General features: G+C 68.3%; 109 protein-coding genes and 1 pseudogene (2 of these 110 running past the window's edge). 49 read left to right on the top strand and 61 right to left on the bottom strand.

Annotated elements, in window-relative coordinates; genetic code table 11:
- The 8 genes from ggt to putA form a co-directional block, all read right to left on the bottom strand.
- Positions 1-1,414: the 5' portion of a gamma-glutamyltransferase gene (gene ggt / locus ACTFO6_RS04755; protein ID WP_439933411.1), read on the bottom strand. 176 nt of this gene lie to the left of the window's left edge; 1,414 of the gene's 1,590 nt are visible here — the first part of the coding sequence; its start codon is at positions 1,412-1,414; the stop codon falls past the left edge of the window.
- A gap of 65 nt (positions 1,415-1,479) precedes the next feature.
- A complete protein-coding gene (locus ACTFO6_RS04750; protein WP_439933295.1) occupies positions 1,480-3,912 on the bottom strand; it encodes a bifunctional diguanylate cyclase/phosphodiesterase in 2,433 nt (810 codons plus the stop codon).
- Positions 3,913-4,004: 92 nt separating this feature from the next.
- Positions 4,005-4,793 carry an ABC transporter permease gene (locus ACTFO6_RS04745; RefSeq protein ID WP_439933294.1) on the bottom strand — a complete coding sequence of 263 codons (789 nt, stop codon included), beginning with the start codon at positions 4,791-4,793 and terminating at the stop codon, positions 4,005-4,007.
- A 21-nt stretch (positions 4,794-4,814) separates the two neighbouring features.
- Positions 4,815-5,660, bottom strand: a complete 846-nt coding sequence (locus tag ACTFO6_RS04740) for an ABC transporter ATP-binding protein (RefSeq protein ID WP_439933293.1) — start codon at positions 5,658-5,660, stop codon at positions 4,815-4,817.
- A gap of 46 nt (positions 5,661-5,706) precedes the next feature.
- On the bottom strand, positions 5,707-6,741 hold the full coding sequence (locus ACTFO6_RS04735; protein ID WP_439933292.1) for an ABC transporter substrate-binding protein: 1,035 nt from the start codon (positions 6,739-6,741) through the stop codon (positions 5,707-5,709).
- A 91-nt stretch (positions 6,742-6,832) separates the two neighbouring features.
- Positions 6,833-7,444, bottom strand: coding sequence for a YceI family protein (locus tag ACTFO6_RS04730; RefSeq protein ID WP_439933291.1), 612 nt, complete (start codon positions 7,442-7,444; stop codon positions 6,833-6,835).
- Complete coding sequence (locus ACTFO6_RS04725; RefSeq protein ID WP_439933290.1) at positions 7,444-8,640, bottom strand: CaiB/BaiF CoA transferase family protein; 1,197 nt, start codon at positions 8,638-8,640, stop codon at positions 7,444-7,446. Before ACTFO6_RS04725 ends, ACTFO6_RS04730 begins: the two co-directional genes overlap by 1 nt.
- Positions 8,641-8,685: 45 nt before the next feature.
- Positions 8,686-11,814, bottom strand: a complete 3,129-nt coding sequence (gene putA, locus ACTFO6_RS04720) for a bifunctional proline dehydrogenase/L-glutamate gamma-semialdehyde dehydrogenase PutA (protein WP_439933410.1) — start codon at positions 11,812-11,814, stop codon at positions 8,686-8,688.
- Between the two features lie 84 nt (positions 11,815-11,898).
- Between putA and ACTFO6_RS04715 the strand changes: the two genes are divergently transcribed.
- Positions 11,899-12,981, top strand: coding sequence for a hypothetical protein (locus ACTFO6_RS04715; protein WP_439933289.1), 1,083 nt, complete (start codon positions 11,899-11,901; stop codon positions 12,979-12,981).
- Positions 12,982-12,989: 8 nt separating this feature from the next.
- On the opposite strand, the gene ACTFO6_RS04710 is transcribed toward ACTFO6_RS04715, so the two are convergent.
- The 11 genes from ACTFO6_RS04710 to ACTFO6_RS04660 all read right to left on the bottom strand — a co-directional run bounded on the left by ACTFO6_RS04710 (position 12,990) and on the right by ACTFO6_RS04660 (position 21,193).
- On the bottom strand, positions 12,990-14,279 hold the full coding sequence (locus tag ACTFO6_RS04710) for an O-acetylhomoserine aminocarboxypropyltransferase/cysteine synthase family protein (protein ID WP_439933288.1): 1,290 nt from the start codon (positions 14,277-14,279) through the stop codon (positions 12,990-12,992).
- A 2-nt stretch (positions 14,280-14,281) separates the two neighbouring features.
- Positions 14,282-15,535 (bottom strand): UDP-N-acetylglucosamine 1-carboxyvinyltransferase, encoded by a 1,254-nt coding sequence (gene murA / locus ACTFO6_RS04705; RefSeq protein WP_439933287.1) that lies wholly within the window; start codon positions 15,533-15,535, stop codon positions 14,282-14,284.
- 13 nt (positions 15,536-15,548) lie between these two features.
- A complete protein-coding gene (locus ACTFO6_RS04700; RefSeq protein WP_439933286.1) occupies positions 15,549-15,791 on the bottom strand; it encodes a BolA family protein in 243 nt (80 codons plus the stop codon).
- Positions 15,792-15,807: 16 nt separating this feature from the next.
- Positions 15,808-16,572: an ABC transporter permease gene (locus ACTFO6_RS04695; RefSeq protein ID WP_439933285.1), complete on the bottom strand. Its 765-nt coding sequence runs from the start codon at positions 16,570-16,572 to the stop codon at positions 15,808-15,810.
- Positions 16,565-17,464, bottom strand: a complete 900-nt coding sequence (locus tag ACTFO6_RS04690) for an ABC transporter ATP-binding protein (protein ID WP_439933284.1) — start codon at positions 17,462-17,464, stop codon at positions 16,565-16,567. The genes ACTFO6_RS04695 and ACTFO6_RS04690 overlap by 8 nt, the downstream gene beginning before the upstream one ends.
- Positions 17,465-17,496: 32 nt before the next feature.
- On the bottom strand, positions 17,497-17,805 hold the full coding sequence (locus ACTFO6_RS04685) for an STAS domain-containing protein (protein ID WP_439933283.1): 309 nt from the start codon (positions 17,803-17,805) through the stop codon (positions 17,497-17,499).
- Positions 17,806-17,812: 7 nt separating this feature from the next.
- Complete coding sequence (locus tag ACTFO6_RS04680; RefSeq protein ID WP_439933282.1) at positions 17,813-18,436, bottom strand: MlaC/ttg2D family ABC transporter substrate-binding protein; 624 nt, start codon at positions 18,434-18,436, stop codon at positions 17,813-17,815.
- Between the two features lie 30 nt (positions 18,437-18,466).
- On the bottom strand, positions 18,467-18,934 hold the full coding sequence (gene mlaD / locus ACTFO6_RS04675) for an outer membrane lipid asymmetry maintenance protein MlaD (protein ID WP_439933281.1): 468 nt from the start codon (positions 18,932-18,934) through the stop codon (positions 18,467-18,469).
- Positions 18,935-18,937: 3 nt separating this feature from the next.
- The gene (gene mlaE / locus ACTFO6_RS04670; protein WP_439933280.1) at positions 18,938-19,732 is read right to left on the bottom strand and encodes a lipid asymmetry maintenance ABC transporter permease subunit MlaE; all 795 of its coding nucleotides are present in this window, start codon (positions 19,730-19,732) and stop codon (positions 18,938-18,940) included.
- Entirely contained in the window at positions 19,729-20,535 is an 807-nt protein-coding gene (locus ACTFO6_RS04665; RefSeq protein WP_439933279.1) for an ABC transporter ATP-binding protein, read from the bottom strand. The genes mlaE and ACTFO6_RS04665 overlap by 4 nt, the downstream gene beginning before the upstream one ends.
- Positions 20,536-20,704: 169 nt before the next feature.
- A complete protein-coding gene (locus ACTFO6_RS04660) occupies positions 20,705-21,193 on the bottom strand; it encodes a hypothetical protein (protein WP_439933278.1) in 489 nt (162 codons plus the stop codon).
- A gap of 46 nt (positions 21,194-21,239) precedes the next feature.
- Between ACTFO6_RS04660 and ACTFO6_RS04655 the strand changes: the two genes are divergently transcribed.
- Together ACTFO6_RS04655 and ACTFO6_RS04650 are read left to right on the top strand one after the other, a co-directional pair.
- The gene (locus ACTFO6_RS04655; RefSeq protein ID WP_439933409.1) at positions 21,240-22,301 is read left to right on the top strand and encodes an LLM class flavin-dependent oxidoreductase; all 1,062 of its coding nucleotides are present in this window, start codon (positions 21,240-21,242) and stop codon (positions 22,299-22,301) included.
- Positions 22,298-23,209: an NAD-dependent epimerase/dehydratase family protein gene (locus tag ACTFO6_RS04650; protein ID WP_439933277.1), complete on the top strand. Its 912-nt coding sequence runs from the start codon at positions 22,298-22,300 to the stop codon at positions 23,207-23,209. The genes ACTFO6_RS04655 and ACTFO6_RS04650 overlap by 4 nt, the downstream gene beginning before the upstream one ends.
- Here ACTFO6_RS04650 and ACTFO6_RS04645 read toward each other — a convergent pair.
- Positions 23,190-24,056 carry a diiron oxygenase gene (locus ACTFO6_RS04645; RefSeq protein WP_439933276.1) on the bottom strand — a complete coding sequence of 289 codons (867 nt, stop codon included), beginning with the start codon at positions 24,054-24,056 and terminating at the stop codon, positions 23,190-23,192. The two genes, ACTFO6_RS04650 and ACTFO6_RS04645, sit on opposite strands and share 20 nt — an antisense overlap.
- Positions 24,057-24,099: 43 nt before the next feature.
- On the bottom strand, positions 24,100-24,549 hold the full coding sequence (locus ACTFO6_RS04640; RefSeq protein ID WP_439933275.1) for a hypothetical protein: 450 nt from the start codon (positions 24,547-24,549) through the stop codon (positions 24,100-24,102).
- Between the two features lie 480 nt (positions 24,550-25,029).
- Here ACTFO6_RS04640 and ACTFO6_RS04635 point away from each other — a divergent pair, with 480 nt between their 5' ends.
- The 11 genes from ACTFO6_RS04635 to ACTFO6_RS04585 all read left to right on the top strand — a co-directional run bounded on the left by ACTFO6_RS04635 (position 25,030) and on the right by ACTFO6_RS04585 (position 38,810).
- The gene (locus ACTFO6_RS04635; protein ID WP_439933274.1) at positions 25,030-26,535 is read left to right on the top strand and encodes a sigma-54-dependent transcriptional regulator; all 1,506 of its coding nucleotides are present in this window, start codon (positions 25,030-25,032) and stop codon (positions 26,533-26,535) included.
- A 31-nt stretch (positions 26,536-26,566) separates the two neighbouring features.
- Positions 26,567-27,997 (top strand): AAA family ATPase, encoded by a 1,431-nt coding sequence (locus ACTFO6_RS04630; protein WP_439933273.1) that lies wholly within the window; start codon positions 26,567-26,569, stop codon positions 27,995-27,997.
- Positions 27,998-28,116: 119 nt separating this feature from the next.
- On the top strand, positions 28,117-29,976 hold the full coding sequence (gene mshL / locus ACTFO6_RS04625) for a pilus (MSHA type) biogenesis protein MshL (protein WP_439933272.1): 1,860 nt from the start codon (positions 28,117-28,119) through the stop codon (positions 29,974-29,976).
- Entirely contained in the window at positions 29,973-31,286 is a 1,314-nt protein-coding gene (locus tag ACTFO6_RS04620) for a tetratricopeptide repeat protein (RefSeq protein WP_439933271.1), read from the top strand. Before mshL ends, ACTFO6_RS04620 begins: the two co-directional genes overlap by 4 nt.
- An 82-nt stretch (positions 31,287-31,368) precedes the next feature.
- Positions 31,369-33,084: a GspE/PulE family protein gene (locus ACTFO6_RS04615; protein WP_439933270.1), complete on the top strand. Its 1,716-nt coding sequence runs from the start codon at positions 31,369-31,371 to the stop codon at positions 33,082-33,084.
- 19 nt (positions 33,085-33,103) lie between these two features.
- Positions 33,104-34,306: a type II secretion system F family protein gene (locus tag ACTFO6_RS04610; RefSeq protein ID WP_439933269.1), complete on the top strand. Its 1,203-nt coding sequence runs from the start codon at positions 33,104-33,106 to the stop codon at positions 34,304-34,306.
- The gene (locus ACTFO6_RS04605; RefSeq protein WP_439933268.1) at positions 34,306-35,889 is read left to right on the top strand and encodes a hypothetical protein; all 1,584 of its coding nucleotides are present in this window, start codon (positions 34,306-34,308) and stop codon (positions 35,887-35,889) included. Before ACTFO6_RS04610 ends, ACTFO6_RS04605 begins: the two co-directional genes overlap by 1 nt.
- A complete protein-coding gene (locus ACTFO6_RS04600) occupies positions 35,886-36,491 on the top strand; it encodes a hypothetical protein (protein WP_439933267.1) in 606 nt (201 codons plus the stop codon). The genes ACTFO6_RS04605 and ACTFO6_RS04600 overlap by 4 nt, the downstream gene beginning before the upstream one ends.
- Positions 36,488-36,922: a hypothetical protein gene (locus ACTFO6_RS04595; protein WP_439933266.1), complete on the top strand. Its 435-nt coding sequence runs from the start codon at positions 36,488-36,490 to the stop codon at positions 36,920-36,922. The genes ACTFO6_RS04600 and ACTFO6_RS04595 overlap by 4 nt, the downstream gene beginning before the upstream one ends.
- The gene (locus ACTFO6_RS04590) at positions 36,919-38,016 is read left to right on the top strand and encodes a hypothetical protein (protein WP_439933265.1); all 1,098 of its coding nucleotides are present in this window, start codon (positions 36,919-36,921) and stop codon (positions 38,014-38,016) included. The genes ACTFO6_RS04595 and ACTFO6_RS04590 overlap by 4 nt, the downstream gene beginning before the upstream one ends.
- Positions 38,013-38,810, top strand: coding sequence for a prepilin-type N-terminal cleavage/methylation domain-containing protein (locus ACTFO6_RS04585; protein WP_439933264.1), 798 nt, complete (start codon positions 38,013-38,015; stop codon positions 38,808-38,810). The genes ACTFO6_RS04590 and ACTFO6_RS04585 overlap by 4 nt, the downstream gene beginning before the upstream one ends.
- Before the next feature lie 27 nt (positions 38,811-38,837).
- On the opposite strand, the gene ACTFO6_RS04580 is transcribed toward ACTFO6_RS04585, so the two are convergent.
- Positions 38,838-40,598 (bottom strand): sensor histidine kinase, encoded by a 1,761-nt coding sequence (locus ACTFO6_RS04580; protein ID WP_439933263.1) that lies wholly within the window; start codon positions 40,596-40,598, stop codon positions 38,838-38,840.
- Positions 40,599-40,875: 277 nt separating this feature from the next.
- Here ACTFO6_RS04580 and ACTFO6_RS04575 point away from each other — a divergent pair, with 277 nt between their 5' ends.
- Entirely contained in the window at positions 40,876-41,511 is a 636-nt protein-coding gene (locus tag ACTFO6_RS04575; RefSeq protein ID WP_439933262.1) for a prepilin-type N-terminal cleavage/methylation domain-containing protein, read from the top strand.
- A 146-nt stretch (positions 41,512-41,657) separates the two neighbouring features.
- Here ACTFO6_RS04575 and ACTFO6_RS04570 read toward each other — a convergent pair whose 3' ends face one another.
- Positions 41,658-43,631: a monovalent cation:proton antiporter-2 (CPA2) family protein gene (locus tag ACTFO6_RS04570; protein WP_439933261.1), complete on the bottom strand. Its 1,974-nt coding sequence runs from the start codon at positions 43,629-43,631 to the stop codon at positions 41,658-41,660.
- A gap of 142 nt (positions 43,632-43,773) precedes the next feature.
- On the opposite strand from ACTFO6_RS04570, the gene ACTFO6_RS04565 reads away from it, so the two are divergent.
- The 12 genes from ACTFO6_RS04565 to ACTFO6_RS04510 all read left to right on the top strand — a co-directional run bounded on the left by ACTFO6_RS04565 (position 43,774) and on the right by ACTFO6_RS04510 (position 52,055).
- The gene (locus ACTFO6_RS04565; protein ID WP_439933408.1) at positions 43,774-44,298 is read left to right on the top strand and encodes a KdsC family phosphatase; all 525 of its coding nucleotides are present in this window, start codon (positions 43,774-43,776) and stop codon (positions 44,296-44,298) included.
- Between the two features lie 17 nt (positions 44,299-44,315).
- A complete protein-coding gene (lptC, locus tag ACTFO6_RS04560; protein WP_439933260.1) occupies positions 44,316-44,906 on the top strand; it encodes an LPS export ABC transporter periplasmic protein LptC in 591 nt (196 codons plus the stop codon).
- Complete coding sequence (gene lptA / locus ACTFO6_RS04555; protein ID WP_439933259.1) at positions 44,884-45,477, top strand: lipopolysaccharide transport periplasmic protein LptA; 594 nt, start codon at positions 44,884-44,886, stop codon at positions 45,475-45,477. Before lptC ends, lptA begins: the two co-directional genes overlap by 23 nt.
- A 50-nt stretch (positions 45,478-45,527) precedes the next feature.
- Positions 45,528-46,250, top strand: coding sequence for an LPS export ABC transporter ATP-binding protein (gene lptB, locus ACTFO6_RS04550; protein ID WP_439933258.1), 723 nt, complete (start codon positions 45,528-45,530; stop codon positions 46,248-46,250).
- Between the two features lie 54 nt (positions 46,251-46,304).
- Positions 46,305-47,741 (top strand): RNA polymerase factor sigma-54, encoded by a 1,437-nt coding sequence (locus tag ACTFO6_RS04545; RefSeq protein ID WP_439933257.1) that lies wholly within the window; start codon positions 46,305-46,307, stop codon positions 47,739-47,741.
- A gap of 13 nt (positions 47,742-47,754) precedes the next feature.
- Positions 47,755-48,078, top strand: coding sequence for a ribosome hibernation-promoting factor, HPF/YfiA family (gene hpf / locus ACTFO6_RS04540; protein WP_439933256.1), 324 nt, complete (start codon positions 47,755-47,757; stop codon positions 48,076-48,078).
- 108 nt (positions 48,079-48,186) lie between these two features.
- Complete coding sequence (ptsN, locus tag ACTFO6_RS04535) at positions 48,187-48,672, top strand: PTS IIA-like nitrogen regulatory protein PtsN (protein ID WP_439933255.1); 486 nt, start codon at positions 48,187-48,189, stop codon at positions 48,670-48,672.
- Positions 48,641-49,591: an HPr(Ser) kinase/phosphatase gene (gene hprK, locus ACTFO6_RS04530; protein ID WP_439933254.1), complete on the top strand. Its 951-nt coding sequence runs from the start codon at positions 48,641-48,643 to the stop codon at positions 49,589-49,591. Before ptsN ends, hprK begins: the two co-directional genes overlap by 32 nt.
- Before the next feature lie 63 nt (positions 49,592-49,654).
- A complete protein-coding gene (gene rapZ, locus ACTFO6_RS04525; protein ID WP_439933407.1) occupies positions 49,655-50,491 on the top strand; it encodes an RNase adapter RapZ in 837 nt (278 codons plus the stop codon).
- A gap of 40 nt (positions 50,492-50,531) precedes the next feature.
- Positions 50,532-50,906 carry a NusG domain II-containing protein gene (locus ACTFO6_RS04520; RefSeq protein WP_439933253.1) on the top strand — a complete coding sequence of 125 codons (375 nt, stop codon included), beginning with the start codon at positions 50,532-50,534 and terminating at the stop codon, positions 50,904-50,906.
- The gene (locus tag ACTFO6_RS04515; protein WP_439933252.1) at positions 50,887-51,444 is read left to right on the top strand and encodes a Gx transporter family protein; all 558 of its coding nucleotides are present in this window, start codon (positions 50,887-50,889) and stop codon (positions 51,442-51,444) included. Before ACTFO6_RS04520 ends, ACTFO6_RS04515 begins: the two co-directional genes overlap by 20 nt.
- Positions 51,441-52,055 (top strand): flavin prenyltransferase UbiX, encoded by a 615-nt coding sequence (locus ACTFO6_RS04510; protein ID WP_439933251.1) that lies wholly within the window; start codon positions 51,441-51,443, stop codon positions 52,053-52,055. Before ACTFO6_RS04515 ends, ACTFO6_RS04510 begins: the two co-directional genes overlap by 4 nt.
- Positions 52,056-52,089: 34 nt before the next feature.
- On the opposite strand, the gene ACTFO6_RS04505 is transcribed toward ACTFO6_RS04510, so the two are convergent.
- The gene (locus tag ACTFO6_RS04505; protein WP_439933250.1) at positions 52,090-52,812 is read right to left on the bottom strand and encodes a 5-formyltetrahydrofolate cyclo-ligase; all 723 of its coding nucleotides are present in this window, start codon (positions 52,810-52,812) and stop codon (positions 52,090-52,092) included.
- A 307-nt stretch (positions 52,813-53,119) separates the two neighbouring features.
- On the opposite strand from ACTFO6_RS04505, the gene ACTFO6_RS04500 reads away from it, so the two are divergent.
- Positions 53,120-54,148: a thioredoxin family protein gene (locus ACTFO6_RS04500; protein WP_439933249.1), complete on the top strand. Its 1,029-nt coding sequence runs from the start codon at positions 53,120-53,122 to the stop codon at positions 54,146-54,148.
- 46 nt (positions 54,149-54,194) lie between these two features.
- Here ACTFO6_RS04500 and ACTFO6_RS04495 read toward each other — a convergent pair whose 3' ends face one another.
- The 8 genes from ACTFO6_RS04495 to ACTFO6_RS04460 all read right to left on the bottom strand — a co-directional run bounded on the left by ACTFO6_RS04495 (position 54,195) and on the right by ACTFO6_RS04460 (position 63,361).
- A complete protein-coding gene (locus ACTFO6_RS04495; protein ID WP_439933248.1) occupies positions 54,195-54,626 on the bottom strand; it encodes a universal stress protein in 432 nt (143 codons plus the stop codon).
- 91 nt (positions 54,627-54,717) lie between these two features.
- Entirely contained in the window at positions 54,718-55,050 is a 333-nt protein-coding gene (locus ACTFO6_RS04490) for a hypothetical protein (protein ID WP_439933247.1), read from the bottom strand.
- A gap of 355 nt (positions 55,051-55,405) precedes the next feature.
- The gene (locus ACTFO6_RS04485; RefSeq protein ID WP_439933246.1) at positions 55,406-57,793 is read right to left on the bottom strand and encodes a phosphoketolase family protein; all 2,388 of its coding nucleotides are present in this window, start codon (positions 57,791-57,793) and stop codon (positions 55,406-55,408) included.
- Between the two features lie 110 nt (positions 57,794-57,903).
- Entirely contained in the window at positions 57,904-59,028 is a 1,125-nt protein-coding gene (gene tal, locus ACTFO6_RS04480) for a transaldolase (protein WP_439933245.1), read from the bottom strand.
- A gap of 63 nt (positions 59,029-59,091) precedes the next feature.
- A complete protein-coding gene (locus tag ACTFO6_RS04475) occupies positions 59,092-59,985 on the bottom strand; it encodes a universal stress protein (protein ID WP_439933244.1) in 894 nt (297 codons plus the stop codon).
- A gap of 11 nt (positions 59,986-59,996) precedes the next feature.
- A complete protein-coding gene (locus ACTFO6_RS04470) occupies positions 59,997-61,631 on the bottom strand; it encodes a cation:proton antiporter (RefSeq protein ID WP_439933243.1) in 1,635 nt (544 codons plus the stop codon).
- Between the two features lie 9 nt (positions 61,632-61,640).
- On the bottom strand, positions 61,641-62,852 hold the full coding sequence (locus tag ACTFO6_RS04465) for a Lon-like protease helical domain-containing protein (protein WP_439933242.1): 1,212 nt from the start codon (positions 62,850-62,852) through the stop codon (positions 61,641-61,643).
- A 332-nt stretch (positions 62,853-63,184) separates the two neighbouring features.
- Entirely contained in the window at positions 63,185-63,361 is a 177-nt protein-coding gene (locus ACTFO6_RS04460) for a hypothetical protein (RefSeq protein ID WP_439933241.1), read from the bottom strand.
- A gap of 264 nt (positions 63,362-63,625) precedes the next feature.
- Between ACTFO6_RS04460 and ACTFO6_RS04455 the strand changes: the two genes are divergently transcribed.
- Positions 63,626-64,075 carry a CBS domain-containing protein gene (locus tag ACTFO6_RS04455; protein ID WP_439933240.1) on the top strand — a complete coding sequence of 150 codons (450 nt, stop codon included), beginning with the start codon at positions 63,626-63,628 and terminating at the stop codon, positions 64,073-64,075.
- A 9-nt stretch (positions 64,076-64,084) separates the two neighbouring features.
- The gene (locus ACTFO6_RS04450) at positions 64,085-65,902 is read left to right on the top strand and encodes an adenosylcobalamin-dependent ribonucleoside-diphosphate reductase (protein WP_439933239.1); all 1,818 of its coding nucleotides are present in this window, start codon (positions 64,085-64,087) and stop codon (positions 65,900-65,902) included.
- A 175-nt stretch (positions 65,903-66,077) separates the two neighbouring features.
- Here the strand turns inward: ACTFO6_RS04450 and ACTFO6_RS04445 are convergent, their stop codons facing one another.
- From ACTFO6_RS04445 to ACTFO6_RS04435, 3 genes are all read right to left on the bottom strand, one after another.
- On the bottom strand, positions 66,078-66,632 hold the full coding sequence (locus ACTFO6_RS04445; protein ID WP_439933238.1) for an Hsp20/alpha crystallin family protein: 555 nt from the start codon (positions 66,630-66,632) through the stop codon (positions 66,078-66,080).
- A gap of 181 nt (positions 66,633-66,813) precedes the next feature.
- Entirely contained in the window at positions 66,814-66,966 is a 153-nt protein-coding gene (locus ACTFO6_RS04440) for a hypothetical protein (protein WP_439933237.1), read from the bottom strand.
- A 152-nt stretch (positions 66,967-67,118) separates the two neighbouring features.
- Positions 67,119-67,319: a dodecin family protein gene (locus ACTFO6_RS04435; RefSeq protein ID WP_439933236.1), complete on the bottom strand. Its 201-nt coding sequence runs from the start codon at positions 67,317-67,319 to the stop codon at positions 67,119-67,121.
- Positions 67,320-67,601: 282 nt separating this feature from the next.
- Between ACTFO6_RS04435 and ACTFO6_RS04430 the strand changes: the two genes are divergently transcribed.
- Positions 67,602-68,033: a universal stress protein gene (locus ACTFO6_RS04430; RefSeq protein ID WP_439933235.1), complete on the top strand. Its 432-nt coding sequence runs from the start codon at positions 67,602-67,604 to the stop codon at positions 68,031-68,033.
- Positions 68,034-68,223: 190 nt separating this feature from the next.
- Here ACTFO6_RS04430 and ACTFO6_RS04425 read toward each other — a convergent pair whose 3' ends face one another.
- The 4 genes from ACTFO6_RS04425 to ACTFO6_RS04410 all read right to left on the bottom strand — a co-directional run bounded on the left by ACTFO6_RS04425 (position 68,224) and on the right by ACTFO6_RS04410 (position 71,253).
- On the bottom strand, positions 68,224-68,709 hold the full coding sequence (locus ACTFO6_RS04425) for an adenosine-specific kinase (RefSeq protein WP_439933234.1): 486 nt from the start codon (positions 68,707-68,709) through the stop codon (positions 68,224-68,226).
- Complete coding sequence (locus tag ACTFO6_RS04420) at positions 68,681-69,535, bottom strand: bifunctional DNA primase/polymerase (protein WP_439933233.1); 855 nt, start codon at positions 69,533-69,535, stop codon at positions 68,681-68,683. Before ACTFO6_RS04420 ends, ACTFO6_RS04425 begins: the two co-directional genes overlap by 29 nt.
- Positions 69,536-69,668: 133 nt before the next feature.
- A complete protein-coding gene (locus ACTFO6_RS04415; protein ID WP_439933232.1) occupies positions 69,669-70,085 on the bottom strand; it encodes an archease in 417 nt (138 codons plus the stop codon).
- Position 70,086: 1 nt separating this feature from the next.
- Positions 70,087-71,253: an alpha/beta fold hydrolase gene (locus ACTFO6_RS04410; protein WP_439933231.1), complete on the bottom strand. Its 1,167-nt coding sequence runs from the start codon at positions 71,251-71,253 to the stop codon at positions 70,087-70,089.
- A gap of 344 nt (positions 71,254-71,597) precedes the next feature.
- On the opposite strand from ACTFO6_RS04410, the gene ACTFO6_RS04405 reads away from it, so the two are divergent.
- Positions 71,598-72,284, top strand: a complete 687-nt coding sequence (locus ACTFO6_RS04405) for a dienelactone hydrolase family protein (protein ID WP_439933230.1) — start codon at positions 71,598-71,600, stop codon at positions 72,282-72,284.
- A 126-nt stretch (positions 72,285-72,410) separates the two neighbouring features.
- On the opposite strand, the gene ACTFO6_RS04400 is transcribed toward ACTFO6_RS04405, so the two are convergent.
- A complete protein-coding gene (locus tag ACTFO6_RS04400) occupies positions 72,411-73,061 on the bottom strand; it encodes a phosphoribosyltransferase (RefSeq protein WP_439933229.1) in 651 nt (216 codons plus the stop codon).
- Positions 73,058-73,555: a CBS domain-containing protein gene (locus ACTFO6_RS04395; protein WP_439933228.1), complete on the bottom strand. Its 498-nt coding sequence runs from the start codon at positions 73,553-73,555 to the stop codon at positions 73,058-73,060. The genes ACTFO6_RS04400 and ACTFO6_RS04395 overlap by 4 nt, the downstream gene beginning before the upstream one ends.
- Before the next feature lie 220 nt (positions 73,556-73,775).
- Here ACTFO6_RS04395 and ACTFO6_RS04390 point away from each other — a divergent pair, with 220 nt between their 5' ends.
- From ACTFO6_RS04390 to ACTFO6_RS04355, 8 genes are all read left to right on the top strand, one after another.
- Complete coding sequence (locus ACTFO6_RS04390; protein ID WP_439933227.1) at positions 73,776-75,857, top strand: PAS domain S-box protein; 2,082 nt, start codon at positions 73,776-73,778, stop codon at positions 75,855-75,857.
- Entirely contained in the window at positions 75,854-76,498 is a 645-nt protein-coding gene (locus tag ACTFO6_RS04385) for a response regulator (protein ID WP_439933226.1), read from the top strand. Before ACTFO6_RS04390 ends, ACTFO6_RS04385 begins: the two co-directional genes overlap by 4 nt.
- A 165-nt stretch (positions 76,499-76,663) precedes the next feature.
- The gene (locus ACTFO6_RS04380; RefSeq protein ID WP_439933225.1) at positions 76,664-77,041 is read left to right on the top strand and encodes a response regulator; all 378 of its coding nucleotides are present in this window, start codon (positions 76,664-76,666) and stop codon (positions 77,039-77,041) included.
- Positions 77,042-77,100: 59 nt separating this feature from the next.
- A complete protein-coding gene (locus ACTFO6_RS04375; protein WP_439933224.1) occupies positions 77,101-78,018 on the top strand; it encodes a helix-turn-helix domain-containing protein in 918 nt (305 codons plus the stop codon).
- Positions 78,019-78,296: 278 nt separating this feature from the next.
- Entirely contained in the window at positions 78,297-79,130 is an 834-nt protein-coding gene (locus tag ACTFO6_RS04370; RefSeq protein WP_439933223.1) for a formate/nitrite transporter family protein, read from the top strand.
- 45 nt (positions 79,131-79,175) lie between these two features.
- Positions 79,176-80,876: an alpha-glucan family phosphorylase gene (glgP, locus tag ACTFO6_RS04365; RefSeq protein ID WP_439933222.1), complete on the top strand. Its 1,701-nt coding sequence runs from the start codon at positions 79,176-79,178 to the stop codon at positions 80,874-80,876.
- A gap of 330 nt (positions 80,877-81,206) precedes the next feature.
- Positions 81,207-81,896: a CBS domain-containing protein gene (locus ACTFO6_RS04360; protein WP_439933221.1), complete on the top strand. Its 690-nt coding sequence runs from the start codon at positions 81,207-81,209 to the stop codon at positions 81,894-81,896.
- An 11-nt stretch (positions 81,897-81,907) separates the two neighbouring features.
- Entirely contained in the window at positions 81,908-82,285 is a 378-nt protein-coding gene (locus ACTFO6_RS04355) for a hypothetical protein (protein ID WP_439933220.1), read from the top strand.
- Positions 82,286-82,541: 256 nt separating this feature from the next.
- Here the strand turns inward: ACTFO6_RS04355 and ACTFO6_RS04350 are convergent, their stop codons facing one another.
- The 12 genes and pseudogenes from ACTFO6_RS04350 to ACTFO6_RS04295 all read right to left on the bottom strand — a co-directional run bounded on the left by ACTFO6_RS04350 (position 82,542) and on the right by ACTFO6_RS04295 (position 93,663).
- Entirely contained in the window at positions 82,542-83,207 is a 666-nt protein-coding gene (locus ACTFO6_RS04350) for an SRPBCC family protein (protein ID WP_439933219.1), read from the bottom strand.
- A 77-nt stretch (positions 83,208-83,284) separates the two neighbouring features.
- Positions 83,285-83,518 (bottom strand): hypothetical protein, encoded by a 234-nt coding sequence (locus tag ACTFO6_RS04345; RefSeq protein ID WP_439933218.1) that lies wholly within the window; start codon positions 83,516-83,518, stop codon positions 83,285-83,287.
- Between the two features lie 52 nt (positions 83,519-83,570).
- Positions 83,571-83,834 (bottom strand): universal stress protein, encoded by a 264-nt coding sequence (locus ACTFO6_RS04340; RefSeq protein ID WP_439933217.1) that lies wholly within the window; start codon positions 83,832-83,834, stop codon positions 83,571-83,573.
- A 101-nt stretch (positions 83,835-83,935) separates the two neighbouring features.
- A pseudogene (locus tag ACTFO6_RS04335) lies at positions 83,936-83,989 on the bottom strand (hypothetical protein); the annotation flags it as partial.
- A gap of 287 nt (positions 83,990-84,276) precedes the next feature.
- A complete protein-coding gene (locus tag ACTFO6_RS04330) occupies positions 84,277-85,629 on the bottom strand; it encodes a (Fe-S)-binding protein (protein ID WP_439933216.1) in 1,353 nt (450 codons plus the stop codon).
- A complete protein-coding gene (locus tag ACTFO6_RS04325) occupies positions 85,626-86,303 on the bottom strand; it encodes a nitrate reductase (protein WP_439933215.1) in 678 nt (225 codons plus the stop codon). Before ACTFO6_RS04325 ends, ACTFO6_RS04330 begins: the two co-directional genes overlap by 4 nt.
- Before the next feature lie 3 nt (positions 86,304-86,306).
- On the bottom strand, positions 86,307-88,169 hold the full coding sequence (locus ACTFO6_RS04320) for a PHA/PHB synthase family protein (protein WP_439933214.1): 1,863 nt from the start codon (positions 88,167-88,169) through the stop codon (positions 86,307-86,309).
- Positions 88,170-88,234: 65 nt separating this feature from the next.
- The gene (locus tag ACTFO6_RS04315) at positions 88,235-88,732 is read right to left on the bottom strand and encodes an OsmC family protein (protein ID WP_439933213.1); all 498 of its coding nucleotides are present in this window, start codon (positions 88,730-88,732) and stop codon (positions 88,235-88,237) included.
- Between the two features lie 17 nt (positions 88,733-88,749).
- On the bottom strand, positions 88,750-91,974 hold the full coding sequence (locus ACTFO6_RS04310) for an efflux RND transporter permease subunit (RefSeq protein WP_439933212.1): 3,225 nt from the start codon (positions 91,972-91,974) through the stop codon (positions 88,750-88,752).
- Positions 91,971-93,059: an efflux RND transporter periplasmic adaptor subunit gene (locus ACTFO6_RS04305; RefSeq protein WP_439933211.1), complete on the bottom strand. Its 1,089-nt coding sequence runs from the start codon at positions 93,057-93,059 to the stop codon at positions 91,971-91,973. Before ACTFO6_RS04305 ends, ACTFO6_RS04310 begins: the two co-directional genes overlap by 4 nt.
- A 14-nt stretch (positions 93,060-93,073) precedes the next feature.
- Positions 93,074-93,331, bottom strand: a complete 258-nt coding sequence (locus ACTFO6_RS04300; RefSeq protein WP_439933406.1) for a YgaP family membrane protein — start codon at positions 93,329-93,331, stop codon at positions 93,074-93,076.
- Between the two features lie 20 nt (positions 93,332-93,351).
- Positions 93,352-93,663 (bottom strand): ArsR/SmtB family transcription factor, encoded by a 312-nt coding sequence (locus tag ACTFO6_RS04295; protein WP_439933210.1) that lies wholly within the window; start codon positions 93,661-93,663, stop codon positions 93,352-93,354.
- 354 nt (positions 93,664-94,017) lie between these two features.
- Here ACTFO6_RS04295 and ACTFO6_RS04290 point away from each other — a divergent pair, with 354 nt between their 5' ends.
- The 5 genes from ACTFO6_RS04290 to ACTFO6_RS04270 are packed head-to-tail and all read left to right on the top strand — an operon-like array spanning position 94,018 to position 98,143.
- A complete protein-coding gene (locus ACTFO6_RS04290) occupies positions 94,018-95,679 on the top strand; it encodes a cbb3-type cytochrome c oxidase subunit I (RefSeq protein WP_439933209.1) in 1,662 nt (553 codons plus the stop codon).
- Entirely contained in the window at positions 95,676-96,302 is a 627-nt protein-coding gene (locus ACTFO6_RS04285) for a cbb3-type cytochrome c oxidase subunit II (protein ID WP_439933208.1), read from the top strand. Before ACTFO6_RS04290 ends, ACTFO6_RS04285 begins: the two co-directional genes overlap by 4 nt.
- The gene (locus ACTFO6_RS04280; protein WP_439933207.1) at positions 96,299-96,904 is read left to right on the top strand and encodes a c-type cytochrome; all 606 of its coding nucleotides are present in this window, start codon (positions 96,299-96,301) and stop codon (positions 96,902-96,904) included. The genes ACTFO6_RS04285 and ACTFO6_RS04280 overlap by 4 nt, the downstream gene beginning before the upstream one ends.
- The gene (locus tag ACTFO6_RS04275) at positions 96,901-97,569 is read left to right on the top strand and encodes an SCO family protein (protein ID WP_439933206.1); all 669 of its coding nucleotides are present in this window, start codon (positions 96,901-96,903) and stop codon (positions 97,567-97,569) included. Before ACTFO6_RS04280 ends, ACTFO6_RS04275 begins: the two co-directional genes overlap by 4 nt.
- Positions 97,553-98,143: a hypothetical protein gene (locus tag ACTFO6_RS04270; protein WP_439933205.1), complete on the top strand. Its 591-nt coding sequence runs from the start codon at positions 97,553-97,555 to the stop codon at positions 98,141-98,143. The genes ACTFO6_RS04275 and ACTFO6_RS04270 overlap by 17 nt, the downstream gene beginning before the upstream one ends.
- Positions 98,144-98,211: 68 nt before the next feature.
- Here the strand turns inward: ACTFO6_RS04270 and ACTFO6_RS04265 are convergent, their stop codons facing one another.
- On the bottom strand, positions 98,212-98,910 hold the full coding sequence (locus ACTFO6_RS04265; protein WP_439933204.1) for an MBL fold metallo-hydrolase: 699 nt from the start codon (positions 98,908-98,910) through the stop codon (positions 98,212-98,214).
- Between the two features lie 127 nt (positions 98,911-99,037).
- On the opposite strand from ACTFO6_RS04265, the gene ACTFO6_RS04260 reads away from it, so the two are divergent.
- From ACTFO6_RS04260 to ACTFO6_RS04245, 4 genes are read left to right on the top strand one after another with little or no spacing between them, the layout of a single operon-like run.
- On the top strand, positions 99,038-100,312 hold the full coding sequence (locus tag ACTFO6_RS04260; protein WP_439933203.1) for an NAD(P)/FAD-dependent oxidoreductase: 1,275 nt from the start codon (positions 99,038-99,040) through the stop codon (positions 100,310-100,312).
- Between the two features lie 14 nt (positions 100,313-100,326).
- Positions 100,327-100,938, top strand: coding sequence for a Tll0287-like domain-containing protein (locus ACTFO6_RS04255; RefSeq protein ID WP_439933202.1), 612 nt, complete (start codon positions 100,327-100,329; stop codon positions 100,936-100,938).
- Positions 100,935-101,360: a thioredoxin family protein gene (locus tag ACTFO6_RS04250; RefSeq protein WP_439933201.1), complete on the top strand. Its 426-nt coding sequence runs from the start codon at positions 100,935-100,937 to the stop codon at positions 101,358-101,360. The genes ACTFO6_RS04255 and ACTFO6_RS04250 overlap by 4 nt, the downstream gene beginning before the upstream one ends.
- The gene (locus ACTFO6_RS04245; RefSeq protein ID WP_439933200.1) at positions 101,357-102,643 is read left to right on the top strand and encodes a TolC family protein; all 1,287 of its coding nucleotides are present in this window, start codon (positions 101,357-101,359) and stop codon (positions 102,641-102,643) included. Before ACTFO6_RS04250 ends, ACTFO6_RS04245 begins: the two co-directional genes overlap by 4 nt.
- A 75-nt stretch (positions 102,644-102,718) precedes the next feature.
- Here ACTFO6_RS04245 and pgl read toward each other — a convergent pair whose 3' ends face one another.
- The 7 genes from pgl to mutY all read right to left on the bottom strand — a co-directional run.
- The gene (gene pgl / locus ACTFO6_RS04240) at positions 102,719-103,429 is read right to left on the bottom strand and encodes a 6-phosphogluconolactonase (RefSeq protein ID WP_439933199.1); all 711 of its coding nucleotides are present in this window, start codon (positions 103,427-103,429) and stop codon (positions 102,719-102,721) included.
- A 5-nt stretch (positions 103,430-103,434) separates the two neighbouring features.
- Positions 103,435-104,916 (bottom strand): glucose-6-phosphate dehydrogenase, encoded by a 1,482-nt coding sequence (gene zwf / locus ACTFO6_RS04235; RefSeq protein ID WP_439933198.1) that lies wholly within the window; start codon positions 104,914-104,916, stop codon positions 103,435-103,437.
- Positions 104,913-105,830 carry a phosphogluconate dehydrogenase (NAD(+)-dependent, decarboxylating) gene (gene gnd / locus ACTFO6_RS04230; RefSeq protein WP_439933197.1) on the bottom strand — a complete coding sequence of 306 codons (918 nt, stop codon included), beginning with the start codon at positions 105,828-105,830 and terminating at the stop codon, positions 104,913-104,915. Before gnd ends, zwf begins: the two co-directional genes overlap by 4 nt.
- A gap of 65 nt (positions 105,831-105,895) precedes the next feature.
- A complete protein-coding gene (locus ACTFO6_RS04225; protein WP_439933196.1) occupies positions 105,896-106,087 on the bottom strand; it encodes a YgaP family membrane protein in 192 nt (63 codons plus the stop codon).
- A 69-nt stretch (positions 106,088-106,156) separates the two neighbouring features.
- The gene (locus tag ACTFO6_RS04220) at positions 106,157-106,816 is read right to left on the bottom strand and encodes a Crp/Fnr family transcriptional regulator (protein WP_439933195.1); all 660 of its coding nucleotides are present in this window, start codon (positions 106,814-106,816) and stop codon (positions 106,157-106,159) included.
- A gap of 68 nt (positions 106,817-106,884) precedes the next feature.
- The gene (locus ACTFO6_RS04215) at positions 106,885-109,602 is read right to left on the bottom strand and encodes a cation-transporting P-type ATPase (RefSeq protein WP_439933194.1); all 2,718 of its coding nucleotides are present in this window, start codon (positions 109,600-109,602) and stop codon (positions 106,885-106,887) included.
- Positions 109,603-109,754: 152 nt separating this feature from the next.
- Positions 109,755-110,633: the 3' portion of an A/G-specific adenine glycosylase gene (gene mutY / locus ACTFO6_RS04210; protein ID WP_439933193.1), read on the bottom strand. It continues 174 nt past the right edge of the window; 879 of the gene's 1,053 nt are visible here — the last part of the coding sequence; its start codon lies off the right edge, out of view; the stop codon is at positions 109,755-109,757.

Below are 110,633 nucleotides of genomic sequence, written 5' to 3'. Positions count from 1 at the left end.
CCGCCAGGATATCGCCGGGATCGATCCGCCAGCGGGGCCCGTCGGCCGCCGCCTGGGGGTTCTGGCGGTAGTCGGCGAGTCGCACCAGTATCTGCACGTGGCCCTGGGCCTGCATGGCGCCTCCCATCACGCCGAAGCTCATCAGCGGCGCGCCGTCCCGGGTAACGAAGCCGGGAATGATGGTGTGCAACGGCCGTTTGCCGCCGGCCACCTGGTTGGGGTGTCCCTCGGCCAGGACGAAGCCCGCGCCGCGGTTCTGCAGGCTCACACCGGTGCCCGGCACCACCACGCCCGAGCCGAAGCCCATGTAGTTGGACTGGATCAATGACACCATCATTCCAGAGGCGTCGGCGGCGGTAAGGTACACGGTGCCGCCGCCCGGGTGCCTGTGGGCGGGGCGGGAAGCTTTCTTCCTGTCGATGCGCGTCACCCGCTCCCGGAGATAGGCCGGGTCGAGAAGCTCGGCGGGAGTCACGGTCATGGAAGCCGGATCCCCCACATAACGATAGAGGTCGGCGAAGGCGAGCTTCATGGCCTCCACCTGCAGGTGCACGCTGTCGGCGGAATCCGCCGGACACGAGGCGAGATCGAAGTGGGAGAGGATCCCGAGGGCCTCGAGCGCCGCGATGCCCTGGGTGTTGGGCGGTATCTCGTGCAGCGTAAAGCCGCGGTAGCGCTGGGCGACGGGCTCCACCCAGTCCACCGCGTGGCTCGCCAGATCCTCCAGGGTCAGCGCCGCGCCGTGGGCCCGGGCATGGGCGGCGATTCTCTCCGCCAGCTCGCCTCGGTAGAACGCTTCCCCTTCCGAGGCGGCGATCATGGCCAGGCTCTTCGCCAGATCTGGAAAGGCGAAGCGCTCGCCGGGGAGCGGCGGACGCCCCTTGGGCAGATAGGCTTGGGCAAAACCCGGCTGGGAGGCGAGGACGGGCGCCATGGCGGCCCACAGCCGGGCGATGGTGGGCGACACCAGGAAGCCGTCGGCGGCGTAGCGGATCGCCAGCTCGAACAGGTCGGCGAAGGGCAGCTTCCCGAAGCGCCGGGAAAGGGCCAGCCAGCCCGCCACCGCCCCCGGCACGGTCACCGCCTCCCAGCCGAGGACGGGCATCGCCGTCATGCCCTGGAAGCGCTCCGGGCTCCACGCCTTCGGCGCCCGGCCCGAGGCGTTGAGGCCGTGCAGGCGCGTGCCGTCCCACACCAGGGCGAAGGCGTCCGAGCCGAGGCCGTTGCCGGTGGGCTCCACCACGGTGAGGGCGATGGCGCAGGCGAGGGCCGCGTCCACCGCGTTGCCGCCCCGCTGGAGCATGGCGAGCCCCGCCTGGGCCGCCAGGGGCTGGGAAGTGGCCACCACGTTCGCCGCCAGCACCGGCATGCGCTGAGAGGGATAGGGGAAGTCCCAATCGAAGGGAAGCGTTATGGGCGAGGAGGAAAGCTCGGGCGAGTCGTTCATGGGGAAAACTCGGGAAATATCCGGGCTAGCACCTAGCCCGCAATCCACGGGGAGCGGGCCTCCCAGGCGGGAAACTCGTCCGCGGGAATCGGCGCGCTGATGCAATAGCCCTGGGCTATGTCGCACCCCAGCTCCGCCAGGCGTCCCCAGATCGCCTGGTTCTCCACCCCTTCGGCCACCACCTCCAGGTCCAGGCTATGGGCCAGCTCGATGGTGGAGCGCACGATCACGGCGGAGTCGGCGCTGTCCACCATCCGCCCGACGAAGGACTGGTCGATCTTGATGGTGTCCACCGGCAGCCTCTGCAGATAGGCCAGGGACGAGTAGCCGGTGCCGAAGTCGTCGATGAGCAGCTCCACCCCCAGGTCCTTCAGCCGCCGCAGGGTCTCCAGGGATCCGGCCGGGTCGTCCATGAGGGCGCTCTCGGTAAGCTCGAACTGGATCCAGTCGGGCCGGGCGCCCCAGGTGGCGAACAGCCCGTTTACCCGGTCGAGCAACTGGGGATCGTGCAGGTCCCGGGCCGACAGGTTGACCGCCAGCGGGCTCTCGACGCCTCGCTCCCGCCAGGCGTAGCGCTGGCGCAAAGCGGCCTCCAGGACCCAGTAGGTGAGGGGCGTGATGAGCCCCGTGCCTTCGGCCAGCTTGATGAACTCGCCCGGGTTGATCATGCCGTGGCGCGTATGCCGCCAGCGCACCAGGGCTTCCGCGCCGCAGACGCGGCGCGAGGCCATGCGCACCTTAGGCTGGCAGTAGAGCAGGAGCTCGTGGTGCTCGATGGCCCGGCGCAGGTCGCCCATGAGCTCGAGGCGCCGGGTGCTGTCGCTGTCGAGGGCCCCGGCGTAGACGGCGAACCCGCTGCCCCGGCGCCTGGCCTGGTAGGCCGCCATGCTGGCCCGGCGCATGAGCACGTCCGGCTCCGTGCCGTGGCCGGGGAAAAGGGCGATGCCGATATGGGCCCGGGCATCCACCTGCAGCCCGGAAAGCTCCACCGGATCGTAAAGGGCCACCAGCAGGCGCTGGGCGAACTGGATCGCCTTCTCGGCGTTCACCCGGGGCAGGAGCAGCGCGAACTCGCCCTCCCCCACCCGTGCCACGATGCCCCCTTCTCCCACGACGCCGGAAAGCCGCGAGCCGATCTCCTTGAGCAGCGCATCGCCCTCCCGGTAGCCCAGGGTCTCGTTTATCTCGCGAAAGCGGCCCACCTCGAGGTGCAGCAGGGCGAAGGAGCGGTTCTGCGCCCGGGACTCGGCGACGACCTGCTCCAGCCGCTCCCCTAGGCTCACCCGGTTGAGCAGCCCGGTGAGCGGGTCGAAGTAGGCCATGCGGCGGATGGTCTCCTCCGCCTCCCGCGCCCGGGCCCGGGCGAGCAGGGCGGACAGCCCGTAACTCAGGTCCTGCGCCGTTTTCTTGAGCAGCTCTACCTCGGCTGCGTCGAACGCGTCCGGCTCCGGCGCGCAGATGGCGAGCGCCCCGAAAATCCGCCCGTCCACCCGCAGGGGCAGCGCGATCAGCGAGGCGTAGCCCCGAGCCAGGAACTCCTCCTTCCACACCATGACATTGGGATCGGTCGCCACATTGCGGATGACGGCGGGCTCGCCGGTGCGCACCGCCGTGCCGCTCGCCCCCCGGCCCCGCTCCTCGTCCGCCCAGGAGAGCCGGAGGGCGTCCAGGAAATCTTGGTCCACTCCCGCCCAGGCCACCGGCCGCAAGGTGCACGCCTCGTCGTCTTCCGCCCGGGTCACGTACGCGGAGCGGTAACCCGCTTCCTCCACCACCACCCGGCAGATCTCCTTGAGGAGGCTTTCCTCGTCCTGGGCGTGGAGCAGGGCGTGGTTCGACGCCGCGAGGGTGCGGTGGGCGCGGTTGAGCCGGTGGAGCTCCTCCTCCGCCCGCCGGCGCCGGGCCCGTTCCCGCAGCGTCTCGATGCCGTAGGCCAGGTCATCGGCCAGCTCGGTCAAGAGCTTGACCTCCTCGGGATCGAAGGCGTCGGGCTCTGGCGCGTAGATGCTGAGCGCTCCCCCCACGGCCCCTTCGATCCGCAGCGGCAGCGCGATCACCGAGACATAGCCCCGCCGGGCGGCCTCATCCCGCCAGAAGGGATAGTTGGGATCGGTACGGATGTCCCGCACGATGCAGGGCTCCCCGGTGCGGATGGCGACGGGGTTCGGGCCCTTGCCCCGCTCGGAATCCTCCCGCCAGGTGCGCTTGATGGCGAGGAAGCCCTCGTCCACGCCCCAACAGGCGACGGGCGTGACGGTCTTCTCCTCGTCGTGCTCGGCCCGGCTCACCCAGGCCAGGCGGTAGCCGCCCTCCTCCACGATGACCCGGCAGATGTCCCGGAGCAGCGCCGCCTCGTCTTCCGCCCGTACCAGGGCCCGGTTGCACGCGGACAGCGTCCTGAGCGCCCGCTGCAGCCGCTCGATCTCGGACAGGGCCTCGGCGCAGGCGGAGGGTTGCTCGGGCATCGTTTCGGACCTTTCTTGATCCATTCTTCATTATAGGTCCGCGCCCGACGGAAGCGGGGGAGCACTGCACCCCGGTTCGGTGTCGCGCGACGCTAAAGGGTCTCGCTCCCCGCCGCGGTGGGCCGCCATACCAGGAGCCGCCGCTCGGCGAAGGTCACCACCGCGTCCAGCAGCAGGGCGAAGCCCGTGAGCACCAGGATCCCGGCGAACACGGTGTTGATGTCGAAGGTGCCCTCGGCCTGGAGGATCAGGTAGCCCACGCCCTGGGCCGAGCCCAGGTACTCGCCCACCACGGCGCCCACGAAGGCCATGCCCACCGAGGTGTGCAGGCTGGAGAACACCCAGCTCGTGGCCGAGGGCAGATACACGTAGCGCAGGAGATGCCGTCGGCTGGCGCCCAGCATGCGGGCGTTGGCGAGCACCACGGGGCTCACCTCCCTCACCCCCTGGTACACGTTGAAGAACACGATGAAGTATACCAGCGTCACCCCGAGGGCCACCTTGGACCAGATGCCCAGCCCGAACCACACGGCGAAGATAGGGGCGAGGATCACTCGCGGCATGGCGTTCAAGGCCTTGATGTACGGATCGAGAATGGCGGAAGCGACGGGGGACAGGGCGAGCCACATGCCGATCACCAGGCCGAACACGGTGCCCACGGCGAAGGCGAGGAGCGTCTCCACGAGGGTGACCGCCAGGTGCCGGTAGATCTCCCCGCCCGCGAACCACTCCCACACCTTGGCCAGCACCACCAGGGGCCGGCCGAAGAAGAAGGGCGGCAGGATCTCCGTCTCGGTGAGGACCCACCAGGCGAAGAACACGCCCACCAGCACCAGGAGCTGGTAGATCCACAGGGTGCGGGCGCTTGGCTTGCCTTTCATCCCTCGCGCTCCCCGGCCCGGTCAGCCTTCCATGGTCTGGGCATAGCCCTTCAGCACCTCGGCCTTCATGGTGTGCCAGATCCGGCTGTGCAGGTCGACGAAATGGGGAGCGAGTCGGATCTCCGCCACGTCCCGCGGGCGGGGCAGGTCGATCGGGTACTCGCCAATGGGATGGGTGCCGGGACCCGCCGAGAGCACCACCACCCGGTCGGAGAGGGCGATGGCCTCCTCCAGGTCGTGGGTGATGAACACCACCGACTTGCGATCCGCAGACCACAGCTCCAGCAGCTCGTTCTCCATGAGCTGGCGGGTCTGGACGTCGAGGGCCGAGAAAGGCTCGTCCATGAGCAGGATCTGCGGGTCCAGGATGAGCATCTGGGCCAGCGCGGTACGCTTGCGCATGCCGCCCGAGAGCTGGTGGGGGAAGCTGTGCCCGTGGCCGGCGAGCCCCACCCGTTTCAACCACTCGGCGGCCCGCTCCAGGGCTTCCGGCTTCGGGACGCCGCGGAAGATGAGCCCGGCGGCCACGTTCTCCAGGGCGCTGCGCCAGGGCATGAGGGCGTCGGCCTGGAACATGTAGCCGGCTTGGCGGTTGATCCCTTGGAGCCGCTCGCCGAAGACTTCCACGTGCCCGCCCGTGGGCACGAGCAGCCCCGCCGCCACGTTGAGCAAAGTGGACTTACCGCAGCCGGTGGGCCCCACCACCGATACGAATTCCCCGCGGGCGACCCGCAGCGTCGTGTCGCGCACCGCGGTGTAAGATTCCCCCGGGCCGCTACGGGAGGGGAACGTCACGGTGATATCGACGAGGGCCAGCGCGACCTCGTGGAATGCGCTTGCGGCGAAACCCCCTTGAGACGGGCTCATGCTCGGATTTTCCCGCCCCTCCCGCATACTCCCCGGCGGACCACGGCTACTTGTATTTCTGCAGGGCCTTCCGGACGAAGCCGTTGTCGAAAGTGGCGGCGAGATCAATGTGGGCCGCCTTCTGCACGGAAGGTTCGAACTGCTTGAGCACCGCGTACACGCTCCTGGCGCCTTCCATCGTGAGCTGGCCGTCCGGGGACAGGGTCGGCAGGTTCTTGATCAGGCCCACCCGGTACAAGCCCACGTCGCCGCCGTAATATTCCGGCGGTACCGTGGCGATGATCTCCTTGTCGGTAGCCTTCTGCAGCCAGCGGTTAGCGCGCACCATGGCGTTCACCACTGCCTGCACCGTGTTGGGGTATTTTTTCACGAAGTCTTCTTTCACGTAGATGCAGCCGGCATGGTAGGCGGCGCTGCCGTAGGCCTGCCGCATGCCCTCCTCGGTACGGGTGTCCACCTTGATCACGATGTCGCCCGCCGCTTCCAGGCGCGTAATCACCGGGTCCAGGTTGGAAATGGCGTCGATTTCGTTCCGCTTCATCGCCGCCACCGCCCCGCCGGTGGCGCCCACCCCGATGATGGCCACGTCGGCGGGCTTGAGACCGTGCTTCACCAGCAGGTTGGACACGAACATGTGGGTGGAGGAGCCGGGCGCCGTGACGCCCACTTTCCACCCTTTCATATCCGCGGGGGAGCGCCATTGCTCCGTCCTGGATCTATGCACCCCCAGCACGATGCCCGAGTAGCGGCCCTGCAGCACCACCGCCTTGATGGGGATGCCCTTGGCCTGCATGTTGATGGTGTGCTCGTAGGCCCCGGAGACCATGTCCGCGCTGCCGCCCACCAGGGCTTGCAGCGCCTTGGCGCCCCCGGGGAAGTCCACGATCTGGACATTGAGCCCCTCGTCCTTGAAGAAACCCTTTTGCTCGGCGATGGTGAGGGGCAGGTAGTAAAAAAGGCTCTTGCCCCCCACCGCGATGGTGAGATCCGGTTTTTCGAGCTTGCCCTGGGCTAAGCCGGCGGGCGCGAACGCCAGCGCCGCCATGGCGAGGATCCATCGGATAGGTCGCGCGCGTTTCATCTTCTTCCTCCTCGTTTGTTTCGGACCGAACGACGGCGCGAGGATGCTCACACGGCGGCCTCGGCGGTGTCAATCCCGCGGCCGTGCGCTCCTAACCGCCTTCGCGAATCCCCTCGACGGAGATGCTGAGACGCACTTCGTCGCTCACCAGGTCGAGGAACCGGTCCATGCCGAAGTCCGAGCGGCGCACCACGGCGCTCAAGTCCCCGCCGCAGATGTAGCGTCGCACCAGAAGGATTTTCACGACCCGGCAGGCAAAGCGCTCGACGGTGAGGGTGAGCTTGCGGGTCCGGCCCCGCACCGTGAGCCAGCCCTCGAACTCCCGGGGCAGCCCCTCCTCGAAGCGCGTGGCCTTCGCCACGAAGCGCGCCACCGGAAACGAGGCGGCGTCGAAGAAATCGGGATCCCGCAACAGGCGGTCCAGCGCCTCCGCGCCGGTGGAAACGCTTCCCGTATCGATTAGCGCGTCCACCTCGGCCGTCTGCGCCCGGGTGTCCAGGATCGCGCGGCCCTTGTCGATATTGAACCGGCCCCGCAAGGTGGATACCCCGACGTGGGTGACGGCGAAGTACACATAGGTGTGCTGGGGATCCAGGCGGAAACTCTCCGCCGCGACACCCTGGCCGGCCAGCGACAGCAGAAGCGCAGCGGCTGCCCAGCGGCGTAACGGACCCGGCCTAGCCGACTTGCGCGAGCAGGCCATCAAATCACCCCGGCCTTCCGCAGCCGCTCCCGCGCTGGGGCGTCGTAGCCCAGCCGCTCCAGCACCTCGTCGGTATGCTCCCCCAGCGCCGGCCCGAGCCAGCGGGTGTCCCCCGGCGTCTCCGAGAGCTTGGGCACGATGCCGGGCAGCTTGAGGGGGTGCCCGTCGGGCAGGCGATACTCGCGGATCATTTCCCGCGCTTGGTAGTGGGGGTCGGCCACGATGTCGGCGATGTCGTAGATGCGGCCCGCGGGCACCTCCGCCCGCTCCAGGGTTTCGAGCACTTCCTCTAGGGAGTGGACCCGGGTCCAGTCGCGGATGGCGGTCTCGATGCGCTCGGTGTGCTTGACCCGCCCGTCGTTGCGGGCGAGCTCCGGGTCGTTCGCCAGGTCCTCGCGCCCGATGGCAGTCATCATGCGCCTGAAGATGGAATCGGCGTTGGCGCCGATCACCACGTATTTGCCGTCCTTGCAGGGATAGGTGTTGGAGGGAACGATGCCGGGGAGCGAGGAGCCGCTGCGCTGCCGCACGAATCCGTACATGTCGTACTCGGGCAGCAGGCTCTCCATCAGGTTGAACACCGATTCGTAGAGGGCCACGTCCACCACCTGGCCCCGCCCGCCCTTCACCTCCCGGTGGCGCAGCGCCATGAGGGCGCCGATCACCCCGTGCAGAGCGGCGATGGAGTCGCCGATGGACACCCCGACCCGTACCGGGGGCTGGTCCGGAAAACCGGTGAGATGGCGCAAGCCCCCCATGGATTCGCCGATGGCGCCGAAGCCAGGCCGGTCCCGGTACGGACCCGTCTGGCCGTAACCGGAGATGCGCACCATGACGAGCCCGGGGTTGATGGCGGAGAGCTGCTCCCAGCCCAGGTTCCATTTCTCCATGGCGCCGGGGCGGAAGTTCTCCACCACGATGTCTGCGTCCCGGGCGAGCCGGCGCACGATCTCCTGCCCTTCAGGCGCGCGCAGATTCACCGTGACCGATTTCTTGTTGCGCCCCTGCACGTACCACCACAGGGACGTCTCCTTGTACAGCATGCGCCACTTGCGCAGGGGATCGCCCTCGCCAGGCGGCTCGATCTTGATCACCTCAGCGCCGAATTCGGCGAGCAGCCGGGCGCAGAACGGCCCGGCGATGAGGGTGCCGAGCTCGATGACCTTGATTCCGGCAAGGGGCACAGGCTGACGCATGCGCGATCTCCGTCGAACGAAGGGCGATAGTTTAGCGTGGATCGATCAGTCGCCCAGCGAGGCGAGCAACGCCGCGTTGCCCCCGGCCGCGGCGGTATTCACACAAACCGAGCGCTCCACGGCGAAGCGGGGGAGCGTGTGGGGACTGCCCGCCTTGGGCCCGGTGCCCGAGAGCCCCTCGCCGCCGAAGGGCTGCGAGCCCACCACCGCACCGATCATGTTGCGGTTAACGTACATGTTGCCCACCCGAGCCCCCTCCACCACCCGCCGGATGGTGGACTCCACCCGGCTGTGCACGCCCAGGGTTAGTCCGTAGCCCGTGGCGTTGATGGCCCCCACCACCCGGTCCAGCTCGGACGCCTTCCAGCGCACGACGTGCAGGATGGGCCCGAATACCTCCCGCCGCAGGAGGTCCGGGTTCTCGATCTCGAGCACCCGGGGAGCAAAGAAGCAGCCCGTGTCCTCCTCCCCCGGAAGTCTCGCCATGCACACCAGCCGCGCCTGGCGCTCGATCGAGCGGACATGGGCCAGCAGCCGCTCCCGGGCCGCCTCGTCGATCAGGGGCCCCACGTCGGTGTCGAGGCGAAGCGGATCGCCCAGCTTGAGCTCATCCACCGCCCCGGCGAGCATTTCCAGGGTGCGCTCCGCCACTTCCTCCTGGAGGAACAGGAGCCGCAGGGCCGAGCAGCGCTGGCCAGCGCTGTCGAAGGCGGACTGGATCGCGTCGGTCACCACCTGCTCGGTCAAGGCGGAGCTGTCCACCACCATGGCGTTGAGCCCACCGGTTTCGGCGATGAGGGGCACCATGGGGCCTTCCCGTCGCCCGAGGACGGCGTCGATGGCCCGGGCGGTCTCGAAAGAGCCGGTAAACGCCACCCCGGCGATGGCGGGATGCGCCGTGAGGGCCGCCCCCAGCGCCCGCCCGCCGGGCACGAGATGCAGCACGTCCTCGGGAACGCCCGCTTCCAGGAGGAGCTCCACCGCCCCCATGGCGGTCAGCGGCGTCTGGGGCGCGGGCTTGGCCACCACGCCGTTGCCCGCCGCCAGGGCGGCGGCGACCTGGCCCACGAAGATGGAGAGGGGGAAGTTCCAAGGGCTCACGCACACGAACACGCCCCGGCCCCGCAGGCGCAGCCGGTTCTCCTCCCCCGTCGGGCCGGGAAGCGCCAGGTCGGCGAATTGTTTTCGCGCTTGAGCTGCGTAGTAGCGGCAGAAGTCGGCCGCCTCCCGTACTTCCGCCAGGGCGTTGGGCAGGGTGCGCCCGGCCTCCCGCACGATGCGGGCCATGAGCTCGTCCCGGTGGGCTTCCAGGAGGCCGGCCGCCCGCTCCAGGATGGAAGCCCGCTCCTCCACGGGCGTCCGGTCCCATGCGGGCGCGGCGGCCCGGGCCCGTTCGATGGCCTCTCCGCCCTGCTCCGGGGTCGCCTCGATCACCTCCCCCACTTGCCGCCGGCGGTCGGAAGGATCCCGCACCGGCGCGGGCCTGCCCGGCAGCCGCCGGCCGGAGACGAGGGGCGCGGCGGACCAGGGCCGGGAGAAGGCCCGCTCCAGGCCCTCCGCCATCGCCTGCAACGCGACGGGATCGGCGAAGGAAAAACCCAGGGAGTTCTTCCGCTCGGGCCCGAACAGGTCCACCGGGAGAGGAATTCGAGGATGAGGTACCGCCCCCTCCCGTTCCACCGTGGCCACCGGATCCTCCACCAGCCGCTCGATGGGCACCTCCGGATGCCCCACCCGGTTCACGAAGGACGTGTTGGCCCCGTTCTCCAGCAGCCGCCGCACCAGATAAGGAAGCAGGGCATCGAAGCTTCCCACCGGCGCGTATACCCGGCACGGCACCGGCGCTACCGTCTGCACTTCGCGGTAGAGCGCTTCCCCCATGCCGTGGAGCCGCTGGAACTCGAAAGCCCGCCCGTCGCCCGCGCACTCCAGCACGTAGGCGATGGTCTGGGCATTGTGGGTGGCGAACTGGCAGAAAAAGGCGTCCTCGGCCGAAAGCATCGCCCGCGCGCAGGCCAAATAGGAAACGTCGGTGTGGCGCTTGCGGGTGAAGACGGGATAGCCTTCGAGCCCCTGGACCTGGGCGCGCTTGATCTCGGTGTCCCAGTAGGCACCCTTGACCAGCCGCAAGGGGATCCGGCGGCGCTGGGCGCGGGAGAGCGCTGCTAGCCATTCGATCACCGGGGCCGCCCGCTTCTGGTAGGCCTGCACCGCAAGGCCAAAACCCTCCCAGCCCGCGCACTCGCCGGATTCATACACCGCGGCGAAGACGTCCAGCATGAGCTCCAGCCGCTCGCTCTCCTCCGCGTCCAGGGTCACCACCAGCCGGGCGTCCCGGGCGCGGCGGACGAGGGCCTTCAAGCGCGGCACCAGCTCCTCCATGACCCGCCGGCGCTGGCTGTACTCGTAGCGGGGATGCAGCGCCGAGAGCTTGATGGAGACGCCGGGGGCCGCCCAGGGATCGGTCCCTTCCGCTTGGTCTGCCAGCGCCTCGATGGCGTGGGCGTAGGCCTGGAAATAGCGCTCTGCGTCCCGCGCGGTGAGAGCCGCTTCCCCCAGCATGTCGAAGGAATAGCGGGTGAGGGGCGATGGGTCGCGCGCCTGCAGTGCCTCCTCGATGGTCTCGCCCGCCACGAACTGGCGGGCAAGGATGCTCATGGCGCTCTTCAATACCGCCCGCACCACGGCCTCGCCGCCCCGGGCGGCGAGGCGCTTCAACGCCGCGGTCAACGTCTCGCCGGGTGCCTCTTCCAGCGCCACCACCCGTCCGGTCAGGAGCAGCCCGAAGGTGGAAGCGTTGACGAAAAACGAGGCGGAACGGCCCAGGTGTTTTTCCCAGTCTCCCCGGGGCAACTGGTCGCGGATCAGGCGGTCCGCGGTGGCGGCATCAGGGATGCGCAGCAGCGCTTCTGCCAGGCACATGAGCACGACCCCCTCATGGGACGAAAGGTCGTACTCGCGCAGGAAGGCGTCCAGGGGAGAGGCGGCCTGGCGCGAACGCACCCCCTTTACCAGGTTTTCTGCAGCCGCGCGCACCCGCGAGGCGCCGGCGGGGGCCAGCCGGGCGCGGCGGGCGAGGCCCTCCACCGTCTCCCCCTCGTCGGCCAGATAGGCGGCGCGAATGGCCGCCCGCGGCGGCGGGGTCTCCAAGGGAGGAACGATCTCCAAATCCATGGCGGCGGCGCGATGGTGCCAGCGGGCGGCGGCCCGTGGCTCCGGGCTCGCTTCCATTTTAGGCGTAAAATCCCGCTCGCCTCCATGCACCTGCTGGTCGACATCTCGCCCCACGGCTACGGGCATATCGCCCAGTGCGCCCCCGTGGTGAACGCCCTGGGGGAGCGCCTTCCCCGGTTGCGTGTGACGGTGCGCTCCGCGGCGCCCCGCCCGGTGCTAGCGTCCCATTTCCAAGGGGAGCTGCAAGTGCTGGCGCCGGGACCGGAGCCGGGACTTGTCATGGCCGATGCCATGACGGTGCTGCCCAGGGCTTCCTACGACACCTATCGGGCGCTTCATACCCGCTGGGACGCAGAGGTGGCGGAAGCTGCCCGGGCCCTCAAGACGCTCCGGGTCGACCTGGTGCTCTCGGCCGTGAGCTGCCTGCCGCTAGCCGCCGCGCGCCGGGCCGGCGTTCCGGCGGTGGGCATCGGTTCGTTCCATTGGGCCGCCATGTTCCAATCCTATTGCGGAACTTTCGAAGGGGCCGGGGAAATCGCTGCCCGGATGCTCGCCGCCTACCGGGATGCGACCCGCTTCATCGCGCTTACGCCGGGCATGCCCATGCCGGAGCTGGAGCCGATCCTGGTGGGACCCGTGGCCCGGCTGGGACGCAGCCGCTCGGCGGAAATCCGCGCCCGGCTCCACCTCGAAGGGACGACGCGCCTCGCCCTGGTAGCCCTGGGCGGAATTCCCGCCCTCTTGCCCCTGGACAGCCTTCCCCGTATCCCTGGCCTCCACTGGCTGACGCCAGGGGATGCGGCCCCCGAACGGGAGGATGCGACCCCATTCGACCGGCTGGACCTCCCTTTCGGCGACCTGATCGCCTCCTCCGACCTGGTGCTCACCAAGCCCGGTTACGGCACCTTCGTGGAAGCCGCCTGCGCCGGCGCCGCGGTGGTGACGCTGGCGCGGCCCGACTGGCCGGAGACGCCCCATCTCGTGGAGTGGCTACGGTCCCACGCCCGATGCGAAGTGCTGCCGCCCGAGGATCTCGCGTCACGGGAACTCCAGACCACGGTGGAGCGGCTGCTGGCGCTGCCCCGCCCGGCGGCAGCCCGCCCCACCGGCATTCAGGAGGCGGCGAGGGTGTTGCAGGAGCTATTGCCCATCCGTCGCGATGAGTAAGCTGCTCGCTAGCCCCGCTGGGACCGGGCGAGGGCCTGGTCGATGTCCCACAGGATGTCGTCCAGGTCCTCGATGCCCACGGAGATGCGGACCATGTCCGGAGTCACGCCGGCCTTGGCCTGCTCTTCCTCGGTGAGCTGGCGGTGGGTAGTGGAAGCGGGATGGATCACTAGAGTCTTGGCGTCGCCGATGTTGGCGAGGTGGGACATGAGCTGGGCCGCCTCGATGAACTTGACACCCGCCTCCATGCCGCCCTTCACGCCGAAAGCGAGTAACCCGCTTGTCCCCTTGGGCAGGTACTTCTTTGCCAGGGCGTGGTACTTGTCGCCGGGCAGCCCCGGATAGCTCACCCAGGAAACCAGCGGATGGTCCTGGAGGAACTGCGCCACCGCCAGGGCGTTAGCGCAGTGGCGCTCCATGCGCAGGTGCAGCGTTTCCAGCCCCTGCAGCAGCAGCCAGGCGTTCAAGGGCGAGAGCGCGGGTCCCAGGGTGCGCAAGGTCTCCATCCGCGCCCGCATGGCGAACCCGAAGTCGCCGAAGGTCTCATGGAAGATCACCCCGTGGTAGCCCTTGGACGGGGTCACCATCTCCGGAAACTTGCCGTTGCCCCACGGGAACTTGCCCGACTCGACCAGCACGCCCCCCATGGTGGTGCCGTGGCCGCCGATGTACTTGGTGGCCGAGTGCACTACGATGTCCGCGCCCCACTCGATGGGACGGCAGAGGTACGGAGTGGCCACCGTGTTGTCGACAACCAGAGGGATCCCCGCTTCGTGGGCGATTCCCGCGATGGCCTCGATGTCCGCCACGTTCATGAGGGGGTTGCCGACGGTCTCGGCGTAGAGGCAGCGGGTCTTCTCCGTGATGGCGCGGCGGAAGTTTTCCGGATCGTCCGGATCGACGAAGCGTACTTTGATGCCCAGCTTCTCGAAGTTGAAGCCGAACAGGGTGTAGGTGCCCCCGTACAAGGTGGAAGCGGACACGATCTCGTCGCCCGCGTTGCATAGGGTGAGGAGCGCGGTCATCTCCGCCGCCTGGCCGGTGGCCGTGGCCACCGCCGCGCGCCCGCTCTCCAGCGCCGCCATGCGCTCCTCGAACACGGCGGTGGTGGGGTTCATGATCCGCGTGTAGACGTTGCCGAAGGTCTGCAGGTTGAAGAGGGAGGCGGCATGGTCGGCGCTGTCAAACACGAAGGAGGTGGTCTGGTAGATGGGCACGGCACGGGCGCCGGTCGCGGGATCCGGGATGGCGCCGGCGTGCAGGCACAGGGTGCCGAAGCCGAATTTGCGCTCCGCCATGGTCAATTCACCCGCCGGATGCGTGCCCCGAGCTGGGTGAGCTTCTCCTCGATGCACTCGTAGCCACGGTCGATGTGGTAGATGCGGTCCACCACCGTCTCCCCCTCGGCCACCAGCCCCGCCAGCACCAGGCAGGCGGAGGCGCGCAGGTCCGTGGCCATCACGTTGGCCCCCGAGAGACGCGGCACGCCTCGCACCACCGCGGTATTGCCCTCCACCTCGATGTCGGCGCCCATGCGTTTGAGCTCCTGCACGTGCATGAAACGGTTTTCGAACACGGTTTCGGTGACCACCGCGGTGCCCTCGGCCACCGCGTTGAGCAGCATGAACTGGGCCTGCATGTCGGTGGGAAAGCCGGGATAGGGAGCCGTGCGCACGCTCACCGCCCGGAGCCTCCCGGGCATGGCGAGTTCGATCCAGTCCGCCCCCTGGTCGATTCGGGCCCCCGCCTCGGCAAACTTGGCGAGCACCGCGTCCAGGATGTCGCCGCGGGTTTCCCTGAGCCGCACGCGCCCGCCGGTGACCGCCGCCGCCGCCAGATAGGTGCCGGTCTCGATCCGGTCGGGCATGACCCGGTGACGGGCGCCGTGAAGCCTGGGCACCCCCTCGACGGTGATCACGTCCGAGCCCGCACCGGCGATGCGCGCACCCATGGCGTTCAGGCAACGGGCGAGATCTACCACTTCCGGTTCTCGGGCGGCATTTTCCAGTATCGTGACGCCCTCCGCCAGGGTCGCGGCCATCATTAGGTTCTCCGTCCCGGTCACCGTGACGAGATCCATGACGATTCGCGTTCCCCGAAGCCGAGCCGCCTTGGCCACGATGAAGCCGTGCTCGATGGCGATCTCCGCGCCCATCGCCTGCAGCCCCTTGATGTGCTGGTCCACCGGCCGCAGGCCGATGGCGCAGCCGCCAGGCAGGGACACCTCCGCGTAGCCCTTGCGGGCGAGCAAGGGGCCCAGCACCAGGATCGACGCGCGCATGGTTTTCACCAACTCGTAGGGCGCCACCAGGCGGGTGAGCTCCCGGGCGCAAAGCTCTACCCCAAGCTTCTCGTCCAGGGACACGGAGACCCCCATCTGGGCCAGCAGCCCCAGGGTAGTGGTCACGTCCCGCAGGTGGGGAATGTTCTCGACGAACAGGGGCTCTGGGGTGAGGAGCGAGGCGCACAGGATGGGGAGCGCGGCGTTCTTGGCCCCGGAGATCCGCACCTCCCCGGAGAGCGGCGCTCCCCCCTCGATCCTCAGCTTCTGCATGGGGGCTGGGCCGCTAGGGGCGCGCCTGCGCCCACTGCTCGGGCGTGTAGGTCTTCATGGACAGGGCGTGGATCTCCCCGCGCATGCGGCTGCCCAGCGCCCGGTAAACGAGCTGATGTTGCTGGACCATGGTCTTGCCCCGGAACTCGGGGCTCACCACGATCGCCTCGAAGTGCTGGCCGTCGCCCTCCACTTCCACGTAATCGCAAGCGAGGCCCTGTTCAATGATGCGCTTGATGTCTTCGGCGAATACCATGGTCGTTTCCCCGCCGCTACTGGCGCAGCTTATAGCCCATTTTGAGCAGCCAGAGCGCGCCCAATGATATCGCCAAAAAACACGCCCCCACAATCGCCAGGCTCACGGGGGGCGGGACGTCGGAGACGCCGAAAAAGCCGTAGCGGAACCCGTCGATCATGTAGAAGAACGGGTTCAAGTGGGAAACCGCCTGCCAGAAGCCCGGCAGGGAGTGCACCGAGTAGAACACCCCGGCGAGAAAGGTGAGGGGCATGATAATGAAGTTCTGGAAGGCGGCGAGCTGATCGAACTTCTCCGCCCAAATGCCGGCGACGAGCCCCAGGCTGCCGGCGATGGCGCTGCCCAGGACGGCGAAGGCGAGCACCCACGGGGCGTGGCGCACCGGTAGCGCGACGAAGGCTGCGGAGAGGAGCAACACCCCTAGTCCGACGATGAGCCCCCGAGCCATGGCCGCCAGCACGTAGGCGAGCAGCATGTCCCGGTGGGACAGGGGCGGCAGCAGCACGAACACGATGTTGCCGGTGATCTTGGACTGGATCAGGCTGGAGGAGCTGTTGGCGAAGGCGTTCTGCAGCACCGCCATCATGGCCAGGCCCGGCACCAGGAAAGCCGTGTACGGCACGCCGGGGAAGGCTTCCACGTGACTCTCCAGCACGTGGGAGAAGATGAGAAGATAAAGGAGCGTGGTGAGCAGGGGCGCGGCGACGGTCTGGAACGCCACCTTCCAGAAGCGCAGCCACTCCTTGTAGAACAGGGTCTTGAAGCCGATCCAGTTATTCACGGTTCATGATGCTCACGAAGACTTCTTCCAGGTCCGGCTGGGCCAGCTCCAGGTCCAGGATCTGGATCCGCGCTTCCCGCAGGGTGGCAAGCACCGTCTCCAGGCTGCCGTAGTCGGGAAGCGCCAGCACGAAGCGGCCCTGTTCTTCGCCGGCTAGCAGCGCATGGAGGCTCGCCGGAAGCTGATCCGGCGCAAGCTTGAGCTTGAGATAGCGGCCGGACACGGTGGAGAGCAGGTTGGCGGTGGTGTCCAGGGCCACGATGCGTCCCTGCTTGAGCATGGCGATGCGGGAGCACAAGGTCTCCGCTTCCTCCAGGTAGTGGGTGGTGAGCACGATAGTGTGGCCGTCCCGGTTGAGCCTGCGCACGAAGTTCCACAGCCCCTGGCGCAGCTCCACGTCCACCCCGGCGGTGGGCTCGTCCAGCACGATGACCGGGGGCTTGTGCACCAGGGCCTGGGCCACCAGGACCCGCCGCTTCATGCCGCCGGAGAGGGCCCGCATGTTGCGATCCGCCTTGTCCGCCAGGTCCAGGTGATGCATCACCTCGTCGATCCAGTCGTCGTTGCGGGCGAGGCCGTAGTAGCCCGACTGGATCCGCAGAGTCTCCCGCACGGTGAAAAAGGGATCGAACACCAGCTCCTGGGGCACCACCCCCAGAGCGCGCCGCGCGAGCCGGTAATCCGCCACCACGTCGAAGCCCATCACCCGGACGCTTCCCGAGGTGGCGCGGGTGAGGCCTGCAATGATGTTGATGAGGGTGGTCTTGCCGGCCCCGTTGGGGCCGAGGAGGGCGAAAAATTCCCCCTGCTCGACGGATAGGCTCACCCCGTCCAGGGCCTTGATCGCCCCGAAGGCCTTGTGAACCGCCCGCAAGTCGATGACGGCGCCCATTCCTTCTGGCCGAACTCGTGAAAGACCCGGATTTAAGCGTCGGAGCCGGGCAGGCCGAGGAGCCGGTCCACCCCGTACACCTGGGCGAGCCCTGTCACGCTCTTAGGCGGATGGAGGACGGCGAAGGCGAGCCCCCGGCGGCGGGCATCCCGCCACCAGTGGACGAGCAGGCTCACCGCGGCGGAGTCCGCCTCCGTGACTCGGGACAGGTCCACCCGCACCTCCCCGTCGTCCCGAGCCATCGCCTCGCGCCCCGCCGCGAAGAGGGCGGGGACGCTCGCGAAGGTGACCGGTCCCTCCACCAGGAGGGTTTCCCCTTCCCGTCGGACGCTGGCCTCCACGCCCGCCTCAGCCCCTCTTCGGCCCCTGTTGGGCCAGGCTCTGGTTCTTGTCCCGCAGGCTCTTGATCAGGCCGTCGATCCCGCCGCGGCGGATTTCCTCGGTGAAGGTGCCACGGTAGGTGGCCACCAGGCTCACGTTCTCGATGGCCACGTCGTAGACCTTCCAGCCGTTGGGCGTCTTGACCATGCTGTAGTCCACCGGAATCGGCGGGCGCCCGTCGGGATTGACGATCTCGGTACGCACGGTGACGTCGGTGGCGCCGGGCTCCATCCGGAAGGGCTTATAGGCGACGCTCTGGCCCTTGTAGGAGGTGAAGGCCGCGGTGTAGGTGCGCACCAGCAGCTCGCGGAACTCCCGAACGATCTGCTGCTGCTGCTCGGGCGTGGCTTCCCGCCAGTGCCGGCCCATGGCGAGCCGGGTCATGCGGGTGAAGTCGAAGTGGGGGAGCACCTTCTCCTCCACCAGGGCGAGCACTTTCTTGGGATCGCCGGCCTGCAATGCCTGGTCGGCGCGCACGATGGCGAGCACCTCGTCGGCCGTCTTCTTCACCAGCTCGTCGGGCGCCAGCTCCGCCCGCGCCGGGGCCGCCGCCAGCAGGCCCAGGGCCAGCACCAAATGGATCAATCGCATGTCTGCCTCCCGATCATGGGAAAACCGCGTTCATTGGGCGCCGCCTTCGGCGGCCCGGCCGTAGAGGAACTGGCCGATCAACTTTTCCAGGACCACGGCCGACTGGGTGAGCTTGATCGTGTCCCCGTCGGCGAGCATCTGCTCGTCGCCGCCGGCGTCCAGCCCGATGTACTGCTCCCCGAGCAGTCCCGAGGTGAGGATGGACGCCGTCGTATCCTTGGGGAACCGGTAGCGCTTGTCGATCGCCAGGGTGACCCGGGCCACGTAGCGTTCGTTGTCGAAGGTGATGCTCTCCACCCGTCCCACCAGCACGCCGGCGCTGCGCACCGGGGCCCGCACCTTCAGCCCCCCGATGTTGTCGAACTCGGCCACCACCCGGTAGGTGTCGCCGGCGAAGAAGGTGCTGGCGTTGCCCACCTTGAGCGCCAGGATCAGGAGCGCCCCGATGCCCGCCAGCACGAACAGCCCTACCCAAATGTCGATCGCGCGCCGTTCCACGATTCAGACTCCTCTGAACATGAAGGAGGTCAAGACGTAGTCCAGGCCCAGCACCGCCAGGGAGGAGGTGACCACCGTGCGGGTGGTGGCGCGGGCCACGCCCTCCGCCGTGGGCTCCGCGTCGAAACCCTCGAACACCGCGATGGCGGAGACCGCCGCGCCGAACACCAGGCTCTTGATCGCCCCGTTCAGCACGTCCTCGCGCAGGTCGACGCCTTCCTGCATCTGGGACCAGAACGCCCCGTCGTCCACCCCCAGGAACACCACGCCGATCAGGTAGCCGCCGAAGATGCCCACGGCGCTGAAGATGGCGGCGAGCAGCGGCATGGCGAGAAAACCGCCCCAGAACCGGGGCGCCACCACCCGCCCGACGGGATTCACCGCCATCATGTCCATGGCGGTGAGCTGCTCCGTAGCCTTCATCAGGCCGATCTCGGCGGTGATGGAGGTCCCCGCCCGGCCGGCGAAGAGCAGCGCCGTCACCACCGGCCCCAGCTCCCGCAGCAGGGACAGGGCCACCAGCACCCCCAGCCTCTCTTCGGAAGCGTAGTCGACCAGGGTGTCGAAGCCTTGCAGGCCCAGCACCATGCCGACGAACAGGCCCGAGACCACGACGATCACCAGGGACAGCACCCCCGCCGCGAACATTTCCTTGATCACCAGGCGGAAGCGCCGAAAAGAAGGCCCCGAATAGCGCAGGATCGCACCCACGAAGCGCGCCGCGTAACCGAGCCGCTTGACCCCCTGCGCCACCCGGGTGCCGAGGCCGGCCAGCGTGTCCAGAAGCCCGCCCGTCACGCCCCGCTCCCCATCAGGTCCCGGTCGTAGTCGGGGGCCGGGTAATGGAACGCCACGGGCCCGTCCTTCTTGGCGTGGATGAACTGGTCCACGTAGGGGTCGGAGGAGGCGCGGATTTCCTCGGGCGTGCCCTGGGCGATCACCCGCCCTTCCGACAGGAGATAGATGTAATCGACGATGTGCAGGGACTCCTGGATGTCGTGGGTCACCACCACGGAGGTGGCCCCCAGGGCATCGTTCAGGCGCCGGATCAGGTCGCCGATGATCCCCAGGGAGATCGGGTCGAGGCCGGTGAACGGCTCGTCGTACAAGATCAGCATGGGGTCCAGGGCGATCGCCCGGGCGAGGGCCACCCGCCGCGCCATGCCGCCGGAGAGCTCCGAGGGCATGAGGCTGCGCGCGCCCCTCAAGCCCACCGCGTGGAGCTTCATGAGCACCAGGTCCCGGATCATGGACTCGGGCAGGGCGGTGTGCTCCCTCAGGGGGAAAGCCACGTTTTCGAACACCGTCAAATCGGTGAACAGGGCGCCGAACTGGAACAACATGCCCATGCGCCGCCGCAGCCGGTACAGCTCCTCGGTGGACAGCCGGTGCACCGCCTGGCCGTTCACCCGCACTTCCCCCCGCTGGGGCTTCAACTGCCCGCCGATCAGGCGCAGCAGGGTGGTCTTGCCCGAGCCCGAGCCGCCCATGATCGCCACCACGCGCCCCCGGGGCAAGGAAAGGCTCAGGCCCCGGAAGATGGGCCGCCGATCGTAGCTGAAGGCGAGATCGCGGATCTCCACCACGTTTTCGGGCGCCATGGGCCAAGAACGTAAAAAAACCGAATTTTAGCCGTTGGACGGGGGGCGGGACAAACCCGCGAAGCCGGCCCCAAGAACGTCCTTTTCGCCCGTCATACCCTGGCTGGCGAGCCGCCGGACAGGTCCCAGGCCGCCATGGGCCTCGCCACACCGGCCGCTCCTTCGGGCCTCAGAGTCGCAGGAGCTCTAGCAGGGTCACCACCCGGTTCAAATACGCCGCGTCGGCGCGGCGGCCGATGAGGTAGAGCTCCCCCGGCTCCCGGGTGAGCGTCTGGATGCGCGCGGCGAGCTCCTTCAAGTCCTCGTCCGGAGTGAGCCACTCGAGCCGCGGGCCCCCTTCCGCCCGGGCTCCCTCCGGATACCACATCCCTAGTTTCGGCCCAAGGCAGGCGGCCCGGGCCCGGGCCTGCGGAGACGCGGAGCCCGACTCCAGGACGAAGCGAAAGCGCGCGAGCGTGTCCTCCCGCCAGCCGATCAGCTCCTCTTCGGTGGCGGCGATCCAGCGGCTCTCGGGCACCAGCACGCAGTCGAACCACTGGTTGTAGAAGGCGAGGCGCCACTCGGCCGGCAGGTCTTCGGGGTAGAAGGACCCGACCCAGTGGGGATGCTCCCAGCCGACGGCGCCCACGTGAACGCGATACGTTGGAGCGGCGTCCATGGACTGGCATTATAGGCCGCTACGCCTTCGAATCCCGCGGCTTTCCGTGCACTTCGATCTGTTCTACGAGCTGGCGGTCCCGCCCCAGCTCGCTCGCAGCGAGCTCGCCACCTACCAGGACGCGCTGGAGGAGATCGCCTTGGCGGACCGGCTGGGCTTCCGCTGCGCCTGGGTGGTGGAGCATCACTTCATGCCCCAATACTCCCATTGCTCCAAGCCGGAGCTGTTCCTCGCCGCCGCGGCTAGCCGCACCCGCAATCTTCGGCTCGGCTTCGGCGTGATCCCCCTCCCCCTGCACCACCCGGTGCACGTGGCCGAGCGGGTGGCCACCCTGGATCTGCTTTCCGGCGGCCGGGTGGAAGTGGGGGTGGGTCGGGGTTTCTCCCCCAAGGAGTTCGAGGTGTTCGGCGTTCCCATGGGGGAGAGCCGGGCGCGGGTAGAGGAAGCGCTGGCGATCCTGCGCCGCTCCTTCGAGCCCGTTCCCCTCACCTACCAGGGGACCTTCTGGCGGCTCGACGGCCTCGAACTGGTGCCCCGTGGGACTCAGACGCCCCACCCGCCCCTATGGACCGCGGCGGTGAGCCCCGACACCTTCGAGTGGGCGGCGCAGCGGGGGCTCGGGGTGCTGGCCGGCCCGTTCAAGCCCTGGTTCATGGTGCGCCACGATTTGGAACGCTACCGTCGGGCCTGGAACAGCCCGGCGCCTCCCCGGGCGGCCATGACGGTAGGGGTCCTGTGCCTGGAGGACGGGGAGCGGGCGCGGCGGCTCGCGGCGGAAGCCTTCACCTGGTTCTACCGGGCCCTGTATCGCACCACCCTCCCGGTCCTGGAAAGCCTGTATCCAGGCTACGAACACTTTCGCGAGCTGGGCCGCTTCCGGGCCCTCGCCCGCCTGGGCATCCACCTTCCGTTCCTGGAGCGGTTCGGCATGGTGGTGGTGGGCGACCCGGACGAGTGCGCGGAGCGGCTGCGGGCCTACGAGGCGGCGGGCGTCACCCACCTGCTCCTCGCCGTCGGGGCGGGGGCGGTGCCCACCGAGGTGGCGCAGGAATCCCTCGCCTGCCTCGCCACCCATGTGCTTCCTCGCTTCTCCCGGGCGACGCCATGAAGGTGGTGGTGACTGGGGCTGCGGGGCGCCTCGCCCGGGCGGTGCTGCCGGCCCTGTGCCGGCACGCCCGAGTGGAGGAAGTGCGGGGCATCGACTTGCGTCCCGCCCCCTTCGCCCATCCCAAGTTCCAAGGCCGCCGGGTGGACCTGGGCGCGCCCGGCCTGGATCGATGGCTCGCCGGGGTAGATGCCTTGGTGCACCTCGCCTTCGTGGTCCTGCGGGGCCGCACGGCCTTGTCCGCCATGGGTGCCGTCAACGTGGAGGGGACCCTGTCCCTGTTCGAGCGGGCCAGGAGCCTAGGCGTGAGGCGGCGGATTTTCCTCTCCAGCGCGGCGGTCTACGGCGCCGGCGAGGCCCTCGACGAAGCGGCGCCCTTCGCGCCGCTGCCCGGGTTTGCATACGCCTGCCATAAGGCGGAGGTAGAGCGGGCGCTCGAGGCTTGCGACCCGGAGGCGGTGCGGCTGCGCCCCCACGCCATCGTGGGGCCCCGCTGCCAACCCCTCCTCAAGGCCCTCCTCGCCCAGCCGTTCTACGTGCGCCTTCCCGAGCCCCAGCCCCGGCTCCAGTGCGTGCACGAAGAAGACGTGGCCCAGGCCGTGGTCGCGGGCCTGACGGGCGACGCCCGCGGGCCGTTCAACCTGGCCGGGGAAGGGAGTTTCTCCTTTCGCGACGCCGTTTGCGAGCGCCACCGCCGGGCGATCCCGTTGAGCCTCGCCGCCGCCCGGCGCCTCGTGGGTTGGGGCTGGCGTCTGACCGGGCTTTTCGGCGAGCCCGGCTGGGTGGAGGGACTTGCCCGCCCCTTGACCCTGGACTGCGCCCGGGCGCGCACTGAGCTGGCCTGGCGGCCTCGGTATGACTGCCGGGCGGCCCTGGAGGCGACCGTTCCCGTCAGCCCATGGACACGTTGAAGCCGTAGCCCTGGAGCAGTCGCACGGTGGGGCTGAGCAGGCGCCGGACGAATTCCCATCGATGGGGGTTCGAGCGGGCGAGGGCCAGCCAGCGGCGGCCTGGCGTCAAGCCCGCCGCCTCGTAGAGGGCGGGTTGGGGAAAGAACATGGCCTCTGCCATGATCCTGAGCAGGCGGCCCAGAACCCAGCCCATCCACCGGCGGCTCGCCGGCCCGAGTCCAGTTAGCCCCGCCTCGAGGGTCCGACGGGCGAAGGCCAGGTGGCGGGCCTCGTCCATCATGTGCATGAGGCAGATATCCCGCACCGCGGGGTTCACCGCCCCCTCGGGCTGCTGTCGCAAATAACGGTTCAGCTTGTCCGGCACGTCCTCGCCGATCAGCACGGCAAGCCAGAATAGGGGGCCGTCTACCGGGAGCCACTGGCCGAGCCACCCGGCGCTCGGTGGGAGGGGCTGGTACCCTCCCGGCAGGGCGAGCCCGCTTTTGTCCATAAGGGTGAGGAACATGAGGCTGTGGCCCGCCTCCTCCTGCAGTTCCCGCAGCAGGTACACGTGGTTCGCCAAAGGTAGGGGCCGCCGCAGCCGCCGGGCGAGCCGGGCCATGAACAAGCCTTCGAACCAGAGCCCGGCGCGGATGATGCCCAGGAATTCATACTGGGAAAGCCGCCGCTGGGCGGTCTCGTCCAGGGCATCGAAGGGGGCCAGGCCGTGGAGGGACAGGGCTTCCCGGGGGAGCCAGAAGTCTTCCAGGGAGAGGGCGTCCCATCGCACCCGGGCCACCGGGTCCCGATAGGGCTCGGCGGCGGCGCTCAGATGACGCACCAGGGAAAGGTCGGGCAACCAGCTCACGGTTGGGGGCGGATGGGAATGGCGGTTTCGAAGCAGGCGCCGATCATAGCACCGACGGGCCGCTTCTGGAGAAGGCTTCCCACAGACGGGCGAGTTGGCGGCCGGCGGGGGTGCCGGCCTTGCCTGCCGCCGTCACCGCCTGGACAAAACCCTCCAAAAACTCGGGCAGCGCCTTCACGATCAGCCGCTTGCGCAGCCGCCCGGCACTGGCGAGGGTCCACTCGGCGCGCCAACCGGAAGGCGACCGGGCGGAGCAGACCCGTACGCCCCAGGAAGGCGCTCCCGCCGTCCAGGCATGGGCCGCCACCACCAGCCGGTGCACCTCCCGAGCCTCCACTCCGACGGCAGGACCCACGTATTCCACCTGCAAGTCCCGGCAAAGACGTTCCAGCAGGGCGTCGAGCCGCGCCAGGGCTTCATCCAGGGCGGGGTCAACCCGAACGCGGGGGCTCCGCGCCTCCAGGGCCAGGTGCACCAGGAAATCGTGGGTCATGGCGGAGAGCGGCTCAAGTCGGGGATTTCACACGGGGCTCGGGAGGATGGAGGTCCCGAACAACCCGGCGGTGCAAGGGGTACTCAAGCGTTTTGACCCTGACCCGATAACCTTGTCCATCGCGGCTTCCATTTCTGGGGCGTCTTCATGAAATATCCGGGTTAAGATAGCCTGTCTACAGTCGCCTTAGGGAGGTAGCGGGCAAATGGACGCGCAAGAAGTGTCCAACGAACCTGCGCCCGCATCACGACCCGACCCGCCTTGCCGGCACGTGCGCCGGGCACTCTCGCTGCCCGTCGTACCGGCGGGATGCTTCCATCCTATCCGAGGCGTGGATAGCTTCTCAACCTTTCCTGTGGTCCCGGCCCATGGGAATCCCCCGTTCGCGGCGGCGAGCGCCCAGGTAGCCGGGGGAAGCAAGCGGGACGGGGCTCAAGGTTGACAGGCCGTACCCGCCCAACGGACCGTACCCGTATACTTATGCGCATGAGTCCCCCCAACCGCCGCCAACCGGCCACCGGCGTCATCGGCGTCCCAGGCCAGCCGGACGGGAAGCCCGTCCTGCTGGTGGTGGACGATGACAACCTCATCACCGACACCCTGGCCTTCGTCCTAGGACGGGACTTCGAGGTGCACGTGGCCGAGACCCGGCCCCATGCCATCAGCCTGGTGCGGCAACTGGATCCGCCCCCCGATCTCGCCCTGGTGGACCTGGGGCTGCCCCCCATCCCCCACCAGCCGGACGAGGGCTTCCGCCTGATCTCGGAGCTCCTCGCCCATTCCGAGCAGATGAAGATCCTGGTGCTCTCGGGGCAGAACGACGAGGCCAACGCCCGGCATGCCCGGGCCCTCGGCGCGGTGGACTTCATCGCCAAGCCGTGCGAGCCCGAGGACATCAAGGCCCACCTGATGGCGGCGCTCAACGCCCGGGCCCGGGAGCTGAAGCGGGAAGAGGAAACCCTGCCCGGGGAATACGGCATCATCGGCTCGAGCGAGCCGATCCAGAAAATGCGAGAGCAGATCCGCCAGTACGCGCGGGCCCCGTTCCCGGTGCTGATCGAGGGGGAATCGGGCAGCGGCAAGGAGATGGTGGCGGCGGCGTTGCACAAGCTCTCCGCCAACCCGAGCGCCCCTTATCTCGCCCTCAATTGCGCCGCCATCTCCCCCAACCTGGTGGAGCCCACCCTGTTCGGCTACGCCAAGGGCTCGTTCACCGGCGCGACCGGCGCCAAGTCCGGCTACTTCGAGGACGCGAGCGGCGGCACCCTGTTCCTGGACGAGATCGGGGAGCTGCCGTTAGACCTACAGCCCAAGCTGCTGCGGGTGCTGGAGAACGGCGAGTTCCAGCGGGTCGGCGAGACCCAGACGCGCAAGAGCAGCGCCCGGGTAATCGCCGCCACCAACCGGGACCTGCGCCAGGAGGTGCGCTCGGGCCGCTTCCGCGCCGACCTCTACCACCGGCTTTCCGTCTTCACCATCCAGGTGCCGCCCCTGCGGGAACTCGACGGCGATAAGCTCCTGCTGCTGGAGCATTTCCGCCGCTTCTACTCCGACCAGGGGGACGCCCAGCCCTTCGAGCTGGCCCCGGACGCCTTGGAGCTGTGGAAACGCTATGCCTTTCCTGGCAACGTGCGGGAGCTACGCAACATCGTCATCCGCCTGGTCACCAAGTACGCCGGACGCCAGGTGGACGCCCGCCAGCTCGAGGCGGAGCTAGACGTGAACCTGCCCGCCGCCTCCCCCGACGAAGCCATGCTGCAGCGGGATCCGGAGGCCTTGCTGGCCCTCGCCACCCGCCAACTCCAGCGGGAGCGGGAATTCAGCCTGGACCAGACCCTGAAGCTCTGGGAGCAGAGCTACATCCGGGCCGCTCTCCAGCTCACCCACGGAAACGTGAGCCAGGCGGCGAAGCTCCTGGGGATCAACCGCACCACCCTCTACAGCCGCATGGAGGCGCGGGGCGAGTCGAGCGACAAGAACGCCTGAGCCGCGCAATCGTGCATTCAAGTCGCCTCGCGTGTATTTAGATCACTTCGGGCTCAGCGAGCCGCCCTTCAGCATCACCCCCCTCACCGATTTCTTCTACGCTGGCGCCCGCCGGGGCACGACGCTGGAGGCGCTCATTTACGCCCTTACCCACGTGGAGGGCATTGTCAAGGTGGTGGGCGAAGTGGGCAGCGGAAAGACCATGCTATGCCGGGTGCTGATGGAGCGGCTGCCGCCGGAGGTGGAAACGGTCTACCTGGGCCACCCCGCCTTGAGCCCGGACGAGCTCCTGTACGCCGTGGCCGACGAGCTGGGCCTCCATCTCGCGGGCGAGCGCCAGACCCAGGCCCTCAAGGCCCTTTCCCAGGCCCTCATCGACAAGCACGCCGCGGGCAAGTACGTGGTGGTGCTGGTGGACGAGGCCCACGCCATGTCCCCGGAGACGCTGGAAGCGCTGCGGCTGCTCGCCAACCTGGAGACGGGCCGCCACAAGCTCCTGCGCCTCGTGCTGTTCGGCCAGCCGGAGCTGGACGCCCTCCTGGCCCGGCCGGAGATGCGCCAGCTCCGGGACCGCATCACCCACAGCTTCCAGATGCCGCCCCTGGACGGACCCGCCGTGGGCGAATACCTCATGTTTCGCCTGCGGGCGGCCGGCTACCGGGGACCGGACCTCTTCAGCCCGGCGGCCGTGCGGGCAATCGCCCGGGCGTCCCAGGGTCTCACCCGGCGGATCAACGTCCTCGCCGACAAGGCGTTGCTTGCGGCCTTCGTGGAGGACTCCCATCGGATCGAGCCCCGCCACGTGAAAATGGCCATCCGGGATTCGGCGCTGGCGCCTCGGCGCCGCCCGCCCGTTACCGCCCTGACCCTCTCCGTCCTGGCGGTGGGGTTCGCAGCGGGCGTCGGCTGGCTCTACCAAGGCCAACCCCTTCCCGGCGCCGATCCGATAGAAGCGCCCCAGGCGGTAGCTTCCCCCACGACCCAACAATCCCCCTCCGCCCCAGGAGGGCCGCCTTCGCGCCAAGGAGAATCGCCTTCCGCTCCGACGGAGCCCGCCCCCGGGCGGGTCCAGGATGCCCGACCGGAGTCGCCGGCTTCCGGGGCCTCCTTTTCAGAGCTTGCCCTCGAAGGATACGCCCTGCTGGGTCAACGGGTGGCGGCGGCGCGGGAGCTCCTGGAAACCCGTCCCGGGGAAAGCTACAGCGTGCAGCTTTTCCTGACCAACGACATCCGGCCGGCGCGCATGGAACGGTTCTTGCAGCGAGCCCGGCAGCTCATTGACCTGGACAGGATCTACGTGTACCCCACCCGCACCGGCGGCCAGCCCAACTTCACCGTCATGTACGGCAGCTTCGACTCCCGGGAGGAAGGCCTGGCGGCCCTGGACCGGCTGCCGCCCGGCTATCGGAGCGAGTTCGCGCCCATCGTGCGCCGGCTGGAAGAAGTCAAGGCCATGCGGTGAAGAATCGGAGGGCGACAACGTGATAAACCACTTCAGATAATCCTTAATATTGGTTTGAATAAAAAAGATTTTCATGCTAGGCTGAAAATCGCATTCATGGGCTTCAGGGAGAAAAGGGGGTGAGGCGTTGCGGGCAGTGTTGCTTCGGGCTCGCGCCTAGGGCGAGCCGGTTCCCGGCGGCGGGGCTCCTGGCCGTAGGCCTTGTCCTGGTCATGGCGGGCTGCGGTACCCAGCCCAGCAAACCCTCCCCGACGGCCCACGTCACCGCCGCCACGGTCCCCCCCAGAACCGGCACCCTGCCCCCGCCGGTCACCCAGGCTCCCCCGGTGCCGGCGCCCAGACCGTCCCCGAAGCCGGAGACCTTCAGCGTCTCCGTAGTGAACGTCCCGGTGCAGGAGCTGCTCTTCGCCCTGGCCCGGGACGCGCGGCTCAATATCGACGTGCATCCTAGCATCCAGGGCACGGTCACCCTGAACGCCATCCAGCAGACCCTGCCCCAGATCCTGGAGCGGATCGCCAAGCAGGTGGACATGCGCTACGAGGTGCAGGACTCCACCCTGGTGGTCATGCCCGACACCCCTTTCCTGCGCAACTACAAGGTCGATTACGTGAACATGGCCCGGGACGCCACCGCCACCGTGGCCATCGCCACCCAGATCCAGGGGGGCGCGGCCGCCACCGGCACGACCGGCACGGGCCCCGTGGGCGGACTGGGCCAAGGCAACATCTCCAACACCTCCCTCAACAACACGGCCAAGAACCGCTTCTGGGAGACCCTGGTGCAGAACGTGAAGGACCTGCTGCGGGAGACCGACAAGCTACTGCCGGAAGGCTCCTACGAAACCGCGGTGGAACAGGGCAGCGTCCAGTCCACCACCGGCACCGGGGCACCGCCCCCCACCACCCGCGGCAGCCGGGAGCCGGGGATTTATTCCAGCCCCAACCCCGCCGCGGTGCAGAGCGAAGGCACCACGGTGATCCGCCGCGCCACGTTCCGCGAGGCGGCCTCCGTCATCGCCAACCCGGAGACCGGGGTCCTTTCCATCCGCGCCACCGCCCGCCAGCACGAGAAGATCCAGGAGTTCCTGGACCAGGTAATGGCAAGCGCCCGGCGGCAGGTGCTGATCGAGGCCACGGTGGTGGAAGTGAACCTGTCGGACAACTACCAGCAGGGCATCGACTGGCGCGCCTTCGTCAAGGCGGGGGGCCAATGGACGCTCCAGCAGCAGACTCTCTCCACCCTGCCGAGTGCGATCGGCTCGACCCTCTTCACCGGCACCTATTCGGGCAGCGACGACTTCTCGGCCACCCTGAAGCTGCTGGAGTCCTTCGGCACGGTGAAGGTGCTCTCCAGCCCCAAGCTGTCGGTCATCAACAACCAGACGGCGCTGCTCAAGGTGGTGGAGAACCGGGTCTATTTCACCGTGAAGGCGGATACGGTCACCACCGCCAACGTGGGCACCGTCACCACCTTCACCACCACGCCCAACACGGTGTCGGTGGGCTTCGTGATGAGCGTCACCCCCCAGATCTCGGCAGCCGACACGGTCACCCTCAACGTGCGCCCCACGGTCTCCCGCATCACCGGGTTCGTCAACGATCCCAATCCGAGCCTCCTGATTCCCAACCGGATCCCGGAGATCCAGACCCGGGAGATGGAGTCGGTGATCCGGGTCGCCAGCGGCGACGTGGCGGTCATGGGCGGGCTCATGCAGGACGGCATCGAGAACAAGGACGACACGGTGCCCGGCCTGGCCCAGATTCCCTTGCTGGGGGAGATCTTCACCGCCCGCAACGACACCCGGACCAAGACCGAGCTGGTGGTGTTCCTGCGGCCCACCGTGATCCGCAACGCCAGCCTGGACGGGGACTACGCCCATTTGCGGCCCCTGCTGCCCGGGGACAACTTCCTGGACTCGCCGCGCTTCGACAATTTCTTCGGTTCGGGGCGGGCGCGGCTGCCCCTGATTGAGCCATGAGCCTGCTCCTGGACGCCCTCAAGCGGGCCGAACTGGAAAAGCGGAAAAATGACGGCCCTGCGTCCGCCCCGCAAGGGGGCGCGGGGACCGCCGGCGCCGGGGACCCGGGCGGGGGGAAGTCCCCTTCCCCGGCCTCGCCCGCTCCCCGGCTGGAGCTTAGCCTGGAGGAACCGCCCCCACGGACGGGACCGCTCCCCGGCGCCGGCGGAGCCGTCCTGCCCGGCGCGGGAGCGGCCGAGCGGGCCGGCGCCGAGCGGTTGTTCGAAGCCAAGGCCCTTCCGGGCGCCTCCAAAGCCTGGCTGCTGGGGTTCGCCGCCATCGCCCTGGCCTCCGCCCTGGGGGGAGGGCTATACATCTGGCGGGAGATGTCCCGGCCGCCCCTCCTCGCCGCCGCACCGGCGAGCGACCCGCCGCCCGCCCGGATAGCCCCCGCAGCGGTTCCTCCCTCCCAAGCGCCCGTCGCGCAGACGCCCGCGACCGCCCCCACCGACCGGAACCCGGTGCCGGAAAGGAGCCCGGCCGGCCCCGAATCCGCCGCTCCGCGTCTAGCGCCGCCGCCCGAGCCTAGGGACGCGCCGAGTAAGCCTTCTTCCAACCCGCCCCCACCGGGCAAAGCCGAAGGCCAGGCGGCGCTTAAGCCTCCGCCGGCCCGGGCCGCCGGGCCTGGGGTGGAAAGCGAGCCGGCCGCCGCCGATCCCCGCATCCGCATCGAGCGCGCCTCCGCCCCGTCCGAAGTGGACCCGGCCCTCGCCCAAGCGTACCAGGCCCTCCAGGCGGGAGACTTGAGCGCCGCGGAAGGGCACTATCGGTCGCTCCTGGTCAGGGAACGGCGCAACCGGGACGCCCTTCTGGGACTCGCGGCCATCGCCGTGAAGCGGGGCGATCCCGACGCGGCCCGGCGCTATTACCGCCAGGCGCTCGCCCTGGACCCCCGGGATCCCCTGGCCACGGCAGGGCTCGCGGCGCTGGACGGGCCGGCCCTGGATCCCGCCGCCCTGGAAAGTCGGCTGAAGATCCTGCTGGCGGGACAGCCTGAGGCCGCCGCCCTTCATTTCGCCCTGGGCAACCTCTACGCTGCCCAGTCCCGTTGGAGCGAAGCCCAGCAGGCCTATTTCCAGGCGTTTAAGCTGGAACCCGGTAACGCCGATTACGCCTATAACCTGGCCGTCAGCCTGGACCACTTGAACGAGGCGGCGCTGGCGGGACAATACTACCAACGCGCCCTGGCTCTGGTCGGGAGCAGCGTGGCCGCCTTCGATCCCTCTCGGGTGGAGGCGCGGCTCCGAGAACTCGGGAAGTCGAAAGAATAGACCTCGCCCCCGCCCGGGATCCGGACGGGGCGGCGGGCTTCCCACCCTCGCAAAAGGCACGGTTTTTGCGAACTTTTCTGGCATGTCCGCCCTGGAACAAACCCTGAGCCAACGCCCCCTCGGCCAGCTTCTGGTGGAGAAGGGCGTCATCAGCGAAGACCAGCTTCGCATCGCCCTCCAGGAACAAAACAAGAACCACCTGCCCCTGGGGCGGCTGATGGTGGCCCTCGGCTTCCTCTCGGAAGCCACCATCCGGGACGTGCTGTCGGAGAGCCTGGGGCAGGAGAGCGTCGACCTCGCCAAGGTGATCGTCGACGCCCAGGCGATCAAGCTGATCCCCAAAGAGGTGGCCCGGCGCTACGCGATCCTGCCCATCGCCGTGGACCACAACCGGCGCCAGCTCACCATCGCCATCGCCGACCCGGACAACATCATCGCCCTGGACCAGGTGCGTGCCCTGGTCAAGGAGGACTACCGCATCCAGCAGCTTCTCGCCGCCGAATCCGACATCCTGCGGGCGATCGACCAGTACTACGGCTTCGAGCTCTCCATCGACGGCATCCTGCACGAGATCGAGCCCGGCGAGATGGACTACCAGACCCCGCTCGTCGGAGTCAACGAGTTCAGCCAGCCGGTGGTGCGCCTGATCGACGCCCTGCTCTCGGACGCCGTGCAGCGGGGCGCCTCCGACATCCACTTCGAGCCGGAGCACAGTTTCCTTCGCATCCGCTACCGCATCGACGGGGTGTTGCGCCAGGTGAGAAGCCTGCACAAGTCCTACTGGCCGGCCATGGTGGTGCGGCTCAAGGTGATGAGCGGCATGAACATCGCCGAGACGCGGGCGCCCCAGGACGGCCATATTTCCCTGAGGCTGTCGGGCCGGTTGATCGATTTCCGCGTCGCCTCCCACCCTACCACCTACGGCGAGAACATGGTGTTGCGGGTGCTGGACCGGCAGAAGGGCATCGTGCCGCTGGACATGCTGGGCCTGCACGAACAGGCCCTGGCCACCTTGAAGATCATGATCGCCCGCCCCGAGGGCATCATCTTGGTGACCGGCCCCACCGGCAGCGGCAAGACCACGACCCTCTATTCCATCCTCAACCACATCAACACCGACGGGGTCAACATCATGACCCTGGAGGATCCGGTGGAATACCCCATGCCCCTCATTCGCCAGACCTCGGTCAACGAGACGGCCAAGCTCGACTTCGCCAGCGGCATTCGCTCCATGCTGCGCCAGGACCCGGACGTGATCCTGGTGGGCGAGATCCGCGACCATCCCACTGCGGAGATGGCCTTCCGCGCCGCCATGACCGGCCACCAGGTGTACTCCACCCTGCACACCAACTCCGCCATCGGCGTCGTGCCGCGCCTGCTGGACATCGGCATACTGCCCGACATCATGGCGGGCAACATCATCGGAGTCATCGCCCAGCGGCTGGTGCGGGTGCTGTGCCATCACTGCAAGAAACCCCACCGGCCGGGCGAGCTGGAGCGGCGCCTGCTCGGTTTCGAGCGCGACGAGGCGCCGCCCACCATCTACCGGGCAGCGGGCTGCGAGCTGTGCGACCACCAGGGCTACAGCGGCCGCATCGCGGTGATGGAGCTGCTCAAGATGGACGAGGATCTGGACGAGCTGGTGGCGCGCCGGGCCACGGCCCGGGAGATCCGCACCATGGCTCTCACCAAGGGATTCCGCCCCTTGGCCGAGGATGCGATCCAGCGGGTGCTGGAGGGCGTGACCTCTCTAGACGAGGTGCTGCGGGTGATCGACCTCACCAACCGGCTCGCGTAAAACCCGCGTTAAAACCGCCATGGCCCTCTACCAGTACGTCGCCGTCGATCCCGTCGGCAAACGCGTCCGCGGCATGCAGGACGCCGCCAACCCGGTGGATCTGGAGCTGCGGCTCAAGCGCGGGGGGCTCGACCTCATCTCCGCACGGCCGGCCCGGGCGAACCAGCTCGCCCTCGGGCGCCGGGTGCGGCGCCAGGAGCTCATCACCTTCTTCTTCAACCTGGAGAGCCTCACCCGGGCCGGTGTGCCTCTGCTGGAGAGCCTGGCCGACCTGCGCGACACGATGAACGACCCGGCGTTTCGCCAGATCATCGCCAACATGATCGAGGGCGTGGAGGGAGGACAGCGCCTGTCCCAGGCCATGGCCCCGTATCCCCGGGTGTTCGAGCCGGTCCACGTGAGCCTGGTGCGCGCGGGCGAGCAGAGCGGCCGGCTCTCCGAGGTGTTCGGCCATATCACCGAAAGCCTCAAGTGGCAGGACGAGCTGGCCGCCCAGACCAGGCAGGTCATGCTCTACCCGGCCATGGTCTTGGCGGTGGTGCTCGCCGTGTTCCTGTTTCTGATGATGTACCTGGTGCCCCAGCTTGCCGGCTTCATGCAAAACATCGGCCAGGCAATCCCGCCCCAGACCAGGCTCCTGATCGCGTTATCGAACGCCGTCGTGGGCTATTGGTACCTCATCGCCGGACTGCTGGCGGGGGCGGCCGCCGGGATCTGGCTGGGCGGGCGCTTCATGCCCGGTCTGGAGAGCCGCATCGACCGCTTGAAGCTCAGGCTCTGGGTCGTGGGGCCGATCCTGCACAAGATCATCCTGGCCCGCTTCGCCAACACCTTCGCCATGATGTATGCCTCGGGCATCTCGATCCTGGAGTGCATCGCCGCCGCCCGGGACATCGCCGGCAACCGGGTGGTGGCGGCGAGCCTGGAGCAGGTCGGCCGGCGCATCGAAGAAGGCAAGAACCTGACCCAGAGCTTCGCCGAGGTGGGCCTCTTTCCGCCCCTGGTACTGCGCATGCTGCGGGTGGGCGAGGCGACTGGCGCTTTGGACAAGGCGCTGCTCAACGTCACCTACTTCTACGACCGGGACGTGCGCGAATCGGTGAAACGGATCCAGACCATGATCGGCCCCCTCCTCACCCTGGTGCTGGGAGCGCTCTTGGGCTGGGTCATGTTCTCGGTGCTCATGCCCGTGTACGACGTCATCAGCAGGACCCGGTTCTGATGGCCGAGCCCGCCCTGCTGTTCCTCACCGCTGAGCGCCTCACCGCCTACCGCTGGCATGGGGGCCATGTTTCCCTGGAGGGGGCCTTCACCGCCGACGAAGCGGGCCGGCGGGCGTTTGCCGCCTACGCGGCCGAAGTGGCCCAGCGCCGCCGCACGGCGTGGATGCTCGCCGACCTGGTGGAAGAGGATTTTCGCTTCGAAACCGTCCCCCACCTGATCGGCCCGGAGCGCTCGACGCTGCTCGCGCGCAAGCTGGAGCAGTTCTACCGCTCCACGCCCTTCCGCCACGCCGAGATCCGGGAGCGGATGCGGGAGGGCCGGCGCGATGACCGGGTGTTGTTTTCCGCCCTGACCAATCCGGGGTGGATCGCGCTTTGGGTCGAGCTCCTGGTCCATTACGAGATCCCCCTGCGGGGCCTGTACTCGGTGCCCCTCCTGAGCCGGCACATCGCCCGGCTGATTTCCGGCCACGACCTGCTGCTCATCACCTGGGAGCGGGACGCCGGCGTACGCCAGACCTATTTCAAGAACGGTCACGTGAGCTTCTCCCGCTTGAGTCCCCTGGCCACGGGCCCTCACGCCGACGCAGGCCTGCAACCGGCGGTCGGCGCCCAGTTCACCGCCACGGTGATCCACGAGGCCGCCCGCACCGTCCAGTACCTGCAGAGCTTGAGCCTTCTGCCCTCCGAGCGGCCGATGCAGGTCGCCATCGTGTGCTCGCGGGAGGACCGGGAAGCGCTGGCGGCGCGGCTCCAGGACTCGCCCCGGGTGCGCTACGCGTACCTGGACATCGGGGAACTCGCCGCGCGGCTGGGTTACCGCGACTCCCTGCCCGATTCGGACGCCACCGGCCTGCTGCTGCACGCGCTGGTGAAGAGCCGTCCCCCCAACCAGTACGCCCCCGCCCAGCACACCCATTATCACACCCTGGGGGAAGCGCGCCGGCTCGCCCGGGCGGCGGTGCTGGCCACCGGGCTGGGGCTCCTGCTCTGGGCGGGTCTGGACGTGTGGCAAGGGATGAATTTCTCCCGCCGCGCCGAGCAATTGACGAGGGAGCTGCAAAGCCTGGAGCGCCAGCACCAGGCCATCCGCGCGACCTTTCCGCCCACTCCCCGGTCGGCCTCGGAAATGCGCCGGGTGGTGCTGGCGACCCGGGCCCTGGCCCAATCCTCCCCTTCGCCGGCGGAAGCGCTCTCCGGCATCGGCCAGGTCCTCGAAGCCTTCCCCGGGCTGCGCCTCACCCAGCTTTCCTGGCAAATCACGACCCATCCAGAGAGCATCGAGAAAAGCGCGCCCGGGAGGCCTCGGGCTGCTTCTCCTCAGCCGGCCAGTCCCGGCCCCACCCTCTACCGGGTTGTGCTGCTGCAAGGGGAAGTGCACCCGTTCCGGCACAACTACCGGGAGGCGCTGGAACAAGTGGAAGCCCTCGCCGCCGAGCTCACCCGGCGGGGATTCAGCGTGGAGCGGCTCGAACTGCCCCTCGATCTCCGCCCCCAGGCGAGCCTCGCGGGGCAATCGGACGCGCCCGAGGCCGAGCAGCGCGCCGCTTTCGCCCTCAAGATCGTGCGGGCGGCGACATGAGACTCACGCGCCAGGACTGGCCTCTTCTGCGCGGCACCGTGTTCTTCGCCGCCGCGGTCCTCGCCCTCGCCCTCGTGGCCATCGGCGCCGCCCATGAGTTCAAGGCCCGGATGCAGCGAACCCACGCCGCCCTGCAATCCCAGGTGGCCCAGGCCCACGCCCAGCTCGCCCGGGTCCAGGAGGAGCGCAAAAACCTGGACGAGTATTACGAGGAATACCAGCGCCTCGTCGCTCGGGGAGTGATCGGCGAAGAGCAGCGGCTCGACTGGATCGAAGCCATCGACCGGCTGCGCGGGCGGCAGCGCCTCTTCGGCGCCCGCTACGCCATCTCGCCCCAGCGCCCCTATCAGCCGGACATTCCGTTGCCGGGCGGCCCGATCGACCTGCTGGCCTCGGACATGAGGCTGCAACTCTCCCTTTTGCACGAGGGAGAACTCGCCCGCTTTTTCGAAGCATTGCGCGAGGAAGCCAAGGGCCTGTTCCTCCTGCGGGGCTGCCAGGTCAGGCGTGCGGCGGCCGCAGCCCCCTCGCGTTTCGGTCCCCAACTGGAAGCCGACTGCCAGCTCACCTGGATTTCCTTGAAGGACCGCCCCCAGCCATGACTCGCTTCCTACAACCGGCGCTCTTTCTCGTCCTGGGCGGGCTTGCCGCCGCCGCCTGGGCCGCCGATCCTCTGGGACGGCTGTTCTTCACCCCGGAGGAGCGGGAGCAACTGGAACGGCAGCGGGTGAGGCCCTCGGCCGAGGCCGCGCCGTCGCTCTCCGGCGTCACCGTCAACGGGCTGGTGCAGCGCTCGGACGGGAAAGCGGTCGTGTGGGTGAACGGGGTTCCCCGGCCGGCTTCGGCGCCCGCGGCGGAGGACGGCCTCGCCGCCCGGCCCCTGGACGCGGCGACCGTGGTGGTGACCACGCCCGAGGGCAAGGTGCAGGTGAAGGTGGGGGAGACGGTATGGCTCGCCCCCGGCGAGGGCAGGGAGCGCGGGAGAGAAACGTCCCCGCCCGGCGCCGGCGCGTCCCCGGAGGCCGCCCGGTGACCGCCACAACGCTCGGCCATGCCCGCGGCATGCGGGGCGCTCCCGTCACGTCCGGTCGCCAGCGCGGCCAGGTGCTGCTCCTCATGCTTCTCGTGCTCATCACGGGCGCCGCTTACCTGCTGGTGCAATCGCTCAACGCCGGCTCGATCGCCACCGAGCGGGACCGCATTACTCAACAGGCGCTGGCGCAGGCGAAGGAGGCGTTGATCGGCCGCGCTCTGGTCGATAACAATCGGCCGGGCAGCCTGCCCTGCCCTGACCTGGATGACGACGGCTCGGCGGAAATACTTTCAGGCAATGAATGCCCAAGTTACATTGGGCGCCTGCCTTGGCGCACATTACGCTTGCCTGACTTGAGAGATGGGTCTGGAGAGCGCCTTTGGTATTCTTTATCCAGAAATTTTAGGGATGATGATTCAATTGTCATCAATTCCTATAGCCCTGGAGACCTCTCTATCGTCGGGACCAGTCCCCAATCAGATGTCGTGGCGGTTGTATTCGCTCCTGGCACGCCGTTGCAACGGGAGGATGCCAGCACAATCCAGACTCGCGGATGTATCGTTGGCACCGATTGTGACGACGCTGGTATTTGCACCGCTAGCCCAGCATCCAGTACGCCCAAATGCAATTCGAAGAATTACCTGGATGTCGTGAATGCGGTGGAGGACAACGCCGACGGTGATGCCATCTTCGTTGCGGCCCACCCCAGCGCTTCCTTCAACGACAGGCTGCTGGCCATCGGCCACGACGAGCTGTTCGTGGCGGCCAACAAACGAATCGCCGGAGAAATCCGCGGCACTGCAACGCCTGCCAGCGGCGTACAAGGCTATTACGAGCAGCAGAGCCCTAAGCATTATCCCTGGGCGAGTAACGGGACGGGTTACCAGATCCCCGGCGAGAAGACCGGCTCGGTACCATACGAGGAGTTACCTTTCAACCCCACCATAAAAGAAGTTCTCAAAGACAACGGGTGGTTCGACCCGAGCATTACGGTTTACACGGTGGCCCCTGACCGATCCAGCGCAACCATTACGATTCAGAATCCCTTCGTCAGCGTCTGCCTCGAGAACGGGAATGTCGTCCAGTGCCCATGAGAATCGTAAACAAAGGGGCCAACCCTAAACCTGGAGTAAACGGCATCACGATTCGGCATGCCGCAGGTTTTACTCTGGTGGAGCTGGCGGTGGTTCTCCTCATTCTAGGATTGCTCTTGGGCGGCCTTCTGGCGCCCATCAGCGCCCAGCTCGAACAGCAATCGATCAAGGACACTCAGCGTAAGTTAGATGAAATCAAAGAGGCTTTAATCGGCTTCTCCCTGGCGAACGGACGGCTGCCGTGTCCGGCGGACGGGGCGACTCCGAGCGGCAGCTCGGGAAGTGGCGAAGAAAGCTACAACTCAACGACGGGCCAGTGCAACATCACGACCGACGGCGTCGTGCCGTGGGCCACGTTGGCACTTCCTGAGACGGATGCCTGGGGGCGACGCTTCACCTACCGCGTCCGCCAGGATTGGGCCGATCAGGTCAATCCCGCCGCCTCCGCCACGGCGGATTGTACGGAGGTGGCCGCCAACGCCTCTTTTGCCTTGTGCTCAGAGGGCAACATCACTGTCAAGGATGGCAGCGGACCCTCGGGAAAAAACGTGGCGACGAACGTTCCCGCTCTCATCGCCTCCCACGGAAAAAACGGCTACGGCGCCTACCTGCCCAACGGCACTCGCCTTCCTTTGAGTGGGGACAGCGACGAACAGGAAAACACAGACAACGATGCGACCTTCGTGAGCCGCTCGCCGGGCAAATATCCTGACGACCCTTACGACGACCAGGTCGTCTGGATCTCCCCGTCCATTCTCAAAAACCGCATGGTCCAAGCCGGCAAGCTGCCCTGACCCGCGAGGACTCGGGGCCTCGTTCCGTCAAGCGTTTCCCCGCGGCGCCAGCTCGAAGCACACCCGGCCCGGCTGGTTCTCCTTGAGGCGCAGGGCGTAGCCCCGGCGCGCGGCCTCCCGGGAAACCTGGTAGAGGCCGACCCCCAGCCCGGTTTCCGAGGCCACGGGCTTCTCGAACAGCGCGCCCGCCACCCGGGCCGGCACCGGCTCCCCCGTGTCGGTGACCCGCAGCACCGCCCCGCCGTTCGCCGTGGCGAGCTCCACGTCGATTTCCAGCCCCGGCGAGCGTTGGCGTTTCTTCAAGGCGTTTTCCAGCAGGTTCTCCGCAACGCTGTCGAAGAGGGCTCCGGGAATCCGGGCGTCTGCGGCGAGGCTCGCCCGGAAGCGCACCCCGCGGGGCTCGTAGCGGGACTCGAGGGCTTCCCACCAGGCGCGCGCTGCAACCGGCGGGTCCTCCGCGTCGCGCTGGGCGAGGGGGTCCTTGAGCTTGCTCAAAGTGAGCTCCAGCCGCCGGGCCAGATCGGGGAGCTGGCGCCGCATGAGCCGCTGGAAGCCTTCGGCGTCGCCCGCCTGCTGGGAGGCCGAGGCCAGGGCGTAGAGGGATTGGAGCAGGTTTTTGATGTCGTGAGTAAGTCGGGCGCCGGTCTCGTGGATGGCCTGCATGCGGGCCATCTGGGCGAGGGCCTGCTCCCGGCGCTTTCCCTCGTAGAAGCGAGCGACGATCTCGGTGAGCAGCTTCAGGTGCAGGACCAGGGCCGGCCCCACGGTGAAGCGGGAAGAGACCTGGAGCGTGAGCGGCCCGGCGCTGAAGGTCCACACCGAGGAGGCTTCCTCGCCCACCCGGCCCTGCCCGTCCGGCGAATCCCAGGCTACGCTCGCCACCCAGGGAAGCGTCGCGAGCCGCTCGGCGGCGGTGTGCAGGAACCCCGCTGGGTCGGTTTCCCGCTCCGCCGCTTCGGCGATCTGGGCGAGCCACTGCTCGAAAGGCGTGCCCACGTTGAGCAGGTAGCGGAACAGAACCGGCTGCAGCAGGCTCAAGCCGTGGGCCGGATTCCACAGGAGACCCAGCAGGCTCAACAGGAAACCCACCACCAGGAGGGTGCGGATCAGCGCCTCCACGTAGGCGACCTGGCTCAGAGTCATGAAGGCGAAGCTTCCCAGCACCACCAGGATCACCACCAGGAACAGGAGCAGCCCGTACAAGAAATCCACCGGCTCGCGCCCGGCCTCCGGCGGCCGGCCCACGGGAAGCGCGAGCAGCAGGAGGAGGCCGACCGGCGCGGCGTAGCGCACGAGCTCGTCGGCGAAGAAAGGGGTCGCCCCGGCGATGAAGAGCTTCGGCACCACCCAGAGCAGCAGGGTCAGCATGAGGTAGGCCAGCACCGCCAGGCCGAAGAGGCGGGAAGCGCGCGACGGCCCAGCAAACCCCCGCGCGCCGATCAGGCTGACGAGGAACGCGAACCAGGCGGCTACCAGCCACCAGTTGAGCCAGAAGAGCACCAGGGCGGAAGCCGCGCCGACGAAGACGAGCGCCGGCGTGCCGAGCCGCCGCTCGTAGCCCCACAGGGGCTGCCACAGGAGAAACAGGCCCAGATGAGTAAGAAGCAGCGCCCGGGCCCACGGGCCCTGCAGGTCGGAGAGCACCGCCCCGTGGAGCAGCAGCAACATGACCGCCAGCAGTTTTTCGCGCCGCTGGAGCAGGCGCCTGACCCAGGCAGGACGGGAAAGGGCCGCCGTCATGGCCGGCCCGGGGGTCGCGGAGGAAGCGTCCGGCGGAGAATCAAACATGCCCTCTCTCAAGGGGTGGCGGACCCATTATAACCAGCGGCTTGGGCGCTTCCCTGGCGGGAAAGCGTCGGAATCCCGTCGGTCGCGTCGGATTTCCGACAGACCGGCGTCGGGCCGGCGACAGCCGGAAACCCGGTCATCCGGGAAATCCATCCCCCAAGCCCTGGAAAAGCCCAATTCACGCCCGCAGAGGCCAGCAAAAAGCCCACCAGCCCCGGTGGAATCCGGTGGCATCGTTCTTGCAGCGGCCGGGGCAATGCCGTGTCCGGAGACGGAAATGAAACGTGAGCGTGGCTTTACCCTGATCGAGATCGCCATCGTGCTGGTCATCATCGGGCTGCTCCTGGGAGGGATCCTGAAGGGGCAGGAGATGATCACCCAGGCGAGGATTCGCAACGTGGTGAACGACCTGAACAGCGTCTCGGTGGCCTACTATGCCTACCAGGATCGGTACCGGGCCATTCCGGGGGATGATCCCAATGCCAGCGGTCGCTGGAGCGGTACGACTTCCGGAGACGGAAATAATCAAGTAAGCGGAAATTTCAATGCCACGCCGTCGGCCAATCCCCCGCCAGCCGGGGAAGAGTCCAATCTTTTCTGGCAGCACCTGCGGCTCGCCGGGCTGGTGGCGGGTCCGAGCACCGGGGCGGGCAGCGCCAACCCGCCCCAGAACGCCGTCGGGGGGGTAACCGGGGTGCAAAACGGCGCCCTAGGGTTGAGCGGGCTGGTGGTGTGCACCTCCAACCTACCCGGCAAGATCGCCAACGCCGTGGACAGTCAACTGGACGACGGCAAGCCCAATACGGGTTCCCTGCGCGGCACCACAACCTCGCCTCTGCCCGCCACCGCCCCTACAGACACCAGCTACGTGGACGACGGGGCGACCCAGTACACGATCTGCAAGAACATTTAGGGCATCTCGCTCGCAGAACTTGTAGGGTACGCGTTGGCGCACCGCTCACCGGCGCGCTTGCGGTGCGTTTCGCCTGCCTGCCGGGATCCGTGCGAGCAGGCAGGCTGCGCTCCGCACACCCTGCGGAGCGACGAACCCGCGGTGTCTCACCCTTGCAACAGCCGCATCTCGGCGGCGGCGAGCGCCTCGGGCGTTCCCAGCAGCACCACCACGTCGCCCTCCTCCAACCGCGTTTGCGGCGTCGGCGCCAGGGCGCGGATACCGCGTCGGCGGATGGCGGTGACTTCCACCTGCAATTCCCCGAGCCGCAATTCTTCTAGCGTGCGGCCGATGGCCGCTGCGCCCGGGGCTACCAGCACGCCGTGCAGCCGCGGCTGCGGCTTCTCGGGCGATTCCAGGAGCTCGTCGCTCTCGCCGCGGAAAAATCCCCGGAACAGGGCGTAGCGCTCGCGGCGCGCTTCGCGGATGCGCTTGAGCACCCGGTTGAGGGGCACCCCCAGCAGCAACAGGGCCTGGGAACCCAGCATCAAGCTCCCTTCCATGATCTCGGACACCACCTCGGCCGCCCCGGCCTCGAGCAGCACATCGATGTCGCTGTCATCGACGGTGCGCACCAGCACGGGAAGATCGGGCCGCTCCCGGTGCACCGCCGACAGGACCCGCAGCGCGGAAGGCGTGTTAGCGTAGGTGACCACCAGGGCCTTGGCCCGCTTCAGGCCCGCAGCGATCAGCACCTCGCGCCGCGCCGCGTCCCCGTAGACCACGCTCTCGCCGGCGGCGGCGGCCTCCTGGATGCGCCGGGGGTCCAGGTCGAGGGCGATGAAAGGCACTCCTTCGCGCTCCAGCATCCGCGCCAGGTTCTGGCCGCTGCGGCCGTAGCCGCAGATGATCACGTGCCCCTCTGCGCTCATGGTCTGCACCGCGATGCGGTGCAGCTCCAGGGCGCGCGCCATCCACTCTCCGGAAGCGAAGCGGCGCACCAGGGGCTCGCTGTACTGGATCAGGAACGGCGCCGCCAGCATGGACAGCACCATGCCGGCCAGCAGGGACTGCATGACCGCGGGATCGACCACGGCGTGGCGGCCCGCGAGCTGCAGCAGCACGAAGCCGAACTCCCCGGCGTGGGCGAGCGCCAGCCCGGTGCGCAGCGCCACGCCGGGATCGGTGCCCACCAGCCGGGAGAGAGCCGCGATGAGGGCCCCCTTGGCCGCCACCAGCAGAGCGAAGGTGGCCGCCACCCAGGCCCAGTTGGCGACCACCGCCCGCCAGTCGAGGAGCATGCCGATGGTGACGAAGAAGAAGCCCAGCAGCACCTCGCGGAACGGCCGGATGTCCTCCTCCACCTGGTAGCGGTACTCGGTCTCGGAGATGAGCACGCCGGCGAGAAACGCGCCCAGCGCGAGCGACAACCCCGCCTGCTGGGTAAGGAAGGCGAGCCCCAAAACGGTGAGCAGCACGTTGAGGATGAAAAGCTCGGAAGACTTCTGCCGCGCCACCAGGTGGAACCAGGGCCGCATCAGCCGCTGCCCCAGCACCAGGATAACGAACAGCACCAGCGCCGCCTTGATGACTGCCAGGCCGAGCGCCCAAGCGAGCTCCTCCCCCGGACGGGCCAGGGCAGGGATCGCGATCAGGAGGGGCACCACCGCCAGGTCCTGGAACAGGGCGGCGCCGATGATGGCCCGCCCGTGGGGGGCGTTGAGCTCGAGGCGCTCAGCCAGCATCTTGCCCAGGATGGCGGTGGAGGACATGGCGAGCACCGCGCCCATGGCGAAGCCTGCCTGCCACGAGGCCCCGAGGGCGGCGGCGAGCAGCATGACGAGCACGATGGTGGAAACCACCTGAGCGGCGCCGAAGCCGAACACCTCCCGCCGCATGGTGCGCAGGCGCGGCAGGCTGAACTCCAGCCCGATGGTGAACATGAGGAACACCACGCCGAACTCCGCCAGGTAGCTCGCCTCGGCGCTCTCCGCCACCCAGCCCAGGGTGTGGGGCCCCACCAGGATGCCCACCAGCAGGTAGCCCAGGAGGGGCGGCAGGCCGAGCCGGCGGAACGCCACCACCACCGTCACCGCGGCGGCGAGGACGATGAGGGCGATCTGGAGGGTGTCGTGGAGCATGGGCCGTAATCATGCCCTACCGGCCGGAATTTGGGACAGCGGCCGGACGGACTCCGGCCGGGCTCTGCTATACTTGCCCACCGTTACGCACCGAGGGTTCGCCCCCTTCCACGGGCTCCTCTGCGCCGCCAGCGCCCGCTCCATGAATCCGCTTCTCGCCCGCGCCCGCTTGATCCGCCTCGCCGCCTTCGATGTGGACGGGGTGCTGAGCGACGGGCGGCTCTACTACGCGGAGGCCGGCGACGCGCTGAAGGCGTTCGGCACCCTGGACGGCCACGGGCTCAAGATGCTGGCCGCCACGGGAGTGCATCTCGCCGTCATCACTGCCCGCAGTTCCCGGCTGGTGGAGCAACGGGCACGCAACCTGGGGGTGGAATTCCTGTTCCAGGGCGTCGACGACAAGGCCTCGGTGCTGGAAAAGCTGCTGGGGGAAATGGGACTGGAAGGGCGGGAAGCGGCTTACATGGGCGACGACGTGGTGGACCTGCCGGTGATGCGCCGTTGCGGACTGGCCATCACCGTGCCCGACGCGCCGGCCCTGGTCAGGCGGCACGCCCACTTCGTCACCCGGGCGAAGGGCGGTCGCGGCGCGGTGCGCGAGGCCTGCGAGCTGATCATGTGGGCCCAAGGAACCTTGGACGGCGCTCTCGCGCCTTACCTGCGTTGAGCGCCGCAACTCTCGCTGTGGATCACCTTCGCGCCCTGGATCGCCTGGCTTCCTTTTTTCCCCTGCTGCTCCTCGCGGCGCTGGCGGCCCTCACCTACTGGCTGGACCGCGCGGTGCAGCCGCCGGCGCCGGACCTCACCGCCACCCTGCGCCACGACCCGGACTTCATCGCCGAGGGCTTCTCCGCGGTGCAGCTCGGCCCAGACGGCCGCTCCCGCTACGTGATCACGGGCCGGCGGCTCATCCATTACCCGGACGACGACACGGCCCACGTGGAGGAGCCGCGGGTGCTGATCACCGAGCCGGAGAAGCCCCCGGTGCACGTCTCCGCCCGCCGGGGAACGATCACCGCCGACGGCGAGCACGTGCACCTGATGGACGAGGTTCGCATCGAACGGGGCGGCGGCATCGAGGAAGGCGGGGCGGTGCTCACCACCAGCTACCTCCACATCCTCCCCGGCCAGGAGCTGGCGAGGACCGATCAGCCCGTGACGCTGGAGGACGCGAATACCGTGATCCACGGCGTTGGCTTAGAATTCGACCGGAAGACGCAGACCGTGACGATCCAGAGGATCAAAGGCCGCTATGCGCTGGCGAACGGGCGTTGATCGGGCCGGGACGTGGCTCGCCCCGTTGCTCGCCGCGGCGGCGCTCGCCTGGGGAACCGCTCTTGCCCAGGCGCCGAAACCCGACCGGGAGCAGCCGGTCTACCTGGAGGCGGACAGCGGCACCTTCGACGACGCCAAGAAGACGGCGGTGTTCACCGGCAACGTGGTGCTTACCCAGGGCACCCTCACCATCCGGGCCGACCGCCTGGTGGTGACTCAGAGCGCGGACGGTTTCCAGCGCGGTGTGGCCTACGGCGATCCCGCGTCTTTCCGCCAAAAGCGGGAGGGCACCGACGAGTGGATCGAAGGCTGGGCCAAGCGCATGGAGTACGACAGCCGCACCGAGACCCTGGAGCTGTTCGAGGACGCGCGCATGCGCCGCGGCCAGGACGAGGTGCGGGGAAGCTACATCTCCTACAGCGCCCAGACCGAGCTGTTCCGCGTGCTGGGATCCGCCAAGGGGGAGAACAAGGCGAGCGGCTCGTCGGGCCGGGTGCGCGCCGTGATCCAGCCGAAGAGCCGCGACCCCCAGGAGCGCGCGCAAGGCTCTGCCGGCGGCCGCCCGCGCTGAAGCCCGTTCCCCTCCGCCCGCCGCAACATACGATCTCGATGGGATACGCCATGAGCACCCTCAGGGTCGAGCGACTGGAAAAACGCTACCGCTCCCGCACGGTGGTCAAGGACGTCTCCCTGGAGGTGGCGAGCGGCGAGGTGGTGGGCCTGCTGGGACCCAACGGGGCGGGGAAGACCACCTGCTTCTACATGATGGTGGGGCTGGTGCCCCTCACCCGAGGCCGCATCTTCCTGGACGACCGGGAGCTCAGCCACATGCCGATCCACCGCCGCGCCCGGCTGGGGCTCTCCTACCTCCCCCAGGAGGCCTCCATCTTCCGGCGCCTCAACGTGGCCGACAACATCCGGGCGGTGCTGGAGCTGCACACCGACGATCCCGACGAGGTGGAAAACGAGCTGGAGGACCTGCTCCACGAGCTGCACATCACCCACCTGCGCGAAAGCCCCGCCGTAAGCCTCTCCGGCGGCGAGCGCCGGCGCGTGGAGATCGCCCGGGCGCTGGCCAGCCGCCCGCGCTTCATCCTGCTCGACGAGCCCTTCGCCGGCGTCGATCCCATCGCCGTGCTCGACATCCAGAAGATCGTGGGCTTCCTGAAGGAGCGAAGCATCGGCATCCTGATCACCGACCACAACGTGCGCGAAACCCTGGGGATCTGCGACCGGGCCTACATCATCAACGAGGGGCTGGTCCTGGCCAACGGCAAACCGGAGGAAATCATTTATAATGAGAGCGTTCGCAAGGTCTATCTGGGCGAGAATTTCAGACTATAAATCATGGCGTTAAGCCAATAGAGCAACTTTCATTCCGCACCCCGTCCCGGCCCCATGAAGCCTTCCCTGCAGCTTAAGCTGACGCAGCACCTCGCGCTGACGCCCCAGTTGCAGCAGTCCATTCGGCTCCTCCAGCTCTCCACTCTGGAGCTGAACCAGGAGGTGGAGCGCATCCTGCAGGAAAACCCCTTGCTCGAACGGGAGGAGGACGAAGAGTCGCCGCCCGCGTTTTCTTCCGAGCGCGCGGAGCCCCGTATCGAGTCCCTGGACGCGCCGGCGCCCGGCGCGGGGGCGGAGGCGCCGGAGGCGGGCAGCGCCCCGGATTCGGGCTGGATCGAGGACGAGGGCTCCTACCACGGTTCCCGGGACGACGGCGAGGACATGGGCTATCCCCAGCTCGCCGCCGACACCCCCACCCTGCGTGAGCACTTGTACTGGCAGTTGAGCCTCACCCAGCTTTCCGAGCGCGACCGCAGGCTCACCCAGCTCCTGGTGGACGCCCTGGACGACGACGGCTACCTCACCCAGGACCTGGACGAGCTCCTGGCGCTGCTGCCCCCGGAGCTGGGCGTGGAACGGGACGAGCTGGCGATCGCCCTCCGACACCTGCAGAGCCTAGACCCCCCGGGCGTCGGCGCGCGCAACCTCAAGGAGTGCCTGTTGCTGCAGTTGAAGGCCCTCCCGGAGGACACGCCCCGCTTGAAAGAGGCGCTCGCGGTGGTGGAAAACCACCTGGAAACGCTGGCGGCCCGGGACTACAACAAGCTGAAGCGCCTCCTAGGCTGCGACGACGCCTGCCTCAAGCAGGTGCAGACCCTGATCACGCGGCTCAACCCGCGGCCGGGCTCGGACTTCGCCCAGGTCGAGACCCGCTACGTGGTGCCGGACGTGATCGTCAAGAAGGTGAAAGGGGTCTGGGTCGCGAGCTTGAACCCCGAGGCGATGCCGAAGCTGCGCATCAACCGCATGTACGCCGACATCCTGAGCCGCAACCGGGACGCGAGCCACCAGCAGCTCGCGGCCCAGCTCCAGGAGGCGAAGTGGCTGATCAAGAATGTGCAGCAGCGCTTCGACACCATCCTGCGGGTCTCCCAGGCCATCGTGGACCGCCAGCGGCACTTCTTCGAGCACGGCGAGGTGGCCATGCGCCCGCTGGTACTGCGGGAGATCGCCGAGACGCTGGGGCTGCACGAGTCCACCGTGTCGCGGGTGACCTCCCAGAAGTACATGCTCACCCCGCGGGGCACCTTCGAGCTCAAGTACTTCTTCGGCAGCCACGTACAGACGGAAGCGGGCGGCGCCTGTTCCGCCACCGCCATCCGCGCCCTCATCAAGCAACTGGTGAGCGCGGAGGATTCCCGGCGCCCCCTCTCCGACAGCCAGATTTCCGAGATTCTCGGCCAGCAGGGCATCATGGTGGCGCGCCGCACCGTCGCCAAGTACCGCGAATCCATGCAGATCCTTCCGGCGAACCTGCGCAAATCCCTTTGACAGAGGAGACGCCATGAACCTCACCGTGACCGGACATCACATCGACGTGACGCCGGCGATCCGCGATTACCTGACCTCCAAGCTCGCGCGGGTCACCCGGCACTTCGACCACGTGATCGACGTGACCGTGATCCTCTCGGTGGAAAAAGCGAGCCACAAGGCGGAGGCCACCGTGCGCGTGCGCGGCAAGGACCTCTTCGCCGAGGCCGACGACGCGGACATGTACGCCGCCATCGACAGCCTAGCGGACAAGCTCGACCGCACCGTGCTGCGGCACAAGGAGAAGCAGGTCGACCGGCGCAACGGCGCGAGCCTGAAGCAAATGTCCAGTGAATAGGAAGCCGTGGAGACCGTCCTGGACGGCCCGCGGAAAGGGGCCCGCGCTACCCGGGCGCCGGCAGGCCCCCGCGTCCGCCGGGCCGCGATCTTTTTCTGACGACGCACCATGAACCTGATCGCCAAGCTGCTTCCCGAATCCCACATCCTCCTCGACCTGGAGTGCGCCAGCAAGAAGCGCGTCTTCGAGCAGGTGGGGCTGCTGTTCGAGAACCAGATGCACATCGCCCGCAGCCTCTGTTTCGACTGCCTGTTCGCGCGCGAGAAGCTCGGCTCCACCGGCTTGGGCCAGGGGGTGGCCATCCCCCACGGGCGCATCAAGGGCCTCAAGGAGGCGGTGGGCGCGTTCGTGCGCGTGCGCGATCCCATCGCCTTCGATGCCCCGGACAACAAGCCCGTGCAGCTCATCTTCGTGCTGCTGGTGCCGGAGCGGGCCACCGACCAGCACCTGCAGATCCTCTCCGAGCTGGCGCAGATGTTCAGCGACAAGTCGTTCCGGGAGAGGCTGCTCGCGGCCAAGACCCCCCACGACGTGCATCTGCTGTTCGAAAACTGGGAGCCGCATGCCCCGAGTCAGCGTAGCGCGGCTGTTTGAGGACAACCGGGAAAAACTGGCCCTGCGCTGGGTCGCGGGACGGGAAGGCGCGTCCAAGTTCCTCGACTCGGAGGCGATCCTGCATTCCACCAAAGGCCTGATCGGCCACCTCAACTTCATCCATCCCAACTGGATCCAGGTGCTCTCCACCTCGGAGACGGACTACATCTCCCACCTGGACGCGGCGCCCCTGCACCAGTTGTTCGAGACGGGAACGGTGTGCTTCATCGTGGCAGGCGACGAAAAGCCGCCGGAGATCTTGAAGAGGCTCGCCGACGAGACCGCCACGCCGCTCCTCGCCTCGCCCCAGGCGAGCCTGGAGCTCATGTGGCTGCTGCGGCATTACCTGCACAAGGCCCTCGCCCCGTCCGTGTCCATGCACGGCGTGTTCCTCGACGTGCTGGGCATGGGGGTGCTGATCACGGGAGACTCGGGCGTGGGCAAGAGCGAGCTGGGCCTGGAGCTCATCTCCCGCGGCAGCGGGCTGGTGGCCGACGATATCGTGGAGATCTACCGGGTGGCGCCCGAGACGCTAGAGGGGCGCTGCCCGCCCCTGCTGCGGGACTTTCTCGAGGTGCGCGGCCTCGGGGTCCTCAACATCCGCACCATCTTCGGCGAGACCTCGGTGCGCCCGAAAATGAACCTGAAGCTCATCGTCCACCTGGAACGGCCCGCCGGCACCGACCTCGCCTCCATGGAGCGGCTGCCCTTGGAGGCGAGCTTCGAGGAGGTGCTGGGCGTTCCCGTGCGGCGGGTGAACATCCCCGTCGCCGCCGGGAGGAACCTCGCCGTGCTGGTGGAGGCGGCAGTGCGCAACACCATCCTGCAGTTGCGCGGCTACGACAGCACGCGGGAGTTCATCCGCCGCCACGAGCGCCACATGACGAACGAGGGCGCTCCGCCGGAAGCGGACGATTGAGGCCGAGGGGCGGACGCCCGAGCCTGCCGAGCGCCCTCTTCCGGCTTCGCCATGGCCCGGCCCATGCAGATCATTTTCATCAGTGGCCTCTCCGGATCGGGCAAGAGCATCGCCCTCAAGGTGCTCGAGGACGCCGGCTACTACTGCGTGGACAACCTCCCCGTGCGGCTCCTTCCCGAGACGGCCGCCTACTTCGAGCGCCACGGTTACGCCCGGGCGGCCGTTTCCATCGACGCGAGGAGCGGCGACGGCCTTGAGCTGCTGCCCGCCCAGATCGCGGCCCTGCGGGCGCGGGGGGTGGACGCGCGCCTGCTGTTTCTCGAGGCGAACACGGAAACCCTGGTCCAGCGCTTCTCCGAGACGCGCCGGCGCCACCCGCTCGCCACCGGCGAGCTCACCCTTCCCGAGTGCATCGAGCGGGAGCGGGAGCTGCTGGCCGACATCGCCGACGGCGCCCACCGCATCGACACCAGCGAGCTTTCGCCCAACACGCTGCGCAGTTGGGTGAAGGACTTCATCCACATCGACCGCTCGCGGCTGACGCTGCTGTTCCAGTCCTTCGGCTTCAAGCACGGCATCCCCCTGGACGCGGACCTGGTGTTCGACGTGCGCTGCCTGCCCAACCCCCATTACGATCCGCGGCTGCGGCCCCTGACGGGCAAGGACCCGGAAGTGATCGCGTTCCTCGAAAGCATCCCCAACGTGGCGCGCATGCTGGCCGACATCCACGCTTTCGTCTCCAACTGGCTTCCCTGCTTCATCCAGGACAACCGCAGCTACCTGACCGTAGCCCTGGGCTGCACCGGCGGCCAGCACCGTTCGGTGTACATGGTGGAGCGCCTCGCCGCCCATTTTCGCGCCGAATACCAGGTGCTGGTGCGCCACCGGGAGCTTTCCTGACTCGTGCTAAAGTAGCCGGATGCCTCGGCGCATTCGTTCCGTGCCCTTCGGGCTGCCGGTGAAAGCGGGCGACGTCCTGGTGCTCGCCGCCGCCGCGGCCCTCACCGCGCTCCTCGCCCTGCATGCCTGGCGGCCCGGGGCGGCCGAGCGGGCCCTGGTCCGGGCGGGGGGACAGGTGTTCGCCGAGCTGGATCTCCACCGGGATCGGGTAATGAGCGTCCCCGGACCCCTGGGCGAGACCCGCATACGGGTGGCCGAAGGCCGGGTGCGGGTGGAAGCCGACCCGAGCCCCCTCCAGCTTTGCGTCAAGCGGGGCTGGCTGGCCCACCCCGGCGACGTGGCGGTGTGCCTGCCCAACCAGGTGAGCGTGGAGCTGGCGGGCGCGACCCGACGTTATGACTCCCTCGCCTATTGAGCTTTCGGTCACCGCGGAGGATCGCCGCCTCGCCCGGCTCGCCGCCTGGGCCCTGGGCCTGGCGCTGGTGGACGCCGCCATCCCCACCCCGATCCCCGGCGTGAAGCCGGGGCTCGCCAACATCGTGGTGCTGGTGGTACTGGCGCGTTACGGGTTCGCCACCGCGGCCTGGGTGTCCCTGCTGCGGGTGGTGGCGGCGGCGATCGCCTTCGGCAGCTTCTTCACTCCGGGCTTCTTCCTGAGCCTGGCCGGCGCCGGCGCGAGCCTCGGGGCTCTGGCCCTGGCCTGCCGGCTGCCCCGGACCTGGTTCGGCCCGGTGTCCCACAGCGTGATCGCCGCGCTTGCCCACGTGGCGGGCCAGCTCGCCCTGGCCGCGGCCTGGCTCCTGCCAGCAACCGCGGTGCTCAAGCTCTCGCCGGTGTTCGCCCTGGCCGCCCTCGTCTTCGGCACCGTGAACGGATTGGTGGCCGCGCGGCTGCTCGCGAGCGCCGGAGAGCCGGACCCGGTCCTCCCATCGTCTGCCGCGGAGGCCCGGTGAAGACGGTCACCCTGGCCTTCACCGGGGCCTCGGGCATGCCCTACGGGGTGAGGCTCCTGGAATGCCTGATCGGCGCCGGGGTGCAGGTGTATTTGATCTATTCCCAGGTGGCCCAGGTGGTGGCGCGCCAGGAGATGGACCTCGGCCTGCCCGGCCGGGCCGCGGAAGCCCAAGCCTGGCTTTCCGAGCGCTTCCGCGCCCAGCCGGAGCAATTGCGGGTGTTCGGGCGGGAGGAATGGTTCGCCCCCGTCGCTTCCGGGTCCAACCCGGCCGATGCCATGGTCATCTGCCCCTGCACCATGGGGACCCTTGCCGCCGTCGCCGCGGGCCTGGCGGAGAACCTGATCCAGCGCGCCGCCGACGTGATGCTCAAGGAGCGCCGCCCTCTCATCCTGGTGCCCCGGGAGACGCCCCTGTCGGCGATCCACCTGGAAAACATGCTGAAGCTCGCCCGAGCCGGGGCGGTCATCCTTCCCGCGAACCCGGGCTTCTATCACCGGCCCGCTACGGTGGACGCCCTGGTGGATTTCGTTGTGGCCCGGGTGCTGGACCACCTGGGCGTGGCGAATACCCTGATCGCCCGCTGGGGAGCGCCGCCCGAAGGCGTTTGATGGGCCGCGGCCCCGCGAAGTGGCAGGGCCCGGGCTATTCCTCGCCGAAGTAACCCGGAAAATCCCGCGCGTAGCAGGGCGGCGACGCCTGCTCTTCCCCCCAGAGGGACGGGTCGACCTGCGGCAGCCCCCGGGCCCGGGCCAAAGCCGCGAAGTGGGCCCGGGCCGTGGGCCCGTCGACGAACCGGGTCCCCTCCCCGTCTACCAGGCGCACCCCCGCCTCCGTCACGATGAAATCCATGGGGATGTCGTGGGGCTGGGGGTGCAAGTCCGGCAGCCGCTGCATCTCGTAGGCCACCGCGACGGCGATGGGCCGCGGCCGGGTGGCGGCCAGAGTGCGGTCGAAGTAGCCGCCGCCGTAGCCCAGGCGATAACCCCGGTCGTCGAACGCCACGGGAGGCACGAAGACCACGTGGGGGGTGACCACCTGGGTGCCCACCGGCACCGGAATGCCGAACACCTCGGCCCGGGTGGGCGCCCCGGGCCACCAGACCCGGAATTCCAAGGGGCCCCGCTTGTCCACTACGGCGGGTAGCGCCGTGACCGCGCCCCGGCGACGGAAAGTGCGGGCCGGAAAACGGGCGTCGTACTCCCCCTTGTACGGCCAGCACAGGCCTACGAGCCACCCCTGGCCGACGGGGAACGTCTCCTCGATGAGCCGGGTGATGGCGGCTTGGCAGCGGCTGCGAATCGCCGGGTCCAGGCGGGCGCGCCGGGCGATCAGGAGCGGGCGAAGCTGCCGCCGCCAGGCCGCCACCGCCTCGGGCGATGGCGAGCGCCCAGCAGGCGACGGCGGCAAAACATCGGTCTCAGCAGGGTCTTGTGGCATCATAGGATTCCGGTGGCGAGCCGCTGGCGCAAGCTCGAAAGCTCCAAAAAAGTTGAAGTATAGCCCCATGGGCTCGGAAACCCGAACCCGCCGCCCAGGGCGCGCGTCCAACGAATGAACGCCCGGAGCACCCTGCTCGACGGGGCGCTCCGCCCGATCCCGGTCCCACCGCTCGGCGGCGGGGAATAAGTCGAGCCTCAGCCGAGTATTGAAAGGGTTTCGAGAGGAGGAAACGATGAGGCAAGTGTTACGTTTTTGCGCCGCCGCCCTCCTGGCGTGGGCCGGCAGCGTCTGGGCGGCGGAAAAAGCTTCCGAGCTCGTCCCGAGCCCCAACGAAATCCATCTTCCCGACTGGTTCAAGGTGAGCTTCCTGGACTTCAAGGAAGACATCCGGGAGGCCGCGGCCGCGGGCAAGCGCCTCATGGTGTATTTCGGCCAGGACGGCTGCCCCTACTGCAAGACCCTGATGGAAGTGAACTTCGCCCAGAAGGACATCGTCGAGGCGACGCGCAAGCACTTCGACGTGATCGCCATCAACATCTGGGGGGATCGCCCGGTCACCTGGATCGACGGCAAGGAGCGCAGCGAAAAGGAGTTCGCCGCCCACCTCAAGGTGCAGTTCACCCCCACGCTCCTGTTCCTGGACGAGAAGGGCGACGTGGTGCTGCGGGCCAACGGCTACTACCCGCCGCCCAAGTTCCGCGCCGCCCTGGATTACGTGAGTCAGCGGTTGGAGAGCCGGATGAGCTTTCCCGAATACCTGGCGAAAGCCGCTGGCGCCCAGAGCGGGAAGCTCCGCGACCAGCCCTTTTTCATGAAGCCGCCCCTGGTCCTGCAGCGGGACAAGGTGCCGGCGAGCCGGCCCCTGGCGGTGCTGTTCGAGCAGCCGGACTGCGCCCCGTGCGACGAGCTGCACACGGTCACCTTCAAGGCGCCGGAGACCCTGGCCCTGCTCCAGCGCTTCGACGTGGCGCGGGTGAACCTGCTGGGCACGCAGCCCCTGGTGACGCCCACCGGGGAGCGGCTCACCGAAGGGGAGTGGGGGCGCAAGCTCAAAGTGGGCTTCGCCCCGTCGGTGGTGTTCTTCGACGAGCGGGGCCGGGAGGTCTTCCGGGTGGAAGCGTACTTGAGGCCTTTCCACTTCCAGACCGCCCTGGACTACGTGGCGAGCAAGGGCTACCGGGGTGAGCCCAACTTCCAGCGCTTCCTCCAGGCCCGGGCCGACCGGCTGCGGGCGGAGGGCAGGACGGTCTCCATCTGGTAGCGGGCCGCGCCGCCGGCGCCGGGCGAGGAAAGCGAGGCAGCAGGGCTCACCTGGCGCGGATCAGCAGCACGGGCGTGGCCGCGCGCCGGACGACGCCCTCTGCCACGCTGCCCAGGATCAGGTGCTCGAACCCGTGGCGGCCGTGGGTGCCCATGACGATGAGCTGGGCTCCCCAGCGGGCGGCCTCCTCCACGATGGCGGTGGCGATCCGCCGGCCCGCGGCGTCCACCAGCACGGTATCCGCCTCCACCCCCGACTCGGCGCACCGTTTCTGCGCCTCGGCCAGGAGGAACTTCCCCTCCTCCTTGAGCCGCTCGGTGAGGTCGATGAATCCCTCCGAGCCGGTATGGCGCAAGCTCTCGTACACATGGGCAAGCCTCATCGCGGCCCCGAGCTTCTTGGAGAGCCCGATCGCCTCGGCGAGCGCCGCGCTGGAGGCCGGGCTGCCGTCAATGGGAACAAAGATCCGCTGGTACATAGGTCACCTCCGCGCTTGCGTCCCGCTTGGGCCGCGACCGGCATTCCCTTGGGCTAAGCGTCCGCCCCCGGCTCAACCCCGGGCGCAGTCTTCACGCCGTGCGGCGCAACGGCTCCTCATATATGTGGTAATACGCCTCTAGCCCCGCGTTGCGCAAGATCTGGCCCACCAGAGGGTCGCAGCGGACCAGGTGGATTTCCCGGTGCGGGTTGAGGGAGCGCTCGCAGAAGTACAGCAGCGTGTCCAGCGCTCTGCCCTCCACTTTGTCCAACGCTTCAAGAATCACGATAAGCTGCTTGCGCCAGGCACAGGGAACACGCTCATAGGCGCCTATACTCTGCTCGCTTGCCTGCCGGTCAAAAGCGCCCCTGACGTGCAGCGTGATGGAATTGGCTCTGTAATAGCAGCATACGGACGGTGCCACGATCCCTCCTCGGTGCGGTTCGCCCCAAGCCCGCAGAACCTCGAGCAGGGGGCGGAGAGAGCGTCCATCGGTCTTTTGACGGGAAGCCTAGCCCGTTTCCTGGGCTCGGCCTTGATCCAGATCAACGCCCTTGCACTTTCACGCCGGCGCGCGGGCTGGAGGCAAGCCACGAATGAACACGGATCTTCACGGATAAAGGTCGAGACGAGTTTCTCCTCTGCGGGCATCCGCGGCCAAGTTGCGGTGTACGTTGAACAAGGCGAAACGCGCCACCCTCGGGTAAGGACCCTTGGGGCGGTGCGCTGAAGCCCACGCTACAGGGCACCCTGCGACGCAGGCAGACTTGAAACAGGTTCTAGCCCGGCCACTTCCAGTCGAGCACCTCCGGCATGTCTTCTCCGTAACGCTCGATGTAGTGCCGGTGGTCGATCAACTTGTCCCGCAGCGCCTGCTTGGCGTAGGCCGCGGCGTAGCCCAGCTTGGGCACCCGGTCGATCACGTCCATGGCCAGATGGAAGCGGTCCAGGTCGTTCAACACCGCCATGTCGAAGGGGGTGGTGGTGGTGCCCTCCTCCTTGTAGCCGCGCACGTGGAGGTTTTTGTGGTTGGTGCGCCGGTAGGTGAGCCGGTGGATGAGCCAGGGGTAGCCGTGGTAGGCGAAGATGATGGGCTTGTCGGTGGTGAAGAGCCCGTCGAACTCCCGGTCTGAGAGGCCGTGGGGATGCTCCTCCCGGGGCTGCAGCGTCATCAAGTCCACCACGTTCACCACCCGCACCTTGAGTTCCGGCACGTAGCGGCGCAGCAGGGTCACAGCGGCCAGGGTCTCCAGAGTCGGCACGTCCCCGGCGCAGGCCATGACCACGTCGGGCTCCGCCCCCTGGTCGTTGCTCGCCCAGGCCCAGATGCCGATCCCGCCCGCCACGTGCTTCACCGCCGCGTCCATGTCCAGCCATTGGGGCGCGGGCTGCTTGCCCGCCACGATCACGTTTACCAAGTTACGGCTCTGCAGGCAGCGCTCGGTCACGGCGAGCAGGGTGTTGGCGTCCGGGGGCAGATAGACGCGCACGATGTCCGCCTTCTTGTTCACCACCAGGTCGATGAATCCCGGGTCCTGGTGAGAGAAGCCGTTGTGGTCCTGGCGCCATACGTGGGAGGTGAGCAGGATGTTAAGCGACGCAATGGGACGCCGCCAGGGGACTTCCTTGGCCACCTTGAGCCACTTGGCGTGCTGGTTGAACATGGAGTCCACGATGTGGATGAACGCCTCGTAGCTGGAGAACAGCCCGTGGCGTCCGGTAAGGAGATAGCCTTCCAGCCATCCCTGGCAGGTGTGCTCGGAGAGGATCTCCATCACCCGCCCGTCGGGGGCGAGATGCTCGTCCTCGGGCAGGATTTCCGCCATCCAGCTCCGATCGGTCACCTCGAACAGGGCATCGAGCCGGTTGGAGGCGGTCTCATCGGGCCCGAACACGCGGAAGTTGCGCGCCTCGCCGTTCAGCTTCATCACGTCGCGCAAGTAGCGGCCCATCACCCGGGTCGCTTCCGCCACCGCCTGCCCGGGCTTGGGCACGTCCACCGCGTAGTCGCGGAAGTCGGGAAGTCGCAGCGCCTTCAGCAAGAGCCCGCCGTTGGCGTGGGGGTTGGCCCCCATACGCCGCTCCCCAGAGGGCGCCAGCGCCGTCAGCTCGGGCCTGGGCCGCCCGCGCTCGTCGAACAGCTCCCCGGGCCGGTAGCTCTTCAACCAGCGCTCCAGCAGCTTCAGGTGCTCCGGGTTCTGGGCGAGCCCGGACAGAGGCACCTGGTGAGAGCGCCAGAAGCCCTCGGTCTTCTTCCCGTCCACCTCCTTCGGGCCGGTCCAGCCCTTGGGAGTTACCAGCACGATCATCGGCCAGCGCGGGCGTGCGGCGAGCCGTCCGCCCCGCGCGTGCTCTTGGATCTCGCGGATCTCGTCGAAAACGCGATCGAGCGTCGCCGCCATCTGCTGGTGCATGGGCTCGGGCTCGTGTCCCTCGACGAAGTGGGGCTGGTAGCCATAGCCGACGAAGAGCGATTCCAGCTCGGTCCTGGGGATGCGCGCGAGCACCGCGGGATTGGCGATCTTGTAGCCGTTCAAGTGCAGGATGGGCAGCACCGCTCCGTCGCGCGCCGGGTTCAGGAACTTGTTGGAATGCCAGGCGGTGGCCAGCGGCCCCGTTTCCGCCTCTCCGTCTCCCACCACGCAGGCCACGATCAGCCCCGGGTTGTCGAAGGCGGCGCCGAAGGCGTGGGCCAGGGCGTAGCCCAGCTCGCCGCCCTCGTGGATCGAGCCGGGGATCTCGGGTGTGGCGTGGCTGCCGATGCCGCCGGGAAAGGAGAACTGCCGGAACAGCCGCCCCATGCCCTCCTCGTCCCGGGACAGCGCCGGATGGAGTTCGCTGTAGGTGCCCTCGAGCCAGGCATTAGCGGCGAGCGCCGGTCCCCCATGGCCCGGCCCGCAGACGAAGATCATGTCCAGGTCATAAGCCCGGATCGCCCGGTTAAGATGGGCGTAGATGAAATTGAGCCCCGGCGTGGTGCCCCAGTGGCCCAGGAGCCGGCGCTTCACGTGGGCAAGCGCCAAGGGCTCCTTCAGCAATGGGTTGTCGTAGAGGTAGATCTGGCCCACGGAGAGGTAGTTGGCGGCGCGCCAGTAGGCGTCGATGCGCCGCAGCTCTTCGGGGGAAAGGGGGCCGGTCACCCCGCTCGCAGTCGCAGTCTCGTTCATGACATCGTCCTCCCCTTGAAAGTGACGGCCCGGAGAGAAGCGCGCCTCCGGGGGGCTTGTTTTCGACGCGGAGCGCCGCTTGGGCCGGCTCCGCCCAAGCGGCGCAGCCCTCACGCCGCGTGGCGCGCCCGGGCCACGGCGGCGAGCAGCCGGTCGTAGGCTTCGGCGAAGCGCCGTACTCCATCGTCCAGCAGCCGGTCGGTGACCTCTTCCAGGGCGATGCCCGCCTCCGCCAGCCGCTCCAAGACGCGCCGCGCCTCCTCCACCCCTTCCTCCAGGCTCGCCCGCGGCCGGCCGTGGTCGCGGAAGGCGTCGATGGTGGCGGGGGGCATGGTATTGACGGTGTCCGGACCGATCAGCTCCTCCACGTAAACCACGTCCCGGTAGGCCGGGTTCTTGGTACTGGTGGAGCCCCACAGCAGGCGCTGGGTCCGCGCGCCCCGGGCCGCGAGCCGCCGCCAGCGCTCGGAGGCGATGAGGGCCTTGTAGGACTGGTAAGCCAGCTTGGCGTTGGCGATCGCCACCCGTCCCCGCAGCCCTTCGAGCCGGGCGCGCTCCGCGCCGGACACTCCCGCCTCCAGCCGCTCGTCGAGCAGGCCGTCCACGGCCGTGTCGATGCGGCTCACGAAGAAGCTGGCGACGCTGGCGATGGAATCGAGGCTGAGGCCCGCGGCCAGGCGCTTTTCCAGGCCCGCCATGTACGCTTGGGCCACCTTCTCGTACACGGCCCGGGAGAAGAGCAGGGTCACGTTGACGTTAATGCTCTCGGCGATGAGAGTCTCGATGGCCGGCAGCCCCGCCGGCGTCGCCGGCACTTTCAGCATCAGGTTGGGACGATCCACCCGGCGCCACAGCCGGCGGGCTTCTTCGACAGTGGCCCGGGTGTCGTGGGCGAGGCGCGGGGAAACCTCCAGGCTCACGTAGCCGTCGCGGCCGCCCGTGGCCTCGAACACCGGGTGCAGAACGTCGGCCGCGTCCCGGATGTCGGCGATGGCCAGCGCTTCGTAGAGCTCCTCCGGGGGCGGATCGCCCTCCTTCAGGGCCTGCCGAACGGCGGCGGCGTACTCGCGGCCCTGGGCGATGGCCTGCTCGAAGATAGCCGGATTGGACGTGAGCCCCTTGAGCCCGTCCTCAGCGATGAGCCGGGCGAGCTGGCCGGAGGCGATGAGCTCGCGGGAAATGGAATCGATCCAGAAGGATTGTCCGAACTGTTCCAGTCGCTTCAAAGGATTCATAGGGTTCCTCCCTCGGGGTCTCCTTCGCTGGATACACGGCAGACCACGGCTGGAAACGGGAGTTCAGCGAACCTTGTTGACCACCAGCACGTCGCAGGGGGCCTCCATCATCACGTGCAGGGAGACGCTGCCCAGCACGAAGCGCGCCAGCTCCGAGCGGCCCCGGGCGCCAAGGGCCACCAGGTCGAAGGCGTCGTGCCGCGCGGCGTTCACGATCACGTCGGGGGCGTAGCCGTGAACCACCTTGGCCTCGGGGCGCTCGCCCTCGGCCCCCCACTCGAGCAGGAGAGCATCCAGGTCCGCCTGGGCTTCCCGCCGGGCCGCCTGTACGTATTGCTCCACCACGTCCCGGTCCACGCCGGCGTAAAAGAGCTTGCCCTCGAAGGGCAGCTCGAAGGCGTGGAGGATCGTGAGGGCGGCATCGGGCGCCAGGCGGCGCGCGGCCTCCAGCGCCGCGCGGGAGCCGGGCGAGAAGTCCACCGGCACCAGAACGCGCCCATAAGGCTGGGTCGCGCCTTGCTTGACCACCAGGGTCGGTCCCTCGTTGTGGCGCACCACCTTCTGGGCCGTGGCCCCCAGGACCAGGTCGCGGAAAAAGTGCTCTCCGTGCCCGCCGATCACCGTGAGGGCCGCGCCCCGGGCGCCGGCCCGATCGACGATTTCCCGGTACACCCGGCCGACCGCCACCTCCGGCTGCACGGCGATCCCGTGGGTCTGGGCCAGCCGGGCGGAGCGCTCGGCGAGGACCTCCCGCGCCCGCTCCACCAGTTCCGGCAATGGCCCCGCCCCGGCGGCGGCCCCGAGCCGCCGCAGCGTCTCCAGGGAGTAGCGCTCCACCACGTGGAGCAGCAGCAGGCGGGCGCCGTGGCGCGCGGCGAGCCCCGCCGCGCGCTCGAGCGCCGCATCGGCCCGTTCGGAAAAGTCGGTCGCCGCCAGAAAGGTCTCGGGCTCGCCCATAGCATCCCTCCTCAAACGATCTCTTTCGCGATGACCCCGGCGGCGAAATCCGCCGCGTCGCGGAACGGCGCCAGCACCCGGTCGGCGCCCGCCGCCCGCAGCGCCCGGGCATCCTCCTCGTCGTGGGCCACCATCGCCACCGTGCCGCGGAAGCCATAGGCCTTGAGGGCCTTGAGCAGCCCCAGGTTCACGTCCCGCTGGGGCAGCGTGCTCACCACCCAGCGGGCGCGGCCGAGGGGCAGCATGGAGGGCACCTCGGGATCCTCCGCGTCGCCGAAGATCACCCGCAACCCCTGCCGCCGCCGGGACCGGACCGTCTCCGGGTCGAAGTCCACGCCGAGCACGGCCACGCCTTGGTCGCGTAACTGCTCGGCCAGCCGGCGCCCGTAGCGGCCCAGCCCGAACACGATCACGTCGGCACCATACGCCGACGCCCCGGCGCGCTCCACCGCCGCCTCGCGGAACGGATGGCGCCGCTCGAACACCCCCAGCCAGCGCCCCACCCAGCCGTAGAGGGTCTGGGAATACAGGATCATGTAGGTGGAAAGGGCGATGGTCACCAGCCCCACCAGGGTCACGAGCCCCAGGGTCTGGGATCCCACATGGCCCAAGGAGATGCCCATGGCGACAAAGACGATGGAGAACTCGCTGATCTGGGCCACCGTGAGCCCGGCGAGAAAGCCGGTGCGCTTGCGGTAGCCCATGTAGCCCATGATGGCCATGACGATCAGCGGATTGCCCACCAGCACGAACAGGGAGAACACCACCGCCGCCGGAAGCTCCTCACCGAGGGCCGGCAGCTCCAGCTTGGCCCCGAGATCGATGAAGAAAAACAGCAGGAGGAAGTCCCGGATGCTGACCAGCCGCGTCGCCATGGCGTCCCGGTAGGGCGTGGAGGCCAGGGAGAAGCCCGCGAGAAAAGCGCCCACCTCCTTTCCGAAGCCGAGCCAGTCCCCGGCCGAGGCCAGGGCGACGCCCCAGGCGATGGCGAAGAGCAGCAAAAGCTCCTGGGATCGCGCCATCACGTGGAGCAGGCGCGGCAGCAGGAAGCGCATGGCCACGAAAATGAAGAGCGCCAGCCCGCCCACCTTGATCCCCAGCCGGGCGAGGAGCTGCGCTGCGTCTGCGGCCGCCCCCGCCGCGCCGTGGGTGCCGATCGCCATCATGGCGAGCACCACCGCCACGTCCTGCACGATGAGGAAACCGAGGGCGATGCGCCCGTGCAGCGAGTCGATCTCGCGCTTGTCGGAAAGGAGCTTGACGATGATGATGGTGCTGGAGAAGGTCAAGGCGACGGCCACGTAGGCCGCCTCCAGATGACCCATTCCCAAGGCCAGGCCGATCAGGTAGCCGAACACGATGGTGAAGCCGAGCTGGCCCAGGCCGGTGGCGAGGGCCACCGGCCCCAGGTGCCGCACCAGGTGCAGGTCCAGCTTGAGCCCCACCGCGAACAGCAGGACCGTGACGCCGATCTCGGCGAGCAGGGCGACCTCGTCGTAGCTGCGCACCCACTGGAGCCCGGCCGGCCCCGCCAGGATCCCCACCAGGATGAAGGCCACGATCAGGGGCTGCTTGAGCCGCACCGCCAGCGTGCCGGCGGCGGCCGACACGGCGAGCAGCAGGGCGAACTCGTAGTACGCGTTCATCGCGCAGCCTCACGGCGCGATGAGCATCGGACACGGAATCGCCCGCAACAGCTCCCGGAGCGTCTCTTCCCCGGGTACGACATTGCCCGGCACCACCAGCGCTCCGCAGCGACGGACCCGGGTGGCGCGGTGCAGCGCGCCGGGCTTGATCAGCGTGAAGTCCGTGACCAGGGCGCCCATGTGGGCGATGTGCTCCACGCGCCCCGCCAGGTTCTGGTACGTGGGATGGTCCTCGAAAACGAGAGGGGCGCCGTCCTGCTCGGCGTGGTCCACCAGGACGTTGACCTCGAAGCGCCGGAAGGACGGCGTCTCGACGACCTGCGCCCCGAGGACGGCGGGGGGACGCTCCTCCGGCTTGCGGAATTCGTCCATCGTCTCCACCACGTTGGACTGGACGGCATCGATGTACCGCTGCACCTCCGGCAGATCGCCGTAACGTTCCTTCAGCTCCTCCGTGAGGTGGCCGACCGCGAACATGACCACTTCGCCGTTGAGCTGGCGGATGCGCTCGCGCCGTTCCTTGCGCCACTGCTGGCTCTGGTGAACGATGGCGGCGAGCTTTTCGTGCAACCGGCCAACCACCTCTTCGATGCGCTTCTTCTCCTCCGCCGGAAGCCGCTCGTACTCCTCCGGGGCGATCACCTCGCGCTCCTTCGCGGGAGCGAAGGAGAAGCCCACCGGCGTCCGCAACAGCACGATCCCCTCCCGCGCCGCCTCCTCTCCGAGCTTCTCGAGGGCCGTCGCCTCGCGCTCGGCATACTCCGCCTCGATCTGCTGGGCACGGGCGCGGTATTCCTCGCTCTCGAACGCGGCCGGGATCGCCACGCGCAGTTCGTCCACAAGCTGCCGCATGTCGTTGCGCAGCCTCACGCCGCGCCCGGGCGGCAGACGCAAGGCCCTGGGCTTGTGCGGCTGTTCGAAATCGCGGACGTAGCACCAATCGGAGGGCCGCCCTTCGCCTTTCGCCCGGCGCGCTAGGAATTCCTGGACCAGCGTGCGCTTGCCCGCCCCGGGCGGCCCGAGCACGTAGAGGTTATAGCCATTCCTGCGGATGCCGATGCCGAAGCGCACGGCCCCCGCCGCCCGCGCCTGCCCGACGAATTCGTCCAGGGCTTCGAGCTCGTCGGCCGTCTCAAACGGGAAACGTGACGGGTGGCAATAGCCGCACAGCAGTTCGGGGCTCAGGGCCTGGAAAATGGCGGACGGTGCCGGCCTGTTCATGGGATCGGGGGCATCCTACGGGCGCAGCGGTCATTCTCATTCTAAAGTCCGCGCCGCCCTGCAAATTGATCTATATCAACACGAGCCGGCCGCGCGGTGTCCGAGCCGCTCACCCGGCGCGCGATCGGCGGACAGATCCGGCGGCTGCAGAACCCGCCACCGCCCGGTGTGCGCGCCTTCGGGGGGCGGCGGTATGAAGCCCGGCGCTCCAAGCCGAGCGCCATCGGCCGCGGGATAGCCCGGCTTCGCCGGACGGACGCCGGTAAGCGACTCGTCCACCGGGTTCCGTGGGAACCGCCGGCGGCGGGAAACCGCCGGGGCGGTGCCGCCGCTTATTCCTTCGGCGGCGCGTCGGCCGGTTCGACGCTCTCCACCCGGGGGATGTCGCGCTGGGGATGCTGCTTGACGATGCGCTTGAGCTGTTCCTGTTTCGCGATCGAGCGCGCGCTCGACTGCTGCAGGTCGGCTTCGGCAGGTTCCGGGGGAAGGGATTTTCTTGGCTTGGGCATCGAAGATCTCCTTGGCCTTATCGGTGTCATGCGGGAGACGGAGAAACGGCCGGCCTTCCCTCGGGCCGGCTCGGCCCGAGGGACACTCCCGGTTCCAGGAGCGCGGAGGAGATTTTCGCTCTTATCCGAGCCCCAGGTCCAGGCGCAGGGTGCGGCCCGGCTTTGATCTGGGTCAAAGCGCTTCCAGACGGGCGGCGGAATACTAAAAGCGTAAAGCGGCGCAGACGCGCCCGCTGCGTCGACCGTCCGCCCAAGGAGGAAATCATGGATGTCGGCGAGATCTGCACCCGGGAAGTCGTGATCGCGACCTGCGACACCACCGTCCTCGAGGCAGCGCGCTTGATGCGCGAATACCACGTCGGGGATGTGGTGGTGGTGGACGAGTCCAGCGGGCGGAGTATTCCCGTCGGAATCGTCACCGACCGGGATATCGTCGTCGGCGTGGTGGCCACAGGGCTGGACCCGGCCGCCCTGACCGTCGGCGACATCATGGGCGGGGAGCCCGCCACCGCAGCTGAGCACGACGACGTATACGAGACGCTGCAGATCATGCGCGCCCGCGGCGTGCGCCGCGTGCCGGTGGTGGATGCCGAGGGCGCCCTGGCGGGCATCCTGGCGCTGGACGACGTGCTGGAAGTCCTCGCCGAGGAGCTGGACGCGGCGGTCAAAGTGGTCGCGCGCGAGCAGGCGAACGAGGCGCAGCGCCGCCGCTGAGGCCGGCAAGTGGGATTCTTGACGCAAGCGTCGAGGCACGTCTGGGAGACCAAGTACCGGTATCGGGACGGGGCAAACGGCGGGGATCACACCATCGAAGACACCTGGCGCCGGGTAGCGCGGACGCTGGGCGCCGTGGAATGGCGCGACCGGGAGGCTTGGACGCGGCGCTTCCTCGACATCCTGGAAGATTTCAAATTCCTGCCCGGCGGGCGCATCCTGGCCGGCGCCGGCACCGGGCGCAACGTCACGCTTTTCAACTGCTTCGTGATGGGGACGATCGAGGACTCGATGGAGGGCATCTTCCGCGCCCTCCATGAGGGTGCTGTCACCATGCAGCAGGGCGGCGGCGTAGGCTACGATTTTTCCACCTTGCGCCCGCGGGGCACGCGTGCGAAGGGCGTCGGCGCCATCGCTTCCGGGCCCGTCTCCTTCATGGGCCTCTGGGACGCCATGTGCGCGACCCTTCTATCCACCGGTGCGCGGCGCGGGGCGATGATGGCGACCCTGCGCTGCGACCATCCCGACATCGAAGAGTTCGTCTCGGCCAAGCGGAAGCCGGGCGCGTTGCGGCATTTCAACCTGTCGGTCCTGGTAACCGACGCCTTTATCGAGGCAGTCCGCCTGGGCCGGGATTGGCCCCTTGTCTTCCCCGCCACGGCGGCGGACGAACCCGGAGGGGAAACCGTCCTGCGCGACTGGCCCGGGCACGACGAGCCCGTGCGCTGCCGCGTCCACAGGACGCTCAAAGCCCGCGATCTCTGGGCCATGATCCTGCGCGCGACCTACGACTACGCCGAGCCGGGCGTGCTCTTCATCGACCGCATCAACCGGCAGAACAATCTCCGGTACCGCGAGCGAATCAGCGCGACGAACCCGTGCGGCGAGGTGCCGCTGCCGCCGTACGGCGCCTGCGATCTGGGATCGGTGAACCTCACCGCCTTCGTGCGCGAGCCGTTCACCGACCGGGCGCACCTGGACACGGAAGGCATCCGCGAGACGGCGACGGTCGCCGCGCGGCTCATGGACAACGTCATCGACGCCTCGCAGTTCCCGCTCGCGCAGCAGGCAGAACAGGCGCGCGGCACGCGGCGTATCGGTCTGGGCATCACCGGGCTCGCCGACACTTTGATCATGCTTAACCTACACTATGCCGAGCCCGAGGCACGCGCGCTCGCCGCCGAGGTCATGCGCCTGATTTGCCACAGCGCCTACCGCAACTCCATCGAACTCGCCCAGGAGAAGGGGCCGTTCCCGTTCTTCGAGCGCGGCCAGTACCTCCACGGCGAATTCATCCGATCGCTGCCGGCGGACATCCGGGACGGAATCGCGCGGCACGGCATCCGCAACAGCCACTTGATCGCCGTCGCCCCGACCGGGACCATCAGCCTGCTGGCCGGCAACGTGTCGAGCGGCCTGGAGCCGGCTTTTGCCGCGGAATTCCGCCGCAGCATGCTGCACGAGGACGGCACCACGTCCGCCTTCGAGCTGGTCGATTACGCCGTGGCTTTGTGGCGGCGGCTGACGGGCGACCGCAAGGGCTTGCCGCCGGCCTTCGTCCGCGCTTCGGACGTGCCCCCGGACGGCCATGTGGCGATGCAGGCGGCCCTGCAACCGTTCGTCGACAACTCCATCTCCAAGACGATCGCCGTCCCGGAGGATTTCCCGTTCGACGCGTTCCAAAACATCTACGACCTCGCCTACGACCGCGGGCTGAAAGGCTGTACCACGTACCGCCCCAACCCTGTACGGGGCGTGGTCGTCACGGCGGCAGAGGAGAGCACGGCGGCCCCCCACTGCTGCGCGATCGAGCGCGAAGCGGACTGAAGGCACGGGCGGCGGGGCAGGCTCCCATCGGTCGGCTTCGGGTCCCAATACCCGCCCGATCGCCCGTGAATTCAGCGACCTTTAGCGTCCGGCCTTCCGCCGTGTCGTAAACGATCGAGCAGACCCCGCCAAGACGCTTCCCTGGCCGCCGCGCCCGGCGGCGCAACCGCACGGTTCATTCGACTTTGATGGTGCGCCTCTTCGCCGTCTCCGTCTTGGGCAGCGTGATCTCCAGCACGCCGTCTTTCAACGACGCCTTGGCTTTCGATTCGTCCACTTCCGCCGGCAGCGAAACGGTGCGCGAGAACGCGCCGCGGGAAATCTCGCAGCGATAGTAATCGCCTTTTTCTTCCTTCTCCTCGCGTTTGGTCTCGCCCTTGATGGTGAGCACGTTGCCGGTGAGCGAAATCTCGATGTCCTCCTTGTTCACCCCCGGCACCTCAGCCCTCACCACCACTTCGGCGTCGCGATCGATGACGTCGAGCTTCGGTATCCGTGCCCCGACCCTTGCCACATCGGGGACGGCCGGCCACTCCCACCGGAACGGCTGCGGCCAGCGGTAGGAAAAGAAATCCTCGAGCATGCGCTCGATGTCCTCGAACGGGCTCAACGCCCTAGCCGGGACCCGTCGGACTTCCTTTCCTTTGGTGACGGCCACTTCCTTTTTCGTTTCCTCAGTCATGATGAATCCTCCTGGTCGAAACGATGCACGCGATCCCTTCGGGATCATACCGCCCTCTCCCTCGGGGAGAGGGCATCCCCTCTTCCTCCTCCCCCAGCCGGGAGGAGGACGGCGGCAAATGGTTCGTCGACCATTTACCGGAGGCTCAATAGCGGCGGACCAAAAACTGGACCGCCTTGCCAAAGCCGACCGGATCAATATGCCGTTTCTAGAGACACCCGGGTTTGATCTAGCGCAAACCGGCGCCGGATTTCACCTGGCGACGGGGTCGGTCCCGATCGTGCTTGGCATAGAGCGCTTCGATCTGGGCGGCGAAGCGCTTCTCCATCTCCGGGCGCTTGAGCTTGAGGGTGGGCGTCAAGAGCCCGTTTCGATCGTCCACGGCTCGAGGGTCAGCCAGATCCCATGGGGACGGGCGTAGCCGGGGAAGCCCGCAGGGCGTGCCGCACGCGCTTGAGCGCTTCGGCGGCGGCGTTGCGGGACTGGAGAGAGGCGGTTCGGTCCATGGGCCGGTAGGCCCGCGCGGCGGCCGGCTCATTCCAGGACGAAGGTGACCTTCAGGTCCACTCGGTACTTGGCGATGTTTCCGCCCTCGACCACCACCTGCTGCTCCTTGACCCAGGCGGCGCGAATGTTGCGCACCGTCTTGGACGCGGTCTCGATCCCCTGGCGGATCGCGTCCTCGAAACTCTGGGTGGATTCGGCGCTGATTTCGATGATTTTCGCGACGGACATGGCGCTACTCCTTTCTGCGTCTGCAGCAAATGGTCGATGAACCAGTTCCCGTCGTCCCGCCCTTCCTCCCGGAAGGAGAGAGGGACTGGGCGATCTCCTCCCCAGAGGGAGAGGGGCCGGCGAGGGCGGGCACCGCCCGGCATCTCGACGGCGCCACCGGAATGCCCAGGCCGATTACAGCACGAGCGGGGGTCGGCCGGTTTGACTTGCATCAAACCGGCGCCTTTTCGGCGCGCCTAAACTGGCGAAAGATGCCTGGGTCGAACCAAGGAAAGGACCGCGATGTTCAAGCACATCTTTGTTCCCATCGACGGAAGCGCCACATCGCAAGTCGCGCTGGAAACGGCGCTCCAACTGGCGAAGGAGCAGGGCGCCGAGGTACGGATCGTCCACGTCTTCAAGCACTTCGTGGCCTCCTCCGGCGGGGGACCCATCGACCTCACCGAGGCGTTCAAGCGGGAGGGGGAGACGGCGTTGGCGCGGGCGGAGAACCGGGCGCGCGAGGCGGGCGTGCCGGCCGCGACCGAACTGATCGACGCCGGCGGACGGCGCATCCCGGGGGCCATCGTGGAAGAAGCCGCCCGGTGGCCTGCCGATCTCATCGTCATGGGGACCCACGGGCGGCACGGCTTCGAGCACCTTCTGCTGGGCAGCGTGGCGGAAGGCGTCGCCCGGCGAAGCCCGATCCCCGTGATGCTGGTGCGGGGACGGTGAAGGCGGCGCTTCCCCGTTGAGATCCCCTAAGCCTGCGCCCCCGTCCATCCGGGAGCGCCTGCGCTTCGCCCTTTTGCGCGACGGCCCCAAGCTTCCCGGCGAACGCTACGTGGGCCTGGAGACGGCGGATCCTTTCAGGATCGACCGGAAAGCGGGCGATAATGGGAGCTCGGACAGCCACGCGTCTGCCTCAAAGCTTATAGCCGATCTTCCGCAGCAGATCCTTCCGCCACTGGATGTCCTCTTCGCCCTCGATGTCCTTGGTGCGAAAGCCGTCCACCACGCCCAGGATGGCGCGCCCCTGCGCCGTTTCGGCAAGGACGATTTCGGTCGGATTGGCCGTGGCACAGAAGATGCGGCACACCTCCGGCACCGCCTTGAGCGTATTGAGGACGTTGAGCGGGTAGAAGCCCTCGCCCAGGAAAACGATGAAGCAATGGCCGGCGGCGATGGCCATGGCGTTCTTCCGGGCGAGCTCCACCATGGCGGGATCGGTGCCCGACCAGCGGACGAGGCATTTGCCGGAAGCTTCGCAAAAAGCCAGGCCGAACTTGATGCCGGGAACCGCGGCGACCAGAGCCTCGTGGATGTCTTCCACCGATTTAATGAAGTGGGTCTGCCCTAGGATGAAATTGACCGCTTCCGGTTTATCGATCTTCACGGTGATGAGTTCCATCTCGGATTCCTCCTGTTTGACTTGGATCGAACGGAACCGCCTCCTCCCGCTCCCGCTCGTGCAGACGCAGGATGCTCTCCACCACGCGGGCCACTTCCTCGTCCGCCAGGGGAGGACGGCATCGCGCCCTGTTCCAGGCGAGCAGAAGCTCGAGCACCACCTGCGGGTCGACGCCGCGCCAGAAGAGGTGTCCGGCCAGGGAAGCGATGGTGTTGTTGCGTTGCCCTTCCTCCACGCCCTCCCGCACGAGGCTCCGCCAATGGGCGATCGGATGTCCCGTCCGCGGTCCCGCGGGCAGCACCAGGCGCAGGAGCCACGGGGGTACGGCCGCCAGAGGCACCTCATCGGGGCTGCGTCCCGGCACCCAGGCGTAGCACCGCCCGCTCGGATGCAACGACGGGGGCGCCACCGCCACGCCGCCGTCTCCGCGCAAGTCGATGCCCGAGGCGATGGCGATCCGGTTCGGCACTAGCCCGCCGGGGTGGGAGAAATAGCAGTGCCGTCCCCCTCCCCCGGTCGTCGCCTCGACGGTGACGGGCAGCCCGCCATGCTCGGCTTCGAGGGCGGCGAGGCTCTGCTCGCCTCCATGCCGGGGATCCACGTCCAGCACCACGAGCCCGGACACGGCCCCGGTGACGATGGCCAGGTTCGCCTCGCCGCGGTGCCGGAACCACGCCTCGAGCTCATCCTCCGTCGGAAGGCGGCGCTGGAACTCGGCCCACGGAACCACAGGCCGTTTGCCACGCCGCTCCACCGGGACCACCGACCAGCCGCGTGCGAGGTATGCGCGGGCTGCGGCCCATACCGAAGCCTGCGGTTCGGACATGGACTTCCCCCGGCGCATCGGCTCAAGTGAACGCTCGAAAAGCTTGGAGCCTATCTCGAAATCGAGCGAGAAGCGCTGAGCGAAGCAAAACGCAGCGGACGGTGACGGTCTGCCAGTGCCCCGGGCGGCAACTCTAAACGTCCACCACGCAGCGCGCTTCCCATTCCCCGTCCCGCTCCCGGACCGAAAGCATGGTGAGCGTCGCGCCCTTCACCTCCACGCCCCGCTCCATGCGGGAGGTCCAGGCCTCGCCGGAAGCTTCCCCCACCCAGCGATCCCCGCGCCGCTCCAGGGAGAACCGGCTGAAGACGGCGCCGTGCTCCCGCGCCGCCCCCAGCAGCCGGTTGAGCCAGGTGACCAGGGCCAGCTCCACGTCCGGTTCTTCGAACTCCACCTGGACCGTGAGCGCCTGACCGACCTGGGCGAGATCGGTCATGATGGCGAACATCGCCCGGGCTGCGGCTTCGAACGCTTCGGTCACGGTCCGCCCTCGCCCGATCACGCCGATGTCGGCGTCGTGCTCGAAATAGTCGTAGGTCGGCGCTTCCATGTCACCCTTGCCGTTCTCGCTTCCCGGATCCGTCGTGCGCCAGTGCGCCGCTTAACCAGCGCAGGATCTCGGGCCACAGGCGCCGGTGGGCGTTGCGCCCCACCAGCAGGCCCACGTGCTGGATCGCCACGCCGGTGTCGCCGTGGTACCAGAGCAGCGCCTTGTTCGCCCCCGGCAGCGCTTCGTAGAAGGGTACCACCGATTGGGGCGGCACGATGTCGCAACGGGGGTCGGCCGCGCACAGCACCGGAATCGCCAGGCGCTCCGGCGCCGCCCGCCGGCCGCCGAGCTCGAGGGTGCCGCGCATGAAGCGGTCCTCCCGGTACAGCCAGGCGGCAATCTCGGCAAAGAGCCTCCTCGGCAGCGGCGTCTCGTCCAGGGCCCAGCGCTCCACCCGCAGATGGGTCTGAGCCGCTTCGGCGTCCCCCATGCTGGAGAGCCAGTCGAGCCAGCGGTCGAGCTGGAACGTCTTCGGGGAAGCGAGCACGCTCAGGGTGTTGAGATAGGAGCCGGGGACGTTGGCCGGCAGCCGCTCGGGGAGGCCCGTGCGGGAAAGGGCCGCCAGCGTGCGGCCGAAGGTGCCGATGCCCTCGCCGAAGTGGAGCGGCGCGGCGAGCAAGGCCAGCGCCCCCACCCGCTCCGGATGGGCCGCCGTGAAGGCGGCGGCGAAGGTGCCGCCCAGGGAATGGGCGATGAGGCCGGGGCGGGCCGCGCCGCCGTCGGCGGCGACGGCCTCCAGGGCCTCCAGGAGCAACCGGCCCGCGTATTGAGCTAACCCGTATTCCGCTTCCGCCTCGCCCGGGGGCTCCCATTGCAGCAAGTAGACCCGAAAGCCGGCCTCGAGACACCGGCGCACCACGCTCGCTCGAGGCGCCAGATCCCAGAGATAGGCCCGCTTGAAGGGCGCCGGCACGAGGAGTACCGCCGGGCCGCCCTCGGCCGGGCGGTGATACGCCTTGAGCGTGACGGGAGGGCGCGCCAGCACCACTCGGCCCGGCGTCTCCTGGGGTCCCAGGCCCACCGCGTCCAAGGCGTGACCCCACGCCCGGCGCCAGGCGTCCATCCCCCCGTAGAGGCTCCAGGCGGCGAGGCTCGTCTCCAGAACGCGGGCGAACCCCCCGTCCAGGGCCTCTCCACCCCCTCCCCCGCTATGGCTATATTCCGTCATCGCCGCCTCGCTCGCACCGCCTATCGTCCCCTTGGGACAGGGCCACGATGCACTCAATTCGATCCAGGCCTTTGATATGGGTCAATGCCCTTCCGAAGCGCAAAACGGCGCCGGCGGGTCCTGGACATCATCGATCGCAATCGGCGTGGGCCGGGATAGGCAGGGCGTCGTCGCTTCTTATAACATACCCGGAACGGGAGGCGCCGGGTCTCGCCGCAGGACGATGTTTCCGTTGACCGGGATCGACGCCCCATCCGACCTCCGCCGGTAGGTTTAAGGCTGCGTGGACATCCATCCCGGCGAATCGTCCCTGTGTAAACCATGCCCCGCTCAAACGTTCCGCCATGAGCCCAGCGTCCCCTTTCCCCATGCATAAACTCGTCCACATCCCGGACGGCCCGGCCGTGATCGAAGGCATGCTGGAGGCGCCGGAATCGGCCCGGGGAATGGTGTTGTTCGCCCACGGCAGCGGCTCCAGCCGGCATTCTCCGCGCAACAATTACGTGGCGCGAGTCTTGCGCGAGGCTGGGATCGGCACCCTGCTCATGGATCTGCTGACGGTGGAGGAGGACAGGGATTACGAGACCCGCTTCGATATCCCCCTCCTCACCCGGCGCCTGATGGTCGCCACCGGTTGGCTGCGCCGGCAGGCGGGTTGCGCCTCCCTGCCGATGGGCTATTTCGGCGCCAGCACGGGCGCGGCGGCGGCCCTGCAGGCGGCGTCGGAACTCGGGGACGAAATCGCCGCCGTCGTCTCCCGGGGCGGCCGGCCGGATCTGGCCGGCCGGGAGGCGCTGCGCCGGGTGCGCGCCCCCACCCTGCTGCTGGTCGGAGGCCGGGACGAGGTGGTGATCGAGCTCAATCAGGCCGCCTACGAGGTGATGACCTGCGAAAGGCAGCTCTCCATCATCCCGGGTGCCACCCATCTGTTCGAAGAACCCGGCACGCTAGAGGAGGTGGCGCACCAGGCGAGCGCCTGGTTCCTGCGCCACTTCGGCTCGGCGCATCTTTCCCGGCTTCCTCCGGACTGATCTCGGCCGGGCGCGTGCCATTACCGCCGGTGTCCCCGCCTTCGGGCGGGCGCCCACGGAGCATCCGCTAGCCGTGGGGCGGCTCCTGAAAGGCAGGCAAGATTTCGCGGGGCATCCGTGTTGAACTCAAAGCGCTTCCGTACGCGCAGGCCTTCGTCCCGCGAGCAGCGCGGCCACCGTGTCGTCGTCCACCTGAGGGAAGTCGAGATAGAACGCGCTCACGGCCCCGAAGTCCTCCGGCGCGTGGAGGCACACGACCTCGTCCGCGTAGCCCCTCACCTTTTCGAGACTGTCCCGCGCCGCCACCGGAACCGCGCAGACGAGCCAGGCCGGCTTCTTCGCCCGCACCGCGTGCAGGGCCGCGATCATGGTGGCGCCGGTGGCGAGCCCGTCGTCCACCACGATGACGGTTCTTCCCGCCGGATCGATCGGCTCGCGCCCTGGCGTGTACTTACGCCGGCGCGCCTGCAGGACCTGCAACTGGCGCCGTTTCTCCGCCTCGAGATACTGCGGGTCTGCCCCGGCCTGGGGCGCGTAGTCGGCCACATACGTCCAGCCGGACTCATCGACCGCGCCTACCGCGAACTCGGAATTGAACGGCGCGCCCAGCTTTCTGACCAGCACCACGTCCAGCTCGCCGTCCAGCTCGTCGGCCAGCACGCGCCCCATCTCGACGGCGCCGCGGGGAATCGCCAGCACCAGGGGGCGCGCGCCGCGGTATTTCGCCAGCGCCGTCGCCAACCGGCGGGCCGCGTCGATCCGGTCCCGGAAAATCATCCGCTCTCCACGGGCACCCGCACGGGCCTTTCCTCGAAGGACAGCAAGCCGCGCGTCGCCGTTTCCCGCGCGATGCCGCCCCGGACCGCCCGGGCGAGCCCGGCCACCTGGTCGGCGAGCGCCTCCAGCACATCGTCCAGCGAGACGATGCCTTCGAGCTGGCCGTCGCCGGACGTCACCAGGACGCGGCGCACGCCGGCGCTCTGCATGACATCGATGGCGTCGTCGACGCTCGCCTCCGCCCGCACGGTGACGAGCCGGCCGCTTACCAGTTGGCCGACCGCTGCCTGCTGGGGAGCAATCCCGCGGGCCATCGCCAGGACCACCAGGTCCCGGTCGGTGACCACGCCCGCGGCCATGGGTCCGCTCGGCGTGTCTTGGGTGACGAGCAAAGCCCCCACGTGGTGCTCCCGCATCAGCGCGGCAGCCTGATCAAGGGTGGCGGTGTGGTCGGTGGACACGATTTCGCGCGTACAGATATCTCCGACTTTCATGGTCTCTCCTTTCCCTTTTGGGCCATCCGGCCGGCTGCCGGCGCACCAAGCTTCGATTAACGATACCCGCCCCATCGGACAGAGTATTGACCTACATCAAAGGACGTTTCAGCGCCACGCCTCGATTCGGCTCGCCCGGCCAGCCTCCACCCGGGCAACTCAGAAAGACGAAGTGTTAGAATGGCTTCGCTCGAACCGCCCCTGGAGGGCCCTGTCCCCCATGAGCGTTTTCCCCGATCCTCTCGGCCCGGGCAGCCGAACGCCCTTGATCCCGGCCACCCGCGTGGTTCTGGGGTCGGTGTTCGCGCTGGCGATCGCCATCGTCGCCGGCACCGCGCTCATCCTGGGGGAGCTGCGCAGCCGCCAGATCGCCGACGCCGAGCGCGAGATCGCCAACCTAAGCCGCATCCTGGCGGAGCAAACGGCGCGGACGTTGCAGAGCGTCGACCTCATCCTCAAAGGCGCGACCGAACGCGTGCGGGAGGGGCAGACGCGACCCCAGCTCATGGAGGAGGGAACCGTGCGCGCCCTGATGCAGGCCCGCCTCAGCGGCGTGCCCCAGATCCGGGCGCTTTTCATTCTCGACGCCCAGGGACGTCTGTCCCTGCACTCGCAGGCCTTTCCAACCCCCAAGCTCTACGCCGGCGACCGGGACTATTTCAAGGTGCACGTGGAAAATCCAGGCTACGGCCTGTACATCGACAAACCCACCCGGAGCCGCCTCACCGGGCAATGGACGATCCAGGCGAGCCGGCGCATCGACGGTCCCGGCGGCGAGTTCCTGGGCGTGTTCTCGGCGGCTCTGGACCCAGCGTATTTCGAAGCGCTCTACCGGGATCTCGAGTTGGGCCGCAACAGCTCGGTCAGTCTGTTCCTGCGCGACGGCACCTTGCTGGTGCGCCAGCCACGGGACGAGGCGCTGATCGGCCGCTCCTACGCCGGCTCTCCCGCGTTCCTGGCCCTGGCGCAGCCGAGCAATGATATCGGGGGAACCCACGTTCTGCGCACTGCCGGAGCCAACGCTACCCTTGTCGGCGTGCGCGAGGTCGGGCCTTTCCCCCTCGTGGTCGAAGTATGCCGCAGCGAGGACGCTCTGCTCGCCCAGTGGCGGCGCGATGCGGCCTTGATCGCCTCCGGTGCCGCGGCGGTGACGCTGCTGCTGGTCGCCGCCGGCGTTTTCCTCGCCCGCGAGTTATCTCGGGAAGCCGCCATGGGCCGGGCCCTCAGGGACAGCGAGGCGCGCATGAGCGGCATCGTTCAGTCGGCCATGGACGCGATCATCACCGTCGACGAAAACCAGCGCATTGTCCTCTTCAACCCGGCGGCGGAGAAGGTATTCCGCTGCCCCGCCGCGGAGGCGATCGGATCGCCATTGGAGCGCTTCATTCCAGAGCGCTTTCGCGCCGCGCATCGGCGACACGTGGAACGCTTTGCCGCCACCGGCGCAACCTCGAGAAAGATGGGCGATACCACCGTGTTGTACGGGCTGCGCGCCGGCGGAGAAGAGTTTCCCATCGACGCCTCCATCTCGCAGGTAATGGTAGGCGGCAGAAGGCTCTACACCGTGGTCCTGCGGGACATCACCCTGCGGCGGCAGGCGGAAGAGGAGCTTCGCGAATCCCACGACCGGCTGCGGGAGCTGACGGCAGCGCTAGAATCCGTGCGGGAGGAGGAGCGGGCGCGCATTTCCCGGGAATTGCACGACGAGCTCGGCCAGCAACTGACAGCGCTACGCATGGATGTCTCTTGGCTCGCCTCGCGGCTTTCCTCCGGTTCGCTGGCGGTGCTGGAGAAGTTGAACGGCATGAAGGCAACCATCGACGCCACGGTGCGCGCGACCCGGCAGATATCCGCCGAACTCCGGCCCTTGGTGCTGAGCGAGCTTGGACTAGTAGCAGCGGCTGAATGGCTGGTCCAGGACTTCTCCCGCCGCACCGGGATCAAAGCGCAGCTCGACCTCGACGTGGACGAGCATTCCCTGGCGCTGGACGATCGCCTGGCCACCGCCATGTTCCGCGCCCTACAGGAGTCCTTGACCAACGTGGCACGCCATTCCGGCGCTTCCCGGGTAAACGTCTCCCTGGCCGCCCCCAACGGCGCGCTGGTGCTCAAAGTACAGGACAACGGCAAGGGGATGGCGCCGGGCGAGGAACGCAAAAGCGGGGCCTTCGGCCTTCTTGGCATGCGCGAACGCGTGCAGGCGCTGGGGGGAGAGACCATGGTGCGTTCCAGTCCTGGGAAAGGTACGACCGTGGAAGTGAGCGTTCCGTTGAACCGCGCCGCGGCGGGAGAAGCCCGATGATCCGAGTGCTTCTCGCCGACGACCACACGATCGTGCGCGACGGTCTCAAGCAGATCCTCGCCGAGACCGGAGATCTGATCGTGGCGGGCGAGGCGGTAGACGGCCACGACGTGCTGCGCAAGGTCCGCGAACAGGATTGGGACGTACTGGTGCTGGACATGTCCATGCCTGGCCGTAGCGGCATCGAGCTCATCAAGCAGCTCAAGGCCGAGAAACCCAAGCTCCCGATTCTGGTGCTCAGCATGTACCAGGAAGAGCAGTATGCCGTGAGGGCCCTGCGGGCCGGCGCGTCCGGCTACCTCACCAAGGATACCGACGCAGCGCAGCTCGTGGCGGTGATCCGCAAGATCGCCGCGGGCGGGGCCTACCTGAGCGTAGCCATGGCCGAGCGTTTGGCGATGAGCTTCAGCCCCACGACTAGCAGCCTTCCCCACACCCAGCTCTCCGATCGGGAACTCACCGTCTTCGAGATGCTGGTCTCAGGGCTCGGCGTCACCGACATCGCCGAGCGCCTGTGCCTCAGCGTAAAAACGGTGAGCACCCACAAGGCCCGCATCCTGCAGAAAATGAACATGGGCAGCACCGCGGAGCTGGTGCGCTACGCAGTGAAGCACCGCCTCGTCCGCGACCCGGAAGAGTAGGCGTCCTCTCCGCACCGGAGCCTCTGGCCCCGGGAATTCGCCTCTATAGGAATTTTCCTACGGCACTTCGCGCATTCCTGCGCGCACTTTAAGCATCCTCCGATGCCCGGCGCTCCCGGGGACCTGCATAATGGGCCCACGAAGAGCGTTACGGAAACAAGGGCGGTGAAGGTTTTCATCGTAGAGGATTCGGCGCCGGTACGGGAGCGGCTCACCACCATGCTAGGAGAGATCGCCTCTGTGGAAATCGTGGGGGAAGCGTCCAGCGCGCCGGAGGCGATCGACGGCATCGCGCGCACCCGCCCCGATGCGGTGATCGTGGATCTCATGCTGGCGCACGGCAGCGGGATCGATGTCCTGCACGGGATCGCCCGCGAGGGCCTCGGGATCAAGACCATCGTGCTCACGAACTATCCCTCCGACGAGTTCTTCCGCAAGTGCATGGAAGCCGGCGCCGACTATTTTCTCGATAAGACGATCGATTTCGATCGGGTGAAGGGCGTCCTGGAGAGTCTCGCGAAAAGCTTCTTGCCCCAGGCATAAACACGCGGCCGGGAACGCCCTGGACTGCCCGAAAACGCGCAAAGGAGAATGAGATGGGTGTGGACAAGGCAAACGCGTTGTACCGGTTAGGCAAGAATCGCGGCGGCGCCGCCACCGGCATGGGCACCGGTCCCGGAGACCAGGCGCAGGCGGATTGCGCAGGATGCCCCGTGCGGCGCGCATGCCTGCTGGCTTACGCGCCAGCCGAGCCTCGCCAGGGTCTTCACCCGCTGGTCCACGTGCGCCGCCGGGTCCGGCGGGGGGAATCCCTGTTCCGGTCCGGCGATCCGTTCAACAATCTGTACGCAATCCGCAGCGGCTTTTTCAAGACCGCCATGTTGTACGCCGACGGACGGGAGCAGGTAGGAGGCTTCTACATGGCCGGGGAGATGCTCGGGCTCAACGGCATTGGACCCCAGGTCCATATCAACACCGCCACAGCGCTGGAAGACGGGGAGGTCTGCTCCGCTTCGTTCCCGGCGCTCGAGCAGGCGCTCCTCGACTCGCCCCTCATGCAAAGGCGCTTTCACAAGATCATGGCGGAGGAGATCGTTCGGGAGCAGACCGCCATGATGCTGCTGGGCTCGTTCGCCGCGGAGGGGCGACTGGCGGCCTTCCTCCTGAACCTGGCCTACCGCTACGCCTCGCGCGGATATTCTTCGGAGGAATTCCACCTGCGCATGACCCGGGAGGAGCTGGGTAGCTACCTCGGGCTCACGCTGGAGACCGTGAGCCGCACGTTCTCCAGGCTCCACGACGCCGGCCTGGTGGAGGTCAATCTGAAGCGGGTGCGCATTCTCGACGTGAAGGGGCTGAGGCGCGTCCTGGACCGTGAAAGGCAGCCGCCGGAGCGCTCGCCGCGCCCGGATTCGACGCCGCGGCGGTCGGCCGAACGATCCCGCCGCGCCTTGCGCAACGGCCGCAGCGGGCCGCTCCTGCCCGGGCCGGGCGCGGCGCCTCTGGCCCTGGTATGCTGACGGAAGGACGGGCGATGACCGTTCAAGCGACCACCCGTAGCGGCGCTCCTTATGATGGGGTAATCGCATCGCCGCCGGCGGGGCCGTAAGGAGAGCCTGAGTCGAAAGGCCGCCGCGACGAGAGCTAAGAGGCTCCGCGCCCGGTCGTCGGGAGCCGGGTCGCGTCGCCGCGCCGAGCGTTGTGAAACACCTCGACCGCGCTTGCCTCGCCTCCTTCTCGGCAGGCGGCCGATGATTCCTCGATCATCTGCCGGGAGCTCGACCCGGATCATCCGCGCATGACGCAGCTTTACGGATTCGACGCGTATTCGCCCCAGGAAATCGCCGATAAGGTGGAAACGGTGGGCGTGGCTAAGGCGCGGCTGCCCCTCCCCGCCATGGCCATGCTGGGCGTACTGGCCGGAGGCTTTATCGGGCTCGGCGCTCTCTACTTCACCTTGGTGACGTCCGACGCCTCGCTGCCTTTCGCTGCCTCGCGAGTGCTAGGCGGGGTCGCTTTTTCCATGGGGCTGATCCTGGTCGTCGTAGCCGGGGCGGAACTCTTCACTGGCAACAACCTCCTGGTCATGGCGTGGGCCGATCGCAAGATCACCACGATCGAGATGTTGCGCAATTGGACCGTCGTCTACGTCACTAACGCCGTCGGCGCCGCCGGCCTGGCGGTGGTGGTCTACCTGTCCCAGCACCCCGAGATGGCCGGAGGCGCCATCGGCCGGCAGGCGGTCAAGATCGCCGCTGCGAAAGCCCATCTTCCGCTCGTCGAGGCGTTTTTCAAGGGCGTACTATGCAACGTGCTGGTGTGCCTTGCCGTGTGGCTAGCGATGGCGGGCCGATCCGTGACCGATAAGGTGCTCGCCATCGTCTTCCCGATCTCCGCTTTCGTCGCGGCCGGCTTCGAGCACTCCGTCGCCAACATGTATTTCCTCGCCCTGGGTTGGATGCTCCAGGACGAATTCGTCGCGGAGGCGGCCTCGCCGCTCGACTGGAGCGGCATCCTGGGCAATCTGGTGCCCGTCACCCTCGGCAACGTGGCCGGCGGGAGCCTGATGGTGGCCCTCGTGTACTATCTGATCTACCGGCGCCCTTACCGCCCTTCCGCTCCCAAGGACTGACGGCCGCGTCTGGGCTTCCATCCTTCGCGAAAGGCGAATCTTTCGATGCTGGACGACTTTATTCGAGAGCCGCGCATCGCCTATTTCTCCATGGAAATAGCTCTGCGCAACGAAATCCCCACCTATAGCGGCGGTTTGGGGGTGCTGGCCGGGGACACCATGCGCACGAGCGCCGACTTGGGGCTGCCCCTGGTGGGTGTCACCCTGGTGAGCCGCGCCGGTTACTTCCGGCAGGAGATCGACGCCGCCGGGCGCCAAGTGGAGCGGCCCGATCCCTGGGAGCCGGAGCGCTGGACGACCCCGCTCAACGCCAAGGTGGCAGTGAGGATCGAAGGGCGAGAAGTCTGGATCCGGAGCTGGCTCTACGTGGTGCAAGGCCACATGGGCGGTCAAGTGCCCGTCATCCTCCTCGACACCGCCCTGGACGAGAACCAGCCGGAAGACCGGGAGATCACCCACTTCCTGTACGGCGGGGACCAAGCTTACCGGCTGAAGCAGGAGATCGTGCTCGGCATCGGGGGCGTGCGCCTGCTCCAGGCCCTCGGCTTCACCGTGCGGCAATACCATATGAACGAGGGCCATTCCGCCCTTCTCGCTCTAGAGCTCCTGCGCCGCCACGCCTACCCTCCGGAGGACGTGCGGCCCGGGGAGCCGCCCTTCGACATCCCGCGGGTGCGGGACCTGTGCAACTTCACCACCCACACCCCGGTGGAGGCGGGCCATGATCGCTTCTCCTACGACCTGGTGCGGCGAGTGCTGGGGGAGTTCATCGACCTGGAGACGCTCAAGTCCCTGGCGGGCAGAGACGAACTCAACATGACGCGCCTCGCCCTGAGCCTTTCCGAGTACGTGAACGGCGTGGCCAAGCGCCATGCCGAAGTGTCCCGCCGGATGTATCCGGGCTATCGGGTGCACGCGGTGACCAACGGCGTGCACCCCTACACCTGGACCTGCGAAAGCTTCCGGCGGCTTTACGACGCCCATCTTCCCGGCTGGTGCCACGAGCCCGAGCTTCTGGTGCGCGCCGACCGGATCCCGGACGCGGCGATCTGGGACGCCCATCGCCAGGCCAAGACCCGGCTCATCGAGAAAGTGAAAGCGTCTGCGGGAATCGCCTTCCTGCCCGAACAGCCGATCATCGGCTACGCCCGGCGCATGACGGCGTACAAGCGGCCCGACCTCCTGTTCACCGACGTGGAGCGCCTGAAGGCCATCGCCCGGGAGCGGCCCTTCCAGCTCCTCCTGGCGGGGAAAGCCCACCCTCGCGATGAGCCGGGCAAGGGCTTGATCGAGCTGCTCCACGCCCACATGCGGCAGTTCGCCGGAATCCTTCCCATCGCCTTTCTCCCCGACTACGACATGGATGCGGCGCTCGCCATGGTCTCCGGCTGCGACGTGTGGCTCAATACGCCGCTCCCGCCCCTGGAAGCCTCCGGCACCAGCGGCATGAAAGCCGCGTTCAACGGCGTGCCCCATCTTTCCGTCCTGGACGGGTGGTGGATCGAGGGCTGCATCGAGGGCGTCACGGGGTGGGCCATCGGGGACGGGGCGCAAGCGGCCGCGGAAAGCGACGCGGCGTCCCTCTATCGCAAGCTGGAGCAGGTGGTGCTACCGCTGTACGACGCATCCGCCAGCGACCCGTCCGGCTGGATCGCCGTGATGAAGGGCGCCATCTGCAAGAACGCGTCCTACTTCAACAGCCACCGCATGATGCGCCGCTACGCGACCGAGGCGTACATGCGTTAGCTTTCCATGTCGTTTCGAATTGTTTGAGCTAGATCAAAATGGATTCAGCCGAATCCGGGAGAATGGTCTATAGTGAAGGGGCGCCCGGCGTCTTGTTGCGCGTCGTAAAAATGCTTGACGACGCTTGCCCTCACCCGCCCTCTCTCCTTCCCTCTCTCCCGGAGGGAGAGAGGGACTGGACAGTCCCCCTCCCCCGCTGGAGGAGGAGGAAAAGAAGGGGGATGCCCCTCTCCCATGGGGCGAGGTGAAATGGATGGCGGTAAATGGTTTGTCAACCGCTTACCGAAGGCTCAACAGGACCGGCGACGGCGTTGGAAGGAGAAAACGAGCATGCAAGCCAAGGACGTGATGACCACCCCCGTGGTGACGGTAAAGCCCGAGACCAAGGTTTCCGAGATCGCCCGGCTGCTGCTGGAGCGCGGCATCAGCGCCGTGCCCGTGGTGGACGAGAAGGAGCGGCTGCTGGGTATCGTGAGCGAGGGGGACCTCATGCGCCGGCCCGAATCGGGCACCCAGCGCCGCCCGTCCTGGTGGCTCGCCTTGTTCAGCGATCTGCGGGAGGAGGCCCGGGAATACGTCAAGTCCCACGGTCTTCACGCCCGGGACGTCATGACCCGCGACGTGATCACCGTCGGAGAAGACGCGTCGCTCCAGGAGATCGCGGCGCTGCTGGAAAAGCACCGCATCAAGCGCGTCCCGGTGGTGCGCGACGGCAAAGTTGTGGGCATCGTCAGCCGGGCCAACCTGCTCCAGGCGCTCGTGGCGCAGCCGCCCGAGAAACAGGTTTCGGCAGACGATAGAACGCTGAGGGAAGAGGTGCTCAAGGCTGTGCAGTCCGTGGGGGCCGGGACCGTCTTCGTCAACGCGGTGGTTTCCGAGGGCGTAGTCCACCTGTGGGGGGTCGCTGCCTCCGGGGAAGTAAAGGACGCGATCCGGGTCGCGGCGGAGCGGGTGCCGGGAGTGAAGCAAGTGAAAGACGAAATCAAGGTTCTGCCGCGCCGCGCGATGGGCTATGAATGAGCATGACCGCCATGGGAACCGGTTACGAAGACTATGAAGTGGTTCGCGTCACCAGCGAATGCCGGCTGGTGGACGCGGGAGGACGCGAGCACGTGTACTGGCGGCGCGACGGGCAATCCCTCCCAGAGGGCTGGTACGTCGTGAGCTGGCCCCCGGCGCCGGGACGGCAACCGCGGCGTTTCAACGAGGAGGCGGTGTTCCGGGGCCCCTTCAAGCTCGAGGCGGAGGCGCGCCACGCCCTGGCCCGGCTCAAGACCGAACAACCGGCGGCCGCCCAAGACGTTCAGGCCACGGGTGCTGGTGCCCGACCCCAGGAACAGGAAGGGGCGCCGCCGGGCGGTGGGTCTTCGAAGCGAACCGTGGGCTCGGTCGAGGTGCGCCGGCGTTGAGCTTCCGAGGCAGTCGTAGGGTGCGTGCAGCGCAGCCTGCCTGCGCCGCACCGGTCGCGGCAGGCAGGCGAAACGCACCGAACGGCGCAGCGCGCCTACGACTCGAAACCCATCCCCACCCTAACCCTCCCCTTGAAGGGGAGGAAACCCATCCCCACCCCAGCCTGCCCGCGGCCTGGCATGCCCATGTCATCCCCCCCCTTCAAGGGGGAGGCCGGGAGGGGGATGGGTTGCGATTGAGGGGAGGCAGGCCCGCTCAACCCAGGAGGCGTCCCAGCACCAGCCCCGCGGCGAGAAGCGCACCGTGGAGGGAGGCGACGGCGATGGTGCGCTCGATCGCCGGCTGCAGCCTGCCCGGCTCGAAGGCATGACGCAGCAAGTCGCGTCCTGCCAAGGCGGTGAGGGGCGTGGCGGCAAGGCCGAGCAAAGCTGCCGGGGGCAACAGGCCCGCGACCACCACCCCCGTCAGCCATAGATAGGCCCCGAGACCGGTCAGCAAGTAGACCCAGCGCGCCCGGGCTTCGAACGCCTCCATCACGCGCCGGCCCATCGGGCCGAGCAGGGCGCGGGCCGTCCGGTCGAGAAGAAACGAACCAGGCTCGAAATCGACCCGCAGCTCCACGCGGCAGCCCCCCTCCACTGGCTCAAACCGCCAGTCGATCGCCAGCCGGCGAAACGGGCCGTCCTCCGCGCGGATCCGGAGGCGCCCGGGCGGGTCGAAGAACGCTCTCGAAGTGAACCGCATCTGGAATCCGGCGAGGCCGAGGGTCTGCTCCACCCATGCCTCGTTGCCCGTGCGCTCGAGCACGCGGGCGTTGCGCCAGCCGGGGACGAACTCGGGATAGCGCTCCACGTCGGCCACCAGCTCGTAGAGCCGTTCGGCCGCGACGGGGAACAGGCGCCGCTCGCTGTGCACGGTCATGAGCGCTTCCCGCGCCGGGGGCTACGTCGACCCCGGCGTTGTCGAGAATCCGAACCTTCGCCGCTAAACGCGGCCCGCTATATCGCTTCCTCTTGCGTGGGGAAGGCCGCCTCGACGCCGTCGAACAGATAATGGGCCTCCCAGTCCTTGTGGTGCCGCGCCATCACCATCTGCTCGGCTTCGGCGGCGCTGGCGGCGAGCGTCGCGTAGGCCATGACGGTGTCCGGGACGCTGCCGCCTTTGGACTTGAGTTTCACGATCACCGTGTAGCTGCGGGGTTGGCGGGCGCGTTGGGCAGCCGGGTCGATCATGGTGGATGGTCTCCGTTGCTATCCAGGGTTTGGGGCCCGCCGGGGCGGGAGATCAGCGGGCGCGCACCAGCAGCACCGGCACCGTGGCGCGCCGCATCACCCCTTCCGCCACGCTGCCCAGCACCAGGTGCTCGAAGCCCCGGTGGCCATGGGTCCCCATGACGATGAGGTCGGCGCCCCAGCGGGCCGCCTCGTCCGTGATGGCCGCGGCGACGCGCCGCCCGCCGGCTTCGATGAGGGTCGTGCTCGCCTCCACGCCCGCCGCCTGCGCCCGGGCAGCGGCCTCCGCCAGCACCCGCTCGGCTTCGGCCCGCACCGCCCCGTCCAGATCGCCGTAGCCCTCGATCGCCAGGTTGTGGAGCGGCTCTGCACGTGGGCCAGGCGCACCCGGGCGCCCTGCTCCTTGGCGAGCTTCAGCGCCTCCTCGAGGGCCCGGTTGGAGGGCACGCTGCCGTCCACCGGCACCAGCATTTGCTTGTACATGGTTCCCCCTTCTATTCCCGCCGCCGGCTCTCGGGTGGCGAACTCGATCCATCATGAACTCGCCCTCAGCCCTTGGCTTTGACGTAAATCAAAGGCCAAGGCTGCCGGCAAGCCCCGGCTGTCGCTCCTCGAGTTGTCCAGGCGCAGGATCAATGCATTTCTCCGATTCGTAGGGTGCGTTGAGCGGATGAGAAACGCACCGCCCCCGGGGCGAGGCGACCCCCGAGCGGTGCGCTGAAGCGCGCCCTACCGGGGAAGCGATTTCGAGATGGGTTCTAATCCGCCAATCGCTCGGCCACCAGCTCCAGCAGGCTGCCCATTTTGCGGTTCCAGCGGAAATGGGCCCGGCCGTCGTCGAAGGTCTGGCGGCAGTTGCTGCAGGAGGTCGCCAGGACCTCCGGGTCCTGGGCGTCGATCTGGGCCATTTTGATCTCGAAGGCCCGGTAGCGCAGGGGGTCGGCCCGGTGGATGGTGACCACGCCTCCTCCGCCGCCGCAGCACCAGTTGAGCGCGCCGCTGTCCTGGGTTTCCCGCAGCTCCGCCCCCAGGGCGCGCAGCACCTCCCGGGGCGCCTCCGTGGCGCCGCCGCGGCGGGAGACCTGGCAAGGATCGTGGAAGGTGATCGATTTGCCCAGGAGCTTGAGCCTGAGGCGGCCCTCCCGCACCGCCGCGGCTAGGTATTCGGAGATGTGCAGCACCTGGAAGGGCAGCGGCTGCCCGTACACGTTGGCGCCCTCCCAGCGCATCGCCCCGTAGGCGTGGCCGCACTCAGGCAGGATCAACGTCTTGGCCCCGCACGCGAGCGCGGCCTCGATGAGCTTCATGCTCATGTCCCTTTGCCAGGCCGTGTTTCCCGAAAGCATGCCGAAATTGGTGGCCTCGTACCCGCGAGTGGACAGGGTCCAGGACTCCCCGAGGCGGTTCAGCACCTTGGCGAGGGCCACGATCGACTGGGGATATTTCATGATCTCGATGGAGGAAAGCGTCACCAGGACGTCCGCCCGTTCCCGGTCGAGGGGGATATCGATCTCGTGCTCCTCGGCGAGCCAGGCGATCCGCTCCTTGAGCACCTTGGGCGTCGCGCCGAGGGGGCTTCCTTCCCGCTCCGCCCGCTCCGCCACCGCCCACAATTCGTGGGGCACCAAGCCCGCCTCGAACATGGCGTGGCGCGCCAGTGCCACCAGGCCGGCGATGTCGATGCCCATGGGGCAGATCATGGTGCAGCGCCCGCACAGGGTGCAGGCGTCGTAGATCAATTCCTGCCATTCCTCCAACTGGGCGGCGGTGACTTTGGGCTCGAGGCGGAGCGCGCGGTAGAACCACGCAAAGGGCCCCATCTCCCGCCGGTAGATCCGCCGGAAGGGCTCGAGCTTCCAGATGGGGGTATAGCGGGGATCGCCGGTCGCCACGTGGAAATGGCACGCTTCGGCGCATTGACCGCAGCGGATGCACGATTCCAGGTAAATCGCCGCGGTGCGCCCGAAATCCCGGGCGAAAGCCCGCCTTGCCGCCGCCAGGCGATCCTCGTCCGTCCTGTCTCCTTGCCGGTCGAACCTCGTCTGCGGCTTCCTGATAGAAAAGCGCGGCGAGTCCAGATCGATGGGGTGCTTGGCGTTGGCGTCGCTCATAGCTCGGCTCCCCTGCGGGCGAAGGCCGCCCCCGTCGCGCCCCGGGAGAAGAACACGAGAAAGGCGTGCGCGAGCTTGCCGAACGGCAGCCACGCGAGCAGCAACTCCAGGGACAGGAGATGAATCGCCACCCACAGCGGATTGGCCGGGGAAGCGGGATAGACTCCGGTCTCGATGGGCAGGCTGATGAGGGCCATGCCGGTCAGCATGGGGAGCAGGGTCACGAACCAACTGAAGTAGTCGTCGAAGGTGGAGAGCAGGTGCAGCACGGGCGAGGAAAGCCGCACGAAGAGGGCGTAGAACAGCCCGACGAAGGTGAACGCCACCGCGAGGGCGAAGAGCCACCCGGGCACCGCGGGCCAGGAAAGTCCGGTCAGGCGCCGGATGAAGGCGATGTGGGGCCCGTAGCCGAAGAAGACGATGGCGAGACCCAGGTGATACCCGTAGGCGTGGACCATCGAAGCCAGGGTCCGCTCGCGGAACGCCGCGTGGGGAACCATGCGCGAGACGATGGCCCGCAGCGCGCCGCGCCCCGTGGCGGCGCTGCGGGGCTGCGAATAGTCCGGCTTGACCGGAAAGCGCAGGAGGCCGATGAGCCGCCAGGCGGTGCCGCCCAGGAACAGGGCCAGAGCCAGAGCGAGTCCCGGACCGCGGGCGAATTCGAGCAGTTCCATGGTTCAGGCCTGCAGCACGTAGGTTCCGGGGGCGTCCCAGAGGGGCGGGTAGCCGGCGGCGGGCGCCCCCATGGGCGGCGGGGCCACCGGATCGCCCGAGCGCGCCACGAGCCAGGCGACCCACTCCGGCCACCAGGAGCCCTCCTTGCGCGGCGCGATGGTAAGCCAGGCATCCGGGTCCGAATAGCGGTCGTCCTTGGACTTGGTGAGCACCTGGTAGCTTCGCCCCTTGCGACCGGGCTCGGAGACGATGCCCGCGTTGTGGCCGCCGGTGGTGAGCAGGAACGTGACTTCGGTGTCGCTCAGCAGGTGGATCTTGTACACGGAGCGCCACGGCGCGACGTGGTCCCGCACCGTGCCGACCGCGAAGATCGGCGCCCGGATGTCCGTGAGGGCGACTGGCCGGCCCTCGACCCGGTAGCGGCCCTCGGCCAGGTCGTTGTCGAGGAACAGGTGGCGCAGGTACTCGGAATGCATGCGGTAGGGCATGCGGGTCGCGTCCGCGTTCCAGGCCATGAGATCGGTCATGGGGGTGCGCTCGCCCATGAGGTATTCCCGGAGCATGCGCGACCAGACGAGATCGTTGGAGCGTAGGAGCTGGAAGGCGCCGGCCATCTGCTTGGCGTCGAGGAAGCCCTGCTCCCACATCATGTCCTCGAGGAACGTGACCTGGCTTTCGTTGATGAACAGCATCAGCTCGCCGGCTTCCTCGAAATCCGTCTGGGCGGCGAACAGGGTGATCGATTTCAACCGTTCGTCCCCGTCCCGGGCCATGGCGGCGGCACCGATGGCGAGCAGCGTGCCGCCGAGGCAATAGCCCACCGCGTGCACCGGCGCCCCCGGCACGACCGCCGTCACGGCGTCGAGAGCCGCCATCAGGCCGAGCCTGCGGTAGTCTTCCATGCCCAGGTCCCGGTCCTCGGGCCCCGGGTTCTTCCAGGAGATCATGAACACGGTGAAGCCTTGTTCCGTCAGGTATCGAACCAGGGAGTTGGACGGGGACAGGTCCAGGATGTAGTACTTCATGATCCAGGCCGGTACGATCAGGATCGGCTCCGGCCGCACCCGCTCCGTCGCCGGCGCGTACTGGATCAGCTCGATCAGCCGGTTGCGATAGATTACCTTGCCCGGGGTCACGGCCAGGTTGCGGCCGACCTCGAACCGCTCGGCGCCCACGGGCTTCTTGCCGCCCAGGGCGCGCTCCCAGTCCTCGGCGAAGTTCTGGGCCCCGCGTACCAGGTTCATCCCGCCCTGCCGCATCGTGTGCTCCAGCAGCTCCGGGTTGGTGGGAAGGAAGTTGGAGGGCGAGAAGGTGTCCAGGATCTGGCGCGTCACGAACTCGACCACGCGCTCGTGCTGCCGGGTCACCCCGCGCACGCCCGTGGTGGCGTTGTGCCACCACTGCTGGCCGAGGAGAAAGCCCTGATAGATGAGGTTGTAGGGCCAGCGCTGCCAGGCTTCCCCGAGGAAGCGCCGGTCCTGGGGCAGGGGCTCGATGCAGGGCTCGGCGCTGCCTCCCTGCAGCATGCAGCGGCCGGCGTAATTGGCGAGCCGCACGGCCTTGCGGAAGGCCTTGTCGAGGAGGTTCAACTGCTTGCCCGGGCTCGTGGCCAGGTGGGCGGCCCAGTCCAGGTAGGCGCCGGCCAGGGCAGCCGGGGAAATGCCCGCCGTGAAACGCGCCAGGGTGGCATGGAGCGACCGGTCGATCACCTCGCCCAGGGCGGTGGCGGCGTAGGAATCCCGCTCCAGGTCGCGGCGCGGCGGCGGGGCGGGCGTAGACGGATGGCCTCCGCTCGACCCGATCTCAAGGCCCGCTTTCGCGGCATCGCCCGGCGCTTTTTCCTTCGCCGTTCTGCCGTGTCCCATCGTTTTTCCTCGAAGGGTGATGGCACCATTGTCTCCCGGCGGCCCAGTCGCCGTTTTGACCTATATCAAAGACCCCCGATCGCATCGTGGGTCTGCGCTCGCGCCTTGGCGGCGTAGACCTCCCTGCCCTCACCGTCCATCACCCGCACGCCCACCGGTATGCCCTGCCGGACGCTGCCGGTCACCACGCAAAAATCCTCGAACTGCTCGAGGCAGCGGTCGAAGTGGGCAATGCGCTCGACGGCGTCGCCCAGGCGAATGGCCGCATCGATGCGCCCGATGCGCAGCCGCCCGCGCTCGTTACGCACCAGGGTGGCGGTCACGTCGGTGCGCAGCTTGCCCGGGTTTTGCTTGAACTTGCGCATGCAAAATAGCAGGCTCGCGCTCAGGCAGTGGGCCACCGCCGCAGCCAGCAGGCGGGCGGCGTTCGGCCCCTTTCCTTCTCCCAACGGCTCGGGTTCGTCCACCAGCAGGCTGGGTACGTCGAGCCCGCCGAAATCGACGCGGAATCGGTAGTCCTGCTCCTGCTCCAGGTAAATGGTGAAGGACATCTGCTCGGGCATGTCCGCTCTCCTGTCGCTCAATCGGGGAATTTGCGCCAGTGGTAGTGGTAGAACACCACCGGGATGACCAAGAGGGTGAGGATCGTCGACACGAAGATGCCGAAGATCAGGGACACGGCGAGTCCGCCGAAGATCGGATCGTCCAGGATGAAGAGGGCACCGAGCATGGCGGCCAGGGCCGTCAGAGCGATGGGGCGTGCCCGCACCGCGGCGGCCGAGAGGGTGGCCTCCTGCAGGGGCTTGCCGGCGGCCACTTCCTGCTGGATGAAGTCCACCAGGAGGATGGAGTTGCGCACGATGATGCCGGCGAGCGCGATCATGCCGATCATGGACGGGGCGGTGAACTGCTGCCCCAGGAGCGCGTGCCCGGGCATGATGCCGATCAGGGTGAGGGGGATCGGCGCCATGATGATGAGGGGCACCCCGTAGGAGCGGAACTGGGCCACCACCAGCAGGTAGATGAGGATCAGCCCCACCGAATAGGCGATCCCCATATCGCGGAAGGTCTCGTAGGTTACCTGCCACTCTCCGTCCCACTTCATGCTCCATTCGTAGGGATTCTCCGGCTGGCGGATCAGGAACTGCCTGATCGGCGCCCCGTCGATGGGGGTTTCGGCAAGGCGTGCTGCGATGGCCCGCAGCCCGTACATGGGGCTGTCGGTGCGGCCGGCCACGTCCCCGGTGACGTAGACCACGGGCAGCAGGTCCTTGTGGTGGATGGTTTGCTCCCGCTCGCTTTCCCGGATCTCGGCGATCTCCGACAAGGGGACCAGCGCCCCGCTTTGCGAGCGCACGCGCAATGCTCCGAGCGCTTCCCCGTCGGCCTTGTCGCCGGGGTCCAGCTCCAGGCGCACGGGAACGGGCACCCGGGCGTGCTCGCTGTGCAGATAGGAAATGTCCTCGCCGCGGATCGCCGCGCTGACCGCCGCGGCCACGCTGTCCTGGGTGACCCCCAGCCTGGCGGCGCGGGCCCGATCCACCGCCACCACCAGCTTCGACTGGGGCGCCTCCAGCGTGTCGTCCACGTCCACCACGTCGGGGGTCGCTTCGAACACGGCCCGCACCTGGCGCGCCACGTCCAGTTGCCGCGCGTAGTCGAGCCCGTAGATCTCCGCCACCAGGGGGGCGAGAACCGGCGGACCCGGCGGCACCTCGACGATGCGCACCGTGGCGCCGAACGCCCGGCCGATCTGCTGCAGGGGTTCGCGCACGGCGGCGGCGATCTCGTGGCTTTCCCGGTCGCGGTGGCGCCGGTCCACCAGGTTGACCTGGATGTCGCCCTGGTGGGGCGCTTTGCGCAGGTAATACTGGCGCACCAGTCCGTTGAAGTTGATCGGGGCGGATGAGCCGGCGTAGATCTGGTAGTCGGTCACTTCCGGGACCCCGCGCAAATGGGCGGCGAGGGCGTCCAACACCCGCTGGGTCTCCTCCACCGGGGTGCCTTCCGGCATGTCCACCAGCACCTGGAACTCGCTCTTGTTGTCGAAGGGCAGCATCTTCATGATGACCGCCTGCAGGCCCACCAGGGAAAGGGAGCCCGCGATCAGAACGAGCAGCGCCGCCAGCAGCAGCCAGCGATTGCGGCGGCCCGCCTGCCGGCGCAGGAAGGGGGTCATGACGCGGGCGAAGAAGGCCTGGAGCAGCCGCGCGGCGCGCTCTTCCCCGGGGGCCGGGCCGTGGGCCTGCGCCTTGAGGAACAGCCGCCGGTAGAGCCAGGGGGTGAACATGAACGCCACCGCCAGGGAGATCAGCATGCCGGTGGAGGCGTTGATGGGAATGGGCCGCATGTAGGGACCCATCAGGCCGGTGACGAAGGCCATGGGGAGTAACGCGGCGATGACGGTGAAGGTGGCGAGGATGGTGGGCCCGCCCACCTCGTCCACCGCGAGGGGGATCGCCTCGGTGAGCGATCTTCCTCCCTGGACCATGTGGCGGTGGATGTTCTCCACGACGACGATGGCGTCGTCCACCAGGATGCCGATGGAGAAGATCAGGGCGAACAGGGACACCCGGTTGAGGGTGAAACCCCAGGCCCAGGAGGCGAACAGGGTGATCGCCAGGGTGACGATGACCGCCGCGCCCACCACCATCGCCTCGCGCCGACCCAGGGCGATGAGCACCAGCACCACCACCGAGACGGTGGCGAAGACGAGCTTCTGGATCAGGGTCCGCGCCTTGTCGGAGGCGGTCTCCCCGTAGTTGCGGGTGATGGTCGAGCGCACGCCGTCGGGAAAGTAGATGCCCTTCAACTGCTCGAAGCGCTGAATCAGGGCTTCGGCTACGGTCACCGCGTTTTCGCCCGGTTTCTTGGAGACGGCGATGGTGACCGCCGGATGGTGGCCGGTGGGCGGCAGCCCCTTGGAACCGGCTGCCGGGCCCACGCCGAAGGTGACGTAGCGCTCCGGCTCGTCGGGTCCGAGGGCGACTTGCGCCACGTCCCGCAGGAACACCGGCGCCCCCTGGTGCAAGCCCACCACCAGGTCCGCCACTTCCTCGGGTGTGCTGAGGAAGGTGCCGGCCTGTACCAGGAGTTCCCGGCCATCCTCCACCCGGGAGCCCGCGTCCCGGGAGGCGTTGGCCGTGCCCAGGGCCCGGCGCAGATCGTCCAGGGACAGGCCGTAGGCGGCGAGCCGCCGCGGGTCGAAGCGCACCCGTACCACCCGGTCCGGGCCGCCGATCACGTCGATGTCCCGGGTGCCTGGCACCCGCTGCAGCTCGGACTGTACGGCATGGGCGACGCGCAGCAGCTCGTTCGCGCCGATGGCCGGGTCCTCGCTCCACAGGGTGGCGGCGAGAATCGGCACGTCGTCGATGCCCTTGGGCTTGATGAGGGGCGGGCCGACCCCGACCCCCGGCGGCAGCCAGTCCTGGTTGGAATAAAAGGCGTTGTACAGCCGCACGAGGGCGTCGGTGCGCGGCTCGCCCACCTCGAAGCGCACGGTGAGCACCGCGAGCCCCGGCATGGAGGCCGAGTACACGTGCTCCACGCCTTCGATCTCGGAGACCACCTGCTCGGCCGGCGTGGTCACCAGGGATTCCACCTCCCGGGCCGAGGCGCCGGGATAAGGGATGAAGACGTTGGCGAAAGTGACGTTGATCTGGGGTTCTTCCTCCCGCGGCGTCACCAGCACCGCAAAGAGCCCCATGAGCAGGCCGGTCAAGGCGAGAAGCGGGGTGATCTCGGTGGTGAGAAACTGCCGGGCGATGCGGCCCGAAATGCCCAGCCGGGGCCCGTCCGTCATGCCGCGCCCCCGTGCTGGCGCTTGTAGGCGATACCGGCGGCGATGGGATCGATGGCCACCTTCTCTCCGGGCTCGAGGCCCGCCAGCACCGGCACGCGCCCGTCGCCGGCCGGCGTGCCGACGCGCACGTAACGGAAGGCGACCCGACCCTCCGCATCGACCACGTACACCGCCGTCACTTCGCTGCGGCGGACGATGGCCTGGGGCGGCAGCAGCAGCCGCTCCTCCTCCCCGCTCACGAAGGCCACCTTCACCAGGGTGCCCGGGAGCACGCTGCCGTTGGCGCCCTGCTCGCCCGCCGGCAGGGTCGCCAGCACCCGGAAAGTGTGGGTGGCGGGATCGGCCGCCGGCGGGATGCGCAGCCCGGTGACCTCCACGCTTTTGCCCCCGGGCAGGATCGCACGCGCCTTGCGGTGCCTGCGCAGGGGACCGATGTGCTGTTGCGGCACGTCTACCACCACCCGCAGGTGCTCCAGGGACAGGCCGGTCATAAGGGGCTGGCCGGGGGCCACGGACTCGCCCAGCTTGACGTCGCGGCGCACCACGATGCCACTATAGGGCGCCCGCACCACCGTGTAGTCCAGGCCTTCCCGGGCTTCCCTGATCGCGGCCTCGGCCGCCGTCACCCGCGCCTGGGCGGAACGCAGCTCCGCTTCCGCCCGGTCGAACTGGGCCTTGGCGATGAACCGCTTGTCGTACAGATCCTTGATGCGCTCGTAGGTCCGCTGGGCCTCGGCCAGGCGCGCTTCGGCTTCCGCCAGGGCGGCCTGGGCGTTGGTCAGGCGCGCCCGCTGCTCGGTGTCCCGCAGCCGCACGATGACTTCCCCCTTCTCCACGTAGTCGCCCACGTCGAAGGGCAGCTCCACCACTCGCCCGCTGGTCTGGGCCGACACCGTCGCCTGGTTGACCGCCTCCACCACGCCGTCGAACACGGTCTCCCGCGGGACGCGCGCAGGCTCCAGGGTGACCGTCTCCAGGGAGGTCGCGGCGGCGACCGGGGGCCTGTCCGCGGGCGCAGGCGCCTCCGAGCAGGCCGTGAAGGAAACTGCCGCCAGCAGCAGCCATGCGGCGCGGGGAATCGTCACGAGGGTCCTCCGGGTCAGGCAGGGCGCTTCGCCGGGCAGAAGGCCGCGCCGGGCTTGACGCCCAGCTTGGCGAGCAACATCGCCAGGGGACAGAAGCCGGTGAATGACGCCTGCAGCATGTTGGCGCCCACAAAAGCGGTCAACCACAGCCAGTGGATGCTGTGCACCTGGGACAGCGCGAGCGAGACCAGGATGAATAGTCCGGCGAATCGGAACACCAGCTTGTCCACGTTGCTGCCAGCGGCATCTAAGGTCTCGGGATGCGGGGTCATGGCGGCTCGCTTTTCCATGGTCAAACACCTTTCTTTCGGGATCGGGATCGTGGAACGGTGCAGTAATGGCCGTGCAGCACGCGGATGATATCCAACGCAGGGCCGGGGCGCACCGAATAATAAATGGTCTGGGCTTCGCGTCTGGCGGCTATCAGCCCCTCCTCGCGCAGTACGGCGAGGTGCTGGGACAAGGCCGATTGGGACAGCGCAATTCGCTCGTTGAGCTCGCCCACCGATTGCTCCCCCTCCCCCAGCACGCACAGAATCAGCAGCCGGTGCGGATTGGCCAGACTCTTGAGCAAGGCCGCTGCATCGTCGGCGTGCCGGGCCATCTCGTCTGCCTCCGGTAGACGAGCGCTGGACCGATCCAAAACCTGGCTCACCTTATTTTACCTCTTGCTAATTTAGCTTTTACTAATATAATACCTCTTGTCCCGGATCGCAAGGGACATGTGCCGAAGGCGCACCTTGACCGCCCCAGGCAACGCTCGCATGACCATTGCCCACTCTACTCGAGCCTTCTTTCACATCCGGCGCAAACCGGGCCGCGCGGTGTCGATCGGCTGTCGTGGGACCGCGCATACCCAGGTCCCGAAGAAAGGGGTACCGCCGCTCGAGCGGCGCGCGGCAGATCCTGGACCGAGCCTTACGAGTATTACCTTCTTCGAGAAACAGGGAACGACATCATGGAGTTGACCGCGGGCTTATTGCTTTCCACATTTCTCCTTTCCCTGCTCGCCCTCTTCGTTTTCATCTGGTCCATGTCCAAGGACCTGTTCGGCTCCGGCGTGGAGGCCGCCAAAATCATTTTCGCCAAGCACGAACCGGGACGGGTCGAGGAGCCGGCCGCGACCGGAACGGGGCTCCAAGCGCTGCAAGCGGCGGTCTCGAGCCAGAGCGCCGCCGGTCCGCCCGTCGATCCCGTCGAGCTGGAAGAGCGGCTGCGCGCCGACCGCTCCAGCGCCCTGGTGGCCGGTGTCGCCCTCACCTTCGCGGTACTCTGGCTGATCGTGGGCTCCATCGCCGGACTGATCGCTTCCATCAAGCTGCACGCGCCAGACTGGCTCGCCGATCAAGCGTGGCTCACTTTCGGGCGCATCCGGCCCATCCACCTGAACGCCGTCGCCTACGGCTGGGCGTCGTTTGCCGCCATCGGCGTCTCGCTGTGGCTCCTGCCCCGGTTGCTGAAGACGGAACTGGCAGGCGCCCGCTGGGCCCTTGCCGGCGGCGCCATCTGGAACCTGGGCGTGCTGATCGGCGTGGCGGCGATCGCCACCGGGCACAGCAACGGCATGGAATGGCTGGAGTTTCCGCTGCCCGCAGCCGTGCTTCTGATCCTGGGAGGCGCCTTGCTCGGCGTGCCCTTGCTGCTCACCCTGCTTAAGCGCCGCGTGCATCATCTCTACGTCTCGGTGTGGTACATCGCGGCCGGGTTGTTGTGGTTTCCCATCCTTTACCTGGTGGCCAACATCCCCGGCCTGCACTTCGGTGTGCAACAAGCGGCCATGAACTGGTGGTACGGGCACAACGTGCTAGGACTGTGGTTCACCCCCATCGGGCTGGCGGCCGCCTACTATTTCATTCCCAAGGTGCTCGGTAAACCGATCTACTCCTACAACTTGTCCCTGCTCGGCTTCTGGGCGCTTGCCTTTTTCTACAGCCAGGTCGGTGGTCACCATCTGATTGGCGGCCCCGTGCCGTCGTGGCTGATCACGATATCCATCGTGCAAAGCGTGATGATGGTGATCCCGGTGATCGCCGTAGCCATCAACCAGCATATGACGGTCGTGGGTAACTTCCGGGCCTTGCTCTACTCGCCCACCCTGCGCTTCGTGGTGCTGGGCGCAATGATGTATACGTTGGCCTCTCTGCAGGGCTCGCTGGAATCGCTGCGTTCGGTCAACACGGTCACCCATTTCACCCATTTCACGGTGGCTCATGCCCATCTGGGCCTGTACGGCTTCTTCTCCATGGTGATGTTCGGCGCCATCTACTTCATCATGCCCCGCATCATGGACTGGGAGTGGCCCTATCCGCGGCTCATCTCGCTCCATTTCTGGCTGGTGGTGGCGGGATTCGCCGTCTATTTCGTCGCCCTCACCGTCGGCGGGTGGCTGCAAGGCCTTGCGCTGCTCGATGCGCAGCGCCCGTTCATGGAATCGGTCACCCTCACCATACCTTACCTGGAAGCGCGCTCCTTGGGCGGCGCGTTGATGACGCTGGGGCACCTGGTGTTCGCCTTGCACTTTTTCCTCATGGGTTGGCGCTTCGGGCCGCGCCGTCTCGGCGCAGCCCTGCTCGGACCTGCGGGGTTTCGAGCTAAAGCCGCGGCAGGAGGCGCGCTATGAAACTTGCCGGACGCTGGGAAATGGACGAAGCTCGCCTGATCGTCGGCGCCATGGTGATCCTCGCGCTCGCCACCTCGATCCTGGTGGTCCTCCCCTACCTGCTGCTGCGCGAGATCAGGCCGCCTGCAGGGCTTAAACCCTATAGCCAAGCCGAGTGGCGCGGCCGCCAGGTCTACATCGCCAACGGCTGCGTCTATTGCCACTCGCAGCAGCCCCGCGACCCACGCCAGTCCCCCGCCGATCAGCAACGTGGTTGGGGCAGGCCCTCCATCGCCGGCGACTACGCCTATGATCGCCCGCATTTGCTCGGCACCATGCGCACCGGCCCTGACTTGTTGAATATCGGTGCGCGGCAGCCGAGCCGCGACTGGCATCTCGGCCACCTCTACCAGCCGAGGGCCTACGTTCCGGGCTCTATCATGCCGGCCTACCCGTTTCTGTTCGAAGCGCGCAAAGGCCCGGCCAAGGCAGGCGAGGTCGTGGTGCATCTTCCGCCCGACTACAGCGAACCCGGGGTGACGCTCGTGGCCAAGCCGGAGGCGCTCGATCTGGTCGCTTACTTGCTGGCGCTCGATCGCACCTATCCTGCGTGGCCCCAGCCCAAGGAGGTCGCCAAGCCATGACCGAACCCGAAAAACACCCCGCGGCCATCCGCCGCGAGCAAGCCGATCCCAGCGAGCAGACAAGACCCCTGCCTTGGATCGTCACCATGCTGCTGGGGGCCATGGCGATGTGGGGCGCGTTCTACATCGTGACCACCCCTTTCGGCGAAGGGTCGGACGTGGGCGATGGGCGCAGCGCAAGCGCCCTCGCGCCACCGAAGGTGGACCACCAAGGCGCGGCGCCCGCGCCCGACGGCCAGGCGCTGTTCATGGCCCGCTGCTCGGCTTGCCATCAGGCGAACGGCCAAGGGGTGGCAGGTGTGTTTCCGCCCCTCGCCGGCTCCGAGTGGGTGCTGGGCCCGGAGCGGGTACTGATCGCCGCCCTCCTGCACGGCATCAGCGGTGAAATCGAAGTTCGCGGTGCGAAGTACCAGGGTGCCATGCCTTCATTTGCTGCCCTGTCGGATGCCGAGATCGCCGCCGTGGCCACTTACATCCGCAGCGCCTGGGGCAACGCTGCTAGCGCGGTCACGGCGGAACAGGTGGCGCAGGTGCGCGCCGCCACCCGGGATCGCGCTCAACCGTACGAAGGAGGCGAAGCCCTCAAGGCGTCGCAGCAATGAACGGGACACCCCAGACCGGCTCCTGGCGCCTCACGCTGCTCGCCGTCGCAGCGATCCTGGCAATCGGCCTTACGTTGATTTCCTGGCAGACGGAAGGCGGCCGCGCTTTCACCAGCGAATCCCTGCGCCGCCTCCAGGTGGAAAAGAACGCCCCTCTATTGCCGGCGCTCGCCGTCATTGACGAGAGGGGTAAAATGCAGGCTCTGCCGGTGCTCGTCGCCGCAGGTCCCTTGGTCTGGATCGCGGACTTTTTCTATGCCCGCTGCACCTCCCTGTGCTTGGCCCAGGGAACGGTGATGGCGCAACTGCAGAGGCAAATCTTGGCACAGGGCCTGGAGCACCGCGTCGGACTCCTCAGCATAAGCTTCGATCCGGCGCACGACCGGCCCGACGTGCTGCAGTCCTACGCCCGGCGCATGGGCGCCGAACCTCGGGTGTGGCGCTTCGCGACGCTCGCGCGGCCGGATGAGCACCGCGCTTTGCTCGCGCATTTCGGCCTGGTCGTCATTCCCGCACCCCTCGGCGAATTCGAGCACAACGCCGCGCTCTATGTGATTTCCGCAGACGGACGCCTGCTGCGTATCGAAGACATGGAAGCTCCCCAGCGGGCCCTCGCTTATGCGCTTCACGCCGCCGCGCTGGCCGATCGTGCGCCGCCGCGCTAGCACCCTTGCCTGGGGCATCCTCGCGCTGCTCGCAGCGGCGCTGTCGGCCCCGGGCTTGCGCACGGGCATCGAGAACAGCATGGTACTCCACATGCTGGTGCAGATGCCCTTGCTGTGGGCGGCCGGAGGAGGGCTTATGGCAGGAATCGATCCCGGCGCCCGGCTCGGGGCGCGCTTCGACATGCAAGGGCTCAGCAGCTTCTCGTTCTGCCTCGTCGTCGTGAGCTATTGGATGCTACCTTCGGCCATCGATCGCGCGGTGCTTGAACCGGGCATCGACGCCCTCAAGGTCGCTTCGCTCCTCGCCTGTGGCGCTTCGCTGCGCCAGGCGGTCATGCGCGCTCCTGCCGTGGTACGGCTTTTCTTCCTGGGCTATCTCCTGCAGATGACGCTCTGGCTGGGGCTATATTGGGCGTTCACCGAGGAGCGCTTGTGCAACGTTTATAGCCTCTCAACGCAGCAGCAGGCAGGCGCGGGACTCGCGGCGCTCGCCGTCGCCTTGGGCGCCGTGCTCGTCTGGCGCCTGGCCCGGGCCGCGGCTTCCGGTCCCGAGTCCACCGCTTCGACCCCTTGAGCGCGGTGCTCCTTCCGCTTTCCCGCGCGCAACGCGCGGGTTCTTGGCCCTGCGCCGCCGCCGGGCGGCTATCGAGCTTTGCCGCAGGCCAGGTTGGCGGGAATGGCCACATCCATGAGCCGCGGGTCCGGCAGGCGCAGATTGCGCATGATTTCCACGTACTGCTCGCGCGTCTTGCCGGCGATGCGCGGGTTGAACCGTTTCTCCTCGCCGATGGTGGAGACCGTCCATCCCTTGTAGTCGTGGGCTGGGTAGACCAAGGTCTCGTCGGGGAGCCGAAACAGTTTGTTGACGATGGAATCCCAGGACTTCTCCGGGTCGCCGTTTTGGAAGTCGGTGCGCCCCGTGCCGCGGATGAGCAGCACGTCTCCGGTGAAGACGGCGTACGGGGCCTCCGGACGGAGGACGAAGCTGAACGATTCGTCGGTGTGTCCCGGGGTATAGAGGGCGCCCAGCTTGATCCCGTCCACGTCGATCACCTCCCCTTCGCGGACGCTTTGCGAGACGCATTCGGCCTTGGTGAACTCGCCCATCATCGTGACGCAGCCGGTCGCGTCGCGCAGATCGCCGAGACCCGTGACATGGTCGGCGTGGGTATGGGTGTCGATCGCCCGGACGAGTCGCAACTCGAGCTGCTCGATGGCGGTGAGATACTGGGGAACCTGCTCTTTCACCGGGTCGATGATCAGGGCTTCGCGCCCCTTGCCCGAAGCGATCAAATACGTATAAGTGCTGGAGTTTGCGTCGAAAAACTGCCTCAATAGCATGGCGCGTCGTCCTTTCCCGCCGCGGGCATGATGCCCATGGCAGTATTTTCGAGTTTGCTAAATTAGATGTTTCTAATATAATGAGCTTCGTCATGTTTGACAAGACGACTCTTAGAGGAGGAGCGCCATGGCTCATCTCGTCGTAATGGGCGCCGGCCTCGGCGGGATGCCGGCCGCCTACGATCTCAGGAAAGCCCTCGGAAAATCCCACCAGGTGACCCTGGTCAACGCCTCCGAGCATTTCCAGTTCACCCCCAGCAACCCTTGGGTCGCGGTCGGCTGGCGCGAGCCGGAGCAGATCCTGGTGCCGATCCGCCCCCACGTGGAAAAGAAAGGCATCCGCTTCCTCGCCCAGGCGGTAGCGAAGATTGAGGCGCAGGCGAGCCGCCTGACCCTGGCCAACGGCGAGACCCTCTCCTACGACTACCTGGTGATCGCCACGGGGCCGAAGCTCGCCTTCGACGAGATCCCCGGGCTAGGCCCCGAAGGTCACACCGTCAGCGTGTGCACCACGCCCCACGCCGAGCACGCCCACGGCGCTTACCGCAAGTTCCTGGAAAATCCCGGCCCGGTGGTCATCGGCGCGGTCCAGGGGGCGAGCTGCTTCGGTCCGGCCTACGAGTTCGCCATGATCCTGGACGCAGATCTGCGCAAGCGAAAGCTCCGTGACCGGGTGCCCATGACCTTCGTCACCAGCGAGCCCTACATCGGCCACATGGGCCTGGGCGGGGTGGGCGATTCCAAGGGCCTGCTGGAGTCGGAGCTGCGCCAGCGGCACATCAAGTGGATCACCAACTCCAAGGTGCTCGAGGCCACGGCAGAGGGTGTAAAGGTGACCGAGCACAACGAGCGGGGCGAGGCGGTCAAGGAGCACGAGCTTGCCTCCCGCTACACCATGTTCATTCCCGCCTTCAAGGGCGTGGACCCGGTGGCCGCGGTGGAGGGCCTCGTCAATCCCCGCGGCTTCGTGCTGGTGGACGAGCACCAGCGCAATCCGAAATACCGCAACGTCTTCTCCGCCGGCGTGTGCGTGGCGATTCCGCCGGTGGAAGCCACCCCGGTGCCCACCGGCGCGCCCAAGACCGGCTACATGATCGAGTCCATGGTCACGGCCATCGTGGAGAACATCAAAGCCGAGCTGGAGGGCCGCCCCCCTTCCGCCAAAGCCACCTGGAACGCCATCTGCCTGGCCGACCTGGGGGACGACGGGGTGGCCTTCGTGGCGCTGCCCCAGATCCCGCCCCGCAACGTCACCTGGGCCAAGCAGGGCAAATGGGTGCATCTCGCCAAGGTGGCCTTCGAGAAGTACTTCCTGCGCAAGATGAAGACCGGCGCCACCGAGCCGATCTACGAGAAATACGTGCTCCGGGCGCTGGGCATCACACGGCTTAAAGAAAGCTGAAAAGGAGCGACCCCATGATGAACTCATCCTTGCTGTTGGCCGCGACACTCTTCGCGCTGGTCACCGTGCCAGCGCTGGCGGCCGGATCCCCAGACCCCCGTCTGGAGCGTTCCCGTGCGCTCGCCGACTCGTTCCAGCAAGCGCTCAAGCAAAAGCTCACCAGTGCCCTCGAGCAGGGCGGTCCAGTGAACGCTATTGGCGTGTGCAAGGAAGAAGCGCCGGCGATCGCCGCGGGGCTCTCGGCCCAAAGCGGCGCACGGGTGGGACGCACGGCGCTGCGCATCCGCAATCCGGCCAACGCCCCCGACGCGGACGCCCGGGCCGTCCTCGAGGGTTTTCAGGGGGCGCTTGCCGGCGGCGCCGGGCCGGAAACCCTGGAGCGCTTCGAAGCGCGGCCCGACGGCGGCGCGCGCTACATGAGGGCCATCATTGCCCAGCCGCCCTGCCTCGCCTGCCACGGCACCGAGATCCCGGCGTCGGTACAGGCAGCCCTGAAACGGCACTATCCGGAAGACCAGGCGACCGGCTTCCGAGCGGGGGATCTGCGGGGCGCGTTTCTCGTCGATTGGCCGCCTTCAAGCGCGGGCGAAGGATCGCCTGCCGGGGGCAAGGAGGGGCGGCCATGATCCGGGTCTGTTCCCATTGCGGCGCGAAGAACCGGGTGCCGGCAGCCCATCTGGCGGACACTGGCCGCTGTGGCGCCTGCAAGCGCGAGCTTCCGCCCCTAGCCGAGCCGGTCGAGGCGGACGAAGCGCTCTTCGCCGAGATCACCCGGGAGGCCAGGGTACCGGTGCTGGTGGACTTCTGGGCGCCCTGGTGCGCCCCCTGCCGCATGGCCGGCCCGGAAGTCGCCAAGGCCGCCGCCAACCTGGCGGGCAAGGCCGTCGTGCTCAAGGTGAACACCGAAGAGCACCCCGTGCTGGCGAGCCGTTTCGGCGTGCGCAGCATCCCCAACTTCGCCCTGTTCAAGGACGGCGCGCTGCGCTGGCAGCAGCCTGGGCTGCTGGGGCACCGGCAACTGGAGCAGCTCGCTATGGAAGCGGCATGAAGCGTTGGCGCTTGCAGAGTCGACGACTCGCCCTGTTGATCGGCGGGCTCGCTGCGTGGGCGAGCGCCGGCGCCGGGGAGCTAGGGGACCTCCTGCGCTCGAGCCTTGCGCACCCGGCCGTGGCGGCCCGGGCCGCCGCGAAGGAGGCGGCCGACCGCCAACTCGATGCTGCTCGGCGCCGCACCCTGGGCGCCGCGAGCCTGGTCGCCGAGGCCGCCCGCTACGAGGGGGAGCGCTTCGTCGGCGTGCTCTCTCCCGCCGCCCTGGCCGCCATGCCCTTCTCCCGGGACGTCTCCCGCTACGGGGTGGCCTATCAGTTGCCCGTGGACCTGGCGGGGGCCATCGCCGCCGCCCGGCGCGCCGCGCAGGGCGATCTGGAAGCGGCGCGGCTCACCGAGCGGCAGACGGCGCTTCTGAAGCTCCATGACACCGCCAGCGCCTACGTGCGCCTGCAGGCCTTGCTGCACCAGGTGCAGGTGTTGAAGGTGCAGCAGGAGCGGGTCCGACAAACCATCGAGCGCATCCAGCGGGAAGTGGAGATCGGGCAGGCGGCCCTGGTGGACCTGCGCCTGGCCGAAAGCGAACAGGCCCGGCTGCACTCGGAGCAGACCCGTCTGCAGGCGGCGATCGAGGAGGCACTCACGGCACTAGAGGAAGCGAGCGGCCAGCGCCAGTTGCCCTCCGAGACCCTCTCCGCCGCGCCGGCCTGGCCGGAAGGTGGGATCGATAGCGCCCTGCCCCTGGAGCTCGCGCAAGCGCGGGCGGAAGCCCAAGCCGCCCGGGCCGAGGAAGCGCGGCGGCAGCTCTGGCCCGCCTTCTCCCTGGGGGCGGATTATTTCCAGTTCGACAGCGGAGCGTTGCCGCCGGACACCTGGACCCTGTCGGCGCGGGTGAGCCTGCCCATCGACCCCGCCGCCTGGGCCCGCGCCGACGCCGCCCGGGCCCAGGCCCGCGCCGCGCGGGAGGAGCGGGAAGCGGCTCGCCGGGACGTGGCGCGCCAATGGGCCGCCCTGCGTTCGGCCTACGACACCGCCCGCGCCGACGCCGAGGCGCTTAAGCAGGAGATCGCCGCCCGGGAGGAGGTGGTGCGGGTCCAGGCCGAGCTGCTGCGGGTGGGCATGGCGCCCATGGAAGAGTTTCTGCGGCAACAGCGGGACCTGCGGGAGGCCGAAGCCCGTGGCACGGAGGCCCGGGCCCGCGCCCTGATCGCCTGGTCGGCGGCCCAGGTACTCCTGGGCACGCCAGTGGAGCGCTACATCGAAATCCTAGACTCGGTCCGATAGCCGCAGGGTGCGCTCCAGCGCATGATAAGGAGCGGTTCTGGCTTCACGGTGCGTTTCGCTCTTGCTCAACGCACCCTACCGCGAAGGCGCATCTTCCCATCCCACCGCTTGCACGTCGAGCAAAACGTCCACGCCTCGGGCGGGGGCGATGCGCCGCGCCGGGATGTCCTCGCCGCGACGCCACGCGGCCACCGCGGCGCGCTTGGGCTCGCCTTGCACGAAAAAGAGCACCTGGCGCGCCCGGCTGAGGCGCGACGCGCTCAGGCTGACCCGCTCGGGCGAGGGCTTGGGTGCATCGCGCACGGGGAGGACGTCCGTCTCCCGGTCTATCTCCGGGGCGAGGCCGGGAAAGAGGCTGGCGGTATGCCCGTCTTCGCCCAAGCCCAGCAACACCAGGTCGAATTCGCCCACCGACGCGAGCGTTCGGGCGTAGGCCGAGGCGGCGGCTTCCGGCCCCAGCTCCGCGGGGATGGGGTGAATCTGGGCGGGGGGAATGGGCACGTGATCGAGCCAGCGCTCGGCAATGCGCGTGTCGTTGCGGGCGGGGTCGCCCCGCGGCCGGCAGCGCTCGTCCCCGAAGTACACGTGCCAGGCGCTCCAATCGGTCTCGGCGAAGCGCAACCGTTCGTAGACCGGGAGCGGCGTCTCGCCCCCGGCGAGGACCAGATGGAACGCGCTACGCGCCGCGATCGCCTCGCGGCTCGCGCGCGCGATCGCCCGGGCGCCGTGCCGCACCAGGTCCGCGGCGTCGGGGTACACGTGCCAGCGCAGGGTCTGGATCGTCACAAGGCTCAATCAATGAGATTGCGCCAGCAGTGGTCTTCCCGGTCGAACAGGCGATCGGCTTCCTCCGGCCCCCAGGTGCCCGCCGGATAGGGGCTGACGGGGTTCCGGTCCCGGACCCAATGGCGCAGGATGGGATCCACCACCCGCCACGACCATTCCACCTCGTCGAAGCGCAGAAAGAGGCTCTGGTCGCCTTCGATCACGTCCAGCAGCAGGGTCTTGTAGGCCTCCATCGATGATGCCCGGGCCTGGCGGTAGGAAGCGTTCAAGCGCAAAACCCGGGTGCGCATTTCCGTGCCGGGCTCTTTGGCCTGGAGCTCCAGGTGCACGCACTCCGCGGGCTGGAGCGAGAGGAGAATCCAATCGGGCTCCGGCGCCGTCCCGCCGGCGTCGAACAGGCGCTGGGGCGGGTGCTTGAAGCGGACGGCGATGGAGGAGAAGGCGCTCGCCAGCCGCTTGCCGGTGCGGAGGTAGAAGGGGACGTCGCGCCAGCGCCAGTTGTCGATGTAGAGCTTGAGCGCCGCGTAGGTCTCGGTGTCGGACGCCCCGTCCACCCCCGGCTCTTCCCGGTAGCCGGGCACGGTCTCCCCCGCCACCGTCCCGCGGGCGTACTGCCCGCGCACGGCGAAGGCGCTGGCGGCTCCCTCCGGTATCGGGCGGATGGCGCGCAGCACCTTGACCTTTTCGTCCCGGATCGCGTCGGGATCGAAGGAGGCGGGGGGCTCCATCGCCACCACCGCGGCCAACTGCATCAGATGGTTCTGCACCATGTCGCGCAGGGCTCCGGCGTGCTCGTAGTAGCCGGCGCGGCCCCCGACGCCCCCCGTCTCCGCCACGGTGATCTGCACGTGATCCACGTGGTTGCGGTTCCACACCGGCTCGACGAGCATGTTGGCGAAGCGCAAAACGAACAGGTTCTGCACCGTCTCCTTGCCCAGGTAATGGTCGATGCGGTAGATCTGCCCCTCGTCGAAGTGGCGGTGTAGCAGCGCGTTCAACCGGCGGGCGCTGTCCAGATCCTCGCCGAAGGGTTTCTCCACCACGATGCGGTGCCTGCCGTGGGAACGGTTGATGCCGGCGCGGTTCAGGTTCTCGATCACGGTGGCGAAATCCTGGGGCCGGATGGCGAGGTAGAAGATGACGTTTTCGCACGCCCCCAAGTGGGGCTTGCCCAGGACTTCCACGAGGCGCGGGTAAGCTTGGGGATCGTTGAGGTCGCCGGCCACGTAGTCGAACCGGGCGGCGAAGCGATCGAAGACCTCCGGGCCGCATTCGCTCCCGAGCCGCTGGCTGAGCGCCGGGTGCAGATGTTCCAGCCAGTCTGCGCGGCGCCACGCCCGGCGCGCGAAGGCAATGACGCGCAGGCCTTCGTGCAGGCGCCCCTCGGCCTCGAGCTGGCACAGGGCGGGCAGGAGCTTGGTGGTCGCGAGGTGCCCGGTGGCCCCGAAGATGACGAAGGAGCAGGGCTCCCGCGGGACCTGGGTCATTCCGTCTCGCGGGTCCGAACGGGATGCCCGCCGAACTGGCGGCGCATCACGGCCAGCAGCCGCCAGGCGTAATCGTGTTTGCCCTGGCTCGCGAAGCGCATCATGAGGGCGGCGGAAATCGCCGGCACCGGTACCCCGCGCGCGACGGCCTCCTCCACGGCCCAGCGCCCCTCCCCCGAGTCCGCCACCCAGGGCTCGACCCCCGTAAGCGCGGGGTTCTCCGCCAGCGCCTCGGCGGTCAAGTCGAGCAGCCAGCTCCGGATCACGGTGCCGTGCCGCCAGGTCTCGGCGATGGCGGCGAGATCGAGCTGGAAGTCCGGTTGCGCCTCGAGAAGCGCGAAGCCCTCAGCATAGGCTTGCATCATTGCGTACTCGATGCCGTTGTGGACCATCTTGACGAAATGGCCCGCGCCGGCCGGGCCGCAGTGCAGCCAGCCCCGGTCGTGTGCCGGGGCGAGGGCCTTCAGGATCGGCTCCAGGCGCGCCACCGCCCGCGCCGAGCCCCCCAGCATGAGGGCGTAGCCGTGCTCGAGCCCCCCCACGCCGCCGGATACCCCGGCATCCACGAAGTCGATGCCCCGCTGCGCCAGGGAGGCGGCGCGGCGCATGGAATCTTTGTAATGGGAATTGGCCCCGTCGACGAGCACGTCCCCTGGCGCGAGGAGGGGCGCGATGGCTTCGATATGCTGCCCGGTGACCTCCCCCGCCGGCAGCATGAGCCAGACCACCCGGGGCGGGGGGAGAAGCGCGGTGAGCCGCTCCAGGGAATCGGCGGCGGCCAATCCCGTCTCCGCAGCGAGGGCATGGGCGACGGCAGGGTTGCGGTTCCACGCCGCGAGCCCGATCCCGGCCCGCCGCAGTCGCCGCGCCATGTTGGCGCCCATCCTGCCCAGCCCGACGATGCCCAGCTCCATGGGCTCATGATAGCGGGGCCGGCGTGCCCGCGAAACCTCCCGCTGCCCGGGCGCTCAGGCGGGCCTCACTTTTTCGCGGAGCAGGTGTTGAGCCCCAGCAGGGAATAGGCGGGACAGAAGCCCACCAGCGCCGTCGCCAGGGGCACGATCCCGATCCAGCCCCAGGCGCCGATGGTTCCGGTCAGGGTCAAGCCGATCAGGGCGATGCCGACCCCGGCCCGCAGCACCCGGTCGATGCTTCCCACATTCGTCTTCATGGTTACCTCCTGTCTGCTTGTACCGACCCTATTCAACGCCCTCGGCCCGGCCCCCGTCTGTGACTTAGGTCACAGACCTTCGGCGATGCGCCTCAAGCCTTCCGGGTCGAGGACCAAGATCTGCTCCCGGCCCAGAGCGACCAGGCCCTGGTCGGCGAAGCTCCCGAGGAGCCGGCTCACCATCTCCCGCACGCTCCCTAATTCGTCGGCCAACTGCTGGCGGGTGGCCCGGACGGTGCGGCCCCGCTTGAGCAGCAGAGCGGCGAGGCGCTGGTCCAGCTTGCGGAAGGCCACTTCCTCCACCAACTGCATGAGGTCGGCTAGGCGCTCGGAAAACAACCGGAAGACGAAGGTGCGAAACTCGGGCGTGGCGAGCAGCTCGGTGAAAACCGGCGCAGGCAACAGCACCAGCTCCGTCTCTCCCTCCGCCGTGCCGCGGGCGTTGTAGCGGGCCTCCCCCAGAAGGCAACTGGAGGTGATGATGCAGCTCTCGCCGGGCCGCACGCGGTAGAGGGGCAATTCGCGCCCGCCGGGGGAAAGCTTGGACACCCGCACCGCGCCGCCCAGGACGAAGGGAAATCCCCGGCAGGGCTGCCGCTCGTCGAAGACGATGGCCCCGGAGGGCAACGCGGCCGCCTGGGCCTCCCGCTCGATGCGGCTGCGCAGCGGCGGGGCGAGCCGCGCGAGAAACGGGTAGAGGGCGATCAGGCGGTCGTCGAACGCAGGCATGGGCCGTCCGATCGGGCAAGCTTCACGATGAGCAATGCGGGCATCGCGAACCGAGGTTCGCCTGCGAGTCAAGCCGGCGGGCGCGAAGCCATCGCTCCGATCCGCCGCCGCAGAAACTTCTCCACCTCCAGGATGACGAGGAGCGCCACCCCCACCGCCACCACCTCGATGCCCTGGCCGATGGCGAGGGGCCGGCTGCCGAAGAACAGCTCCATGAAGGGCGCGTAGGTGAAGAGAAGCTGCAGGCCGAACACGGTGAACACCGCGATCAAGACCGGCCCCGTGCCCTTGACGCCCTCGAAGGTGAAGGAAGGGGTGCGCAGGTAGCGCACGCTGAAAAGATAGAACACCTCCATCGCCACTAGGGTATTGACCGCCACCGTGCGCGCCTCCTCCACGCCGGCGCCGCGGGCGAGCGCCCATTGGAACATGCCGAAGATGCCGGCGAGAAAGAGCGTCGAAACCAGGGCGATGCGCCACAGCAGGAAGCCGGACAGGATGGGCTCCCCCACCGGCCGGGGCGGGCGGCGCATCACGTCGGGCTCGGTGGGCTCGAAGGCCAAGGCCAGGGCGAGCCCCACCGAACTCACCATGTTGACCCACAGGATCTGCACCGGCGTGACGGGCAGGGTCGCCCCCGCGAGGATCGCCGCCACCAGGCTCAAGGATTCGCCGCCGTTGATGGGCAGCAGAAAGGTGATGGCCTTGCGCAGGTTGTCGTACACGGTGCGCCCTTCCTCCACCGCGTGGGCGATGGAGGCGAAGTTGTCGTCGGCCAGCACCATGGCGGCCGCCTCCTTGGCCGCCTCGGTTCCCTTGCGCCCCATGGCGACGCCCACGTCGGCGCGCTTGAGGGCCGGCGCGTCGTTCACCCCGTCGCCGGTCATGGCCACCACCTCGCCGTTCGCCTGCAAGGCCTGCACCAGCCGCAGCTTGTGCTCCGGGCTCGCCCGGGCGAACACGTCCGCCTCCTGCACCGCCCGTCGCAGGGCGGCCTGGTCCATGGTCTCCAGGTCGACGCCAGTGAGCGCCCGCACGCCGTCGCCGATGCCGAGCTGGGCGCCGATGGCCCGGGCGGTCACCGCGTGGTCGCCGGTAATCATCTTCACTCGGATGCCGGCGCCGCGGCAGCGCTCCACCGCCCGGACCGCCTCCTCCCGGGGAGGATCCATCAGGCCGAAGAGGGCAAGCAGGGTGAACCCGCCCTGTTCCACGTCGGCAAAGAGCAGCTCCCCCTTTCCGGGCTCGACGGCGCGAAAGGCCGCCGCCAGCACCCGCTGCCCGGCGGCGGCCGTCTCCTCGATGCGGCGGTGCCAATAGGGAAGATCCAGCGGGCGGTCCTCCCCGCGGCTGCGCTGGGCACTGCACAGCTCCAGCACCCGTTCCGGCGCACCCTTCAGGTAAACAAAGGCATGCCCCGCGTGGTCGTGGTGCAGGGTGGCCATGAACCGGTGCTCGGACTCGAAGGGGATGGCGTCGATGCGCGGGCGCTCCTCCGCTTCCACCCGGGGACGGAGGCCGGCCTTGAGGGCGAGGGACACCAGCGCCCCCTCGGTGGGATCGCCCTCCAGCCGCCATTCCCCCGCCTCTTCCCGCAGCGTCGCGTCGTTGCACAGGAGCGCCGCCCGGGCGATCTCCAGGAGCTCCGGGTAGTCGTCCACCGCCGCTTCCCGCCCCTCCACCAGGAAGCCGCCCCGGGGCGCGTAGCCGGCGCCTTCCACCTCGAACGTCCCGTCCGCCGTCACCACGCGCCGCACGGTCATTTCGTTGCGCGTCAGCGTCCCGGTTTTGTCGGAGCAGATGACCGTCACCGACCCTAGGGTCTCCACCGCCGGCAGCCGGCGGATGATGGCGTTGCGCCGGGCCATGCGCTGCACGCCGATGGCGAGCGTGATGGTGAGGATCGCGGGCAACCCTTCCGGGATCGCCGCCACCGCCAAGGCGACTGCGGCGGTGAACATGTCGGCGGCGGCGTAGTCCCGCACCAGGATGCCGAACGCGAACACCAGGGCCGCGGCGGCGAGGATGGCCGCCGTCAGTTGCCGGGCGAAGGCGGCCATCTTGCGCAGGAGCGGCGTTTCCACCTGCTCCACCTGCTCCAGCATGGCGCCGATGCGCCCGAGCTCGGTGGCCGCTCCCGTCGCCACCACCACCCCGGCCCCCTGGCCGTAGGTGACCAGGGTGCCGGAATAGGCCATGCAGACCCGGTCACCGATGGGCGTCCCGGGGTCCACGGGGACGAGGGCCTTCTCCACCGGCTCCGACTCCCCGGTAAGCGCCGCTTCCTCGATGCGCAGGCTATTCGCCTCGATCAGGCGCAGGTCCGCGGGAACCTTGTCGCCGGAAGCGAGCAGCACCACGTCCCCGGGCACCAGCTCTTCGGCCGGGATCTCCATCCGGCGCCCAGCGCGGCGCACCGTGGCCTTGGGGGAGAGCATCCCGCGGATCGCCTCCAGCGCCTTCTCCGCCTTTCCCTCCTGGAAGAAGCCGATCAGGGCGTTGACCAGCACCACCCCGAGGATCACCGCGCTGTCCACCCAGTGACCCAGGGCCGCGGTGACGACGACGGCCGCGAGCAGCACGTAGATGAGGACGTTGTGGAACTGGAGCAGGAACCGGACCAGGGGGCTGCGGCGCTTGGGCGGCGCCAGGCGATTGGGACCGAAGCGCCCCAGGCGCTCGGCGGCTTCCTCGGCGCTCAGACCCGCGCGCCGGGTCCCGAGCCGCTCCATCACCGCGCCCGCGTCCAGGGCGTGCCAGGGGTCTGGCTGTACAGGCTTGTTCATGACGTTCGATTGGGGGAGAGGGCTATCTCTTTTCAGCTTTGTGGGATGCGTGAAGCGAAGCGCAACGCACCGAACAGCGCCGACGAATGGTGCGCCAAAACGCACCCTACGCAAACTATACGGGGGCGGACGGCCCCCGCTATTGATCCCGATCAAATCGAAGGGATCGACGCCAGCACTCTCCGCACCGGCGTGGGCACCGCCCCCTGGGCCGCTTCGAGGACGGGAAGCCACAGCCACCCCGGTTGCGCCGCCCGCTCCGGCACGCGCCCCACCCGCAAGAGCCGCGGATGGATGCGCAGGGCGAAATGGGTGAAGACGTGGGTGAGGGGCTCCAGCGCCGCGAGCGCCTGGGGCCGCGCTTCCAGCACCCGGGCGCACCAGGCGGCGGGGTCCTCTTCCAGGCCGATCTCGGGAAACGACCACAGGCCGCCCCACAGGCCCACGGGCGCGCGCTTTTCCAGCAGCACTTCGCCCGCGCGGACCACCACCAGCCACTGGACCTCCCGCTGGGGCAAGGGCCGACGCGGGCGCGGCGCGGGCAGCCGATCCACCTGCCCCGTGCGCCGAGCCACGCAGTCGCCGGCCACCGGGCAGGCGGCGCAGCGGGGCCGCGCGCGGGTGCACACGGTGGCCCCCAGGTCCATGAGGCCCTGGGTGTACGCCTCGATGTCTTGCCCGGGAAGAAGCGCGTGGGCTTCCCGCCACAGGCGCCGCTCCACGGCCGGCGCGCCCGGGTGGCCTTCGATGCCCAGGTGGCGAGCGAGCACCCGCTTCACGTTGCCGTCCAGGATCGCGGCCCGCTCGCCGAAGGCGAAAACCGCGACGGCCGCGGCGGTGGAGCGCCCCACCCCCGGCAGCCTGGCGATGTCTTCGCTGCAGGTGGGGAAAGCGCCGCCCCACTTCCCCATAATCTCCCGGGCCGCCCGGTGGAGGTGGCGCGCCCGGGAGTAATAGCCGAGCCCGCTCCACAGCTCGAGCACCTCCTCCAGCTCCGCCGCGGCCAGCGCCGCCACGGAGGGGAAGCGCTC

Origin of the sequence: Pelomicrobium sp. G1 (assembly GCF_051905455.1) — a bacterium.
Lineage (GTDB): Bacteria > Pseudomonadota > Gammaproteobacteria > Burkholderiales > UBA6910 > Pelomicrobium.
This window is presented reverse-complemented; position numbering and strand designations above follow the sequence as displayed.

What these genes read in the sequence shown, in the direction of transcription:
- ACTFO6_RS04750 (WP_439933295.1), bottom strand. Translation starts at nt 3,912, where the DNA reads ATGCCCGAGCAACCCTCCGCCTGCGCCGAGGCCCTGTCCGAGATCGAG.
- ACTFO6_RS04745 (WP_439933294.1), bottom strand. Translation starts at nt 4,793, where the DNA reads ATGAAAGGCAAGCCAAGCGCCCGCACCCTGTGGATCTACCAGCTCCTG.
- ACTFO6_RS04740 (WP_439933293.1), bottom strand. Translation starts at nt 5,660, where the DNA reads ATGAGCCCGTCTCAAGGGGGTTTCGCCGCAAGCGCATTCCACGAGGTC.
- ACTFO6_RS04735 (WP_439933292.1), bottom strand. Translation starts at nt 6,741, where the DNA reads ATGAAACGCGCGCGACCTATCCGATGGATCCTCGCCATGGCGGCGCTG.
- ACTFO6_RS04730 (WP_439933291.1), bottom strand. Translation starts at nt 7,444, where the DNA reads ATGGCCTGCTCGCGCAAGTCGGCTAGGCCGGGTCCGTTACGCCGCTGG.
- ACTFO6_RS04725 (WP_439933290.1), bottom strand. Translation starts at nt 8,640, where the DNA reads ATGCGTCAGCCTGTGCCCCTTGCCGGAATCAAGGTCATCGAGCTCGGC.
- putA (WP_439933410.1), bottom strand. Translation starts at nt 11,814, where the DNA reads ATGGATTTGGAGATCGTTCCTCCCTTGGAGACCCCGCCGCCGCGGGCG.
- ACTFO6_RS04715 (WP_439933289.1), top strand. Translation starts at nt 11,899, where the DNA reads ATGCACCTGCTGGTCGACATCTCGCCCCACGGCTACGGGCATATCGCC.
- ACTFO6_RS04710 (WP_439933288.1), bottom strand. Translation starts at nt 14,279, where the DNA reads ATGGCGGAGCGCAAATTCGGCTTCGGCACCCTGTGCCTGCACGCCGGC.
- murA (WP_439933287.1), bottom strand. Translation starts at nt 15,535, where the DNA reads ATGCAGAAGCTGAGGATCGAGGGGGGAGCGCCGCTCTCCGGGGAGGTG.
- ACTFO6_RS04700 (WP_439933286.1), bottom strand. Translation starts at nt 15,791, where the DNA reads ATGGTATTCGCCGAAGACATCAAGCGCATCATTGAACAGGGCCTCGCT.
- ACTFO6_RS04690 (WP_439933284.1), bottom strand. Translation starts at nt 17,464, where the DNA reads ATGGGCGCCGTCATCGACTTGCGGGCGGTTCACAAGGCCTTCGGGGCG.
- ACTFO6_RS04680 (WP_439933282.1), bottom strand. Translation starts at nt 18,436, where the DNA reads ATGCGATTGATCCATTTGGTGCTGGCCCTGGGCCTGCTGGCGGCGGCC.
- ACTFO6_RS04665 (WP_439933279.1), bottom strand. Translation starts at nt 20,535, where the DNA reads ATGGCGCCCGAAAACGTGGTGGAGATCCGCGATCTCGCCTTCAGCTAC.
- ACTFO6_RS04660 (WP_439933278.1), bottom strand. Translation starts at nt 21,193, where the DNA reads ATGGACGCCGCTCCAACGTATCGCGTTCACGTGGGCGCCGTCGGCTGG.
- ACTFO6_RS04650 (WP_439933277.1), top strand. Translation starts at nt 22,298, where the DNA reads ATGAAGGTGGTGGTGACTGGGGCTGCGGGGCGCCTCGCCCGGGCGGTG.
- ACTFO6_RS04640 (WP_439933275.1), bottom strand. Translation starts at nt 24,549, where the DNA reads ATGACCCACGATTTCCTGGTGCACCTGGCCCTGGAGGCGCGGAGCCCC.
- ACTFO6_RS04635 (WP_439933274.1), top strand. Translation starts at nt 25,030, where the DNA reads ATGCGCATGAGTCCCCCCAACCGCCGCCAACCGGCCACCGGCGTCATC.
- ACTFO6_RS04620 (WP_439933271.1), top strand. Translation starts at nt 29,973, where the DNA reads ATGAGCCTGCTCCTGGACGCCCTCAAGCGGGCCGAACTGGAAAAGCGG.
- ACTFO6_RS04615 (WP_439933270.1), top strand. Translation starts at nt 31,369, where the DNA reads ATGTCCGCCCTGGAACAAACCCTGAGCCAACGCCCCCTCGGCCAGCTT.
- ACTFO6_RS04610 (WP_439933269.1), top strand. Translation starts at nt 33,104, where the DNA reads ATGGCCCTCTACCAGTACGTCGCCGTCGATCCCGTCGGCAAACGCGTC.
- ACTFO6_RS04605 (WP_439933268.1), top strand. Translation starts at nt 34,306, where the DNA reads ATGGCCGAGCCCGCCCTGCTGTTCCTCACCGCTGAGCGCCTCACCGCC.
- ACTFO6_RS04600 (WP_439933267.1), top strand. Translation starts at nt 35,886, where the DNA reads ATGAGACTCACGCGCCAGGACTGGCCTCTTCTGCGCGGCACCGTGTTC.
- ACTFO6_RS04595 (WP_439933266.1), top strand. Translation starts at nt 36,488, where the DNA reads ATGACTCGCTTCCTACAACCGGCGCTCTTTCTCGTCCTGGGCGGGCTT.
- ACTFO6_RS04585 (WP_439933264.1), top strand. Translation starts at nt 38,013, where the DNA reads ATGAGAATCGTAAACAAAGGGGCCAACCCTAAACCTGGAGTAAACGGC.
- ACTFO6_RS04580 (WP_439933263.1), bottom strand. Translation starts at nt 40,598, where the DNA reads ATGTTTGATTCTCCGCCGGACGCTTCCTCCGCGACCCCCGGGCCGGCC.
- ACTFO6_RS04575 (WP_439933262.1), top strand. Translation starts at nt 40,876, where the DNA reads ATGAAACGTGAGCGTGGCTTTACCCTGATCGAGATCGCCATCGTGCTG.
- ACTFO6_RS04570 (WP_439933261.1), bottom strand. Translation starts at nt 43,631, where the DNA reads ATGCTCCACGACACCCTCCAGATCGCCCTCATCGTCCTCGCCGCCGCG.
- ACTFO6_RS04565 (WP_439933408.1), top strand. Translation starts at nt 43,774, where the DNA reads ATGAATCCGCTTCTCGCCCGCGCCCGCTTGATCCGCCTCGCCGCCTTC.
- lptA (WP_439933259.1), top strand. Translation starts at nt 44,884, where the DNA reads ATGCGCTGGCGAACGGGCGTTGATCGGGCCGGGACGTGGCTCGCCCCG.
- lptB (WP_439933258.1), top strand. Translation starts at nt 45,528, where the DNA reads ATGAGCACCCTCAGGGTCGAGCGACTGGAAAAACGCTACCGCTCCCGC.
- ACTFO6_RS04545 (WP_439933257.1), top strand. Translation starts at nt 46,305, where the DNA reads ATGAAGCCTTCCCTGCAGCTTAAGCTGACGCAGCACCTCGCGCTGACG.
- hpf (WP_439933256.1), top strand. Translation starts at nt 47,755, where the DNA reads ATGAACCTCACCGTGACCGGACATCACATCGACGTGACGCCGGCGATC.
- ptsN (WP_439933255.1), top strand. Translation starts at nt 48,187, where the DNA reads ATGAACCTGATCGCCAAGCTGCTTCCCGAATCCCACATCCTCCTCGAC.
- hprK (WP_439933254.1), top strand. Translation starts at nt 48,641, where the DNA reads ATGCCCCGAGTCAGCGTAGCGCGGCTGTTTGAGGACAACCGGGAAAAA.
- rapZ (WP_439933407.1), top strand. Translation starts at nt 49,655, where the DNA reads ATGCAGATCATTTTCATCAGTGGCCTCTCCGGATCGGGCAAGAGCATC.
- ACTFO6_RS04515 (WP_439933252.1), top strand. Translation starts at nt 50,887, where the DNA reads ATGACTCCCTCGCCTATTGAGCTTTCGGTCACCGCGGAGGATCGCCGC.
- ACTFO6_RS04500 (WP_439933249.1), top strand. Translation starts at nt 53,120, where the DNA reads ATGAGGCAAGTGTTACGTTTTTGCGCCGCCGCCCTCCTGGCGTGGGCC.
- ACTFO6_RS04495 (WP_439933248.1), bottom strand. Translation starts at nt 54,626, where the DNA reads ATGTACCAGCGGATCTTTGTTCCCATTGACGGCAGCCCGGCCTCCAGC.
- ACTFO6_RS04485 (WP_439933246.1), bottom strand. Translation starts at nt 57,793, where the DNA reads ATGAACGAGACTGCGACTGCGAGCGGGGTGACCGGCCCCCTTTCCCCC.
- tal (WP_439933245.1), bottom strand. Translation starts at nt 59,028, where the DNA reads ATGAATCCTTTGAAGCGACTGGAACAGTTCGGACAATCCTTCTGGATC.
- ACTFO6_RS04475 (WP_439933244.1), bottom strand. Translation starts at nt 59,985, where the DNA reads ATGGGCGAGCCCGAGACCTTTCTGGCGGCGACCGACTTTTCCGAACGG.
- ACTFO6_RS04470 (WP_439933243.1), bottom strand. Translation starts at nt 61,631, where the DNA reads ATGAACGCGTACTACGAGTTCGCCCTGCTGCTCGCCGTGTCGGCCGCC.
- ACTFO6_RS04465 (WP_439933242.1), bottom strand. Translation starts at nt 62,852, where the DNA reads ATGAACAGGCCGGCACCGTCCGCCATTTTCCAGGCCCTGAGCCCCGAA.
- ACTFO6_RS04460 (WP_439933241.1), bottom strand. Translation starts at nt 63,361, where the DNA reads ATGCCCAAGCCAAGAAAATCCCTTCCCCCGGAACCTGCCGAAGCCGAC.
- ACTFO6_RS04455 (WP_439933240.1), top strand. Translation starts at nt 63,626, where the DNA reads ATGGATGTCGGCGAGATCTGCACCCGGGAAGTCGTGATCGCGACCTGC.
- ACTFO6_RS04445 (WP_439933238.1), bottom strand. Translation starts at nt 66,632, where the DNA reads ATGATCCCGAAGGGATCGCGTGCATCGTTTCGACCAGGAGGATTCATC.
- ACTFO6_RS04435 (WP_439933236.1), bottom strand. Translation starts at nt 67,319, where the DNA reads ATGTCCGTCGCGAAAATCATCGAAATCAGCGCCGAATCCACCCAGAGT.
- ACTFO6_RS04430 (WP_439933235.1), top strand. Translation starts at nt 67,602, where the DNA reads ATGTTCAAGCACATCTTTGTTCCCATCGACGGAAGCGCCACATCGCAA.
- ACTFO6_RS04425 (WP_439933234.1), bottom strand. Translation starts at nt 68,709, where the DNA reads ATGGAACTCATCACCGTGAAGATCGATAAACCGGAAGCGGTCAATTTC.
- ACTFO6_RS04420 (WP_439933233.1), bottom strand. Translation starts at nt 69,535, where the DNA reads ATGTCCGAACCGCAGGCTTCGGTATGGGCCGCAGCCCGCGCATACCTC.
- ACTFO6_RS04415 (WP_439933232.1), bottom strand. Translation starts at nt 70,085, where the DNA reads ATGGAAGCGCCGACCTACGACTATTTCGAGCACGACGCCGACATCGGC.
- ACTFO6_RS04410 (WP_439933231.1), bottom strand. Translation starts at nt 71,253, where the DNA reads ATGACGGAATATAGCCATAGCGGGGGAGGGGGTGGAGAGGCCCTGGAC.
- ACTFO6_RS04405 (WP_439933230.1), top strand. Translation starts at nt 71,598, where the DNA reads ATGAGCCCAGCGTCCCCTTTCCCCATGCATAAACTCGTCCACATCCCG.
- ACTFO6_RS04400 (WP_439933229.1), bottom strand. Translation starts at nt 73,061, where the DNA reads ATGATTTTCCGGGACCGGATCGACGCGGCCCGCCGGTTGGCGACGGCG.
- ACTFO6_RS04395 (WP_439933228.1), bottom strand. Translation starts at nt 73,555, where the DNA reads ATGAAAGTCGGAGATATCTGTACGCGCGAAATCGTGTCCACCGACCAC.
- ACTFO6_RS04390 (WP_439933227.1), top strand. Translation starts at nt 73,776, where the DNA reads ATGAGCGTTTTCCCCGATCCTCTCGGCCCGGGCAGCCGAACGCCCTTG.
- ACTFO6_RS04385 (WP_439933226.1), top strand. Translation starts at nt 75,854, where the DNA reads ATGATCCGAGTGCTTCTCGCCGACGACCACACGATCGTGCGCGACGGT.
- ACTFO6_RS04370 (WP_439933223.1), top strand. Translation starts at nt 78,297, where the DNA reads ATGACGCAGCTTTACGGATTCGACGCGTATTCGCCCCAGGAAATCGCC.
- glgP (WP_439933222.1), top strand. Translation starts at nt 79,176, where the DNA reads ATGCTGGACGACTTTATTCGAGAGCCGCGCATCGCCTATTTCTCCATG.
- ACTFO6_RS04360 (WP_439933221.1), top strand. Translation starts at nt 81,207, where the DNA reads ATGCAAGCCAAGGACGTGATGACCACCCCCGTGGTGACGGTAAAGCCC.
- ACTFO6_RS04355 (WP_439933220.1), top strand. Translation starts at nt 81,908, where the DNA reads ATGGGAACCGGTTACGAAGACTATGAAGTGGTTCGCGTCACCAGCGAA.
- ACTFO6_RS04350 (WP_439933219.1), bottom strand. Translation starts at nt 83,207, where the DNA reads ATGACCGTGCACAGCGAGCGGCGCCTGTTCCCCGTCGCGGCCGAACGG.
- ACTFO6_RS04345 (WP_439933218.1), bottom strand. Translation starts at nt 83,518, where the DNA reads ATGATCGACCCGGCTGCCCAACGCGCCCGCCAACCCCGCAGCTACACG.
- ACTFO6_RS04330 (WP_439933216.1), bottom strand. Translation starts at nt 85,629, where the DNA reads ATGAGCGACGCCAACGCCAAGCACCCCATCGATCTGGACTCGCCGCGC.
- ACTFO6_RS04325 (WP_439933215.1), bottom strand. Translation starts at nt 86,303, where the DNA reads ATGGAACTGCTCGAATTCGCCCGCGGTCCGGGACTCGCTCTGGCTCTG.
- ACTFO6_RS04320 (WP_439933214.1), bottom strand. Translation starts at nt 88,169, where the DNA reads ATGGGACACGGCAGAACGGCGAAGGAAAAAGCGCCGGGCGATGCCGCG.
- ACTFO6_RS04315 (WP_439933213.1), bottom strand. Translation starts at nt 88,732, where the DNA reads ATGCCCGAGCAGATGTCCTTCACCATTTACCTGGAGCAGGAGCAGGAC.
- ACTFO6_RS04310 (WP_439933212.1), bottom strand. Translation starts at nt 91,974, where the DNA reads ATGACGGACGGGCCCCGGCTGGGCATTTCGGGCCGCATCGCCCGGCAG.
- ACTFO6_RS04300 (WP_439933406.1), bottom strand. Translation starts at nt 93,331, where the DNA reads ATGACCCCGCATCCCGAGACCTTAGATGCCGCTGGCAGCAACGTGGAC.
- ACTFO6_RS04295 (WP_439933210.1), bottom strand. Translation starts at nt 93,663, where the DNA reads ATGGCCCGGCACGCCGACGATGCAGCGGCCTTGCTCAAGAGTCTGGCC.
- ACTFO6_RS04290 (WP_439933209.1), top strand. Translation starts at nt 94,018, where the DNA reads ATGGAGTTGACCGCGGGCTTATTGCTTTCCACATTTCTCCTTTCCCTG.
- ACTFO6_RS04285 (WP_439933208.1), top strand. Translation starts at nt 95,676, where the DNA reads ATGAAACTTGCCGGACGCTGGGAAATGGACGAAGCTCGCCTGATCGTC.
- ACTFO6_RS04280 (WP_439933207.1), top strand. Translation starts at nt 96,299, where the DNA reads ATGACCGAACCCGAAAAACACCCCGCGGCCATCCGCCGCGAGCAAGCC.
- ACTFO6_RS04275 (WP_439933206.1), top strand. Translation starts at nt 96,901, where the DNA reads ATGAACGGGACACCCCAGACCGGCTCCTGGCGCCTCACGCTGCTCGCC.
- ACTFO6_RS04265 (WP_439933204.1), bottom strand. Translation starts at nt 98,910, where the DNA reads ATGCTATTGAGGCAGTTTTTCGACGCAAACTCCAGCACTTATACGTAT.
- ACTFO6_RS04260 (WP_439933203.1), top strand. Translation starts at nt 99,038, where the DNA reads ATGGCTCATCTCGTCGTAATGGGCGCCGGCCTCGGCGGGATGCCGGCC.
- ACTFO6_RS04255 (WP_439933202.1), top strand. Translation starts at nt 100,327, where the DNA reads ATGATGAACTCATCCTTGCTGTTGGCCGCGACACTCTTCGCGCTGGTC.
- ACTFO6_RS04250 (WP_439933201.1), top strand. Translation starts at nt 100,935, where the DNA reads ATGATCCGGGTCTGTTCCCATTGCGGCGCGAAGAACCGGGTGCCGGCA.
- ACTFO6_RS04245 (WP_439933200.1), top strand. Translation starts at nt 101,357, where the DNA reads ATGAAGCGTTGGCGCTTGCAGAGTCGACGACTCGCCCTGTTGATCGGC.
- zwf (WP_439933198.1), bottom strand. Translation starts at nt 104,916, where the DNA reads ATGACCCAGGTCCCGCGGGAGCCCTGCTCCTTCGTCATCTTCGGGGCC.
- gnd (WP_439933197.1), bottom strand. Translation starts at nt 105,830, where the DNA reads ATGGAGCTGGGCATCGTCGGGCTGGGCAGGATGGGCGCCAACATGGCG.
- ACTFO6_RS04225 (WP_439933196.1), bottom strand. Translation starts at nt 106,087, where the DNA reads ATGAAGACGAATGTGGGAAGCATCGACCGGGTGCTGCGGGCCGGGGTC.
- ACTFO6_RS04220 (WP_439933195.1), bottom strand. Translation starts at nt 106,816, where the DNA reads ATGCCTGCGTTCGACGACCGCCTGATCGCCCTCTACCCGTTTCTCGCG.
- ACTFO6_RS04215 (WP_439933194.1), bottom strand. Translation starts at nt 109,602, where the DNA reads ATGAACAAGCCTGTACAGCCAGACCCCTGGCACGCCCTGGACGCGGGC.